Origin of the sequence: Rheinheimera sediminis (assembly GCF_004005375.1) — a bacterium.
Classification (GTDB): Bacteria; Pseudomonadota; Gammaproteobacteria; order Enterobacterales; family Alteromonadaceae; genus Pararheinheimera.
Map to the genome: position 1 here is coordinate 57,672 of NZ_RZUF01000009.1, position 109,689 is coordinate 167,360.

At 46.7% G+C, this 109,689-nt stretch carries 91 protein-coding genes, 1 tRNA gene and 1 pseudogene (1 of these 93 cut by a window edge); 54 read left to right on the forward strand and 39 right to left on the reverse strand.

Going from position 1 to position 109,689, the window contains the following annotated elements; translation table 11 throughout:
- The 8 genes from EMM73_RS07540 to EMM73_RS07575 form a co-directional block, all read right to left on the reverse strand.
- A protein-coding gene (locus EMM73_RS07540; protein WP_127685837.1) for a cupin-like domain-containing protein crosses the window boundary here: on the reverse strand, positions 1 to 176 show its 5' portion. Its footprint begins 856 nt before the window's first position; 176 of the gene's 1,032 nt are visible here — the first part of the coding sequence; the start codon lies at positions 174 to 176; its stop codon lies beyond the left edge, outside the window.
- A gap of 11 nt (positions 177 to 187) precedes the next feature.
- Positions 188 to 928: a SapC family protein gene (locus EMM73_RS07545; protein ID WP_127685838.1), complete on the reverse strand. Its 741-nt coding sequence runs from the start codon at positions 926 to 928 to the stop codon at positions 188 to 190.
- A 280-nt stretch (positions 929 to 1,208) separates the two neighbouring features.
- Positions 1,209 to 4,289: a TonB-dependent receptor gene (locus tag EMM73_RS07550; RefSeq protein WP_127685839.1), complete on the reverse strand. Its 3,081-nt coding sequence runs from the start codon at positions 4,287 to 4,289 to the stop codon at positions 1,209 to 1,211.
- An 848-nt stretch (positions 4,290 to 5,137) separates the two neighbouring features.
- Positions 5,138 to 5,824 carry a DUF6445 family protein gene (locus tag EMM73_RS07555; RefSeq protein WP_127685840.1) on the reverse strand — a complete coding sequence of 229 codons (687 nt, stop codon included), beginning with the start codon at positions 5,822 to 5,824 and terminating at the stop codon, positions 5,138 to 5,140.
- Positions 5,824 to 7,332, reverse strand: coding sequence for a tryptophan halogenase family protein (locus tag EMM73_RS07560; RefSeq protein ID WP_127685841.1), 1,509 nt, complete (start codon positions 7,330 to 7,332; stop codon positions 5,824 to 5,826). Before EMM73_RS07560 ends, EMM73_RS07555 begins: the two co-directional genes overlap by 1 nt.
- 7 nt (positions 7,333 to 7,339) lie before the next feature.
- Positions 7,340 to 8,722, reverse strand: a complete 1,383-nt coding sequence (locus EMM73_RS07565; RefSeq protein WP_127685842.1) for a tryptophan 7-halogenase — start codon at positions 8,720 to 8,722, stop codon at positions 7,340 to 7,342.
- Positions 8,723 to 8,727: 5 nt separating this feature from the next.
- On the reverse strand, positions 8,728 to 10,272 hold the full coding sequence (locus tag EMM73_RS07570; protein ID WP_127685843.1) for a tryptophan halogenase family protein: 1,545 nt from the start codon (positions 10,270 to 10,272) through the stop codon (positions 8,728 to 8,730).
- 97 nt (positions 10,273 to 10,369) lie between these two features.
- Positions 10,370 to 13,708, reverse strand: coding sequence for a TonB-dependent receptor (locus EMM73_RS07575; protein ID WP_222422625.1), 3,339 nt, complete (start codon positions 13,706 to 13,708; stop codon positions 10,370 to 10,372).
- A gap of 768 nt (positions 13,709 to 14,476) precedes the next feature.
- Between EMM73_RS07575 and EMM73_RS07580 the strand changes: the two genes are divergently transcribed.
- From EMM73_RS07580 to EMM73_RS07605, 6 genes are all read left to right on the forward strand, one after another.
- Positions 14,477 to 15,715, forward strand: coding sequence for an HlyD family secretion protein (locus EMM73_RS07580; RefSeq protein ID WP_127685844.1), 1,239 nt, complete (start codon positions 14,477 to 14,479; stop codon positions 15,713 to 15,715).
- The gene (locus EMM73_RS07585; RefSeq protein ID WP_127685845.1) at positions 15,712 to 16,395 is read left to right on the forward strand and encodes an ABC transporter ATP-binding protein; all 684 of its coding nucleotides are present in this window, start codon (positions 15,712 to 15,714) and stop codon (positions 16,393 to 16,395) included. Before EMM73_RS07580 ends, EMM73_RS07585 begins: the two co-directional genes overlap by 4 nt.
- The gene (locus tag EMM73_RS07590; RefSeq protein WP_186435158.1) at positions 16,388 to 18,745 is read left to right on the forward strand and encodes an ABC transporter permease; all 2,358 of its coding nucleotides are present in this window, start codon (positions 16,388 to 16,390) and stop codon (positions 18,743 to 18,745) included. The genes EMM73_RS07585 and EMM73_RS07590 overlap by 8 nt, the downstream gene beginning before the upstream one ends.
- A 12-nt stretch (positions 18,746 to 18,757) precedes the next feature.
- Positions 18,758 to 19,252, forward strand: coding sequence for a hypothetical protein (locus tag EMM73_RS07595; RefSeq protein WP_127685847.1), 495 nt, complete (start codon positions 18,758 to 18,760; stop codon positions 19,250 to 19,252).
- On the forward strand, positions 19,249 to 19,557 hold the full coding sequence (locus EMM73_RS07600; protein WP_127685848.1) for a hypothetical protein: 309 nt from the start codon (positions 19,249 to 19,251) through the stop codon (positions 19,555 to 19,557). Before EMM73_RS07595 ends, EMM73_RS07600 begins: the two co-directional genes overlap by 4 nt.
- Before the next feature lie 190 nt (positions 19,558 to 19,747).
- Complete coding sequence (locus tag EMM73_RS07605) at positions 19,748 to 20,155, forward strand: glutaredoxin family protein (RefSeq protein ID WP_127685849.1); 408 nt, start codon at positions 19,748 to 19,750, stop codon at positions 20,153 to 20,155.
- Between the two features lie 356 nt (positions 20,156 to 20,511).
- Here the strand turns inward: EMM73_RS07605 and EMM73_RS07615 are convergent, their stop codons facing one another.
- The 6 genes from EMM73_RS07615 to rhtA all read right to left on the reverse strand — a co-directional run bounded on the left by EMM73_RS07615 (position 20,512) and on the right by rhtA (position 26,361).
- A complete protein-coding gene (locus EMM73_RS07615) occupies positions 20,512 to 20,916 on the reverse strand; it encodes a hypothetical protein (protein ID WP_127685851.1) in 405 nt (134 codons plus the stop codon).
- Positions 20,913 to 22,565 (reverse strand): S41 family peptidase, encoded by a 1,653-nt coding sequence (locus EMM73_RS07620; protein ID WP_127685852.1) that lies wholly within the window; start codon positions 22,563 to 22,565, stop codon positions 20,913 to 20,915. The genes EMM73_RS07615 and EMM73_RS07620 overlap by 4 nt, the downstream gene beginning before the upstream one ends.
- A 166-nt stretch (positions 22,566 to 22,731) precedes the next feature.
- A complete protein-coding gene (locus EMM73_RS07625) occupies positions 22,732 to 23,562 on the reverse strand; it encodes a hypothetical protein (protein WP_127685853.1) in 831 nt (276 codons plus the stop codon).
- Positions 23,563 to 23,838: 276 nt separating this feature from the next.
- Positions 23,839 to 24,585: a hypothetical protein gene (locus tag EMM73_RS07630; protein ID WP_127685854.1), complete on the reverse strand. Its 747-nt coding sequence runs from the start codon at positions 24,583 to 24,585 to the stop codon at positions 23,839 to 23,841.
- Positions 24,586 to 24,797: 212 nt separating this feature from the next.
- Positions 24,798 to 25,364 carry a hypothetical protein gene (locus EMM73_RS07635; protein ID WP_127685855.1) on the reverse strand — a complete coding sequence of 189 codons (567 nt, stop codon included), beginning with the start codon at positions 25,362 to 25,364 and terminating at the stop codon, positions 24,798 to 24,800.
- 121 nt (positions 25,365 to 25,485) lie between these two features.
- Positions 25,486 to 26,361: a threonine/homoserine exporter RhtA gene (rhtA, locus tag EMM73_RS07640; protein ID WP_127685856.1), complete on the reverse strand. Its 876-nt coding sequence runs from the start codon at positions 26,359 to 26,361 to the stop codon at positions 25,486 to 25,488.
- Positions 26,362 to 26,517: 156 nt separating this feature from the next.
- Here rhtA and EMM73_RS07645 point away from each other — a divergent pair, with 156 nt between their 5' ends.
- The 6 genes from EMM73_RS07645 to EMM73_RS07670 all read left to right on the forward strand — a co-directional run bounded on the left by EMM73_RS07645 (position 26,518) and on the right by EMM73_RS07670 (position 34,714).
- Positions 26,518 to 27,519: a M20/M25/M40 family metallo-hydrolase gene (locus tag EMM73_RS07645; RefSeq protein WP_127685857.1), complete on the forward strand. Its 1,002-nt coding sequence runs from the start codon at positions 26,518 to 26,520 to the stop codon at positions 27,517 to 27,519.
- A gap of 86 nt (positions 27,520 to 27,605) precedes the next feature.
- Positions 27,606 to 28,838, forward strand: coding sequence for an exonuclease subunit SbcD (gene sbcD / locus EMM73_RS07650; protein ID WP_127685858.1), 1,233 nt, complete (start codon positions 27,606 to 27,608; stop codon positions 28,836 to 28,838).
- Positions 28,835 to 32,194 (forward strand): AAA family ATPase, encoded by a 3,360-nt coding sequence (locus EMM73_RS07655; RefSeq protein ID WP_127685859.1) that lies wholly within the window; start codon positions 28,835 to 28,837, stop codon positions 32,192 to 32,194. Before sbcD ends, EMM73_RS07655 begins: the two co-directional genes overlap by 4 nt.
- A gap of 120 nt (positions 32,195 to 32,314) precedes the next feature.
- Positions 32,315 to 33,007 carry a tetratricopeptide repeat protein gene (locus EMM73_RS07660; protein ID WP_127685860.1) on the forward strand — a complete coding sequence of 231 codons (693 nt, stop codon included), beginning with the start codon at positions 32,315 to 32,317 and terminating at the stop codon, positions 33,005 to 33,007.
- 55 nt (positions 33,008 to 33,062) lie between these two features.
- Complete coding sequence (locus tag EMM73_RS07665; protein ID WP_127685861.1) at positions 33,063 to 34,118, forward strand: sensor histidine kinase; 1,056 nt, start codon at positions 33,063 to 33,065, stop codon at positions 34,116 to 34,118.
- Positions 34,118 to 34,714, forward strand: a complete 597-nt coding sequence (locus EMM73_RS07670; protein ID WP_127685862.1) for a response regulator transcription factor — start codon at positions 34,118 to 34,120, stop codon at positions 34,712 to 34,714. Before EMM73_RS07665 ends, EMM73_RS07670 begins: the two co-directional genes overlap by 1 nt.
- A gap of 837 nt (positions 34,715 to 35,551) precedes the next feature.
- Here the strand turns inward: EMM73_RS07670 and EMM73_RS07675 are convergent.
- Together EMM73_RS07675 and EMM73_RS07680 are read right to left on the reverse strand one after the other, a co-directional pair.
- Entirely contained in the window at positions 35,552 to 36,322 is a 771-nt protein-coding gene (locus EMM73_RS07675; protein ID WP_127685863.1) for a DUF481 domain-containing protein, read from the reverse strand.
- Positions 36,323 to 36,325: 3 nt separating this feature from the next.
- The gene (locus EMM73_RS07680; RefSeq protein ID WP_127685864.1) at positions 36,326 to 37,144 is read right to left on the reverse strand and encodes a mechanosensitive ion channel family protein; all 819 of its coding nucleotides are present in this window, start codon (positions 37,142 to 37,144) and stop codon (positions 36,326 to 36,328) included.
- Between the two features lie 168 nt (positions 37,145 to 37,312).
- On the opposite strand from EMM73_RS07680, the gene EMM73_RS07685 reads away from it, so the two are divergent.
- From EMM73_RS07685 to EMM73_RS07695, 3 genes are all read left to right on the forward strand, one after another.
- Positions 37,313 to 37,388 (forward strand) — tRNA-His (locus EMM73_RS07685).
- Between the two features lie 116 nt (positions 37,389 to 37,504).
- Positions 37,505 to 38,044 carry a DUF1285 domain-containing protein gene (locus tag EMM73_RS07690; protein WP_127685865.1) on the forward strand — a complete coding sequence of 180 codons (540 nt, stop codon included), beginning with the start codon at positions 37,505 to 37,507 and terminating at the stop codon, positions 38,042 to 38,044.
- 126 nt (positions 38,045 to 38,170) lie between these two features.
- Positions 38,171 to 39,451, forward strand: a complete 1,281-nt coding sequence (locus EMM73_RS07695) for a metal-dependent hydrolase family protein (RefSeq protein WP_127685866.1) — start codon at positions 38,171 to 38,173, stop codon at positions 39,449 to 39,451.
- Between the two features lie 47 nt (positions 39,452 to 39,498).
- On the opposite strand, the gene EMM73_RS07700 is transcribed toward EMM73_RS07695, so the two are convergent.
- The 4 genes from EMM73_RS07700 to EMM73_RS07715 form a co-directional block, all read right to left on the reverse strand.
- Entirely contained in the window at positions 39,499 to 39,957 is a 459-nt protein-coding gene (locus EMM73_RS07700) for a DUF2489 domain-containing protein (protein ID WP_127685867.1), read from the reverse strand.
- Between the two features lie 10 nt (positions 39,958 to 39,967).
- Positions 39,968 to 40,519, reverse strand: coding sequence for a Der GTPase-activating protein YihI (gene yihI, locus EMM73_RS07705; RefSeq protein ID WP_127685868.1), 552 nt, complete (start codon positions 40,517 to 40,519; stop codon positions 39,968 to 39,970).
- Positions 40,520 to 40,573: 54 nt separating this feature from the next.
- Positions 40,574 to 41,221 (reverse strand): class I SAM-dependent methyltransferase, encoded by a 648-nt coding sequence (locus EMM73_RS07710; protein WP_127685869.1) that lies wholly within the window; start codon positions 41,219 to 41,221, stop codon positions 40,574 to 40,576.
- Between the two features lie 579 nt (positions 41,222 to 41,800).
- Positions 41,801 to 42,427: a c-type cytochrome gene (locus tag EMM73_RS07715; protein ID WP_127685870.1), complete on the reverse strand. Its 627-nt coding sequence runs from the start codon at positions 42,425 to 42,427 to the stop codon at positions 41,801 to 41,803.
- 181 nt (positions 42,428 to 42,608) lie between these two features.
- On the opposite strand from EMM73_RS07715, the gene yihA reads away from it, so the two are divergent.
- Complete coding sequence (gene yihA, locus EMM73_RS07720) at positions 42,609 to 43,223, forward strand: ribosome biogenesis GTP-binding protein YihA/YsxC (protein ID WP_222422626.1); 615 nt, start codon at positions 42,609 to 42,611, stop codon at positions 43,221 to 43,223.
- A gap of 925 nt (positions 43,224 to 44,148) precedes the next feature.
- On the opposite strand, the gene polA is transcribed toward yihA, so the two are convergent.
- A complete protein-coding gene (gene polA / locus EMM73_RS07725) occupies positions 44,149 to 46,926 on the reverse strand; it encodes a DNA polymerase I (RefSeq protein ID WP_127685871.1) in 2,778 nt (925 codons plus the stop codon).
- 556 nt (positions 46,927 to 47,482) lie between these two features.
- Between polA and EMM73_RS07730 the strand changes: the two genes are divergently transcribed.
- The gene (locus tag EMM73_RS07730; protein ID WP_127685872.1) at positions 47,483 to 47,881 is read left to right on the forward strand and encodes a c-type cytochrome; all 399 of its coding nucleotides are present in this window, start codon (positions 47,483 to 47,485) and stop codon (positions 47,879 to 47,881) included.
- Positions 47,882 to 48,096: 215 nt separating this feature from the next.
- A complete protein-coding gene (locus EMM73_RS07735; RefSeq protein WP_222422627.1) occupies positions 48,097 to 50,661 on the forward strand; it encodes a sensor domain-containing phosphodiesterase in 2,565 nt (854 codons plus the stop codon).
- Here EMM73_RS07735 and rep read toward each other — a convergent pair.
- Positions 50,635 to 52,650 carry a DNA helicase Rep gene (rep, locus tag EMM73_RS07740; RefSeq protein ID WP_127685873.1) on the reverse strand — a complete coding sequence of 672 codons (2,016 nt, stop codon included), beginning with the start codon at positions 52,648 to 52,650 and terminating at the stop codon, positions 50,635 to 50,637. The genes EMM73_RS07735 and rep overlap by 27 nt on opposite strands.
- A 161-nt stretch (positions 52,651 to 52,811) precedes the next feature.
- Here rep and ubiK point away from each other — a divergent pair, with 161 nt between their 5' ends.
- The 6 genes from ubiK to EMM73_RS07765 all read left to right on the forward strand — a co-directional run bounded on the left by ubiK (position 52,812) and on the right by EMM73_RS07765 (position 57,525).
- The gene (gene ubiK, locus EMM73_RS07745; RefSeq protein WP_127685874.1) at positions 52,812 to 53,066 is read left to right on the forward strand and encodes a ubiquinone biosynthesis accessory factor UbiK; all 255 of its coding nucleotides are present in this window, start codon (positions 52,812 to 52,814) and stop codon (positions 53,064 to 53,066) included.
- 25 nt (positions 53,067 to 53,091) lie between these two features.
- A complete protein-coding gene (locus tag EMM73_RS07750; RefSeq protein ID WP_127685875.1) occupies positions 53,092 to 54,369 on the forward strand; it encodes a Xaa-Pro dipeptidase in 1,278 nt (425 codons plus the stop codon).
- Between the two features lie 138 nt (positions 54,370 to 54,507).
- Positions 54,508 to 54,858: a hypothetical protein gene (locus EMM73_RS07755; protein WP_127685876.1), complete on the forward strand. Its 351-nt coding sequence runs from the start codon at positions 54,508 to 54,510 to the stop codon at positions 54,856 to 54,858.
- 88 nt (positions 54,859 to 54,946) lie between these two features.
- A complete protein-coding gene (locus tag EMM73_RS20025; protein WP_186435159.1) occupies positions 54,947 to 55,105 on the forward strand; it encodes a hypothetical protein in 159 nt (52 codons plus the stop codon).
- Between the two features lie 119 nt (positions 55,106 to 55,224).
- Entirely contained in the window at positions 55,225 to 56,733 is a 1,509-nt protein-coding gene (locus tag EMM73_RS07760; RefSeq protein WP_127685877.1) for a catalase, read from the forward strand.
- 297 nt (positions 56,734 to 57,030) lie between these two features.
- A complete protein-coding gene (locus tag EMM73_RS07765; protein WP_127685878.1) occupies positions 57,031 to 57,525 on the forward strand; it encodes an ankyrin repeat domain-containing protein in 495 nt (164 codons plus the stop codon).
- On the opposite strand, the gene EMM73_RS07770 is transcribed toward EMM73_RS07765, so the two are convergent.
- The 3 genes from EMM73_RS07770 to EMM73_RS07780 are packed head-to-tail and all read right to left on the reverse strand — an operon-like array spanning position 57,526 to position 61,624.
- Positions 57,526 to 57,870 carry a RidA family protein gene (locus tag EMM73_RS07770; protein WP_127685879.1) on the reverse strand — a complete coding sequence of 115 codons (345 nt, stop codon included), beginning with the start codon at positions 57,868 to 57,870 and terminating at the stop codon, positions 57,526 to 57,528. It lies immediately after the preceding gene.
- Between the two features lie 13 nt (positions 57,871 to 57,883).
- Positions 57,884 to 58,675: a DUF2884 family protein gene (locus tag EMM73_RS07775; RefSeq protein WP_127685880.1), complete on the reverse strand. Its 792-nt coding sequence runs from the start codon at positions 58,673 to 58,675 to the stop codon at positions 57,884 to 57,886.
- A gap of 57 nt (positions 58,676 to 58,732) precedes the next feature.
- The gene (locus EMM73_RS07780; RefSeq protein WP_127685881.1) at positions 58,733 to 61,624 is read right to left on the reverse strand and encodes an ATP-binding protein; all 2,892 of its coding nucleotides are present in this window, start codon (positions 61,622 to 61,624) and stop codon (positions 58,733 to 58,735) included.
- A 202-nt stretch (positions 61,625 to 61,826) separates the two neighbouring features.
- Between EMM73_RS07780 and EMM73_RS07785 the strand changes: the two genes are divergently transcribed.
- The 19 genes from EMM73_RS07785 to cysQ all read left to right on the forward strand — a co-directional run bounded on the left by EMM73_RS07785 (position 61,827) and on the right by cysQ (position 83,110).
- A complete protein-coding gene (locus tag EMM73_RS07785) occupies positions 61,827 to 63,632 on the forward strand; it encodes an assimilatory sulfite reductase (NADPH) flavoprotein subunit (protein ID WP_127685882.1) in 1,806 nt (601 codons plus the stop codon).
- The gene (cysI, locus tag EMM73_RS07790) at positions 63,632 to 65,347 is read left to right on the forward strand and encodes an assimilatory sulfite reductase (NADPH) hemoprotein subunit (protein WP_127685883.1); all 1,716 of its coding nucleotides are present in this window, start codon (positions 63,632 to 63,634) and stop codon (positions 65,345 to 65,347) included. The genes EMM73_RS07785 and cysI overlap by 1 nt, the downstream gene beginning before the upstream one ends.
- 61 nt (positions 65,348 to 65,408) lie before the next feature.
- On the forward strand, positions 65,409 to 66,146 hold the full coding sequence (locus EMM73_RS07795; RefSeq protein ID WP_127685884.1) for a phosphoadenylyl-sulfate reductase: 738 nt from the start codon (positions 65,409 to 65,411) through the stop codon (positions 66,144 to 66,146).
- Between the two features lie 176 nt (positions 66,147 to 66,322).
- Entirely contained in the window at positions 66,323 to 68,605 is a 2,283-nt protein-coding gene (locus EMM73_RS07800; protein WP_127685885.1) for a GGDEF domain-containing phosphodiesterase, read from the forward strand.
- 42 nt (positions 68,606 to 68,647) lie between these two features.
- On the forward strand, positions 68,648 to 69,580 hold the full coding sequence (locus EMM73_RS07805) for a hypothetical protein (protein WP_127685886.1): 933 nt from the start codon (positions 68,648 to 68,650) through the stop codon (positions 69,578 to 69,580).
- Between the two features lie 25 nt (positions 69,581 to 69,605).
- The gene (locus EMM73_RS07810) at positions 69,606 to 70,205 is read left to right on the forward strand and encodes a hypothetical protein (protein ID WP_127685887.1); all 600 of its coding nucleotides are present in this window, start codon (positions 69,606 to 69,608) and stop codon (positions 70,203 to 70,205) included.
- Positions 70,202 to 71,137, forward strand: coding sequence for a hypothetical protein (locus EMM73_RS07815; RefSeq protein ID WP_127685888.1), 936 nt, complete (start codon positions 70,202 to 70,204; stop codon positions 71,135 to 71,137). Before EMM73_RS07810 ends, EMM73_RS07815 begins: the two co-directional genes overlap by 4 nt.
- A gap of 34 nt (positions 71,138 to 71,171) precedes the next feature.
- Positions 71,172 to 71,735, forward strand: coding sequence for a hypothetical protein (locus tag EMM73_RS07820; protein ID WP_127685889.1), 564 nt, complete (start codon positions 71,172 to 71,174; stop codon positions 71,733 to 71,735).
- 128 nt (positions 71,736 to 71,863) lie between these two features.
- Positions 71,864 to 72,787, forward strand: coding sequence for a hypothetical protein (locus EMM73_RS07825; protein ID WP_127685890.1), 924 nt, complete (start codon positions 71,864 to 71,866; stop codon positions 72,785 to 72,787).
- 141 nt (positions 72,788 to 72,928) lie between these two features.
- Entirely contained in the window at positions 72,929 to 73,465 is a 537-nt protein-coding gene (locus tag EMM73_RS07830) for a hypothetical protein (protein WP_127685891.1), read from the forward strand.
- Positions 73,466 to 73,547: 82 nt separating this feature from the next.
- A complete protein-coding gene (locus EMM73_RS07835) occupies positions 73,548 to 74,066 on the forward strand; it encodes a CC0125/CC1285 family lipoprotein (RefSeq protein ID WP_127685892.1) in 519 nt (172 codons plus the stop codon).
- A gap of 108 nt (positions 74,067 to 74,174) precedes the next feature.
- The gene (locus EMM73_RS07840; protein ID WP_186435160.1) at positions 74,175 to 74,588 is read left to right on the forward strand and encodes a DUF4377 domain-containing protein; all 414 of its coding nucleotides are present in this window, start codon (positions 74,175 to 74,177) and stop codon (positions 74,586 to 74,588) included.
- A gap of 142 nt (positions 74,589 to 74,730) precedes the next feature.
- Positions 74,731 to 75,945 carry a serine/threonine transporter SstT gene (gene sstT / locus EMM73_RS07845; protein ID WP_127685894.1) on the forward strand — a complete coding sequence of 405 codons (1,215 nt, stop codon included), beginning with the start codon at positions 74,731 to 74,733 and terminating at the stop codon, positions 75,943 to 75,945.
- A gap of 253 nt (positions 75,946 to 76,198) precedes the next feature.
- A complete protein-coding gene (cysG, locus tag EMM73_RS07850) occupies positions 76,199 to 77,617 on the forward strand; it encodes a siroheme synthase CysG (protein WP_127685895.1) in 1,419 nt (472 codons plus the stop codon).
- A 51-nt stretch (positions 77,618 to 77,668) separates the two neighbouring features.
- The gene (cysD, locus tag EMM73_RS07855) at positions 77,669 to 78,583 is read left to right on the forward strand and encodes a sulfate adenylyltransferase subunit CysD (protein WP_127685896.1); all 915 of its coding nucleotides are present in this window, start codon (positions 77,669 to 77,671) and stop codon (positions 78,581 to 78,583) included.
- Positions 78,583 to 80,001: a sulfate adenylyltransferase subunit CysN gene (cysN, locus tag EMM73_RS07860; protein ID WP_127685897.1), complete on the forward strand. Its 1,419-nt coding sequence runs from the start codon at positions 78,583 to 78,585 to the stop codon at positions 79,999 to 80,001. Before cysD ends, cysN begins: the two co-directional genes overlap by 1 nt.
- A gap of 2 nt (positions 80,002 to 80,003) precedes the next feature.
- A complete protein-coding gene (locus tag EMM73_RS07865) occupies positions 80,004 to 81,740 on the forward strand; it encodes an SLC13 family permease (RefSeq protein ID WP_127685898.1) in 1,737 nt (578 codons plus the stop codon).
- A 9-nt stretch (positions 81,741 to 81,749) separates the two neighbouring features.
- Positions 81,750 to 82,343, forward strand: a complete 594-nt coding sequence (gene cysC / locus EMM73_RS07870; protein ID WP_127685899.1) for an adenylyl-sulfate kinase — start codon at positions 81,750 to 81,752, stop codon at positions 82,341 to 82,343.
- The gene (cysQ, locus tag EMM73_RS07875) at positions 82,343 to 83,110 is read left to right on the forward strand and encodes a 3'(2'),5'-bisphosphate nucleotidase CysQ (protein WP_127685900.1); all 768 of its coding nucleotides are present in this window, start codon (positions 82,343 to 82,345) and stop codon (positions 83,108 to 83,110) included. The genes cysC and cysQ overlap by 1 nt, the downstream gene beginning before the upstream one ends.
- Positions 83,111 to 83,186: 76 nt before the next feature.
- Here cysQ and EMM73_RS07880 read toward each other — a convergent pair whose 3' ends face one another.
- From EMM73_RS07880 to EMM73_RS20320, 4 genes and pseudogenes are all read right to left on the reverse strand, one after another.
- Positions 83,187 to 84,287, reverse strand: a complete 1,101-nt coding sequence (locus EMM73_RS07880; RefSeq protein ID WP_186435161.1) for an energy transducer TonB — start codon at positions 84,285 to 84,287, stop codon at positions 83,187 to 83,189.
- Positions 84,288 to 84,840: 553 nt separating this feature from the next.
- The gene (locus EMM73_RS20310) at positions 84,841 to 85,365 is read right to left on the reverse strand and encodes a hypothetical protein (RefSeq protein WP_261373350.1); all 525 of its coding nucleotides are present in this window, start codon (positions 85,363 to 85,365) and stop codon (positions 84,841 to 84,843) included.
- Positions 85,366 to 85,434: pseudogene (locus EMM73_RS20315) on the reverse strand (RHS repeat-associated core domain-containing protein); the annotation flags it as partial. It abuts the gene before it with no gap.
- Positions 85,407 to 86,255 (reverse strand): RHS repeat domain-containing protein, encoded by an 849-nt coding sequence (locus tag EMM73_RS20320; protein WP_261373353.1) that lies wholly within the window; start codon positions 86,253 to 86,255, stop codon positions 85,407 to 85,409. The pseudogene EMM73_RS20315 and the gene EMM73_RS20320, both read right to left, overlap by 28 nt.
- A gap of 377 nt (positions 86,256 to 86,632) precedes the next feature.
- Between EMM73_RS20320 and EMM73_RS07895 the strand changes: the two genes are divergently transcribed.
- Positions 86,633 to 86,941, forward strand: a complete 309-nt coding sequence (locus tag EMM73_RS07895) for a hypothetical protein (protein WP_261373351.1) — start codon at positions 86,633 to 86,635, stop codon at positions 86,939 to 86,941.
- Here the strand turns inward: EMM73_RS07895 and EMM73_RS07900 are convergent.
- From EMM73_RS07900 to EMM73_RS07920, 5 genes are all read right to left on the reverse strand, one after another.
- Complete coding sequence (locus EMM73_RS07900; RefSeq protein ID WP_127685903.1) at positions 86,938 to 87,249, reverse strand: hypothetical protein; 312 nt, start codon at positions 87,247 to 87,249, stop codon at positions 86,938 to 86,940. The genes EMM73_RS07895 and EMM73_RS07900 overlap by 4 nt on opposite strands.
- A 256-nt stretch (positions 87,250 to 87,505) precedes the next feature.
- Complete coding sequence (locus EMM73_RS07905) at positions 87,506 to 87,781, reverse strand: hypothetical protein (protein WP_145987562.1); 276 nt, start codon at positions 87,779 to 87,781, stop codon at positions 87,506 to 87,508.
- Between the two features lie 266 nt (positions 87,782 to 88,047).
- A complete protein-coding gene (locus tag EMM73_RS07910; protein WP_127685905.1) occupies positions 88,048 to 88,599 on the reverse strand; it encodes a hypothetical protein in 552 nt (183 codons plus the stop codon).
- A gap of 40 nt (positions 88,600 to 88,639) precedes the next feature.
- A complete protein-coding gene (locus EMM73_RS07915; protein ID WP_127685906.1) occupies positions 88,640 to 89,590 on the reverse strand; it encodes a lysylphosphatidylglycerol synthase domain-containing protein in 951 nt (316 codons plus the stop codon).
- A 173-nt stretch (positions 89,591 to 89,763) separates the two neighbouring features.
- Positions 89,764 to 91,110 carry a sodium-dependent transporter gene (locus EMM73_RS07920; RefSeq protein ID WP_127685907.1) on the reverse strand — a complete coding sequence of 449 codons (1,347 nt, stop codon included), beginning with the start codon at positions 91,108 to 91,110 and terminating at the stop codon, positions 89,764 to 89,766.
- A gap of 272 nt (positions 91,111 to 91,382) precedes the next feature.
- Here EMM73_RS07920 and EMM73_RS07925 point away from each other — a divergent pair, with 272 nt between their 5' ends.
- From EMM73_RS07925 to EMM73_RS07945, 5 genes are all read left to right on the forward strand, one after another.
- Complete coding sequence (locus EMM73_RS07925; protein WP_127685908.1) at positions 91,383 to 92,897, forward strand: thioredoxin-like domain-containing protein; 1,515 nt, start codon at positions 91,383 to 91,385, stop codon at positions 92,895 to 92,897.
- Between the two features lie 57 nt (positions 92,898 to 92,954).
- Positions 92,955 to 93,647: a 16S rRNA pseudouridine(516) synthase RsuA gene (gene rsuA, locus EMM73_RS07930; RefSeq protein WP_127685909.1), complete on the forward strand. Its 693-nt coding sequence runs from the start codon at positions 92,955 to 92,957 to the stop codon at positions 93,645 to 93,647.
- A gap of 329 nt (positions 93,648 to 93,976) precedes the next feature.
- Positions 93,977 to 94,705, forward strand: a complete 729-nt coding sequence (locus EMM73_RS07935; protein ID WP_127685910.1) for a complement resistance protein TraT — start codon at positions 93,977 to 93,979, stop codon at positions 94,703 to 94,705.
- A gap of 602 nt (positions 94,706 to 95,307) precedes the next feature.
- Entirely contained in the window at positions 95,308 to 96,279 is a 972-nt protein-coding gene (locus EMM73_RS07940; RefSeq protein WP_127685911.1) for a catalase family peroxidase, read from the forward strand.
- Between the two features lie 110 nt (positions 96,280 to 96,389).
- Positions 96,390 to 98,099 (forward strand): alpha-amylase family glycosyl hydrolase, encoded by a 1,710-nt coding sequence (locus EMM73_RS07945; RefSeq protein WP_127685912.1) that lies wholly within the window; start codon positions 96,390 to 96,392, stop codon positions 98,097 to 98,099.
- 30 nt (positions 98,100 to 98,129) lie between these two features.
- On the opposite strand, the gene EMM73_RS07950 is transcribed toward EMM73_RS07945, so the two are convergent.
- Positions 98,130 to 99,755 carry a sensor histidine kinase gene (locus EMM73_RS07950; RefSeq protein ID WP_127685913.1) on the reverse strand — a complete coding sequence of 542 codons (1,626 nt, stop codon included), beginning with the start codon at positions 99,753 to 99,755 and terminating at the stop codon, positions 98,130 to 98,132.
- 263 nt (positions 99,756 to 100,018) lie between these two features.
- Here EMM73_RS07950 and EMM73_RS07955 point away from each other — a divergent pair, with 263 nt between their 5' ends.
- Positions 100,019 to 100,687 carry a hypothetical protein gene (locus EMM73_RS07955; protein ID WP_127685914.1) on the forward strand — a complete coding sequence of 223 codons (669 nt, stop codon included), beginning with the start codon at positions 100,019 to 100,021 and terminating at the stop codon, positions 100,685 to 100,687.
- A 60-nt stretch (positions 100,688 to 100,747) separates the two neighbouring features.
- Here EMM73_RS07955 and EMM73_RS07960 read toward each other — a convergent pair whose 3' ends face one another.
- Positions 100,748 to 101,041, reverse strand: a complete 294-nt coding sequence (locus EMM73_RS07960) for a DUF1289 domain-containing protein (RefSeq protein WP_261373352.1) — start codon at positions 101,039 to 101,041, stop codon at positions 100,748 to 100,750.
- 571 nt (positions 101,042 to 101,612) lie between these two features.
- Between EMM73_RS07960 and ilvG the strand changes: the two genes are divergently transcribed.
- The 4 genes from ilvG to ilvA all read left to right on the forward strand — a co-directional run bounded on the left by ilvG (position 101,613) and on the right by ilvA (position 107,159).
- Positions 101,613 to 103,271, forward strand: coding sequence for an acetolactate synthase 2 catalytic subunit (gene ilvG / locus EMM73_RS07965; protein WP_127685915.1), 1,659 nt, complete (start codon positions 101,613 to 101,615; stop codon positions 103,269 to 103,271).
- Positions 103,268 to 103,537, forward strand: coding sequence for an acetolactate synthase 2 small subunit (gene ilvM / locus EMM73_RS07970; protein WP_127685916.1), 270 nt, complete (start codon positions 103,268 to 103,270; stop codon positions 103,535 to 103,537). The genes ilvG and ilvM overlap by 4 nt, the downstream gene beginning before the upstream one ends.
- Before the next feature lie 92 nt (positions 103,538 to 103,629).
- Positions 103,630 to 105,483, forward strand: coding sequence for a dihydroxy-acid dehydratase (gene ilvD, locus EMM73_RS07975; RefSeq protein ID WP_127685917.1), 1,854 nt, complete (start codon positions 103,630 to 103,632; stop codon positions 105,481 to 105,483).
- 119 nt (positions 105,484 to 105,602) lie between these two features.
- Complete coding sequence (gene ilvA, locus EMM73_RS07980) at positions 105,603 to 107,159, forward strand: threonine ammonia-lyase, biosynthetic (protein ID WP_127685928.1); 1,557 nt, start codon at positions 105,603 to 105,605, stop codon at positions 107,157 to 107,159.
- 103 nt (positions 107,160 to 107,262) lie between these two features.
- Here ilvA and EMM73_RS07985 read toward each other — a convergent pair whose 3' ends face one another.
- The 3 genes from EMM73_RS07985 to EMM73_RS07995 form a co-directional block, all read right to left on the reverse strand.
- On the reverse strand, positions 107,263 to 107,766 hold the full coding sequence (locus EMM73_RS07985; protein ID WP_127685918.1) for a hypothetical protein: 504 nt from the start codon (positions 107,764 to 107,766) through the stop codon (positions 107,263 to 107,265).
- Between the two features lies 1 nt (position 107,767).
- A complete protein-coding gene (locus tag EMM73_RS07990) occupies positions 107,768 to 108,850 on the reverse strand; it encodes a DUF262 domain-containing protein (RefSeq protein ID WP_186435162.1) in 1,083 nt (360 codons plus the stop codon).
- A gap of 329 nt (positions 108,851 to 109,179) precedes the next feature.
- Positions 109,180 to 109,689 (reverse strand): hypothetical protein (locus tag EMM73_RS07995; RefSeq protein WP_222422628.1); only part of this gene is annotated, 510 nt, incomplete at its 5' end.

Below are 109,689 nucleotides of genomic sequence, written 5' to 3' on the forward strand. Positions count from 1 at the left end.
TAGTGGCTACAGAGATAATCCACCACTGCAGCTGAACCTTGTTGCCCTAGTTGCACTAAAGGCCAGTGACTGACCAGACCTTTAAGGATCACAGGTTCAGCGCCTGACAATACTTCAGGCGGGATCCCCCCGCTTTGGCAGTAGACAGTTTTGGTCTGACGTGTAATGTGCTGCATAGCCTTATCCGTCATTGCTGGCTCTGCAGGCTATTTTTTCGCTCTATTAAATGGCGAATATTGCCCATTGAAAACACCATGGCGTAAATCAGCGCTAAAAAGCCGGACTGCTGTAGTCTGGCAAGTGCCTCTGCAGGCAAAGATGCCAGCCGTTGTTCATTAATGCAGTAATTGCCCAGCAAGCGGATTTTATCGCCATTCTGCAGAGCAAATTCAATGGTCACGCTCTCCACCAGCTCCAGTTGTTCCAGAGCAGAATAAAAAATGGCAGCTAGAGCTGTACCTTGGTGGATAGTTTGCAGCCGGGCTGAAATATGTTCCAGATAAGGGCTGTTGCCACCTTGGGATAAAAACAATTGCTGGCCTTGTTCTGTGCTTACCTTAGGGTGACTCATATCAATATGCACCACAGCGTTTGGTTCTTCTTCCTGCATCCCCATGGAGCGCTGGAAGCCAATCAAAAACGGACCTTTTTCAAGGCTGGCCGGAATATAACGTGCATCCCATCCTATGGGGTGCTGCTCGTTCAGGTAGAGGTTTTCTTCTTTGGAAAAACCTAACAAAGCTATGGCCTGGTAGGACCCCTGTGGGTCGTCTTTTCGCAGCAGTATGGGGTATTCTTTTTGCAGTTCAATAAACTCAGTGGGGAACACCAGAGCGCTGGGTACATTGTCGCCAAACTCAGGCCCAAAGTAGTGGATAACGCGGTTATTTTGATGATCGATATTATTCAGTAACACATGCCTGGTCATATTATTAATCCTGTGACTTCTTAGGTATCAGCATGTACAGCAGAGCAGGGAAAAGCTGCATAAGCAACTTTTCCCTGTTTATCTTTGTCGTTTAGTCGGGCTAAGCCCGTTCTAAACCATGTTATCGTCCAGACGGGCGGACAAGCCCCTTCCAAACCGTGTTATGGTCCAGACGGGCGGACAATCCCCTTCTAAACCGTGTTATCGTCCAGACGGGCGGGGACAAGCCCCTTCTAAACCGTGTTATGGTCCAGACGGGCGGGGACAAGCCCCGCCCCTACTAGAACTGGTAACGCATACCTACCTGATAGCGAGCACCTAAGTCAGTCAGATACCACAACATGGCTTCGTTACGGGCGTGAGAGCGACTGTTTTCACCTGTCAGATTCAGCGCTTCAATAGAGACCGTCAGTTGCTCGTTAACATCGTAGCTAACGTTGGTATCAAGTTGCCAGTAAGCTTCTTCAAAGCGTGGATTGTTCGAGCCGCCTTTGTTTACTTCGGCTAAATACTTGTCACGCCAGTTCCATGCCACCCGGGCAGTCCAGCCATCTTTTTCGTAGATACCAATCAGGTTGGCTGTGTCGCTCAGGCCTAACAGTGCAAACTGAGATTGGCCTGGATCCGCTGCGACGTTAAAGCCAATATCACCTCGAACTAAGGTGTAGTTAGCCTGCACACCAAAACCTGTTTCACCGAAGAAATGCTGAATAGCCAACTCTGCACCGTGTATTTTGGCGGCTCTGTTGTTATCAGGTGTGCTGGTGCGGAACACCATTTCTGGATCATCCGGGTTGGCTATTAAATCAAAACCTGCGTTGTTAGCGAGGAAGTCAATTTGTTCAGGTGTACCAGTAAATTGAGGATTAGCACCAAATTTGGCAATCATATCCGGATGATTACGGTATTCAGTAAATACCATCATGGCATAAAGATAAGTGTCATCCAGTGGGAACCCTGCATCTCGCACCGCTTGCGCCGCAGCTATGGCACGCGGACCTCCTGTGACATCAAGAATGCCCAGTAGAGGCTGATCTACCTGGCGACTACCGATAAAATTCACTACGTCTTTTTGGAATAAACCTGCCGACATATAGCTGCCATTGTCGTAATACCACTCTAATGACAAGTCGTAGTTAGAGGATTCCAGCGGCAATAAACCAGGGTTAGAAGCGTTCGCTGTAGGTTGAGCACCCAAAAGTGTTGAACCACCGCCGCCGCCAAAGTTAGAAGCGGATACACCTAAGCTACCTAAACCGGCACGGGCAATAGTTTTACTAAAGGAGAAACGACTTATCACATCATCACTCAGATGCAAGGTAAAATCTAAACTTGGTAACAGGTAGTCATAGCTGTTTTTAGCACCAAAAGGTTGTGCTGGAGTAGTGCTATCTGCATAAGCAACAATATCATTGTTGTCTTCCCAGCGGAAAAATGTTCTGCTGACCAGCGAGCTGGACTCAGATTCAGTTTCCTCGTAGCGCAAACCTGTTAACACATCAAAAGGCATTTTGCCGATTTCACCAGCTAAAGCCACCTGGAAATAAGCAGCCATTGTATCTTCTTTAACAAGATTATCAGCAGAATAAGTTGTTTCAGAGGCTGTTGGAATGCCTGGATACAAACCCAAAGCTGCAGTGTACAAAGCGCGTGGGTCAGCTATAAAACCGTAACCGCCAGGTAAGGTTTTATAGTCATCAAACTCACCCGGTAAATCAAAAGGTTGGATCAGATTACCAAACTCACCTGGGTTGCCTACGTTCCAGTTACCTAAGGCTATATTATTACCCGCCGTCTGCAGGGTGCGGGATTCCATATTACGGATTTCAACACCAAAGTCGAAATGGCCATCGTCAAGCGCATATTTTGCATCCAGCTTAAATTGCTGAATATCACTTTCCTGACTGGCGTTACGAATACGGGCAATAGAAGAACCTACATCACCGGCATCGACCAAACCATTAGCATTGGCACCTTTACCTGGAGCTGCATCGTTATACACGTTCAGATAGGTAGGTAAATCAGCACCCCAAAACCATTCACGGGATTCGACGATAGGAGCACCTAAACCTACAGCCAGTTCACCTGAGTTACGTGGGCCTGTGCCGCGGCTGTGCATCTTGGAATCATGAGCATCAAATTCCAGAGTCAGGTCATCACTGACCAGATACTCAAAATTTACACCGACAGATTTCAAGGTATTGGTTTGCTCACGCCATTGCTGCTCGTAACCTTCATCTACAGTGCTGGCATATTCTTCTTTAATGTATGTAGGGGTTTTAACAATATTGTTATCAAATTCAACTTCTTTGATGTTATTGCCAGTTTGCACCCAGTTGGTGATCTCACCACGATGTTCAACTATGTTATTTTCGGCGAACGTATAGTCACCAGTTGCGGTGAATTTTTCTGTAGGTCTGAATTGCAAGGTCAACTGAGCGTTGTCGCGTTCCCGCTCTGAGTTCGAAAACGCATAACGAATATCGTTCGGGCGGGTATACAACTGACCTTGAGCTGGTGCGTTTGTCACCTCTGTATTTGGATTGTTCCAGAGTCTGCCCGGGGATGACAGATCGTCCCAGTAGCCAACCTGCCAGTCATTGACCGTGGCGCCAGTGTAACCTGAATCCCGTTGCTGATGGCTGGCAGAGACACTGACACCAAATTTATCGTCCGCAGTGACGTGGCTGAAAATACCCGACAGTTCAGGGGTGATATCGTCGCCCGTTCTGTTGGTGGTGTCATGTGCCGCTTTGACACCTATGCTGGCTGCGCCGGCTGGATTCTCTAATGGGCGGTTCGTTTTGATATTCAGAGTGGCACCTATACCACCTGTCGCAATATTGGCTTTGCCTGTTTTATAAACTTCAACACCACTGATACTTTCAGAAGCCAGATTGGAAAAGTCAAAAGCGCGAGAACTACCACCACGGCTGGTGCCGTCAGCACCTGAACCTGCAGCATACGTATTAGCTGCTGGCATAGTACGGCCGTTTAGCGTGACCATGTTATTGTCAGCACCAAAACCCCGTACTGTCACTTCAGAACCTTCACCATTGGTGCGGCTGATAGACACACCTGAGATACGTTGCAGAGACTCTGCCAGGTTGGTGTCCGGGAACTTACCTATATCTTCTGCAGAGATGGCGTCTACCACCCCCATTGAATTTCGTTTAATTTCAGCTGCCTGTTGCAGACTGGAGCGTACGCCAAAAACAGCAATAACTTCGACAGGTGCAGTTTCTGTTGCTTTGGTTTCTTGTGCTTCCTGTGCATAAAGTGGCAATACAACAGTGCCACTGAGTAGCAGGGTGACAGCCCTGGCTACTGCGGTTTTGGTAAAAATCTTATTATTGTTCATCTATCCATACCCTCTTGATTTGTAATAGTCACCTGAATTAAACAGCGTTTCCTCTGCATGGGACTGAGAGCTCTTGTTATGGCTCTGCAATTCCCAAAAGGGCAATACTCGTTGTACTTGAAGCTACAGCTTTGTTAGCTGCGCCTTTTAGCCCCAGTCACATAGCTTGACTATGCTCCCCGGGTCTCCTTGGTTTGCCGCCTTCCTGCAACTTCAAGTTACTTGAGTATCTAAAGCCTTCGAGGTGCAATACACCTGCAAAAAGCCTTTATGCTGTTTATTTGTTAAGGTGCTGAACGTACCGGCTTTCTCCACTTTCGCGCCGAATGGCCAACTCCCCAAGATGAATTGTAGTGACTGGACAAAAAATATAACCTTGCCAAAATGCGTTAAGCTTTTGCTTTTTTTTGCATTTCTTCGTTTGATCAATGCAGTCAGCTGTAATTGAACCTGAGTTCTGGAGAATGAGTGCCGAATAGAATGCATTTAATTCTACAAATCATATAGATAAGCTAATTCATATAAGAGCTTTAAGCCTTCACTGCCTGAATGTGCAGTTTTTTTGTGGGTCTCAATAGGCTTGGCCGCACGCCATAACAAGCTGGGGCGAGACGGAACAACCCAGCTCGGTTCGAACAGAGATTCCTGCAATCAGCTGCTTAGCCCTATTTCAGATGATGTGAGCTGGTGGTGCTGGCCTGTGTTGTGGGCTGTTGTGTCGCTGCTTCATCAGCTAATGTGGCCTAAAGCTGAACAGATCATTGGTGGCGAGTCAGTCTGGCCTCTGAGCCCTTTCCCGAATAAAGCGCAACACGAGCTGCCGATCCGTGAGATGTGTTTCGTTTGCGTCAAATCTTTGCCGCAGACAGAAAAGATGCGATGGTAAAACGCCCTGAACCCGGATTCAGATCGTATTTATAATCGGGCTTGATATCGCCTGAGTGTAAAGAGGAGCAGCGGTACAGTACCAGACGATTAAAGCGGGCTGGCACCGAAGCAATCACTTCAAACAGTGGCGTGTCACCACAAATGTAGCCCTTAGGGATACCATGCTTATGAAAGTCAGCCTGTAGCGCTTGCTGATAAGAATCCTGACGTTCTGGCGTAATAGCCTCATAAGCTGTACTGCGATGCCGATAAAAACTGGTGCCGCCATGGCGTTCATCACATAAATAATAAATAGCCGCCAGTTCATCAGGACAAGGCCGATCAAAGTGGGGAATAGACTGCATAGGCGATAATTCTGCCGCCGGAGTACTGACCAGGGAAAAGTAGCTTTCAATCTGCTGCAGTTGGGTCGGATCCAGAGCAAAACACTGCTGCAGTGGTTGAGCTAAATACTGCAACAGGTAGGAGCCAAAAGCCGCCGGTGCAGTGGAACGTAAACCCGGGTACAAGCCTGCCGCCTGTCTGACATCTGCTTGTTGCAAGGCATACTGGATCAGTTGCTCTGGTTGTGGAATAAAATCATCTACCACCAGCAGCGGCTGTTGCTGCTGGCCTATCCGGCTAAACCTCAGTCTAGGCTGCCTCATTAATAGATTTTTCCGGCTTTGCAGTTCTGATCAATAAAACTTTGATGCGACGGCATATAGTCGACAGATTTACGGACCACACTGCGAATCCCCTCCAGCCGTTTTGCCAGCTCAGCTTCAGGGAACAAATCGGCCATAGGGTGATAGCCTTGTGGTGTTATGCCTTGACCCAGCATGACTTCAAACCAGCTCAAGTCGCTGAACATTTCATTGTTAAAACGGAAGATACGACCATTGGCCTTAAATTGTTGGATTTTTTGGCTTAGTTCATCCGGCACTGGCATAGTGCGGCAATAATTCCAGAACTCTGAATCATTGCGCTCTGTGGCATGGTAATGCAGGATCAGGAAATCCCGGATCTTGTCATAATCAAAATGCATCTGACGGTTGAATTCGTCTATATCACTTTGGGCAAAATTCCGATCGGGGAAAAAGCTAAAGAGTTTAGAAATAGTGGCCTGCACCAAATGCAAACTGGTGGATTCCAGTGGTTCCATAAAGCCACCTGCCAGCCCAACAGCCAGACAGTTTTTATTCCAGAATTGTTTGCGTTTGCCAGTAACAAAGCGGATAGGTCTGGGTTCTGCCAGCGCTTCACCATCCAGATTCTTCAGCAAAATAGCAGTGGCTTCGTCTTCCGACATAAAACGGCTGCAGTAGACATGGCCATTACCCACTCTGTGTTGCAGTGGAATACGCCACTGCCAGCCGGCTCGCTGGGCTGTAGCTCTGGTAAAAGGCCAGGGTTCAGAGGTTGTGGCGCTTGGCACTGCGATAGCTCTGTCGCACGGTAACCAGTGGCTCCAGTCTTCATAGCCGGTTTTCAGGGTTTGCTCAATCAGCAGACCGCGAAAGCCTGAGCAGTCGATAAAAAAGTCAGCTTCATGTTCAGTGCCATCGGCCAGACGCAAAGAGCGAATAAAGCCATTATCCAGCTGTCGTACTTCAACCACTTCTCCTTCGGTGCGCTGCACGCCCCATTGCTCGGCTAATTCACGCAGATACTGGGCAAAAAGTCCTGCATCAAAATGAAAGGCGTAGGCGATATTCGATAATGGTGAGTTGCCTGCATCCATAGACCGCATAAAACGCTGCTCAAGACAGGCCAGTGAACTCAGGGTATATTCATCCAGTGGTGCAGCCTTACCCAAAGCGCGCATTCTTAACCAGTAGTGGTAAAACTGCAGTCCTTCCATATTTTTGCCAACATCACCAAAAGCATGAAAATAGCTGCTGCCTTGCTTTTGCCAGTCAACAAACTGAATACCCAGTTTAAAGGTGGCCTGAGTACGACGCATAAAGTCGTTTTCGTCCAGCCCAATTAATTCGTTGTAGAGCATAATCTGTGGGATAGTGGCTTCACCTACTCCTACAGTGCCTATCTGTTCTGATTCAATCACCTGAATTTGACAGTATTGATTTTTCAACACTTTCCCTAAAGCTGCAGCTGTCATCCAGCCGGCAGAGCCACCACCTAATACAATGATTTTTCTTATTTTTTCTATCATAACTACCTCAATGTGAAAGCTGCTGCAGGCAGCGATTCAGGGTATCGATCTGAGAGGGCATAGCCGTAACTAACCTGGCGATTTGTTGTTGTACTTGCCTTAACCCTTGGTGTATTTCTGTGTCTGTCCTGTGAGCCAGTAACATACTGCGCAGTTCAGGCTTCAGGCCAAGACCCTGCATCAAACCAAACCATTGGCCAGCTTTAATGGCATCGGTTTCTGTACTTAGTACACGGCCTAAACGGGCAAAAGCCTGGCCTGTTTTAGTCGCAAGAGGGTGCTGATGTAACCACAAAAAGTCTTGCACTTCAGACTGAAACTGTTGCCAGTGCTGGTTATACATCAGCGCCGTAGCAGGGCAATAGCTTTGGTTGGGCAGCAAATCCAGCCAGCGTATCAGCAGATATTGCAAGGCGTTCAGGCCGTTGTACAGAGGGCAATCTAAAGTCGCTGCAGCTTGACCAAAGCGCAGATGGTTAAGCTGCCAGGGTTGAGACTCTGTCGGTTGTTGTCTGGTACTGTGCTGCCACTCGGATAAGCCTGTCAATTGCTGTAGTTCTTGTCTGAAGTGCGACAGCTCAAGAGTCGGGTCAGTACATTGGCTAAACCAATGACTACCTTGCTGCAAGGGCAGTCGTACTAACCAGCCCCATGAGGTCTGGAGCACAGAGCTGTGCGGCTGCTGCAAGAGCACTGTTGTATCTTGTGCACAGAACAGTTGCACAGTGTGGCTTGCTTCGTCTGCTGCGGGTTCAGTCCTACAATCCAGGCAATACCCCACAGGGAGAGCAGTGCCATTATCCAGTTGCAGCGTGCTGATCTGGCCTTCGGCGCTGTACTTCATCTCCACTGTTTGACTGCTGAGGAAGGTCACACCAAGCTGCTGGTTATAGTGCTTCAGGCAAGCTGCGAATTCAGCAGTCTGCAGATGCAAGCCGTAACTTAATGCTTCGGCCAGATCCGGTCTGTTTGCCGGTGCCAAAGCAAATTTTCCCTGGCTTGCTGCTAATGCTGCTATACAAAACTGTTCGGCCTTACTGTTGGCGTCCAGCCGCAATAACTGCAGTATGGCCTGTTCAAACTCAGCCGCAGCTGCATTCAGGCCATAGTGGCCAAAAGGCACAAACCAGCTGCTGTCGCCACTTTGATACTGACTTCCTAAAGAAAAAGTAGCTTGGGCTCTTGCCAGTACCAGTTGCAGTGGCAAACCTAGCATCTGACAGAGAGTGACCAGTTCAGGCCCGCCTGCCATGGCGGCTGGTTCTTTCGCCTTTGCGGGTAACTCTATCGCTATACAGGGATAACCAAAAGGCTGTAAATGCTTGGCTACTATAGCTGTTGCCATCTGTAACCAGAGGCCATGACCTATGAACACCAGAGGTTGTTGCATTCGATCTACCCCCTGTGTCCGTACAAACTAAAGGCGGGCGCAACGGCAGCGCCTGCCAGCTCAGTGCGCTGTAATACCTGATGGTGCTCTGGCATAGCGTTCACCACCTGTTGCAGCTGGTACTGATAGCGGCTGAACCAGGACTCTAACTGGTTTGGATCCAAAGCGCCTAGACGAGTATCCAATTGCTTTGGTTGCAGGCCCTGGCCCAGATAAAGTGCCAGCCAACTTGCAGGTTGAAACAGCCCTTGCCGGTATTCCAGCGCATGGCCTGTTTCTTTAAACATCTCCAGTCGCTGCGCCAGACTGTCAGGTATTGCCATCTGGGCGCAATACTGCCAAAAAGGTTCAGGTCTGGAATTTAGCTTGTAATGCAGTATTAATAAGTCGCGCACCCTCAGGTATTCAAGCTGCATTTTTTGGTTAAACAGCTCGCGCTCTATATCCCCAACCGGGTGGGAAGGGAAATACTGCAGAAGGCTTTCAATGGCAATTTGCACCAGATACAAACTGGTGGATTCCAAAGGTTCAAGGAAACCTGAAGATAAGCCTATAGCAATACAATTGTTCACCCAGCTTTGTTTGCGTCGCCCCGTAACAAACTGCAATGCTCTGGCTGGTGCCAAAGCTTGTTCTTCCAGCCCTGTCATCAATGCTTGCTCTGCTGCACTATCAGTCAGGTAAGAGCTGCAATACACCAGGCCATTGCCGGTGCGGTGTTGCAAAGGAATACGCCATTGCCAACCTGCAGCCATGGCTTTAGAACTGGTGTAAGAAGGTGGTGCTGGGGCTTTTTCGCTCGGCACAGCCAAGGCTTTATCGCAAGGTAGCCAATGCTGCCAGTTGTCATAACCAGTCTGCAGTGTTTTATTAATCAGCAAAGCGCTGAAACCTGAACAATCAATAAAAAGATCGCCAGCTATCTGCCGGCCATCTTCCAATATAAGTTGAGCAATATCACCGTTCTGATGTTGTGTCACAGCCGTGACTTTGCCATCTAACCACTCGACCCCCTGAGCTATTGAATGCTGACGTAATAAAGCGGCATACAGAGTTGCATCCAAATGATAGGCGTAATTAAAGCTAGAGGAGGGGTCTTTCAGATCAGCAGCGGGACGGCTGAATTTGCCTTGTTGTGCCATCAGTACGGCGAGCGAGTACTGACCATAGTCTTTTAATGAAGTAGTTTTCTGCTGCTGTAACCAGAGCCAGTGCTGATGAAAAGGCAGGCCATATAAATCCTCACCACTTAAACCAAAAGGGTGGTAATAATCGCTGTTTGCCTGACCCCAACCGCGAAAACGGATAGCCAGTTTGTAACTAGCCCCTGTAGCCTTAAGGAACTCAGACTCGTCCAGACCAATCCATTGATTAAACTGGCGGATATGCGGAATAGTGGCTTCGCCCACGCCCACAGTGCCTATCTGCGCCGATTCAAGCAGTTGAATACTGTAACTATGTGGAGGTAAAAATCTGGATAAGGCCGCTGCAGTCATCCAACCTGCAGTGCCACCACCCAAAATCACGATACGTTGTTTAGCTTCCATCATGACTTAGTCTCTATCCAAGTAACAAGTTGCACTTTGGTGTTAGCCACCAAAATGCAACTTGGATACTACGACCTGATAGTTTTACTGAGCTACAACTTTAGAAGTTGCCACGCATCACTAAAGCGATACGACGGTCAGCAACAAACCAGGAGCGACCCGCTTCCTGACCTTCATTGTTTAACAACATCAGGGTTTCAGATTGGGTATTGGTCAGGTTAGTCGCCTGCAAACCTATACTGAAGTTTTCCGTCATATTGTAAAACACTGAACCGTCCAACTGACCTGTGTCGTCGTACCACAGAGGCGCTTTACTGATCACGTCTCTGGTTGTTAACAGGTACTTAGAGCGCCAGTTGTAAGCCAGTCGTGAGCTCCATTTGCCTTTTTCATACATACCCACCAGGTTAAAGGTGCGATCCGACTGTCCTTGTAACGGTACATTGTCTAAGTTGACGCGTATACCTGTATCTGAAAAATCATCACCAAGCCAACTTTCATCTTCGATATCCGTTTGGTTGTTTGGTACACCACTGGCGTCTATATAGGTAAAGCTGGCTTGCATACCTAAGCCATTCCAGGGTTCAGGCAGCATGTCATAAAACTGTTGATAAGACAGTTCTAAACCATCCATTTTGCCATCGCCACCGTTAGTGGTTGAACTGATCAAGGCTGTTTGAGTTGCGCCGCTGACCGGGTTGGTCATGGATTGCGGAAATGCACCCTGCACAAAGTAATTTTTCAAGTCTTTATGGAATAAGGTGGCGCTCAATTGGCCTACGTCAGCAAAATACCATTCCAAAGAGATGTCGTACTGCACTGACTCCATTGGTTTCAGGTAGGGGTTACCACCACTGCCAGTCCAGGCCGGTACAAAGGCACGTTGGATCATATTGTCCTGTGGCGGAGGCGGATTATCCGGATCAATAACCTGAATAGGCCTGACTGACTGCACAGATTCATTGCCCAAACTTACTCTGTTTTGCACATCTCCCATATCAGGTAGAGCCACAGCTTTTGAAAAAGCAAATCGGCTAATCAGCTCGTCAGTCAGCTCTACCTTGATATTAAAGCTGGGCAACAGCATAGTGAACTTGGTGTCAGCCGTCAGGCGCTGTTCCGCATCATTACCAAAAGCTCTGTCGTTATCAGGCAGATAGTTAATTGGGTCACCCGCCCAGCGATTTTCCGGGGCTTCCAGTGCAGCCTCCAGATCAGCATAAGTGCCTGCTGCTATCTGCTGGTTCAGATAATCCAGCACCACAGGTTGAGTCAGCTGCTGGTTTTGCAGTGCTGCTGGTGGCAGGAAATCCGGTAGCAGGTCTGGGAAAGTGACAAAGCCATCGGCCTGACGGTCCAGTACCACATAACGTAAACCCAGGTTACCGCTGTAGCGTAAATCGCCGTCACCTTCAAAGTTCAAGCGGAAATACACTGCTTTGTTGGTTTCAGTGGTGTTGTTCACTTCACCAGGGGTGAAAATGCCAAATTCTGAATCTACACCAGCGCGTTGTGGATAGGGGACCCAACTGCCGCCAGCAGATTGGAATGGCTGCCGGGCAGGGTTTGCGCCCATAATAGAGCGGACATAGGCTTCTGTGGCATGTATCGTCTGGTTGCCCGGTATATTGGCAATGCCACCACCATGGAAGTCTGACCAATCGACCAATTCAAAATCAGTGGCTGAGCCTTCCAGCGTATCCAACCAACCTGCAGGAGCAGCGCTGCTGAAATCTGGTGCTAAAGCCCCCCAGTTCCAGCTGGTGGAACGCACGGTTTGCTCACGTTTGGCATAACGCACGCCAGCCTGAATAGAGGTCAGAATACCTTTATCGTCGAGCTGATAAGTAGCATCTAAACGAGTGGCGAATGAGTCACCTTCTGAGCGTTCATAGTGATCCATGGCGCTGCGCAGCAAATAGGAGCTTGGGTCTTGGAAATAATTGCTGTCACCTGCCGCATCACCGCTAAAACCAGGATAGCCGTTGGCAAATAACTCCGGATTGGCGTCTCTATAACCAAACCAAGGGTCAATTAATGCCATAGTTGGAGTACTACCACTGACATCATAGGCCTGTCCGGCAAAGGCACCGGTATGAACCACCACATCATCGTCACTGGTTTCAGCCTGTACCAGCTGGAAGTCGCTGGTTAATTCCAGGCGATCATTAGGTTTCCATTTAAAATTCAGCGAAAAATCTTCAACCAGAGTTTCAGTATCTTTGACCCTGCTGTCAAATTGAGTCATGTAGCCGAACTGGCTGCGTGGGTTATCACCCCAAGCTCTGGGCACTCTGTCGACGTTGCCGTCGGCAACACGCCAGCCGTCCACACCCTGAGTGATCACACCGGATTCAAACAAGCCTTGGTCATCGAATTCAAATTCAGTGCCTTCCAGAGGGCGGGTTCTGCGATTTTCTATGCCGTAGTAGCCGCCCTGATATTTCACGGCCTGCTCATGCCAGGATAAGCGTGAGTCGGAACGAATATACTGAAAAGTACCAAGGAAGCTGTCATCGCTGTTTTGCCACTGCAAAGCCGTCGACATACCGGTACGCTCGCGGTCATCAAATTTAGTCAGTAAGTTAGCTGCATTGGGCAACCACACAGTTCCATTACCATCAGTACCCACAAAATCTTCAGCGCCAGCTAAAGTTCTGGCATAAGCCTGAACATAGGCGTCGGACTGAATACCATGCGACTCCCCATAAAGCTGAGAGTGCGCGCCGTTTAGCAAAAAGCCAAATTCACTGCCATCATCGAGCTGATATCTGTCGCTATAAATAGCCGACATAGTAGGGCTGCCTTTCTCAGCTAAATCGCCGTAAGAATAGTCGCCGCTGATAGCAAATAGACGGCTGCTTGAGTCAAAAGGCTTTCTGGTTCTCAAACTGACTGTGCCACCAATACCGCCTTCAATCATATCGGCGGTCTGGTTTTTATAGATGTCCACTCCGCCCATTAATTCAGGGGAGACGTCCTGAAAGGATAAGCCCCGACCTGAGTTGGCGGTAAAAGAATCACGGCCATTAAACTCGCTGCGGGTTTGGGTCATACCCCGGATAATAGCGCCGCTACCTTCGACACTGAAGTGATCCGGGTCGTCAGGGCCGGCGAAGCGCTCAATCGAAACGCCTGGAACCCTTTGTATCGCTTCCAGCACGCTACGATCCGGCAGTACACCAATATCTTCAGCTGAGATACCGTCTACTACGGTATCTGCCAGACGTTTTACGTTCTGAGCGCTTTGCAAATTCGCTCTAGTGCCTTTCACTTCTATGATTTCTACGCCTTCTTTAACCGCTTCCTGCTCTTGCACTTTTTCAGCGTCTTGCGCATGAGCCGACACCGACATGCCCACTATGGCCATTGCCAGCAACGATCGTTTGAATCTGGGTTTGTCAGACCTTTTCTCTGTTAGTTTTCGTGTTGATGCCATCAGCACTCTCCCCCTTCTTGTTTTTGTTTTGCCACTCAACAGCAGTCAGTTTGTCTCCCCCGGCTGTCCCTATGGCGCTGTTTGCCAGCTATTTTTATTTCCTGGACGATTCAGGCTAACGTACAGCTTTTTTCCACGTTATGTTCGTCATAGCTGCCCAAATTGATAGTGCGTTGTGTGGGTCTGGACGTCAAACCGTCTCAGAAAAAACGAAATAGCGAAAACAGAATTCGCACCTTTTTTGGGCGGCTTTGCTCGATGCTGGTGCTGATGAGTATTAAATGGATATTGAAGAATGTAAATTCAGTTAACTTTTGTACCTTAATTTAGATGGTTGTGGAGTCTTGCGGGCTGTTGATGTAGTGGCTTTAGCCTAAGCTACATACTGAATTTTATGCACCAAAAATGCACAAGGCAGAGAGGCTGTTGTGACCTGGCTGAGTTAGTACTTTGTTTAGGCGATAAAAGCTATTGACACACGTTTTTTTATCATCAAGTATACATTTGTACCTTAATTGGTTGTTTTTTTAAGGCTGTCAAAGGAAGCTTACATGAAAAAATGCGTTCTTTTTTAAACACAAAAAGAAGTTATTTGTAGGAGTTTCCTTGCTGATCGCTAGTGCTTCTGCCTATGCGTGGTGTACTAGCCATACCAGTTGTTTCGGGTCTGGACGGTGTATCACTACCACAGTCTGTGGTGATGATCCTAAACTACCAGTTATCAGCAAATAATGCTGAATCAATAATCTAAATCGAGGTTCGTTTCAGGTGCATCGTTACATCTTATTAAAATCTCAGTCTTCTTTAGCCAGACGAGTCAGGTTATCCATACTTGTGATGGTGTTGTTTGGTCTGGTATGCGGCAGCATCTGGGTATTATCAGGTCCCAGTAGTGCAGTGAAGCAACGACTGGCCTCACCTTCTACCGTCTGGAGCGAACAAAGACAGCAAGCTGTTTTTGGTACTGGCAAAATTGTCAGCCTGCAGCAACAACTGATCACAGCACCGGAAAATAGTGTGGTTGAAAGCCTGGTTGTATCACAGGGACAAGTGATTGAAGCTGGCGCTGCGTTGTTGATATTAAAAAATTCTGCGCTGTTACGTGAACAAAAAGAAGCAGAGCTTGCTGTAGCCGAAGCCAGCTCGGACGTTGCTTTGCGCAAAAGTGAGCTGAATACCCAACAACTGCAGCTTGAGATGGCAACAGCCAAAGCCGAAAGTGAATACAAACGACAGTTATTGGAGCTGGCTGCTAATGAAAAGTTAAAAGACAGTGGTGTCTTGCCGGCGGTGAAATACGAACAATACAGGCTGATGGCCGAGCAGGCAGGTTTTGAAGCCAACAATCTACGTAAACAGTTTAAGTTGTTCCGCCAGTCTGTTGCTGAGCAAAACACTGCTATGGCGATGAAACTTAAGGTGGTAGCAGAGCGTGCCAGCTATCTGGCGGAACGCTTAGCTGCTTTAACTCTTTATGCCCCTGATACTGGTGTGATTAAAAACCTGAGTGCTGACGTAGGTCAATCTGTCAGTCAGGGCCAGGTGTTGCTGGAACTGGTTAAAAGCAGCCCTTTATATGCTGAAGTATTTGTTCCTCAGTATTCAGCCCAGGCGCTGACTGTCGGAGATGCTGCCACGGTTAAAACCCCGGCAGGAGATTTTCCGGGGCAGGTTGAGTTTATTGACCCTATAGTGCGTGAAGGTGCAATCCAGGTGCGGCTGCGTTTGACGGCACAAAGTCACAATCTGAATCTGGACCAGTCCGTTGAAGCACAAATTCAGTCTAGCAGCACCACTGCTGTTGCTGCTGTACAGGCACCAGGCGATTTTGAGCTGTTTGATCAATGGTGGGTGTATCAGTATCAGGATGGCCAACTGATGAAAAGTCAAATTACAGTCCGCCAGAGTGCCAAAGGTCATCTGGAACTGACTCCTTCAATTTCTGCCGGTGAGCAGGTTGTGCTCATACCGGCCCAACAGGCCGATCAAGACGTATACCGCTTATGACGCAGAGATCCGAACTTATCAGGTTAGAACAACTTTGTTTTTCTTATCATGGAACTGAACAGTTAGTATTAGATCATCTGGACCTGGTGATAGAGCAACAAGACTATGTGGCTATTCTTGGCACTTCAGGTTCTGGCAAAAGCACGCTGTTATCTGTTTTAGGTTTAGTCAATCCGCCGGGACAGGGGCACTATTTTTTGCTGGGACATGATGTCAGACAACTGACAGATAAATCCGTTGCTTTGCTGAAAAACCGGGAAATTGGTTTTATTTTTCAAAACTTTAACCTGCTCAACCATCTGAGTGTTTATCAGAATCTTTGTGTCCCTTTAAGTTACAACTCTGACATTCCCAGATCTATGTATCGGGAAAAAGCTGAACAGGTGCTGCAGCAGGTAGGCATGCTGCAGTTTAGTGACCGTCTGCCTTCTCAGCTGTCAGGTGGTCAGCAGCAAAGGGTGGCTATTGCACGGGCTATCATTAATAACCCTTCGCTCATTTTGGCGGATGAACCTTCAGGAAATCTCGACAGTGCAACAGCTGAGCTGATTTTCGATATTCTGCAGCAATTGAATGAGGCGGGTAAAACCATTTGTCTGATCACCCATGATGTTGGCTTCGCCACTAAAGCCAAGAGAGTTCTGCGTTTGTCTGACGGGCGATTTATCTCAAATGGCTAAATCGAAATTAGTAGCAGATTTACTGCAAAACTGGTGGTTACGCCATAAAACCAGTGCTGGTACCTGGCTAAGCTTGTGGTTGGTGTCCTTACCTATTGCCTTATTGTTGCAGGTATGGGCTATTCAGAATACCTATCTGAGCCCTGGTTTTGCTGCGCTAAATCCTTCAGTCACTGTGACTCAAATAGTGCATCAGCAAGGTACAGCTCCATCACCCTTGGCTTCATATCTGGTGAAAGAATTCAAGCAACGGGCGCAACTGACAGTGGTTTACGAAAAAATGCGCTGGCTAAAGTGGTCTGAAGCTGATCAGGAGCATGAAGTTGCCGCGTCTTTTATTTCCGGAGGTTTTAATGCTTTAGGTGTGAAACCTGCGTTGGGTAGCTTTGTCGCCATGGAGTTTCCGGCTGCTGATACGCAGCTGCAGGTTGCCATTAGTTATCAGTTCTGGACTTCCCATTTCCAGCAAAAAAATGTGATAGGTCATACCCTGATGCTTAACGGCAAACTGGCTTTGATTGCTGCTGTGATGCCAGAGCGCTTTGTGAGTTTTCGTTCGGAACAGCATGCGGATTTAGTCGTGCCTTTTAGCTTTTTGCCTTTGCTTGGATTGGCCGATGCTGACCAACTTAGCCCCGATGTATTCAGTTATTTGCTGCATAACAGTCCACTTTCCCCGCAACTGGCTCAGCTTGAAGTTGAGCTGAAAAATGAAGCGCTGCTGTTTGATGATGAAAGTTTTACTACATCAGCAGCCTTTGGTATGTCGGTCAGACAATTTGAGACTATTAAAGCCAGACTGGGATTACTCAGTCAGCTGTTTATGGGGCTGCTGGTATTTAGTTTGTTGGCCTTTACCAGTCATATCGCCAGTGCCAGCGACAAAAGGCTGAACGAAATGTCGCTGCGCAAAATGCTTGGAGCCACTTCAGCACAATTAGGCTATCAACGTCACCTTGAAATGTTGATCATCCTCAGCCTGGTATTGGTTTTTTCTCTGCTACTGTTTTGGCCCTGTGCTTCGTTATTAGGCCTCATGTTGCCGGACATTCCAGCTACAGAGTTTGAGTTGTCAGCGGCCAAACTCAGGGTGTTGCTGCAGCTATTGCTTGTTGTCTCTCTGGTGATCAGCCTGATCCTGTATGCGCAACACAGATGGACTCAGCATTCGCTAGGTCGCGGTGCTACTGTGTCTAAAGCGGAGAAAATGCAGACCTTTGTACTACTGGCTGCACTTTTTGTACTGAGTAGTGGCGCCCTGACATATTCCAGCCAATTGCTGCTGCAACAGTGGCGCTACAGCCAGCTGGACCGTGGATATAACACTGAGCAGTTGTCTATTGTCACTTTCGATTTTCCCAAATTTGGTGGCACTTATTTTGTCAATAAACTACCGTCATTACTGATCAGCAACCTGATGGCAACTGCTGAAATCCAGCAGGCAGCCCTGACTTCGACACCTGTGCTGCACCCGGCTGCCTCCTACGTTACTTTTTACACCAGTACAGGCGCGGCACTAACGGGGCGGAATAATGCACAGGTATTAACTAATCATATTTCACCTAACTACTTTGAGTTGATGGGGATCGAACTGCTACAGGGAGAAAGCCTGAATTGGGACAACTACTGGCAAGTGGTGATATCCGAGTCGTTGTGGCAGCAGCACTTTAAAGACATACCTTTATCTCAGGCACAAATAACTCAGACCATGAATGATGGTGAGCGCCGCGCTATTCAGGTGGTTGGTGTGGCCAAAGATATTCATCGCATTAACCCTGACGATCCTGTGACTCCAATTGTGTATCGTGTCACTCCTACTATTACCGGGCAGGAGTTCATAGTACTTAAAAGTACAGCATCAGTTGAACCTTTGCAGCAACTGGTGCAACAGGAGTTGAGTAAGTTGGACACCACCTTGCAAAATCCAAAGGTGATATCAGTGTCAGACTTGATTCGTCAGCAGCAAGCACCGCAACTGGCGCTGTTGAGTACATCTCTGGTGCTGACTTTGGTGGTATTAGTCAGTAGCCTGTTATTTTGCCTGAATGCGGTCAGCTTACTGACCAGAAAATCAGCCAGGGAGTTGGCTTTGCGCCTGACTTTAGGTGCAAGGCGTCGTCAGTTAGTGCTGAAAGAGCTGTTCACTTTGTCAGTCATTTATTTACCACTGGTCCTCTCTACTGCTCTGGCGTTGCCAGATTGGTTTACCCGGCTGGACAGAATCATTAGCAATTCGGCTATCTACCTGCTGTTTATCGGATTTAACCTCATATTTTTGTTGTTTATTTTGGTGGTGTTGTATTTGTCGGTGCGCAAGATAAAACACCAGAGCTGGCAGTATCTGCAATAGGGAATTTAGGTTATGCGTCTTTTATTTTCGTTATTATTTGTTGTGACTTCTGTGCTTGCTCAGGCGAATGAGGTCACTCTGAAGGTTTCAGCCAAAGACTATGATCAGGTTGGCAAACCTGCATTTACGCCTGAAGTATTTTTAATTAACAGGCAGGGCGAGTTTTTGTTGAAGTTTAATCAGGTGACCAGGGATTTGGCCGCACAAATTAATGCAGAGCATCAGGTGCTGGGGACTGTGGGATCGCATCCGCTCTCGAAAGTGACAAAAGACAAATACAACTTTGCGGACTCAGACTATACGTTGGTGATGATTGGCGATTCTGAGCCGAAGAAATTTTGTCCGCCTTGTCTTATTCAAGCCAAAATTAATAGTGCTGTGTTAAAACAAATTAAAGATAAAAACATCAGGTTACTCAATGTGCATAAGGTCTATTCAAGCGAGCGAACTATTGAGTTTTTACCAGAAGAAGCGCTCGGCCAGTATTATCCGGAGCTTAAGCAATGACTGGTATTTTACTTCTGTTGTTATTAGCTTCGAGCAGTGTGCTTGCTCAGACTGATGATGTGACTCTGAACATTCCAACTCTGGACTATCGTAAAGTCGGGAAACCTGTATTTATCCCAGAGATCTTTCTGATTAATCAGCGTGGCGAATTTTTATTGAAATTTAATCAGGTGACCCGGGACGGGATCTGGTTGCGCAGATTAATGCAGAACATCAGATATTGGATACTCTTGCATCGCACCCACTGGGAAAAGTCACTCAAGGTAAATATAACTTTGCGGATTCAGACTATACGCTGGTGTTAGTTGGTGTTTCCGAGCCGGAGAAATACTGCCCGCCTTGTGTGATTCAGGCCAAAATAAACAGAGCTGTAGTAAAACAAATCAAAGATAAAAACATCAAGTTGTTAACTGCGAACACTGTGAGTCCGGGAGAACGAACTTTTCAGTTAATGTCGGAAGAAGAATTCAACCAACATATAGGAAACCTTAAACAATGAGCCGCTTTCTTTTTGGTACCTGGGTTCGTAACTATGGCGCTTATCTGCTTTGTGTTTTGTTATTAGCTTTTTCAGCCTATTCTTACTTCAGCAGAAACCAGGATGTGGAGCTTATGGTCACTGGAGACTTTAGCCATTTCGGCGTGTCCGCAAAAACACCAGTAGTGATTTACACCTCAGAACACTGTGCTTATTGCAAAGCGTTAAAACATGATTTGCAGCAGTTGAAGCTAGACTATAAAGACATCAGCCTGCAGTCCGATCCAGAACAGTTTGCGATATTAAAAGCTGCTGAACTAGAAGTAGTTCCAGTGGTTTTTATCGCCGATACCAGACTTGTTGGATACAACCAGCAGCTGACCAGGCAGATCCTGGCAGAGAAAGGCCTGATTTCTCTGCTCTGAGACATAAAAATTTCTCAGCAAGTCGCTATTTTTTGTCTGAAATCGCCCCACTTATAGATTTCTTGTGTGCTCCTGTTATGACGTTAAATGGCAAGCTGTAGTAAGCCGGTATGTTGTTGCGAAACCGCAAGTCCGCCGAATCGCCTGTCAAGCTAAAACTGAGGTCGGCTGCCCTATTCCTACGACAGTTTATCGGCCTTTGGTTATTGCTGGGAGTGACTATTGCAAGAGCGGAGGCAAGTAAAAAACTGAGTTATCCTACAGTGCGGGAGTTATCTGCATTTTATGCAGTGCCTGCGATGTCCTCAGAGGTAGAGGAGTCGACAGGCTCAGTGCTGGTTTAACAGGCCTGCCAGCTATTGCTCAGGAAACCGCTGTTTCTCCGCCATGCATTTTGCTTTGGTCAGCACAAAAACCTGGCCTGATTTATTGTGCTTTAACTGGCATTGCCCCTGGTCAATTTGCAGCACAAAGAGATTGGCTAAATTCATATGACGGCCGTCCAGTGGGCGGCCTTTGTCATCTTTTAGTACCACGGATTCAATCCAAATTTGGCTTTCAAACAAATAAGCATTATCGGCGAGCCGTACTAAGGGCCCACCTATGGCTTTTTGGATCTGGTGTTGTAACTCCAGCTTCAGCTCTGGCGATGTTTCCGTCAGCACAGCAGGTTCGGCGACTGCCTGAACCTGCTGGCAGGCACTGATCCCTAGCAATAGACAACTGAATGCAATGTGCTTTAACAATGTCAATGTGTTCACTCTTGTTGGTCCTTCACCGGTACACGAATAGTGTTAGTTAAAGGTTTTTCTGCTGGGTTTCTCACTGCAGGGCCAGAAGCTGCTGCGGAGCCAGACAAAGTTGCACCTATTCCAGACAAAGAGCCGACAGCACTACTGATCCCCGAACCTGTTGAAGTCAGGCAGCTGTCCGTTTCGATATAATGCAAAGCCGTTTCCAGCATTCCCTCAGCTGGATCTCCGAGCTGTTTAGAGAAATCGTCCGCTGCCGCACAGCCTTTGACATCAGCAGCAAATACTGGCGCTGTGGTGGGTTTAAAACCATCTGCATAGTCACCAAAACCTTTGGAGTTAATACCACTGAACTGAATAGTAAAATAGGTTGTGCCACAGTTATCTGTTGGATAGAAACCATAAGGTTTACCACAGGTTTTGCCGCCAATCTGGATCACTTCAACATCTATACCCCGCAGGCCGTTCATAAAAGCTTCACTGGCTGAGCAGGTGTTTTCTGTGGTTAAAACATAGATACGACTTAAATTCAGATTAGGCAACACTGTGCTGCTTAAGGTGCCTGATTCATAGTTAATTTCACGGTTGTAAAAAGGCGTTGGGCTCAAACTGGCGCCAGTGACAGGGTTGGTATTTGGATACTTATCGTTGAACTGCAAACGTTCAAAAAATCTGTTCTGAATAATGTCAGGGCCAGTCACCATATAACCCAGTTGGCCTGCCAGCGCCAACAAGCCTCCGCCGTTGTATCGCAGGTCTACTACCAGTTCAGAGATGGCGGCATCACGGAATAACTTAACGGCGTTAATTAATTGCTGCTGAGCCGGTACTATATAACTATTAAACTGAAAATAACCTACAGGACCTGCCTCTGAGTTTATTACTTTGGCATTTTGCACCGGACTGGAAGTTACATCGGCAGAACGAAGTTGATAACTGACCTCAGTGTTTGCCACAGTGCGGAATTTAAACCTGTGTTGCTCGCCTGAATTGGCAGGAAACAGAGCAGCGTTAATCGCATCTACACCTGAGTTACTGCTGTCATTTACAAAATTAACACCATTGACTTCCAGCAGAAAGTCACCCCTTTTAACACCTGCCAAAGCTGCTGGTGAATTGGGCTCAGTGTAGGCCACCACAAAAGAGCGGGGGACTCGGGTAGAACCCACAGACCATTCAATGCCGTAGCCTGAGCTAACCCCTGACTGAGATTGTTGCAGGTAATCCGCAGTATTTTGGGTAAAATGAAACTGGTCTTTGGCTACACCAGAGTCTGTAACTGCTGTTGTTTTTAACAGATTAAAATAAGCAGGAATGCCATAACTGGTTGGGTCCAGATCAGCAACTTCTTTGTACCAGAGATAGGTTCTATTATTCCAGGACCGCAACCACATCTTTTCATGCATGGCTGTACCAGCTTTATCCGGATAAACACCGCCATTAAATGGATCTGCGCCAGAGCGCGGGGCAACACAAAAATTCTTAAATTGAGACTCGTCAAGGAACTGACCTGCTGTCCAGCTTGGAGCCGCTGGGGTGCCGCCGCCAGTACCCCCAGAACCGCCCGAACCCGAACTGTTGCCGCTACCTCCGCCGCAGGCTGTGATCAGGAGCAGGCTAGAGATCAGGGCTAAAGTTGTTTTTAAGTTCAGTTGCATCGCGTCTCTCCATTTTACTGCGTCGCCAGTGTTTGACTGGCCAGATGGCTTAAAAATTGGTTGGCAGTTTAGCCGAAAGTAGCATTAAAAACTTCATTTATTGTAACTTTTGTTGCATTAAAGTTATTTTTACGGCTTCAGGTATAGATAATACGCAAAGTATAACTTAGCGTTCAGTACCTGAGGATTTGCGTTTGGCCGCGCAAACGAAGGCAAAATTTCCTGGCATCACTAAATCAGGGTGGCGGATTTTATTAAACAAAGCCCAGCCCCCTTTGTAGCGGCCGGGTTCTATACGATGCATATAGTGCCCACCCTTTTGCCCGTCCAGCATGGCAATCACTCTGTTGCCTTCGACCACAAAGCCGTCACCGAAGTTGTCGATAAACTGGCCTTTTGTTAACAATACTCTATCGTTACAGAGTTGAGCCGTGAACTGCAATTTTCGCTGTTGATCTCGTATTTTTAAGGTGTTGACTTCATAGCTGTACTCCCAATGTTCAGGGCTGAGTTGAAGTTCACCTTTGTCTACCCGGATCACTGTTTCCCCAGTGTTATCGGACAACATAAAAGAAAAGCACAACCAGCCAGATTCAGAATGCAGCGTAAATAACTCCTGTCCATTCACCCAGATACAATATTGCTCGCCACCACTTTGAAGAAAGTCGGCATACACAGTATTCATACCAACTGATACCTGGACTCTGCGTTCAGGGTCGAAACTGAAACCAGGTTTATTGACACGTTGTTGATTGAATGGCTGGCTGATGCGTTCGAGCAAAGTACTGGGGCTTAAGAAGGTGCCGTGCAGTTGTTTAGCGTGTAAAGCACAAATCAAAACAGCAGACGGGCTCTTTGGCGACTGGTAGTAGCGAAACACTGGAGAACCACAAAATACGCAGCCATAAAAACACTGCTGACGTGCTTGTAACTTTTGCTGCTCTGTCAGTTCTGATGCAAGACTTATGTCCGGATTATGTGCCTCAACTGGCTGCATAGTGATAAAACCTGCATAAAGTGCGTTGTAAATCTGAAGTCTCTAAATTAACTGAGGAGTGCAGGCTTTCACAATGGTCAAAAATCGAAAAAGTGAAAAAAGTCCAACCAGTAACGATTTTATACTAAACCAGCCTGTATCCGACCCTACTTTGTGTGTTCGCCTGACACAGAGCGTTATTGAGCCCTTTCGATTTTAAAACGTTTATCACAACAATTTAGGTGGTGTTAGCTCAAAATATGCTGGATGCTGTTGCCAGATTTGCTGAGCGGATTGCTACTGGTATTTTAGCAACAAGGGCGCAAACACCGCTGTATCCAGCAGTGCATCCAATGAAGCAATTAGCTGCTGAAGATTTTGATCTTGTAATCTATTTTGCTGTTGATAGCTTTGAATCAGTTGCGCCAGACTGAAGCCTTGTTTGAGTAGTAGCTGGTTGGCTTCCATAAAAAACAAAGCGCTGCCCCAATAGGCCGCTTTGTAATTTCGTTGTTCGAGCCAGAGCTTAAGTTGAGTTACAAAAGCCAGTTTTGAACTCCGTAGTTGCGGGAGTAAAGGTTGTAGTTTTTGCTGATACCAGAAGTTGGGAGTTCCGGCTAATTGCTGCTGTTGCTGTAACACCTGATACTGCATAAAACTGGCAAAACCCTCGGCAAACCATAAATCCTCTTTGTCGAGCAGGGGCAAAGCCACATGGCTAAACTCATGGGCAGCTGTCCAGTCTTGCTCAAAGGCACTAAGTTCAAAGCTGCTATCGACCTGAAAATACACTTGTTGCTGTTGTATGCGTCTGGTGTAGGCCCAAGGTACAGGTTCATCGGCGATGCGTCGTGCAAGATAAACTTCAGTGATGAAAGGGAAAGGCCCAAGTAAAGCTTGAGTAGCGTTATAGCTTTGATTTAACCACAGCTCGAGCTTTTGTTGTTCCATATCCGAAAAGTGCTTGCCTCCGTAGATCTGCATCTCGCCAGCATCTGAGGCTCTTGTACAGAGCAAACACAACCAAAACAGCACTCTTTTCATTCGCCCTCCTACCTGATTGTATAACTCTGTTAGCCGCTGTCTGTCTGCGTTACTTTGTCTAGCCATAGCTTGCTATGGCTAGACAAAGCGCCTTGAGATCATTAAAAATCTGCGCATTCAGTCAGCAAAGACTTTGTTTGCTTAACGTAATTATTTAACTTCGTTGATTTAATTCATTAAATCGAAAAAAGTCGACACTCGTTATCCCGAGTTCAGGCTAAATAGCGTTTATCTTGACTGACTTGTTGCAAACGGTGTTGAAAAAACTCAGTTAGTCGCTTTCCTTGAGGTGTTTTAGCGCACAAAATGTAACCCAACATATAGGGTTCGGCTTCCTTTATGTTAAAACTGGTTATGTCACCACTATTGTTGTAATGCTCCAGATAGTGCTGCATTACGTTAGGGTACTCAATTAATAGATCGACTCTGTCTTGTAACAGCATATCAATCAGGCCTGCAGAAATTTCCTCCGAACGGCGTTGCCAGAATTTGTGCTGCCAATGTGGCTGTTGTAGCAACGAATCCAGTTGTTCGCCATAAGAACGACCACCACCAATGGCAATGGCGCGTTCTGTCGTAGTTTGCAGTGGGACAGCCTGAAAGTTTGGGCTGTCTTTCATCAGGAAATCTAAAGTTAGAGCATTAAAATCCAGTGCCTGACGGTACTGTTGTGGTTGTTGATGCGCAGAGCTGTCGGTCAGCCAGATAAATTGTTGTAGCGCCAGGCAGGGCCATGTCAAGATACAAGTACAGCAAGGAATCATCAGATATTTAAGCATCAATAGCCCACCTGCTCCTAGCTTGCATCAAATCAGAAGTTCAGCCTATACCTGTCTTGGTTGTGGCTGCAATAGCTTAAGACTGCCATTATTTCAGCAGAGGACTCAATGCCTTGTTAGGTCACTGCTTAGGCGACTGGCTTTTTCTCGCGGTAAGGCTACTACCTAAAGACGCTGCGATAACAGAAAAAATAGCCAACCACTGCAACAGGCTTAATTGTTCGGTCAAAATTATTAAGCCTGCCAAAGCCGCTATAGCAGGTTCCAGGCTCATCAGAATACTGAAGCTCTGAGCGGGTAAACGTTTTAACGCGACCATCTCGAGGCTATAAGGAATGGCACTGGATAAGAGTGCAACCGCAAAAGCAAAAGGAATAACAGTCCAGCTGAATAAAGTGCTGCCCGCTGAGACTAAACCTATAGGAAACAAAAACAACGCGGCCACAGCCATACCCAGGGCCACAGCTGTACCACCATGTACAGCACTGCCCGTTCTTTGGCCAAAGATAATATAACCAGCCCAGCAGGCTCCTGCTCCTAATGCCAAAGCGACACCCACAGGGTCTAGTGCTGTGGCTTCAGTTTGCCATGGCAATAATAGAGCAATACCCGCCATCGCCAGCGCTACCCAGAGTAAATCCAGCTTACGTTTGGAGGATAACAAAGCAACGGCCAAAGGACCTGTGAATTCCAGCGCTACAGCTATACCCAAAGGAATACGTTCAATCGCCAGATAAAACATCAGGTTCATGCCGCCTAAGCTGATACCGTAAAACCATAAGGCTTTTTGGTCCTGTTTGGCGGGCCATTTTTTCCAGGGTTGAAACACTAAAGATAAAATCAAAGCCGCAAAACCAACCCGTAATGCTGTTGTGCCCTCAGGCCCAATAATGGGAAATAAAGTTTTGGCTAACGAAGCGCCAGATTGGATCACCACCATAGCAACCAACACAGAGGCAATGGCCCACCAAAACGTGGCGTTACGGCTTTGTGGCATAAGATTCTCACAACAGGACTAAAGAAAACGCATTTTACCATTCAAGTTCAGTGGCGAGCGACAGGAAATATCAGATCTTTCGCGGCCTTTATCTGGTGAGCTTATGCAGTTTGCGATAGTCTGCTGCATTACCTCAAACCGCTTGTCAGGATTTTTATGAAGTTACTCCGTATTCCACTTTGGCTTTGGTTGGTCTTGATTGTTGCAGGCCTTGGTTATGCTTTTCATCCTTATTTACTGGAACAGCTGAATCAATTGGAGCAAAAGCGTTTGCAGTCTCAGCCCTTATCTAAGGTCAGTGCTATGCCAGAACGGCTGGATTTTCAGCAACAAATGGCTGATTTAACTTACCTGGCTTCTGATGAGCTGGCGGGTCGTGGAACAGGTCAACCGGGCGGCTTAAAAGCCCAGCAATGGCTGGTGACTCAGTTCACTGCTATTGGTTTGGTCGCAGCTGGTACAGAAGGTTATTTACAGCCTTATCAGCCGACCTCAGGTAAAGCCCAGCTAATGAAAGGTTCTGCTAATGTATTGGGCCGGATTGAAGGCTCGGATCCCAGCTTACCTTTGCTGGTGCTGACAGCGCATTATGATCATTTAGGTTTACATCAGGGCAAGATTTACTTCGGCGCTGATGATAATGCTTCAGGTGTGGCAGCTTTGCTGGCCATAGCGCGTTATTTTAAACAGCATCCGCCTCGCCATACTTTGTTGTTTGCCGCTTTGGATAATGAAGAAACCGGCATGTGGGGCGCCCGAATGTTGTTTGAGCAAGAGCTGCTGAAGCCGGAACAAATCAAGCTGAATATCAATATGGATATGCTCAGTCACGATACCAATAAGCAACTCATAGCGGTTGGCTCTTATCATTATCCAGAGCTGGAACAACCTCTGCTGCAACTGCAGCAACAAAGCTCTGTGCGCTTGTTATTGGGCTATGACAGACCTGCATGGCGGGTCGGCACTCATCAGGATTGGACCTTAAGTTCAGACCATAGAGAATTCCATAAACGACAGGTGCCTTTTGTGTATTTTGGCGTGCCGGATCATGCGCATTATCATCAGCCCACAGATACAATAGAAAATGTCGATCAGGCGTTTTATCGTGAAGTCAGTGAAACAGTGCTGGATGCAGTGCTGGTATTTGACGCCCGTTGATACCAGCTTCTGAGCAACTTATGAAAGTGGTAGCCCTGTGCTATGCTGGCCTTATTCCGGCATAGCGCAGCGTATCCAAGTTTTTTATGCGTATTCTCCATAGCTCCGACTGGCATTTAGGCCAGCATTTTATTGGCAAAAGCCGAGCAGACGAGCACAAAGCTTTGTTTGGCTGGCTAAAGCAACAGATTGAATTGCATCAGGTGGATGCATTGATTGTAGCGGGCGATATTTTTGATACCACTACTCCCGCCAGTTATGCCCGTGAGTTGTATCATCAACTGATTGTTGATTTACAACCCACAGGTTGTCAGTTGGTCATGCTGGGTGGCAATCACGATTCAGTCGCTGTACTGCAGGAAGGCAAAGAATTACTGGCTTGTTTGCATACCCAAGTGGTACCAGGCTGGCTGGGTGCTGCAGAATCTCATCTTCTGGTACTGAATAACAAAGCAGGCGAACCAGGTGCTATTCTGGCGGCTTTGCCTTTTTTGCGTTCCCGCGATTTACTGCAAAGCCACAGTGGTCAGCAGGCCAGTGATAAACAGCAGCAATTGCAGCAAGCCATAGCCGACTGTTATCAGCAGTGTTTCGCTAAAGCTCAGGCGCTGAAAGCCGAACTTGGGCTGGAGTTGCCCTTGTTAGCAACAGGGCACCTGACGACAGTAGGTGCCAGCAGCAGTGAGTCGGTACGGGAAATTTATATAGGCTCTTTGGAGGCCTTCCCGGCCAGCGTTTTTCCGGATTTTGACTATATAGCTTTGGGCCATATCCATCAGCCTCAGTTGGTTGCAGGCAAAGCGCATATCCGTTACAGCGGCTCGCCTATTCCTTTGAGTTTTGATGAAGCAAAACAGCAAAAATCCATGGTCTTGCTGGATTTCAGCAGCCTTGAAGCCAAGATTGAGCTGCTACCCATTCCTTGTTTCCAGCCGCTTTTGAGCCTGAAATGCAGCTTAACTGAACTCCATACTTTATTGCAGCAACCACTGGCGATGCTACAACCCGGACAAAAACTCTGGCTGGAGCTGGTATTGACGGGCAGCGACGGTTATCTGAGTGATTTGCAAAGCCAGGTGCAACAGCATCTCGAGGCGTTACCCGTAGAACTGCTAAAACTACGTCGGGCACGCCAGACCGCTATTGGTGTTTTGCAGGCTGATCAGCAAGAGTCGTTGCATGAAATGACACCGGATCTGGTATTGCAGCGACGGCTTGCCACTGAAGAGCTCACCGACAGCGAACAAGCAGAATTTCAGCAGATGTTGCAGCAGGTTCTGACACAGTTGCAGCAACCAGAACCGCAGGTGCAGCCATGAAAATTCTATCGGTGCGGCTGCAAAACTTAAATTCACTAAAAGGTGAGTGGAAAATTGATTTCACTCAGCCGCCTTTTGATCAAAGTAACCTTTTTGCTATTACAGGCCCTACTGGTGCAGGCAAAAGCACTATTTTGGATGCTATTTGTTTAGCTTTGTACCATCAGACGCCGCGCTTAAAACTCTTGTCGCAAAGCAGCAACGAGCTGATGACCCGTCATACCAGTGAATGCCTGGCCGAAGTAGAGTTTCAGGTGCGCGACCAGCGTTACCGCGCTTTCTGGAGTCAACGCCGTTCCCGTGGTGCAGTGGATGGCAATTTGCAGGCTGCCAAAGTTGAACTGGCCAAAGCAGATGGCGAAATATTGGCAGACAAAAGTAATGAAAAGCTAAAGCTGACTGAGCAGATCACAGGTTTAGATTTTGGTCGTTTCACCAAGTCGATGCTGTTGGCTCAGGGTGGTTTTGCTGCCTTTTTAAATGCGCCTGCTAACGAGCGGGCTGAACTATTGGAAGAGCTGACGGGCACTGAAATTTATGGCCAGATTTCGATGCAGGTGTATGAGCAAAACCGCCAGCACAAAACGGCGTTGGAATTATTACAAGCCAAAGCCTCAGGTGTAGTCTTGCTGGATTTAGAGCAACGCCAGCTGTTACAGCAGCAGTTAGCTGATTTGGAACAGCAACAGCAGCAACTGAAAACAAAACAGCAGCAACAAGCGCCGTTATTAGCCTGGCGTCAGCAGCAACAGCAGGCTGCGGTGCAGCTGCAACAAGCAGAGCTGAAGCAGCAGCAATTTGAGCAAGAGCAGGCCATGCAACAAAGCGCTTTGGTCAAATTGCAACGTTATCAAAAAGCCGCAGTGTTGTTGCCATTGTACAAAGAGCTGCAGCAGCAACGTTCGGCTGTGACTGAAACACAAGAACAGCAGCAACTTCAGTGCCGTCAGTTGCATGACTTAAAGGATCAGCATCAGCTGCGATTGCAGCAAGGTCAAGGCTTAGCCTTGCAAATGCAACAGCAGGTGCAGCAACAGGTTCAGCAACTGCAGCAACAGGGTCAGAGTTTAACAGCGCAACTGGCACAGCAACCTCGGGGTGCAGATCTGGCAGCAGCAGTCGCAGGCTGGAAACCTTTATTGCAGCAACGTCAGCAGGGGTTAGAGCAACAAAAAGTCCTGCGAAAACAGCTTGCTCAGGCTGACACTCAGCAAGTAGATCAGCAGTTGCAGCAAATCAGCGTCGAATTACAGCAACTGGATGTTCAATTGCAACAGAGCACTCCGGCTTTCGCTATTGAACTGCCTGCGTTGCAACAGCAAATACAAGATCGCAAAAATCAGCTGCACACTTATCCGTTATTGCTGAGGGTTGCCGCCGGGTTACAACAAAAGCAGCAACAACAGCAAAAAGAACAGCAGGAACTGCAACAAAAACAAAGCGACAGCCAACAGTTGCAGCACCAAGTAGCGGCTTTACGTGAGCAGTTCAGGTTGTATAGCGACAGAGTGGCTGATAAACAAAAACTGGTACAGCAAGAGCAACTGATTGCAGAGCTCAGTAGTCACAGAGCCAAGTTGCAACCAGGCGACGAATGCCCACTGTGTGGCAGCACCACACATCCAGCTATTAGCAGTTATCAGGCACTGGATTTAAGCCAGACTGAAACAGAACTGGCGGCCTTAACAACTGAACTGAAACAAGTCGAAGAGCAGGGCAAAGCCTTACGTGAGCAGCAACTACAACTGGAAGAGCAACAAAAAGCCCGGCACTATCAGTTGGAACAGCTGGCCGCAGATATTAAGCAGCAAAGTGAACAATGGACTGACTTATTGCACAACCTGCCGGAGGCAGAGCAGCAGCAATTACAGCAGGCCAGCTTAAAAAAAGCCTTGTTGCAGCAGTTCCAGCAGCAGGCTCAACAGGGACTGGAGCAACAGCTGCAGATAGAGCAACAACTGCTGCAACGTCAACTCTGGCAACAGCAGCAGCATGAACTGGCGCATCAGCAGCAACTGCTGCTGCAACAATTGACGCAGCAACAACAGCAACAACAGCAGTTCACTGCAGCGCTGCGGCAAAACCAGCAGCAGTTACAGCAACTGGAACAGCAGTGGCAGCAAGAGTTACAACCTTTTGGTTTTGCTCTGCCAGCTTCAGAGCAACAACAACAGATCTGGCAGCAGTGGGCAGAGCAAGCGCAGCAATGGCAGCAGTGGCAACAAGAGTTGCAACGACAGAGTCAGCGACTGGATAAAGCGCTGATGCAGCAGCAACAGGCTGAGCAGCAGTACCAAAGCTGGTTAGATAAATTGCAACAAGCAGATGTAGCGCACCTATCGGCCAGTCAGAGTGCAACACCACAGCAAGAACTTGAGCTTGTGTTGCAACGGCTCAGTGTACTAAGCAATGAACTGCAGCAAAAAACCGGACAGCAGCAACAAAGTGAAACTCAGCTACGGCAACTGCAATTGAAGTTAAGCTCCTTGCAGCAAGAATGGCAAAAACAACTTGAACAACAGCAATTTGGCAGCGAAACCAGCTTTTTAGCCATGTTATTGACTGAAGAACAAGTGCAGCAACTGACAGAGTTAAAAGACAAGCTGGCGAGCGAAAAAATCCGTTGTCAAAGTCAGTTAGAGCAAGCGCAGCTACAATCCGAAGCTCTGGCAAAGCAACAACTGACAGAACAAAGTCTGGAGCAATTACAACAGCAAAGCACAGAGCTGGAGCAGCAGTTATTTAGTGCGCTGGAGCAGGCAGGCCAATGCCGGCAGCAACTGCAAAGCGATCAGCAGCATCAACAGCAACAACAAGAGCTATACAGCCAGATTGAACAACAGCAACAACTGGTGCAGCAATGGCATAAATTCAACAGCTTAATAGGCTCAGCCGATGGTGCTAAATTCCGTCGTTTTGCTCAGGGTTTAACTTTGTTGCAGCTGGTGGGACTGGCCAATCAGCAGTTAGATAAACTGCACAGCCGTTATCAACTGGCGCGAAAAGCTGATGCCGAGCTGGAGCTGCAGGTGCTCGATAGCTGGCAGGCCGATACCGCCAGAGATACGAAGACCTTATCTGGTGGCGAAAGCTTCCTGGTCAGTCTGGCCTTGGCCTTAGCTTTGTCGGATTTAGTCAGCCATAAAACCCGCATCGAATCTTTGTTTTTGGATGAAGGTTTTGGCACTTTGGATCCGGATACGCTGGAAACCGCGTTAGCCGCTTTAGATCAACTCAATGCCAGCGGCAAGATGATTGGTATTATCAGCCATGTGGAAGCGTTAAAAGAGCGTATTCCGGTGCAAATTAAGCTGCAAAAACAGCAGGGTTTGGGGTACAGCAGTCTGAGCTATTAGCGCTGTTTATTGATGACAAAAGTCATGCTCAAGTCATGACTTTTGTGTCTGATGTTTTTCTATGGATTTTCCGATACTGGCTTCACACCAATAAGGTGAAACAGCAAAAGGACTATCAAGATGAAAACTTTACTCATAGCTTTAAGCACTTTAACTTTTAGCCTGGCTCAGGCCGCTACTATTGAACAAATTGATGCAGCGACCAATGCCATGGATTTGAAGCAGCTGTCCAGTTACGCTGCCGAACAAACGGCAGATTACAACAATGCTTATGCCAACTATCGTTTGTCTATTATGGCGGGCATTACAGGCCAAAAAGATCAGGCTGAGGAAGCTCTGGACCTAGCGCAGTCCACGCTAGAGCAGTTGACTGCAGAACAGCCTCAAGCCGATAGTCTGGCCCTACTGTCTAGCGTTTATGGTATGCAGATTGGCAATAACCCGGTCAAGGGAGCGCTGTATGGTGCTAAATCCAATAAAGCCATGGCACAAGCCTCTGAGCTGGAACCTGCCAACCCAAGGGTGACATTAGTGAAAGCTATCATAGCTTACAATACGCCTGCAGTTTTTGGTGGCAGTAAACAAAGTGCGATTGACCTGAGCAGTAAAGCCATTGAATTGTATGCGCAGCCCTGTCAGCAGATTTGCTGGGGGCACGCAGAAGCTTATACCTGGCGTGGTTTAGCCAAGCAGGAACTGGGTGATAAGGCTGGAGCCATTGCAGACTGGACCAAAGCGGCAGAGGTTGACCCTTCCTATGGCTGGGCTAAGTTTCTGTTGTCTCAACAACAAAACTATAGTCAAAATCGTTAATAACTTTATGGCTTGGGGCTCTTTAGAGCCCCTGTTGCGGCTGAGGAAGTAGGTGATGTTAGAGCTGGAAAAACGTCTGTCCTGGGTGTATTTGGTTAATCTGGTGTTTTATATAGCGCCGTTTTTTTACATAGACTACAGCCTGATCGACTATTTGTGGATGATGTTAGCTTTAGTGGCATTTTTGGGATGTTACTACTGGATTGGCCGCAGTGATATCACTCAGATGTTGTTGCCTATACTGCTGATGGCTCTGATTGCAAGCTGCATTACGCCGTTGAATTACGGCTCTATTTCGATGTTTGCTTATGTCAGTTTTTTTATCGGCTTTGTTTATAACTTCCGTCAGTTTTTAGCAGGAATTGCGGCACTGATCGCCTTACTGGTGCTGCTGGACCACTTCTTTATCAAAGGTGCACCTTACTTCCTGTTGTATGGTTCAGCTCTGGTTATGGCGATAGGTGTGCTCGGAGTGCTCGATCGGGTCCGACGCTTAACTATGCTGAAAGAGCAGCGTAGTGCCGAAGAAATTAAACAGCTGGCGACTATGGTAGAACGAGAGCGTATAGCGCGGGATTTACACGATATTATGGGGCACAGTTTATCCGGTATAGTGCTCAAAGCTGACCTTGCCGATAAGTTGATGCAACAACAGCAGTATGAGTTAGCTGCTCAGCATCTGAAAGAACTGGCGCAGATAGCCCGTGAAAGTTTAAGCCAGGTACGACAGACTGTGTCTGGCTACAAACACAAGGGCTTGGTTGGTGAAGTACAGCTGTTAAGCGGCAAACTACGTGATGCGGGTTTTGCTGTAGATGTTCGTGGGGAAGTGCCAACTCTTTCCGCCCGCGAAGAAACTGCCGTTGTTTTGATCCTGACTGAACTGGTAACTAATGTGCTAAAACATAGTCATGGCGATCAGGTGCAAATTCATTTTAATGAGACTGCGCATGGGCACCAGGTGATGGTATCGGACAATGGTAAACTCAGTGAGCTGAAACAGGGCAATGGCCTGACAGGTATTCAGGAGCGTTTAGCTGCATTGAACACTGAGCTGGAATGGCAACTTTCGCCCAGTAGTTTTAGTTTTACTTTGCCGAAGGAGTCCTGATGCGTATTTTACTGGCAGAAGATCAAGCCATGGTGCGTGGTGCTTTAGCGGCTTTATTAGGCCTGAATGCAGAATTTCAGATCACTCAGGCGGCTGATGGCGACCAGGCTTTGGCTTTGCTGAAACAGCAAGACTTCGATCTCTTATTAACCGACATTGAAATGCCGGGTCGTAGCGGCTTGGAATTAGCACTTCATCTGCAACAGCAACACAGTAAAATCAAAGTGATAGTGATCACTACTTTTGGTCGGGCTGGCTATATTCAACGTGCTATCGCCGCCGGGGTACAGGGCTTTTTACTCAAAGACGCACCTTCTGAACAACTGTTACAGGCAATTTATCAGGTGATGGCTGGTAAAAGAGTGATAGATGCTGAACTGGCGTTATCGGCTTTGGGTGAGCACGACCCTTTAAGTGATAAGGAGCGCAGGGCTTTACGATTAGCGTCCGAAGGAAAAAGCACAGCCGATATTGCAGCCGCACTTTATATTGCAGAAGGTACAGCCCGGAATTATTTGTCGGAAGCCATCAGTAAACTAAATGCGGTAAACAGGGTTGATGCAGCCAGAATAGCCAGACAAAAAGGCTGGCTATAACTTAGCCGTCGTACTTGATGCCGCAGCGTTGTTGGCAGCACTCTCTCGCCCCAATCACATAGGTAAACTATGCTCATGGGGTCTCATTCGTTTGCCGCCTAGCTGCAACAACAATTACTTAGGCTAAGTCTTCGTCGTACTTGATGCCGCAGCGTTGTTGGCAGCACTCTCTCGCCCCAATCACATAGGTAAACTATGCTCATGGGGTCTCATTCGTTTGCCGCCTAGCTGCAACAACAATTACTTAGGCTAAGTCTTCGTCGTACTTGATGCCGCAGCGTTGTTGGCAGCACTCTCTCGCCCCAATCACATAGGTAAACTATGCTCATGGGGTCTCATTCGTTTGCCGCCTAGCTGCAACAACAATTACTTAGGCTAAGTCTTCGTCGTACTTGATGCCGCAGCGTTGTTGGCAGCACTCTCTCGCCCCAATCACATAGGTAAACTATGCTCATGGGGTCTCATTCGTTTGCCGCCTAGCTGCAACAACAATTACTTAGGCTAAGTCTTCGTCGTACTTGATGCCGCAGCGTTGTTGGCAGCACTCTCTCGCCCCAATCACATAGGTAAACTATGCTCATGGGGTCTCATTCGTTTGCCGCCTAGCTGCAACAACAATTACTTAGGCTAAGTCTTCGTCGTACTTGATGCCGCAGCGTTGTTGGCAGCACTCTCTCGCCCCAATCACATAGGTAAACTATGCTCATGGGGTCTCATTCGTTTGCCGCCTAGCTGCAACAACAATTACTTAGGCTAAGTCTTCGTCGTACTTGATGCCGCAGCGTTGTTGGTGGCGGGCGCGGCTAAACCGCGCCCCGCAGTATTAAAACAGGCTAATTAAAACGAATACACAAAAGTTAAAGAGGTTTGGGTATCGGTTTTCTTTTTACCTACTGGTACATTCGAGTCGTTTTGTACTAAAAAAGCGGCTTTCATTTGCATCCGGCCGTTAATTTTTGCGGTCAGCGAAGACTCAGCAATAGAACGTCTGTTGTCTTCACCGTACTCCAGGCTGACAGTTTGCTTAAAACGGGCAGATTCACTGATTTGCCAGCGATAAGTTGCCGCTCCACGCACTATCACACCGTTTTCAGTTTCCTCCAGGTCCGTTTCGCCCCTGTAATAACCAGGACCTACTTCACCTTCCAGCGACATAGTTTCGGTTTTAAATAGTTCATCGCCATAACCTATAGCCACTGTAGTGTATTCGGTGTAAGCACCAAAACGATCGCTCACATGTAAGCCATAGACAAATAATCGGGCAGATTCTTTATCCAGCTTATAACCACCTTTGGCAGAAGCTGCATATTTTTCAGCTGAGGTTTCCACCAGCGTTTGACCGTCGTTAGTTTCCGTTTCATCACGCTTAAAAAAGGCGCTGAAGGTATAGTCATTCGACCAGTGTTCCAATTCTTGTTTGGCGTCTACTTTCCCTGTGATAGAAGTACCTTTGGTGTTACCAGAGGTTGTAATAGCGCCAAGTTCCGCTGTTGTACTCCAGCCTAATTTGGCCGTATTGGACGAGCTTTCTTCCGCCTGTACTGTCAAAAGGCCGCTTAAAACGAACAGACTGCTCAGAGCTGATAGGGAGCAGAGAGTTTTTTTCATACCTTATTTTTCCTTTTTGAGGTGCAAGTCCATTTGTGGAAAGGGGATTACAATCTGATGTTCATCAAAGGTCAGCTTGATTTTTTCCAGAGAGTCCCAGTACACAGGCCAGTAATCGGCTGCATTTACCCATGGACGTATTAAAATATTGACTGAACTGTCGGCTAAAGCGCCAACAGCAATGACTGGGGCTGGCTCAGCGAGAATACGACTGTCTGCTTTCAGCATTTGTTCCAGTAGTTCTTTGGCCTTTTTCAGATCTGAGTCGTAACTGATGCCAACAATTAAATCCACTCTGCGGGTTTTTTCAGCAGAATAATTGATAATGGCAGAGCCGGTAATTTGCGAGTTGGGCACAATAATGCGTTTGTTGTCTGCACTTTTAAGTACAGTCTGGAAAATTTCAATTTTTTCCACTACACCTGATACACCTGCTGCATCGACAAAGTCACCAGAGCGGAAAGGGCGGAATAAAATAATAAGTACACCTGATGCAAAGTTCGATAATGAACCTTGTAAAGCCAATGCTATAGCTAAACCGGCAGCACCTAAGATAGCGATAAAGGAAGCCGTCTGAATACCCACTTGTGATAGGGCTATCAGAATAGTCGCTACCATAATGGCCGCCTGAATAATGCCACTTAAAAAAGACACTACGGCTCTGTCCACTTTGCGGTGGATTAAGGCTTTCTCCAGCATGCGGGTCAGACTTTTCGACAACCAGCGACCCAGATATAAAATGACTAAAGCGACCAGTACCTTGACGCTATAACTTAAAATCAATTGCTGATTTTTCTCTAAAAATTCCAGGAACTGTTGCATTTCTGTCTCCATTTTCGTTCCGCTGCTGCAGTGCATGTCAGGTGCTCTGACCGCAATACCCTAACATACCCAGTATGCTTAGCCCAAGCAAAACGCGGCTTTGCGCCTTGTTGTACAAAAATAGCTTTGCTTCAACAAGGAATTTCGCTAGAATGCGCGCCGCTTGTGGTGACTGTAGCTCAGTTGGTAGAGTCCCGGATTGTGATTCCGGTTGTCGTGGGTTCGAGCCCCATCAGTCACCCCAATTTTCCAATAGACCCAAACCCAACTTTGGGTTCGAGCTTCGTTAGTCACCTGATTTCCTCTGCAGTCATTCTATTGTTATGCTCTGTATGTCTTTCTTTTGTTAGTTGCAACATTATGGATTTGAAACAACTGCAGTTGTCTTTACAGCAGCCTCATTTAGCCCCTGTTGAACTTTGGGATCCAGCTTTTTGCGGTGATATCCCCATTCGTATCGATCGACAGGGTTTTTGGTTCTATCTGGATTCTAAAATCTTGCGACCAGAACTAATTCAACTTTTTGCTTCTGTGCTCACCCGACAACAACAAGAGTATTTCCTGCTGACTCCGGTTGAAAAAGTCCGTATTCAGGTGGAAGATGCTGCTTTTGTTATTGTGGCTATAGAGCTGCAAACTGGTGATACACCTGTCCTTATTGCGACCACTAATTTAGGCGAACAAGTATTAATTACCGCTGAATATCCGTTATTTTTGCAGGCTCAGCCCGATGGCCAGTGTTTGCCTTATCTGCAGTTGTGGCGAGGTTTAACAGCGAAATTCAGCAGAGCGGCTTATTATCAATTGGTTGATTTGGCTTTGCCTGTCCAGGTAGAAGGAAACACTAAACTACAGATTGATTCTGCTGGCATGAGTTTTGAGCTCGGAACTCTGGATTAACCGTTAATCCCGGATCTAAGGCTCTGTATCGCATTCAATTTTTCTGCGCTTGCTGCTTTGGCATTCCTGTTTCATAGTCGTTGCACAGCAGCTGGAAAAAGCTGTGTTTATCCAACAGGAGAGCGAATGAAATTCCAATTGACCCTCGTTGCCAGCGCGTTACTGATCGCTGGAACAGCCCAGAGTACCACTCTAATCCACGCCGGCAAACTGATCACAGCAGACACTGATAAAGTATTGACGCAACAGACTGTCATCATCGAAGGCGACAAAATTGTCGCAGTGCAGTCCGGTTATACAACCCCGGCCGCCGATGATCAGGTCATAGATTTGAAAAATCATACACTGATGCCTGGCTTAATGGATATGCATACTCATTTTTCCACTCAGATGAACCCCGGTACTTATACTGAAGCTTTTTTGTTGAATGAAGCTGATGTTGCCTTACGTGGCGCTACGTATGCCGAAAAGACTTTATTGTCAGGCTTTACTACAGTCAGAGAGCTGGGTACCAGTCATCACACCAGCACAGCTCTGCGTAAAGCGATCACAGCGGGCTATGTCATAGGCCCGCGTATTTATACCGCGGGTAAATCTATTGCCACTACAGGGGGGCATGCAGATCCAAGCAATGGTGTAGCTTATGAGCTGATGGGCGATCCAGGTCCAAAAGACGGTGTGGTGAATGGCCCGGATGAAGCACGTAAAGCCGTGCGTCAGCGCTACAAAGAAGGTGCAGATCTGATCAAAATCACGGCTACAGGTGGCGTACTGAGTGTGGCCAAAAGTGGCTCGAATCCACAGTTTAATAAAGAAGAGCTAAAAGCTATTGTCGAGACAGCCAAAGATTATGGCATGACAGTGGCAGTGCATGCGCATGGTAAAGAAGGCATGGACAGAGCCATCGAAGCCGGAGTGGACTCGATAGAACATGGTACTTTAATGGATAAAGCCACCATGAAACTGATGAAAAAACATGACACTTATTATGTTCCAACCATCAGTGCGGGTAAGTGGGCCGCAGAAAAGGCTGCCATTCCGGGCTTTTTCCCAGAGCTGGTTCGGCCAAAAGCTGCAGCTATAGGTCCAAAAATCCAGCAAACCTTTGCTACGGCTTATAAAGAGGGAGTTAAAATTGCTTTTGGCACTGATGCCGGAGTAGGGGCGCATGGAGATAACTGGCGAGAATTTGTTTTTATGACAGAGGCCGGTATGCCTGCTTTGGAAGCTATTCAGTCGGCCACTATTACAGCGGCTCGTCTGTTAAAGGTGGATCAGGAACTGGGTTCTGTCAGCCCAGGTAAAATTGCAGATTTAGTAGCTGTACCAGGTGACCCGCTGCAGGATATTCAGCTGATGGGGGAAGTCAGTTTTGTCATGAAAGCAGGTGTGGTGTACAAGCAATAGCAATGGATTTGAAAAAGCGAGGCAGCCAGGGGCTGCCTTTTTTACTACTATTTTTGCTTCTGAAAAAACGCCAGCAGTTTGTGCACGTCAGCCAGTATATCGGCTTTCAAGTCAATTTCAGCCTGTTCACGCAGGTGATCCAGATGGCGGATCTCTTTTTTATCACGCTCTTTACGGGCCTGATGGGTAGGCATATCTTTGACTACGTCGTACATCTTAAACAAGCCAGGGTAGGTAAGAACCGCGTCTGGCTTTTCAGGCAACTGCAGATGGTCCAACAACACCCAAAGCCGCAACGCACCTTCTGACAACTCACACTGTCCTTCCCGCATAGCTTTGGCAATTAACACTATACTTTCGGTAAGGTTGGCGTTTTTTGTCGCAACTACTTGTTGCTGCTTCAACTGTTGTTGTTTGATCAGCCACAACAGACGGCCAAGATAAAAACTTAGACCACCAAGGATTAAAACAGCAACTAAAGTGGCTAGTATCCAGCTTAAGGTCAAACTATATCCCCTATTCGCCTAAAAATTCTTTACGCCAATCAGTACGCTCTAACTTGGCTAATGGATCCATATCTTCTTCTTCGTCATCTTGATCCAGGCCTAAAAGAGCAACCAGTTCTGCGTGGCGTGCCGTTTTGGCATTGAAGTACTTAGCGTCTTTACCCGTCAGTATTTCACCTTTATCCACTTGATCCAGCAATTCCAGCAGCTTCTCATCATTCTCGAGCAAGGCTAATTCCTGCTCTGGAGGCATTTCTGGCTCTTTGGCTTTGCTCAGTTGGACCACTGGCTTGAACTGTTTCGGCTGCGCCATCAGCTTTTGTTCTGCTTCTGTTACTACTAACGCAATAGGCTTTTTGCTACCGTGGCGTGGATCTTTAGAGCTTTTGCCTGATTGTTTTTGCTTGTCTTCGGCTGAAGGCGAATGGCGACTACCGGATTTTAAGCCCGCACCTTTCTTTTTGGTTTCGGGCGCGCGAGTGCGGTCCTGACGAGCTTCCTCAGCCGGTCTGTGCCTGGTACCAAGTGGGCCTGAGGTGCGAGTTTTTTTAATCCGGGTCATTATGTGTTACCTACGAAAAAGGGCGCGTATTTTAACCAGTTTATCTTAGAAAACCTAGGTATTTCGTTTTTTAAATATCACCACATCATCAGCCGGAAAATGTAGTGCAAAATTATCCCGCTTTGCCAGAAATTCAAAAGTGCGCTGATGGAAAAAACTGATATGGGTTGGGTCGTTTTTATAATGCCAATTGTTGAAGCTGCTTTGCTCGGTGTAGCGTTTGGTCATCAAAGCCAATACGCCTTCGGGCCAGAGTAAATCCAGCCATAAGGACCATTCTTTCGCTGGGTTGATAAAATGTTCTATGGCTTCAGTACAACTGACAAAATGGTATTTTTGCTGCAGAGCATGCGGCTCCGGTGCATAAAATGGATCCCAAACCTGCATTTTTTTGCCTGCTTCGCTGAGCATTTGTGCCAATAAGGGCCCTGGGCCACAACCAAAATCCAATCCTGTATGTTGTTCAGGTGTAAGAGTACTGAGCAGAGGTAAAGATAAACGGGATAAAAATTTACGGTAAGCCGGATCATCCAACTGGTTTTGATGTAAATCGTATTGGGCTTTTTCTTGCTGCGCAGTTAAAAGCGTTGTGCGGTCAGCAAAGACTAAACAACACTGCTGACATTGAAAGTAAGCACGTCTTTTATCGCTGCAAAAAGCCTGTATTTCTGATGCTGAACAAAGTGGGCACGCTGAATTCATGGTGAAGATAAATAAAAAGGGCGGTGTAAGATGTTACCGCCCTCTATATAAGGTGTCTAGCGCGACACATAATCTGCTTTAAGTCGTCCTGACGGGAGTTCAACACCCTGTTTGCACAAATTCCCTATATTTTTACGCAAATTCCCTATGAAAATAATTATTCGCGACCTTCCTGATACTTAATGTTCCATCCATGCACCGTGTAAATTACACTCTGCCATCATTCTGATGCTTAAAAAGTATACTAATGCACTGCTGCTGTCCTTGCCTTCTTTCCCTGTTTTCAATGGTTACTAAATGTAACCGGATTTAATTTACTCCGATTTTTTAGAATGGCAATACGGCAGTATAAAAAAAGTACAAAAAAAATGAACTATTTTGTAATGACATTATAAATCAAAGACTTGCGTATATTATTTCGCGTTGTGAGCATTATCTTACTAGAGTGTGAGACATATCTTACAAAATAAGTTGAGTTCTCATTATTCACTAGGTGAAGCGACAGCTTGAGGGGAAAGGTTAGCGGGAGAGCATAAAAAAACCAGGCATAAAGCCTGGCTTTTCACGCAAGAATGGCTGTTAGTGCAAACCGCCTACGTATTTAGACAGTATTTCGATATCTTCGTCGGTCAGCTTCTTTGCAATATCGCGCATCATACCATTCATATCATTGGCTCGCGCACCACTGCGGAAGGCTTCCAATTGTGATTTGGTATAAGCTGCGTGTTGGAATGAAATTTTCGGGAAACCAGCCAAGCTGTGCCCTACACCACGTGGACCATGACATGCGATACAAGCGGCTATACCACGTTCCATATCACCACCACGAAACAATTTTTCGCCTTTAGCAATCACATCTTCTGGTGTAGTGCCTTCCTTCATGGTCTGACTAGCATAAAAAGCAGCCAGATCTTTCATATCCTGTTCCGACAAAGCAGCAACCATTGGAGCCATCAGGGCGTTATAACGCCCTTCCTTACCCGCAGTTTTGCCACCTAGTTGAAATTCTTTTAACTGTTTAAATAAATAACCAGCATGTTGACCCGCAATTTTTGGGTATAAATCGGTAGGGCTATTCCCGTCCATGCCATGGCAGGCAGCACAAGTAGCAGATTTAGCTTTACCTGCTTCAGCATCCCCATCGAATGCATAAGCTGTACTGATTAACCCTAAAAAGAGCGTGAGTGGAAGTGCGAATTTTTTCATTTTTTTTCCGTCTCTGTCCGCGTTGAACCGCCAGAAATCTGGCAACCAAGTTGAATAACCCTATATTTTATGTTTATTTTACACGAATATTGCACAGATAGAATCCCATAAATCACAGTAAAGCTTCTGTGGATCTTCAGGATCCGTTACACTATAGCTAAATTTACAGCCGGAGCTGACAGTGTACAAAGCGATCATCAATTATCAGAAAGCAACTTTTCTGACCAGTGCCCCTGATATTAAGGCTCTGCCCGCAGATACAGGTATCGAAGTTGCCTTTGCTGGTCGTTCTAACGCCGGCAAGTCCAGTGCATTAAATACGCTGACTAGACAAAATGGTTTAGCCAGAACCAGTAAAACACCAGGTCGTACTCAATTAATTAATACTTTTTCTTTATCTGAAAACCAGCGTTTGATCGATTTGCCTGGTTATGGCTTTGCCAAAGTGCCTTTAGCCGTTAAAGAAAAATGGCAAAAAGCTCTGAGTGAATATCTGATTAAACGTGAAAGTTTAAAAGGTATAGTTATATTAATGGATATTCGCCATCCACTGAAAGATTTGGATCAGGATTTAATTCATTGGGCTGTGCAAAGTAATTTGCAGGTGTTGTTACTTTTGACCAAAGCGGACAAGTTAAGTCCAGGGCCGCGTAAAAAAGTTCTGATGGAGGTCACGGAAGCCTCTATGGCTTTTATGGGCGATGTCACAGTACAGGTGTTCAGCTCTCTTACCAAATTAGGTTTGACAGAGTTAGAACAAAAGCTAGACCAATGGTTTAGCGCAGACGCAGAATAAGTGTTACCCAGTCTCAAAAAGCAGAGCATGTCTCTGCTTTTTTTATTCTTATTAACCTGAACTCGGGATAATGAGTGTCGAGTTTTGTCGATTTAATTAATTAAATCAACGAAGTAAAATTATTACGTCAAGCACACAAAGTTTATTCAGTGGCAAGGCTTATCCCGAGTTCAGGTTTATTAGATCCCAGTTTCTAAAAAGCATCACAGTACTAGTTCAGATCAAATCTCAGAATGACATGGCAAAGAAAAATAAGCTCAGCTGATCATAAGTGTTTGGGGATTTTGCGCTGCCAGAAAAAAGAAAACCGGCCCTTTTTGAGGAGGCCGGTCATAGCAAACGGGGAGAAGCTATTCAATAATTTCAAATCAACAGGGTGTCTTGGATTAACAAGACAAGGCTATTATACATAGAATTATGAACGTTTGAAGTATTTGCTCTAAAAAATCTAATTTTATTTCAGTTTCTCTGATCAAAAGACAAAAAAAACGCCCCACTGCAAGCAGTGGGGCGGCTAAATAAGCCTTTCTTTCTGGCCACTAAATAAGCGATTAAGCTCAGTAGTGCTGAAAGATAGAACATCTTACCTCTGTACCCTACGAATTTAATTCTACAAGTGTTGATTAAAAATGCAAGTCAATAGCTGTAATTAAACTACAAATATTTCTTTAAATTGCTATTAAGTTGAAAAAATGTAGCTTTATTACCAGTGGTGTTCATTGGTGTTGTTGATTAATTAGGCAGTTTTGGCCGAAATTAGCGGAGACCAGCACAGTGTCGGGATCTGTTGTAGCTACTGCAGTTCTTCATCTATAAAAAAGCCCCAAACAAGTTGGGGCGAAAAATCAAACTACCAGGAATGGGCATATACACTATTAATAAGACTGGGTGTTTTTAACTTAGTTCAGACTTATCACTATTTTTTTTAGTGCGCCTGATCCCAGTTTGGCCCAGAGCCTGCCTCAGCCAGTAAGGGCACATCCAACGAAGCCGCGGATTGCATGATGTCGACCAGCTCTGTACTGACTCTTTCCAGTTCTTCAGTTTTGACTTCAAATACTAGTTCATCGTGCACCTGCATTATCATTGAGACAACACCAGCTGGTTGCTTATCCTGCCAGGCTGCCACTTTGATCATGGCCATTTTGATGATATCAGCCGCCGTACCTTGCATCGGAGCATTGATAGCAGCGCGTTCAGCACCTTTTTTCCGGGCCATATTTTTGGCATTAATTTCTGGCAGGTACAAACGACGACCAAACAGAGTTTCTACATAGCCCAGCTCATGAGCCTGAGTACGTGTTCGCTTCATGTAATCCAACACGCCAGGGAAGCGTGCAAAATACAAATCAACGTACTGCTGTGCTTCTGATCGGCTAATGCCCAGCTGACGCGCCAAACCAAAAGCTGACATGCCATAAATAAGGCCGAAGTTCACGGCTTTAGCCCTACGGCGTTGTTCTGAACTGACATCGTCCAGCTTTACACCAAAAACTTCAGCAGCTGTGGCTTTATGAATATCTTTACCTTGTGCAAAAGCATTCAACAATGCAGGGTCACGCGATAAGTGCGCCATAATGCGCAGTTCAATTTGTGAATAGTCGATCGCCAGTATGGTTTTGCCACTTTCAGCAATAAAAGCCTGACGAATACGGCGGCCCTCTTCGCTTCGGATGGGAATGTTTTGCAGGTTAGGTTCAGTAGAGCTTAAACGACCTGTAGCAGCAACAGCCTGATGATAGGATGTGTGCACCCGGCCTGTAGCTGGGTTAACAGAAAGCGGCAGTTTATCGGTGTAAGTGGATTTCAGCTTACTTAAACCCCGATGTTCAGTAATTAGTTTGGGGAACTCGTAATCAAGCGCCAGCTCGGCTAATACTTCTTCTGCGGTGGATGGTGTGCCTGTAGGTGTTTTTTTAAGGACAGGCAGCCCCATCTGCTCGAATAAGATTTCCTGAAGTTGCTTAGGAGAAGACAGGTTAAATTCTTTACCCGCCATCTGATAGGCTTCCTGCTCAATCTCACTTATACGGGTGGCTAAATCCATACTTTGTTGCGCTAACAAATGGCCGTCAATTTTAACGCCAGTGCGTTCCATTTTGGACAATATAGGCACCAGAGGCATTTCGATATCGCGGAACACCGTTTGTAAGCCTGAATGTTGCGCAAGCATCGGCCATAAGGTTTGATGCAAACGTAATGTCACGTCAGCATCCTCTGCTGCGTAAGGAGAGGCTTGCTCCAGCGCTATTTGGTTAAAGGTGATTTGTTTCGCCCCTTTACCTGCTATATCTTCAAAAGCTATGGTTTTATGCCCGAGGTACTTCAGTGACAAGGAATCCATATCGTGTCGCGAGGCCACACTGTTGACAATATAAGATTCCAGCATAGTGTCAAAACGAATGCCACGAAGTTCAATGCCATGGCGCGCCAAAACACTTTGGTCATACTTCAGGTTTTGGCCCACTTTGGCTTTAGTTTCATCTTCCAGCCAGTCTTTCAACTGAGCTAACACCCATTCACGATTGAGCTGTTCAGGTGCGCCAACATAATCATGCGCCAACGGAATATAGCAGGCATCGCCTGCTCCTAACGCCAGCGAAATACCGACAATATCGGCCTGCATATAATCCAGACTGGTGGTTTCAGTATCAAAAGCCACCAGTTCAATCTGAGGCAAGCGTTCCAGCAATTGCAGAAAATCAGCTTGGGTTAAAATGCAGGGGTAGCCACTGATATCAATACCACTGGCTGGAGCTTCAGCTTCTTGTTCTTCATTCTGTTTTGTAGCTTCTGTCGCTACTGTTGTCGCAGCGTCTTTGCCTGCTAAAACTTCGCTTAACCAGCGTCTGAATTCACAAGCTGCAAACAGCTCTGCCAGTTTGCTCTGATCCGGAGTTTTGATCTCTAAGCTATCTGACTGTAACGATAATTCCACATCTGTTTTGATGGTCGCCAGCTGATAAGACAGCATCAGTTGTTCTTTAAACTCTGTCATTTTGGCGGCTATGGTTTTGCTGCCACGAAAGTTCAGCGTCGCAATTTGATCTAACTGCTGGTACAGTTTTTCTATTGAACCAATACCCTGGAGTAAAGCCATAGCGGTTTTTTCACCTACCCCGGGCAAGCCCGGAATATTATCCGCTTTATCGCCCATCAGAGCTAAATAATCGACAATCAGCTCTGGGCCGACGCCAAATTTATCTGCTACGCCAGCAGGATCCAAAATGGTATCTGTCATGGTGTTTATTAAAGTGACATGCTGATCAACTAATTGAGCCATGTCTTTATCGCCCGTTGAAATAAGCACATGCCTGCCTTGCTGACTGGCTTGAACTGCTAATGTGCCTATCACGTCATCAGCTTCAACGCCGCTGATACAAATCAAAGGTAAACCCATAGCCTGAATTATTTGGTGTAAAGGCTCTATCTGGCTGCGTAAATCATCTGGCATGGGTGGGCGATGTGCTTTATATTCGCTATACATTTCGTTGCGAAAAGTCGGGCCTTTTGCATCGAACACCACCACCATCTGGCTGGGCTTGTACTGGCGCAATAAACTTTTCAGCATATTGACTACACCATAAATAGCTCCTGTCGCTTCTCCTTTGGAGTTTGTCAGATGTGGTGGGGAGTGATAGGCGCGAAATAAATAAGAAGAACCGTCGACAAGAATAAGAGGATTGTCCGGTATAACAACCATGATAAGGATCCCTTGATGTTTTGCTTAAGAATGCCATAACAGTGCGTATTCAGCCAGCTGTAGCTGCATTTTCGAAGTGTTCAGTTGATACTTTTTTACACGAAAAAGCTGTGGATAACTTTGTGGACAGAAGGCAATAAGTAGTACGGAATTTTTAGGTGTAACTCCGGTGGATTTTGTTTAAGTTGTTGTATTTAAAAGAAAAATAAGAGGATTTCTAGAGGTTCTCTTATTGGTTTTCTTGCTATTCCATTTTGTGGAAAATAATCTTATTTTGGCCCGCTGTCTAAAAAGTAACAGTCCAAGGCAATCAAAGTAGGGCAAACAGACTACCACAAAGATTTTCTTTGCACAGCGCCGATTTCAATTTTTTTTGTCTCAGAATAAACTCATTAAGATTGAACTGTTATAAGGCAGGATTTCCTGCGGATTTCGTCCGACTTACTCCGCATTAAAAGCGAAGTGAAAAACCAAAAATTGCAGGGGCTTCCACTATGAAGGATCCCGGCGCTATAATACCTTAACTTTTGTATGGCTTATTGACAGGATTATCCAGATGAAAAAACTCACTTTTGCCTTAGTGCTGATGACAACTGCTGCAATAGCCAACGTCGCTGCACAGGATGCAGACAACGAAGCAATCAAAAAGCGTCTTGAGCCTGTAGGTCAGGTTTACCTGGCTGGTGCACAGGTTGCAGCAGATACTGGACCTAAAGGACCTCGTACCGGAGAACAGGTGTATCAGGGCGCTTGTTTTGCGTGTCATGGTACAGGTGCATTAGATGCGCCAAAAAAAGGTGATGCGGCTTGGAAGCCTCGGATAGCGCAAGGTGCCGACCTATTGTTAAAACACGCTATCGAAGGTATTAGGGCTATGCCACCTCGCGGTACGTGCATGGACTGTTCCGATGAAGAAATTTCCGCTGCCATCGAATTTATGATCGAAGGCGTTTAAAGTTCCAGTCGGTATAAACGCTGCTTTGGCAGCGTTTTTTTATAGCGTAAATGTTAGCGTACTAAAGAGTTAGCTTTACAGCTCAATTGCTTTTAATAAGATCTGACCAGTTATCTCATTTAACCTTCCATCTGGTTAAGCTTTGTGCATAATAGAAGTGTTTACACATCAGCCAATTTTGGTTGCCTTGCCTTAGAGATGATTAAGAGAGAAAGTTGAAGGACATAACGACTCTGGATAAAGCCAGCAACCTTGTGATGAGTCAGCTGAGACGTTTGCGTAAGCTGGTCGCAGGTTATAAACAGGCTTACATCATTCAAGGTGCCTTACTCAAATTGTCGGAGCTAGCTTCTGGCATCAAAGATATGCGTGAGTTTTATCCCGCTATCCACCGCTTGTTAAATCAACAACTCAAAGCTGATAATTTTTATGTAGTGCTTTGCGATCAAGAACAGCAATTCTTCTTAGAATATTTTGCTGACGAAAAAGACCAAAAAGTGCTGACGGACGCTCCGTCCGATGCTTTTGCTTCTGGTTTAACAGGTTATGTGGCTCGCACAAAAAGGGCGTTGCTTTGTAACCAGGATGAATATCTGCGCTTAGTCGACAATGGTGACATCACAGCCCAGGGAACGGCTTGCCAGTATTGGTTAGGGGTACCTCTTTGCCGTGGTGAAAAAGTCATAGGTGTGATGGCAATCCAAAGCTATGACCCAGAATGTCACTACAATCAACAAGATTTAGCTTTGATCAGCAATATAGCCATTCACACTGTTACGGCAATAGACAGAGTTAAGAGTCGTGAGTTGCTGGAGCAAACTGTACGAGAACGAACTCAGCAGTTACAAAATATCAATTATTCGTTGCAAAAAGAGATACGTGACCGTACTAACGCAGAACAATTGCAGTCGGCTTTGTACAAAATCTCGGAGATGACAGCCAAAAGTACGGACATGATGAGTTTTTATCATGAGGTCTATCAGATTTTGGCTGGACTGATGAAAGCAGACAACTGTTACATAGCTCTGTTAAACGAAGCCGGTGACCGATTGCATTTCCCGTTTTATCTGGATCAATATACACCCACACCCAAAGAACGTACTTTACAAAGCGGTTTAACCGAATATGTGATCCGCTCTGGCGAAGCCAAGCTGATTAGTCAGGCGCAGTTACTGGATTTGGTCAAAACCGGAGTTGTTGCCAGAGTGCAGTCCGGTTCAGTACAGACTGCAATTTCTACCAGTTGGTTGGGGGCTCCTTTACTGGTTGGAGAGCAAGTGCTGGGTGTCATCGCCTTGCAGTGTTATGACAATACCTATAGTTACGGCGAGCAAGAGCTGAACTTACTGCGTTTTGTATCTCAACATATTGCAGTGGCTATCTCACGCAAACTCAGTACAGAGCAACAAAAAAGACAGCACGAAGAGCTGGAGAAACGTATTTTTGAACGCACCCGAGAGTTGCGTCAAACTAATCTATTTTTGCGTTTGCAGGTAGAAGAACGGAAAAAAGCTGAAGAAAAACTCTTTCACGAAGCCAATCATGATGCCTTAACTGGTCTGGCAAACCGGCAAATGTTTTTGATGCAGCTGCGCCAACGTTTTTCGTATCGCAACCGTGAGGCTGCGCCACGTTTTGCTTTACTTTTTATCGATTTAGACCGCTTTAAACTAATTAACGATACATTAGGCCATCACATAGGCGACTTGTTTTTAATTGAAGTCAGTCAGCGTTTACAGCAAACAGTGCGTGAACATGATTTAGTCGCCCGCTTGGGTGGTGACGAGTTTGTTGTATTGTTAGGTCAGATCCAAAGTGATTTGGATGCAGAAGAAGTGGCTGATCGTTTAATTGAATCTTTGCGCCAACCCATGATACTCGAAGGTCAGCAGGTTTGTTCAGGAGCTAGCTTGGGTATAGCCTGTTATCAACCCGAGTATCAAAGCGCGGATGAGTTATTACGAGACGCCGACGCCGCTATGTATCAAGCCAAATCTTTTGGCCGTAACCGTTTTGTGATTTTTAATGACTCGATGCGCCAGCAAATGTTGCTGGAGCTAGGGCAGGAACAGGCTTTGCAGCATGCTGTTGATCAAAAACAGTTTGCACCTGCCTTCAGACCTCTGGTGCAAGCTGGCCATGAAGTTCTTGGTTATCAGGTGCTGCTGGACTGGCAGCAAGGAGATGCTGAGTATAAAGCAGAGTTAAGCCGTCAAGCCGCCCAAGCTGGCTTAATGCCCGATATAGAGTTGGAATTAGTCCGACAGATTTGCCAAAGAAATGCCAGTACAACTCTATTCTGCCTGACGTTAAGTAATGGGCATCTGAATAACACAGTGCTTTTTGATAAGCTCTGTCATGTGCTTCGCCGCTCTGTTTTACCACTACACCAGTTGTGCATAGGCTTTAAGGAAGCTGATTTACTGCGTTTAACCAACACTCAGCTGGCGAATTTACATCAGTTAAAACGACTGGGTATTCGATTGTTAGTAGACCAGTTTTCTGCCGAAGTGGCAGCTTTGGGATTGGTCGTGCAGTATCCATTTGATTTTGTGGTGTTAGACACAGCCTTTAGTCGCAGCTTGCAGCGCAGCGATCAGCGCAAGCAGCTGCTGCAGGTACTACTAAGTCTGGCGCAAACCCACAAATATCGCTTGGTGGCTACTGTTGCCGAAAGTGACGAAAGCCGGTCCTACCTGACTGAATTGGGGTGCTGTTATTTTGCCGATAGCAGCCCTGTAAGCGAAGCTCAATCAGGGCTTTTTCAGCAGTTGGCGTAATCTATCCAGATGCGCTAAGCCCGTCTCCTGACGTTGCTGTTCAGTTTTTACAGGCGCTGCTTTGCTCCACTCCAAATCATCAGCAGGCAATTCATATAAAAACCTGCTGGGTTCAGGTTTAATCACTTCACCATACTGACGACGCTCGCGAGCATAGGTAAAAATCAGCTCGCGCTGTGCTCTGGTAATTCCTACATAAGCTAATCGACGTTCTTCTTCCACGTTGTCTTCGTCTATGCTGCTTTGATGGGGTAATAAACCTTCTTCCATACCGACCATAAAGACATAAGGAAATTCCAGGCCTTTGGATGCGTGTAGTGTTAACAGCTGTACTTGATCCGCTTCATCTTGCTGCTCCTGACGTTCCATCATGTCGCGTAGCGTGAGTTTGGTGACGACTTCGTTTAAACTCAACGGCTCCTCATCGTCTTTGCCCTCGAGCATTTCGCTGATCCAGCGGTACAGCTCATTGATGTTTTTAAGCGCCATTTCAGCCGCTTTGGGGCTGGCGCTACTTTCAAATAACCAGGCTTCGTACTGGCTTTGCCGGATCAAGTCTTTTACGGCTTCCTTAGGATCAGCTCGCAGCGCGTTGTCTGCTACATGGTTAATCCAGTTGGCAAAATTCTGCACCGCCTGCAGGCCACGTGCAGGCAAACGTTCTGCCAATTCAGGTTCAAAGCAGGCCGCAAACAAGCTGATGTGTTTTTCGTTGGCCAGACTGCCGACTTTTTCTAAAGTAGCAGCGCCTATTTCACGTTTTGGGGTGTTGATAATACGCAAAAACGCATTGTCATCGTCCTGATTCACCAATAAGCGTAAATAAGCCATGATATCTTTAATTTCGGCGCGGGAAAAAAACGAGGTGCCGCCTGATACTTTGTAAGGAATTCTGTTGGTGATCAGTGCTTTTTCAAATACTCGCGCCTGATGGTTGCCACGATAGAGCAAGGCATATTCTTTGTACTGAGTACGATTAATAAAACGATGCGAAATAATTTCGGCCACCACTTTTTCGGCTTCGTCTTCTTCGTTACGGGTCGGCAACACCCGTAAAGGTACACCGTAGCCCAATTCACTGAATAAGCGTTTATCGTACTCGTGTGGATTATTCGCAATCAAAATATTGGCGGCTTTGAGAATACGTTCGGCCGAGCGGTAGTTTTGTTCCAGCTTAATGACTTTCAAATTGGGGAAGTCTTTGCCCAGCAATACCAGATTTTGCGGTTTGGCACCGCGCCAGGAATAAATGGACTGATCGTCGTCTCCAACCACAGTAAAACGTTGGCGTTCACCGACCAGCCATTTCACCAGTTCGTACTGACTGGTGTTGGTGTCCTGATATTCATCCACTAACAGGTACTGAATTTTTTGTTGCCATTTCTGCCGCACTTGCTCGTTAGAGGCGAACAACAAAGTGGGGACCATAATGAGATCGTCAAAATCCAAAGCGTTGTAGGCCCGCAATTGCTGCGCATATTGCTGGTAGACGTTGGCAAAGCTAATACTTTGTGCATCCGTAGCGCGTGCCAGCGCCTGACCCGGTAAAGTTAAATCGTTTTTCCACGAAGATATTTTGCTTTGCAAAGCTTTCAGTAAATCTTTATCGCCTTGTAGCTCGTCATCGGTCAGTTCCTTTAATAGTGCCATGCTATCCTGATCGTCAAACAGCGTGAAGTTAGGCTTATAACCGATGGCGCGATATTCCTTTTTCAGGATCTCTAAGCCTAAGGTGTGAAAAGTGGAAACGGTTAAACCCCGGAGCAAAGGCCGTTCCAGCTGATGCTTGATCCGCTCTTTCATTTCGCGCGCTGCTTTATTAGTAAAAGTCACGGCCGCTATATGTTTGGCAGGTACATCACATTGCTGAATTAAATAGGCAATTTTATTGGTAATGACCCGGGTTTTACCGCTGCCAGCGCCAGCCAGCACCAGGCATGGCCCACTGATATAATGCACAGCATCGTTTTGTTGAGAGTTAAGTTTCATCAGGCACCCTTCACAGAAGAATGCTAGTTTAACTCAAATTGACCGGGCAGAGGCGCGCTGATTTCAGTACAAAACGAGCAAGTAAGGCAAATATGCGGCAGAATGGATCCACCTTGAGCCTAAAGGCCCGTAGAATAAAATCACTCTAAAGGAGTTACACCATGATTGATCCAAAAAAGATAGAAGAAATTGCGAAACAAATTGGCGCCGCTATCCCACCTAAAATGCGTGAGATGGCTGATGACGTAGAGAATAAAGTGAAACAGGTGTTGCAGCAAAAACTCAGCCAGCTGGATTTTGTCTCTCGCGAAGAATTTGATGTGCAAACTCAAGTGCTGGCAAAAACTCGAGCCAAGCTGGATGAACTGGAGCGTCGTGTGGCTGAACTGTCGGCGAAAGACGAGTCAGCTAACTAAAAAAGTGATGTAAATAAGGACTGTTATGAAGTTAACTCAGGTATCTGTACTGTTAGCTGGATTATTCAGCACTGTAGTTTGTGCTCAGGTTGATCAAGTGATACAGGTCGGACATTTGCTGGATGTACGCACCGGCAACTACCAGAAAAACAAAGCTATTCTGGTTGAAGAGGGGCGCATCAGCGCTATTGTCGATGCCGATCAAGCGCCTAAAAACGTGCAGTTGATTGATTTATCAAAGCATTATGTAGTACCAGGCCTGATTGACATGCACGTGCATCTAACCTCAGATCCACAAAAACATGGTTATCGTGGTTTAGTCGAAACCCCAACCCGCGAAGCTATTTTTGGTGTTAGTGCAGCTAAAGCTACTTTAAAAGCTGGTTTTACTACTGTGAGGAACTTAGGCGCTGCTGGTTTTGCCGATGTGTCTTTGCGTGACGCCATTGATGATGGTGAGATTCAGGGACCCCGGATGCGGGTTGCTGCCAATACCATCTGCATCACAGGCGGACACTGTGACAATAATCTGCTGCCGCATATTTATAACTCCAGAAGTGCAGGTGTAGCGAATGGCCCAGATGAAGTGAGGGCTAAAGTGCGGGAAAACATCAAATACGGCGCTGATGTGATTAAGTTTGCTGCCACTGGTGGTGTGTTATCGAAAAATACCGATGTGAATGCCAGTCAGTATAACTTTGAAGAAATGAAAGCTTTAATAGATGAAGCACATGACAGAGGCCGCATAGTTGCGGCTCATGCGCACGGTTTACAGGGTATTAAACGTGCTATTGCAGCTGGTGTGGATTCGATTGAACACGGCAGTTTTATTGATGATGAAGCTATTAAACTGGCAAAAAAACACGGCACTTATTTAGTAATGGATGTGTATGTCAGCGACTTTATCTTAAGTGAAGGCGAAAAGGCTGGCATCTTGCCTGAGTCGTTAGCTAAAGAGAAAAAGGTGGGTTTGTTACAACGACAAAACTTCGAGAAAGCGGTGAAAGCTGGAGTGAAGATGGCCTATGGTACTGACGCCGGTGTCTATACTCATGGTTTGAATGGCCGCCAGTTGGCTTATATGGTGCAATGGGGCATGACGCCTTTGCAGGCTATTCAGGCGGCAACAGTGAATGCCGGTACTTTATTGAATTGGAAAAATGAGCAGGGCCAACAAAATGTCGGCGTGCTGGAAGTTGGCGCATATGCAGATTTAGTTGCTGTGCCTGTGGACCCGTTAACTCAAATAAAAACTCTGGAACAACCTGCTGTTGTAGTGAAATCTGGTCAGCCAGTGTTCTAGTCTCTCTAAAGCCCTAAAGGAAGCATTAGATTTTTTAATGCTTCCGCTTTGCTTTTTCTCGTCTTTCTTACATAGAGTTGTCATGGCTGTGCTGAATAATTGGCCGCAGTTAATCAACTTAAAGCCGAGGAATACTCAATGAAACTTATCACTGCTGCTGTCGTTACTGCTGTTACTCTTATAGCAAGCCAGGCTCAGGCTGCTGCAACTTATACCTATTCGAACACCGAATACTGTGAACTGGTTGCTCAGAATGCTGCTGATAATTTATTGCAGGCTTATGCGAAAAAGTTGGGTTTTAAGCCTGCCCGCAGCGCTTGTGTCAAACTGCTGAGTCCAATGACTGCGCAGTTAACTGCGGATGCAGAGGCACAAATTCGCACTTATTCCCGTGGCTCTGCCCGTAAGTTACCAGCTTCGTTAATTCAGCAATTAAAAGCTATGCCGGAACAAGAGCGTCGTGCTGCTTTGGTGAAAATATACGGCTGATTCAGCGCCTATACTCTGTGCTCCGGCTTGAAAATTGCGTAGAGTAGCCCAAAGTATCGGGCTAGACACAGCAATACGGAGCACACCCATGAGCGAATTCGATTTTGACTTAGACCATCTGGATTTTGATGGCGCCGAAAAAACAACAGTGCAAAAGCAGCTTGCTGCGGATCAGCTGGCAGCAGAACAAGCTGCGATGCAAGATGAAGATGGTGATGATTGCGCTGGCGGCGCCTGTAAAATTTAAGCCGCTTCGCTAATTTGTTTTTTAGATTGATCCGATAGTTTTATTTTGTTTTTTAAATTGACCCTAAGGCTCTACTCTGTGTCGGCAGGATAGAGCGTACTCCAGAGAGGGTCATAACAATGTTTAAAAAATCAGCCTTAGTCGTAGCTTTAGGTTTGTCCTTAGCTTTGCATGCTAACACTTTAACCAGAGACAACGGTGCTCCGGTAGGTGACAACCAGAATTCCACCACAGCAGGAGCGAACGGCAGTGTGTTACTGCAAGACGTGCACCTGATCCAGAAGTTACAACGTTTTGCCCGTGAGCGTATTCCTGAGCGTGTAGTGCATGCCCGTGGTACCGGTGCGCATGGTGAATTTGTTGCAACAGACGATTTATCCGATTTAACCATAGCTGCTCCTTTTGCCAATCAAGGTAAAAAGACACCTGTTTTTGTGCGTTTTTCCACTGTTATTCATGGCAACCACAGCCCTGAAACTTTACGTGACCCTCGTGGTTTCGCTGTGAAATTTTATTCTGATCAGGGTAACTGGGACTTAGTAGGAAACAACCTGCCGGTGTTTTTTATTCGTGATGCGATTAAATTCCCGGATATGGTGCATTCGTTAAAACCTTCCCCAGTCGACAATATGCAGGACCCGAATCGGGTGTTTGATTTTATGTCGCACGAACCGGGTTCTACCCAGATGCTGACTTTTGTTTATTCAGATTTGGGCACTCCGGCCAGCTACCGCGAAATGGATGGGTTTGGTGTACATGCTTATAAGTTCATCAATAACCAAGGTCAGGTGCATTACGTTAAGTTTAACTGGAAGAGTCAGCAGGGCGTGAAATCTCTGGACGCCGATCAGGTGACTAAAACTCAGGGCATGGATTTTAACCACCTGACCCGTGATCTGTACCAGAACATCAATGCCGGTAATAACCCAAAGTGGGACTTGTTTGTGCAGGTCATTACTCCGGATCAATTGAATGATTTCGACTTTAATCCACTGGATGCCACTAAAACCTGGCCTGATGTGAAAGAACGTAAAGTAGGCACTATGACGTTAAACCGTATGCCGGATAACTTCTTTGAAGAAACCGAACAGTCGGCTTTTGCGCCAGCCAATCTGATCCCTGGTATAGAGCCATCGGAAGATCGTTTATTGCAAGGCCGTATTTTCTCTTATGCCGACACTCAGTTGTATCGCTTAGGAGTAAATCATAGCCAATTGCCAATCAACAGAGCCAAAGTGATGGTGGACAACCACAATCAGGATGGTGCTATGAACTTTGGCAACAGCAAATCCAACGTCAATTACGAACCAAGTCGGGTTGAACCTAAAGCTGTAGTGGCTGCAGCCCGTGCTGTCGAGACAAAGCTGGATGGCACAGTGATGCAAAAAGCTATCAGTAAACAGGACAACTTCAGTCAGGCCGGTGCTTTGTTCCGTAGCTTTGATAAACAGCAGCAAGCCAACCTGATCCGTAACTTGTCGGGTGATTTGGGGGCAGTCAAAGACAGCGCCACTAAACACAAAATGCTGGCGCACTTCTATAAAGCCGATACCGATTACGGCACGCGTTTAACCAAAGCCGTCAATGGTGATTTAAAGCAAGTACAGCAAATCGCTAAGTCGCTGTAAGCCGATCCCTGGTGCAGGTCGGCTGACAGATGCTGTCAGCTGACCTTTTTTTAAAGTCCTGCGAAACTCGTATGCTCTGTCCTGCACCCAGGGTGAGTTTCGCAGGCACCCAATTAGGTAATGAATGGCCCTTCGTACTTGAAGCCGCAGCTTTGTTGACTTCGCGCTCTCATTCCGGTACCGGATTGAACACGAGGCGGGCAGGGTAAACCCAGCCCCTACAACATCGCCTCGCTGCAACTCCAATTACTTTGGGTAATATATATCTATAAACCCTATTTCTAAGGAATTTGTCTGATGCGATTATTACTACTGAGTCTTCTGTTCGCAGGCGCAATGGTGCAGGCCGAGGAGCAAGCCCCGGATCCGTTGGAACAACTGACGTCTTACTTTTTTGCTGCTGCCCGCACAGGCGATACAGTGGTACTCAATGAGTTTTTACAGCAGGGCTTTCCTGTCGATCAGCGCAATAAGCAAAGTTATACAGCTCTGATGGTGGCGACTTATTCAGGTCAGCAAGGTGCAGTTGAATTATTACTTAAGCAAGGCGCTGATGCCTGTTTACGCGATAAACGCGGTCATACCGCTATGATGGGAGCTATAGTCAAGGCGGAGTGGACTATAGGAAAAATGCTGTATCCCATAGCTTGCGAAGAAGACAAGTCAGTCGATGCCAAAACGCCTGTCACTGACAAAAATAAGATGACAGTAGCGCAGTTTGCTGAAGTTTTTGGTCAAAGCGCAAAACTACAGCAACTGGCAAAAGAAATACAAAGCACAGGCCAGCCGTAATTAGAGTGCTGCCGTTACCTTTATTTCAACTTTCCATTCCGGGTTGGCTAAACGCGCTTCGACAGTGGCGCGCGCCGGAGCCTGACCTGCTTCAACCCACAAATCCCAAGCCGTATTCATAGCGTTATAGTCGGCCATATCTGCCAGATAAATAGTGGCGTCGACGATTCGGCTCTTGTTGATGCCAACTTCAGCCAAGAGCGCATCAATTTGCGCCAACACATTGCTGGTTTGTGCTGTGGCATCATCATCCAGATTGTCAGGTACCATACCGGATAAAAACACCAGTCCATTGGCTATCACAGCTTCGCTGTATCTTTTGCCAGGTTGTATACGTTGGATCATCGATTTTTCCTTGTTATAACACTGCTTTGTAACCTTCAGCCTGAGTGTTGATCAAATCATAAGGCGACATGGCAGGAACTTGTTGCTGAATGTTTTGCTCCAGTTGGTCGAGCGCCTGCAATTGCTGGCAAATCTGCTGACCGCGTTGTTGTAAATTTTTGCTGTTTTTTTGCATATCAGTTTTTAACTGGCTGCCAAAAGTTTGCATTTTGGCGCGAAAGCTCTGCATTTTTTCGCTGGCTGATCCCGGACTTTGTAGCACATTTTGACCAAGAGTCAGCATCATCTGACCACTAATTTGCGCCACCGCCTGCTGAATACTTTGCTCTGCTTCGCGAGCCAGATTTTTGTCGGCAGAACGCAACTGGCTGCCATATACATAAATAGTGCCGTCCTGACGCCGGATCAACTGCTCCAGTCTTTCTTCCAACTGAGTAACGGGTTGTTGCAGTTCAGGATTGTCGGCCAAACTCTGGCCTGTCGTGGCTTTGATATTCTGATCCAGCACCGAGCGTGCCAGTTGTAAACTATCATCCATCAGGCTGGCAGAAGCGGTCACCTGCGTACGGATACCTTGTTGATAGGCTTTCAACTGCTGCTGTGTGTCCTTGTCCGTGTTGTGCTTTTGTTGTGCCAGCCAGAGCTGACCTTTAGTGTCTATGCGCCATAATTCTTTATCCGCTCTTTGCATACTGACCAGAGCGGGACTGACTTTTAAATCATCCTGTAAGGTTAAAGCACATTGCTCCGCGGCATAACCGGCGGTACTGAGCACTAAAAAACTGCTATACATCAAAAATCTCATAACCACCTCAAGGCTGGAAAAACCACATCTGATGCATGCTGCGATCAAGGCTATGAATCAGCACTGAACATCAAGCCGGGCGAACAAAATCTGGATTTCTGCCTGGCTTTGCTCCAGACAGAGCTCCAGTTGCATGGTCATTAAAGAGTCTATTGTACCTTGCTGCAACAGTTGCTGTTCACTCAACCTGCATAACTGACTGAGCCGCAGTAAGCCCAGCTGGCCCATACTGCCTATCATTCGGTGTATTACTTTGGCATCAGGTGGCGCTTGTTTCAGCTGCAGTCTGAGCTGGTGCAGTTGTTCAATGACATGGCTGAGTAGCTGTTGGCGTTGTGGCTGATTTAACGCCTGGATAGCTTCCTGCAGATACTCCGCCTGATAGAGCGAATGCAAAGGGGGCAGTTGAGCCAGCTGTGCTATAGAGGATTGCAGTTGCTCTCTGCGCCAGGGTTTGGTCAGTACCAGACTGATTTGTGGTGGGCGTTGTGGCTGAGCAGAACCACTGATCATCACCAGCCTGCTGCTATCGTTGATCTGTTTTTGCTGTTGCAGATAATCAATCACAGCGCCAGCATCTGCATCGTCTAACTGGCCATCTAAAAACACCCAGCTCCACGGAGATTGGGGCGGCAGCTGTTGCAATTGTGCCAGGCTGGCAACACAACTGACAGTAAAACCAAGCTCCGTCAGATATTGCTGTAAACTCAAACGGCATAATTCATCGTCTTCTGCCACTAAAGCCCTGTTTGCTGCACAGTCAGCAGCTGCAACGCCTGGCTTGGATTGTTCCGGCAGCATATCTGAATTTTTGCAGTTCAGACTAAAACTCATCTCTGTGCCAACGCCAGGTAAAGACTGGATTTGCAGTACTGAACCTACTTGTTGTAACAATTTCTGACACACCAGCATGCCAAGACCTGGACCAGCCTGCAACGCACGTTGTTGCTCCAAACGTTCGCCGCGCAACAACCGACTGATTTGCAACTGGGTTAGCCCTATCCCTGTATCCCGTACTTTAAACAACAGCGTCAGGTTGTTCTGTTGCCGTGGGTCCAGCTCGACCCGAACTTCAATCTCGCCTTGTTGAGTATATTTCACTGCATTGGAGATCAGATTGGTTAACAGCTGCGTCAACAAATTTTCATCCAGTATCAGCAGCGCTGGCACATTAGGGGCAATAAAGCTGGTTAATTTCAGCCCTTTATTTTGAGCCAGTGGTTCAAGCAAATCATGCAATCTGTGCAGCAGTTCTGTCGGCGCAACTTGTTGTTCGGACAGATGGTAAGCACCATGTTCCAGCCGACTACTGGTCAGAATATTATTAATGATATTGTCCAGTGACCAGACTGAGCGGCGGGCCAGTTTGATTTTCTGCTGGCTACTTTGTTCGGTCAGTTCAGGGAGCAGCTGCGCCAGAACTGCATCAATGCCCTGCAGCGGCGTGCGGATTTCATGGCCCAAAGTGGCGATAAACTCATTTTTTACTGCAATCTTTTGTTGAGCCATTTCCTGTTGTTTTTGCAGCAATAATTGATTACGCCGCGACTTGTGATAAAACAGCGATAGCAACAAAGCTATGGCTAAAAAACCACCTGCGCAGAGCAGCAATAGCATATATTTTTGATGCTGCTGATTCAGCTGCGCCAATTGATTTTGTTGTTCAGCCTGTTGCAGCTTAAGCTCCAGCAAGTTTTTATGTTGCTCGCTGGCAATGACCAGTGCTTGTTTGTGCAGTTTGTCATCAAATAATTGCCGTTGCAGCTGAATAGCTTGCTCAGCAGCCTGAAAGGCTTCCGCTGATTTACCTTCAAAGTGCGCCAGTTTTGCCGTCACAGTCCAAAAATTCAATTGATTCTGTGGCTCAGCAAAAAGTGATGCCTGTAGCGCCAGGGTTCGATACAAGGCTGACGCCTGCTCCAGTTGGTTAAATTCCAGTAAGGCGGTTAAATGCTGCAGGCTGAAAATGCGCAGGTTCGCAGCAAAGTTATCTGCTTGCAGCAATTGCCGGATCTGCTGATATTTTTGTTCGGCCTGTTCTGTCCGGCCAAAATGTAAATCCAGCCAGGCTAAGCTTTGCAGCGCGTCTGCTTGCTCAGTTTTATTGTCGACTTTCTGCGCTGCCTGTAAAGCCAGCTGCAGTTGCTGCTCACTGTGCTGATATTTCTGCTGCGACATTAAGCTGCGGGCCAGACTCAGATAGTACTTAGCCACTAACGCCTGTTCCTGCCGGCTTAGTCGCAATTCCAGCGCTTTGCGGGCAAAGTCTTCGGCTTCCTGATGCTGTTGATATTGTCCGCTGGCTTCCGCCAGTAAATGCAAAAAATTAGCCTGACCGTTACTGTCATCGCCTGTCATCGCCAAATCCAGGCCATCACTGGCGATTTGAATCGCCTGCGGATAGGCTGCCAGATTCAGATAAATGTGCGCCAGGTCATAGCGGATGATTTGCAGCGGGACAGGGTGATTGGCATCAATGGCAATTTGCATCGCTTCCAATGCCTTAGGCAGGGCTTTATCGGCCTGACCTAAACGGTTTAGGTTATCTGCCTGACGTCGCAATGCGTTAAATAGTTGTTTGATATCATTTTTCTCGCGGGCCAGGCGCTCAACTTCCACACTGGTTTGGTACCCCTGTTGGTAATCGCCAAGCAGCATATAAGCTGTGATTTGTTCCAGCAGCAGCTTTTGATAATCTGTGCTTTGACGGTCTTTTGTACTGTTCAGCCATTGACTGGCATAACCCAGACTGAGGTGGGGATCATGAGTGACAAAGGCCTGAGTGAGTTGGATTAATAAAGGCCCTTGTTGTTCGGGCAATGTGGCCTCAGCCAATTGCTGTTGCAGCAACTGCCGCTGTTCAGCAGCGGATAGTTCGCCTTGCTGCGCAAAGAGGGCAAGCGGCAGATAAAGTAATACCAGACAGAACGCTACACTATGTAACTTCAAGCTCACCACACTACATCAATAGAGCATTAGCCCCATGCTAACAACCAGCTCTGACAAGGGCAAGTCAGGTTTAGTGTTCAGTGGTTATAAATCAAAACTTTATTTTAATAACTAAAAGGTATAACGAAGAGAGAAGGGTTATTTAATTTTATCCATTTAGACGGCTAAAATGGCTTCAACTTAGCTTATGTGTGGTGTTTTTATGCTATTTGCGTCTTTAACAGCTCAGGCCAGTCCTTTGTCCGCGCAACAAATCAAAGATTTACAATCGCTGGTCAGCCAGCTAAATCCTATCCAGCAAGCCTGGGTTAGTGGTTATCTGGCGGCGGCTGCTCAACTGGCAGGTACTCAGTTGCCTGCTGCAGTACAGCAGAGCAACGAAAGCGCAGTGCTGACTATTCTGTATGGCTCTCAAACCGGCAATGCCAAAGCAGTGGCTAATAAAATCAAAGTAGCGGCTGAGCAGCAAGGTATAGCGGTTAAGCTTGCTGATATTGGCAGCTACAAAACCACGGCACTGGCAAAAGAAAAGTACTTACTGATTGTCACCTCTACTTATGGTGAAGGTGAGCCACCAGAAAGTGCTGTGGCTTTCCATAAGTTTTTATTCAGCAAAAAAGCACCAAAACTGGATGGCCTGAAATACGCCATATTAGGTTTGGGCGATACCAGTTATGAATTCTTTTGTAAAACCGCCATCGACTTTGATGAGCAACTGGCCGCTTTAGGCGCTAAGCGTTTGCATGCCCGTGCTGATCTGGACGTGGATTATGCAGCGCAAGCGGCCAGCTGGGCTGAAACTGCAGTCTTAGCTTTTGCGCCAGAGTTAAAGCAGGCTAGCGGTTCTGCCCAGGTTATTGCCTGGCCTGGTGCTACAGCCACTGCTGGGCACGATAGCGCCTATCATAAAGACACTCCTTTTGCGGCTGAGTTGTCAGTGAATCAGAAAATCACTGGTCGTGATTCCACCAAGGACGTGCGCCATATTGAAATTTCTCTGGCAGATTCGGGTATTACCTATCAGCCCGGTGATGCGTTGGGAGTGTATTTCCTTAATGACGACAAAGCAGTTGAAGCAATTTTGACTGCAACGGGTTTGGATGGCTCGACTGAAGTACAGCTTGCCGGCCAAACACTGGCTCTGAAGACGGCCTTAACTGAGCAGTTAGAGTTGACCCAATCCTATCCAAGTTTTGTTGAAAAGTACGCACAAGCCACAGCCAATAGCGAATTACTGGAGCTGGTGAAAGATAAAGTGGCTTTGCGCCAGTATCTGGAGAACCGCCAGACGCTTGATGTGATTTTACAAAACCCAGCGCCTTTAACGGCCCAGCAACTGGTGGATGCCTTACGTAAACAGCAACCCCGCTTGTACTCCATTGCCTCTTCTCAGGCTGAAGTCGGTGATGAAGTGCATTTAACAGTAGGCGTGGTGCGTTACGACGCCTTCGGTGCAACGCATTTAGGCGGTGCTTCAGGCTTTTTAGCTGAGCGGCTGGAAGAAGGGGCTGTGGTCAAGGTATTTGTTGAGCACAACGATAACTTCCGTCTGCCGGACCATGAAACTCCTGTCATTATGATAGGTCCTGGCACAGGCATAGCGCCGTTCCGTGCTTTCCTGCAAGAGCGGGATCAGGCTGGAGCCACAGGTCAGAACTGGCTGTTTTTTGGTAACCCGCATTTCACTCAGGACTTCCTGTATCAGGTGGAACTGCAGGATTATTTAAAACGTGGGGTGCTGAGCAAACTGGATGTGGCTTTTAGCCGCGATCAGGCGCAGAAAATCTATGTGCAGGACAAACTGCGGTTAAAAGCCGAAGAACTCTGGACCTGGTTGCAGCAAGGTGCTTATCTGTATATCTGTGGTGATGGCAATAAAATGGCCAAAGATGTGCACCAGGCATTGCTCGATATAGCCCAGCAACAAGGCGGCTTCAGTGCAGAACAAGCAGAACAGTATTTTGACGATTTACGTCAAGCCAAACGTTATCAGAAGGATGTTTATTAATGACTCAGCCAATTAATCCGGATTTACAGGTGCAAGGTCAGCTGTCTGATAACGAGCGACTGAAAAAAGACAGTCATTTATTACGTGGCACTATCACCAAAGATTTAAAAGACGAGATCACAGGTGGCTTTAACGGCGACAACTTTATGTTGATCCGTTTCCACGGTATGTATCAACAAGACGACCGCGATATTCGACCTGAGCGCGCTGAACAAAAACTGGAACCTCTGCATAACGTTATGTTACGTGCCCGTATGCCGGGCGGTATTATCAAACCAGAACAATGGCTGGCCATTGATGAGTTTGCGGCAGATAACACTATGTATGGCAGCATTAGGTTAACTACCCGTCAGACCTTTCAGTTCCACGGCGTGTTAAAGCCAAAGATCAAAGGCATGCACCAGATGCTGAACAGCATAGGCATCGACTCTATCGCTACTGCTGGTGATGTGAACCGCAACGTATTGTGTACCTCTAACCCGGTCGAGTCTGTGTTGCATCAACAAGCTTATGAATGGGCGGCGAAAATTTCTGAGCATTTATTGCCAAAAACCAAAGCTTACGCCGAAATCTGGCTGGATGAAGAAAAAGTCGAGACCACAGAAGTGGAGCCTATTTTGGGCGAAGCCTATCTGCCGCGTAAGTTTAAAACTACAGTGGTGATCCCACCGCAAAACGACGTCGATGTGCATGCCAACGATTTGAACTTTGTTGCTATTGCTGAAAATGGCCAGTTGGTTGGCTTTAACGTCTTAGTGGGTGGTGGCCTGGCCATGACGCATGGTGATAAAGGTACTTACCCACGTAAAGCCGAAGACTTTGGTTTTATTGGTCTGGAGCATGTGTTGGCTGTGGCAGAGCATGTGGTGACAGTGCAGCGCGATTACGGTGACAGGGTCAATCGTAAAAACGCCAAAACTAAATACACCATAGATCGCATCGGCGTTGAGACCTTTAAAGCTGAAGTGGAAAAACGGGTTGGCATGAAGTTCCAGCCAAGCCGTGCTTATGAATTCACCGGCCGTGGTGACCGTTTTGGTTGGGTTGAAGGCATAGACGGCAAACATCACCTCACAGTCTTTATCGAAAACGGCCGTATTTTGGATTATCCGGGCAAAACCTTAAAAACCGGTGTCGCTGAAATTGCCCGAATTCACAAAGGCGACTTCCGTATGACAGCGAATCAGAACCTGATTATTGCTGGTGTAGCCGCAGAAGATAAGGCGCAGATAGAAGCTTTAGCACGTCAGCATGGCTTGATTAACGACAGCGTGACAGAACAGCGCAAAAACTCTATGGCTTGTGTGTCCTTGCCTACTTGCCCACTGGCGATGGCTGAAGCAGAGCGTTATTTACCCACTTTAGTAACTCATGTGGAACAGCTGCTGAGCAAACATGCTGTACCTGACGAGCATATTATTTTACGTGTGGTGGGCTGCCCTAACGGTTGTGGCCGCGCCATGCTGGCCGAAGCTGGTTTAGTAGGTCGTGGTCCTGGTAAATACAATTTGTATTTAGGTGGCAATACCCAGGGCACCCGTATTCCGAAACTCTATCTGGATAACGTCGCCGAAGCTGAAATTCTGCAAGCGCTGGATGGCCTGATTGGTCGTTGGGTGGCTGAGCGTCAAAGCGGTGAATGCTTTGGTGATTTCGTGGTTCGTGTTGGCGTTGTGGCCGAAGTGAAAGTGTCGAAAACCGACTTTCACGCCTGAATTCAGTAACAAGCATGCCCTGATCACAGCCTGAAGGCCATCAGGGCAGGAGAAACGGACCATGAGTCAATATAAACAGTTGCTGCAGCTTGATACAGAGCAGCAGCAACATTTGCTGGCAGAAGCCAACCAGTTGCTGCTGCCATTAACTCCGGCAGAGCGGGTGCGGTGGGCACTTGAACACTTACCTGATCAGCAGATTTTAAGTTCCAGTTTTGGTATTCAGTCTGCTGTGATGTTGCATCTGGTCACGACTGAGCGGCCGGATATTCCGGTGTTACTGACCGACACTGGTTATTTATTCCCCGAAACTTATCAGTTTATTGATGAGCTAAAAGAGCGCTTGCGGCTGAATCTGAAGGTGTATCGTGCGCACTTAAGCCCAGCCTGGCAGGAAGCCCGTTTTGGTAAGTTGTGGGAAACTGAAGCCGGTATCAAACAATACAACCATATGAATAAAGTGGAGCCTTTACAACGTGCTTTAAAAGAGCTGAATGTAGGCACCTGGTTCAGCGGTTTACGCCGTAGTCAATCCAGTACCCGCGCTGATAAAGACGTTATTGAAATCAGCCGTGGCACAGTGAAAGTGCAACCTATTATCGAGTGGTCGAATAAAGACGTGTTTTATTATCTGCAGCAACACGGCTTGCCTTACCATCCGTTATGGGAGCAAGGCTATGTTTCAGTCGGGGACGTGCATTCGACCCGCAAACTGGAACTGGGCATGACTGAAGAAGAGACCCGTTTTAACGGCTTTGGCCGGGAATGTGGTATTCATTTGGATGGTGACGGTATCTGATCCTCTGTTGAACGATGAAAGTGCACTAATCATCGTATTTGTCCCCAGACTGACTAAAAATAACTTGTCGCTAACGGTGTTTATCATTAAAGTTGGTCAGATCGGGTTGCATATCTCAGAGTGGCAGCCTTATCAGGCCAGCTGTGAGGTCTGAGATATGGAATGAGGATCCGGATGTGGGATGGTTAAGTCGTTTTTTGCGACTGACAGCGCAGGATTTAGAGAAAGCTGATAGTGCGTCGTGGCAACAAAGTGTGCTGCGCATCATGATGTTATCTGGGTTATGTCTGGTGTCTGTCATAGTGATCCACAGCTCTTGGCAAGCCTGGAAAATCGGGGCTTATCAGGTTATTGCCATCACCTCTCTGTTTTATACTGCATTAGTAGCGGCTTTACTACTTTCCAAAAATCACACCAAAAAAAGTGCTGTTATGCTGTTGGCCGTTGTCATCGCAGCGGGCGCTTGTATTTTGCTATTTAATGATGATTTTGAAATGGGCAAGCTTGGCATAGTCTTTATCTACACCTTGCCCATGATCAGTTTGATGTTTTTTGGTTTCAGAACAGCATTGGTTTTTATGGTTCTGAATTTCATACCTTTTTTTTATTTGTTGCGCAATGAAGCGCCAGGCAATCTGTTCGGTTTATCTATTACCTTGCCCGCGACGCACAGCTATTTGCATGGCCTGCTATTTTTGTTTTTTAATTTGTGTTTGCCTCTGGCCGCGGCGCGTATTTTCAGCACCTTAAAACGCAGCGCGGTGCAGCTAACCGATCTGAACCAACATTTAGTGCAAAGTCATAATTATTATGAAGAGTTGTTTGAGCACAATGGCTCAGCCACTGTGTTAGTCACCGCAACGGGCGATGTTATTAAATGCAACAGTCTGGCTGCGGAGCTGCTTGGCCTGAAGCCAGAGCAGCAAGTTAATTTATTGTCTCTGCTCAGTTTTGTTCAGGATGGCGAGCTGCAGGGCCATTGGCTGAAAGGGAAAGTGGAATGTAGTTTAAAAAGTCGATCCGGATCCGCTCTGGTCTTAAAGCATGTGATGCTGACCCGCTCAGGTTATCATGTAGTGAGTTTGCAGGAAATCAGCGCTTTACGGCAGTTACAGCAGCAGTTAAAGCAAAGTCAGAAACTGCAGGACAGTTGGCTGCACTACGATGCACTGACTTGTTTACCTAATGCGGCTGGTTTTACGGAATTGGTGAATTACAAGCAGGAACAGACAGTGCCGCATGAATTTGGCTTGATGGCTATTATCCGGCTGCGTCATGTCAAAACCCTGAATCAGCAATATGGCTATGAATTTGGCAGCCAGTTATTGCAGCATTTCTCAAAAGTCGCGAAAGCCGCTTTACCTTCAGATGCAGTGTTAGCCAGAGTGAGGGGGGTAAAGTTCGCACTCTGGTTAAAAGGCGATTTGAATGTGCTGGATCCAAGGCAACTGGCCGAGGCTATTGCCAGTCAATTGCCTGTTGAGCTGACAGTGGGTCCTTACACAGCTCGAATGAATTATCAGTTTGGCGTCAGTTTTACTAAAGGGTCGGACTATCAGGATGCACAGCTTCTTATTGAACAATGCGAGCTGGCGTTAGAGTTATCTAGCCCTGGCCAGAACGTCAGTTTTTATGATCAGCAACAAGCCAGACAAATGGAGCAGGATTATCAATTACTGAATGCCTTTCGTGATGCGCTGCGGCAAAAACAGCTGGAGCTTTGGTTACAACCCAAGGTTGACCCACAAGGAAAGATCCAGAGTTTTGAAGCTTTAAGCCGCTGGTTTGTTGATGGACAGGCCATAGCGCCTGATTGTTTTGTGTTGATGGCAGAACGCCATGGCCTGATGACCCTGTTTTCACGTTTAGTCTTGCAACAAAGTGTTAGTATTTTGCAAAGCTGGCAGCAACAGGGCTTGTTATACCCTATTGCTATAAACCTGGGCGGGCCTGAGCTTTTGGACGACAGCTTTTTTGCTGAGCTAATGAGCCACAGTGCCGATCATCCCTGGTTAACCCGCTACCTGCAGTTAGAGATCACCGAAACCAATATAGCGGTGCAACAACCTTTATTACATAAACGTTTAAAAGCGCTGCATCAGTATGGTTTTAGTATTTCCATCGATGATTTTGGTACAGGCCATTCGTCGTTAAGCCAGTTGGTGGATTGCCCGGCCGATACCATCAAAATAGATCGACGTTTTGTCAGCTGTATCCCACAAGACAGCCGCACTGTGCGTATTTTGCATACTACTATTCAGCTGGCCAAAGCCTTAAATCTGAATATAGTGGCCGAAGGGGTAGAAAACGATATACAGCGCCGTTTCCTGCAAAGCCTGGGCTGTCAGCTGATGCAGGGTTACTTGTTTGGCCGCCCGGCCCCTGCTTTGTATTGGGAAAATTTGTTGTTGCCCAGATTAAATTCCGTCACTATTCCCGCTTTGCAACATCAAAGCTGACAGAGCAATTTTCAGCGCGCTTCAGAGCTGGGATAAGTGACTATGACTCAGATATTCGAAAAGTTTTTACGTAAACGTAGACAAGCTAAAAACTACCCTGCCAAGTATCAGGAAGCATTTGACCGAAATCAGCTGCGGTTAGATTGCTATATTAAAGATGGTGTGAGAGCCAATGCCTATTTGGCTGAGCCAGAGCTGCAGATTGCTCCATGGGAAACTTTTAGTGAGTTGATGATCAATACTAGTTACTACGAAATGCTTGCTGAGGCTGAGTTTGTCACTGAAGGCAGGATCAACTATCCGTATTTAGTGCAGGCTATGAGTTACAGTTATTTCTACAGTGCTATGCGTTTTTATAACCTGCAGCGTTTCCAAAGCCGTTTTGGCCGGGACTATGACGCTGGTATGTCACCAGATATTGTACTTAACCTTTGTTTAGCTGAACTTGCGGGTATATCTCTTTATAGCCAACGTTTATTTAGCTTTTTTAAACAGGGTTATATACGCAACTGGTTTAACCGCTCTAACAGCCATTTAAGCGACGCTATTATTTTGTTATATGCGGCTTATCAGGGGCAGCCTATGGAGCCAACAGTAGCGCAGTTTGCTTATAAAGAGCTGATAGCAAATTGGGATACAACGGATTTGCAGAAAGTTAGCAGCCTGCTACAACAACTTTGTGATGATCAAATGCTTCAGGTCGCAGCGCCACCCAGTAAGTTTTTTATCGAACTGGGCAATATAAACTGGCAGTTTATACCTTACCCTGCATTGCTGCTGATGAAATTACGGCAAAACCAGGGCCTGGCCAATCCACAGTTTGAACACCTTGGCTTTGGAGCTTTAAACCCGTTATTAATCAGCACTGCTGTGCCTTTAGTGATAGACGATACACTAGCCGCCGTGCTTGATCGCGCCCGTCAACAGGGCTTTGATGACGACGCCATTTTTGCTGCTGGAAGCTTAGGCGGATAACATCATCCGCAGTATCAAAAGGTAAATGAAGAAAATGGATCTGGACACCCACCTGACAATGGAATTTGCAACCAACATGCATGCCCCCATTTTGATGAGAATACTTGGTTTTTGTTTTGGGGCTGATGATATTAACGTGACATCGCCGGAGCGGGTAAAAGGACCTTATTATGGCGTGCTTACCGATTCAGTGCTCAGCATGTTTCACTATTTTCGTGATGGTGATTACGATATGCGGAAACTGAACGAAGAAATTCGTTATTCCTATCAGCAAGATGAACAGTTCTGGTGGGAAATAACTGGATTATCCGAAGCAGATCAAGAGGATTTTGAATTTGGTAATCAGGCCGCTGCTATCTTTGTCTGGCAAGAGCAGTATTGCACTGAGGAAGTATCGGTATGGATAGACCCAGATGAATATCATCCAGAAATGCAGAAGCTTCTGATTTACAAATATATCTGGCTGCCCTTGTTTCCAGAGGAAACTCTTCCGGGCTATCAACCTCCGGCTTGTGGTTATTTACCTCATTTTGACCGGTTGCTTGCAGAACCCAATAGCAGGAAACATGACTGGATAAGGCGTATCCATAAAACAGCACTTCAGACCACAGATAAACCACTATGACTCAGGTACTCGACAAGTTTTTACGTAAACGTAAACAAGCTAAAAACTATCCGGCCAAGTATCAAGAGGCGTTTGAAAGAAACCAACCTCGTTTAGATCATTACATTAAAAAAGGTATGCTTGAAGGTAGCCTATTACCAAATCCGGAATTAAATATGGCTTCTTGGGAATGGTTGGGGAGCGAGTTATGTATTAACTGCTATTACTATGAATTGTTCGCAGAAGCAGAGTTTGTTGTTACTAAGCAAATTAACTATTCATATTTAATGAAAGCATTGGGGTATGGTTATATCTACAATACTATACGTTTTCATGGCCAGTTGCTTTACCCTGGTCGTTTTGGTCGTGAATATAAGGGGGGAGTCTCTCCAGATACAATATTTAACCTTTGTTTAGCTGAACTGGCGGGTGTATCTCTTTACAGCCAACGTTTATTTAGTTTTTATCAGCAGGGTTATCTACGTAATTGGTTTAACCGCTCTAACAGCCATCTAAGCGACGCTATTATTTTGTTATATGCAGCTTATCAGGGGCAGCCTATGGAACCTGGTGTAGCGCAGTTTGCTTATAAAGAGCTGATAGCAGATTGGGATACAACCGACTTGCAGAAAGTTAGCAGCCTGCTACAGCAACTTTGTGATGATCAAATGCTTCAGGTTGTGGCGCCACCCAGTAAGTTTTTTATCGAACTAGGCAATATGAACTGGCAGTTTATTCCTTACCCTGCATTGCTGCTGATGAAATTACGGCAAAACCGGGGTTTAACCAATCCGCAATTTGAACACCCTGGCTTTGGCGCTTTAAACCCGTTATTAATCAGTACTGCTGTGCCTTTAGTGATAGACGATACACTGGCTGCCGTGCTTGACCGCGCCCGCCAGCAGGGCTTTGATGATGATGCCATTTTTGCGGCAGGAAGCTTAGGCGAATAACATCATCCGCAGTATCAAAAGGTAAAGGAAGAGAGTGGATCTGGACACCCACCTGACGATGGAATTCGAAACTACTACCCCTGTCCCTAACTTAATGAAGATTCTTGGTTATTGCTTTGGTGCTGACGATATTCACCTGATTTCATCAGAACAGGTAGAAGGACCTTATTATGGTGTGCTTACAGATTCAGTGATGAGGATTTTTGATAGAAACTACAATACTTTTCGTTTTGACCCTAACCATTTAAAAGAAGAAATTCGTTATGCTTATCAGCAAGATGAGCAGTTCTGGTGGGAAATGACGGGATTATCCGAAGCAGATCAAGAGGATTTTGAATTTGGTAATCAGGCAGCTGCCATAATTGTCTGGCAAGAACAGTATTGCTCTGGGGCATTGTCTATGGACCTTGAACCAGAAGAATATCATCCAGAAATGCAGAAGCTTCTGATTTACAAATATATCTGGCTGCCCTTGTTTCCGGAGGAAACTCTTCCGGGTTATCAGCCCCCTGCCAGTGGTTATTTGCCTCATTTTGATCGGCTGCTTGCAGAATCCAACAGCGGGAAACACGACTGGATCCGGCGAATTAAAAAATAACAACTTAGTGCGCTGGTCGTTCAGTTCAATCACAAATAGTGCCGGGGTCGTCACTTAGACCCTGAGGCATTGTTTAGGTTATGGCTGCAGCACTATTACCCCCTGGCAATAATTGAGAAGAGGTTGGTATGCTTGATGAAACTCAACTGAGTAAATTTTTTCGCCGGGTGAAAATTGCCCGCAAGGCGCAGGCTAGCTATCAAGACATTTATGACAGCGAATTGCCTGATTTGACGCACTTCGCAGCGCACGGCAAATTGTTAAGAAGAATAGATCCAGAACCTACTGAATTAGCAGAGTGGGAGTTTGTTTATCTCTCCATTCCGGAGCTTTACTGGCTCAGAACTGCGCAAACCAGCCTGGCGCTGCGTGCTGAACTGGATTACCCCCATTTATTGCGCGCGTTAAGTTATGGTTATATTGAAACTGCGCGGGCGCATTATGGCATGCACCATTTTTTAGCCCGTTTTGGCCGTGAGCGTCGTGGTGGTTTAGGTGCATCGGATCTGTTTCGTTTATGCGTGGCCGAGCTTGCCAGCCTTGAGAAAGAAAGCCGGCAATTGTTTCATGCTTTTGCCAGTGCTTATCAGCGCCAATCTATTATTCGTTCCAAAAGTCATATCGGTGATTTATTACTGCTGATTTATGCCCGCTATCTGGGAGTGGAACTCGCACCACAAGTAGATAACTTTGCGTATTCCGATGTGCTCACGTATTGGGATAGTCCAGACCTGGCGAAAATAAGCGAGCTGCTGCTGTTTATTTGTGATGAACAAGTACGGCAAACCTTAGCGCCGCCGAGCAAGTTTTTTTGTGAATTTAGCAATGTAGAATATTGTTACTGGCCTTTGACTGCGCTTTTTATCTTAAAGCTGCGGCAAAACCGTGGTTTAGCCAATCCAGAGCTTACGCACCCGGCCTTTGGTGTGCTCAATAGCATGTTAGCGCCACGCCCTCTGACGCTTGAATATGACGAGCTATTGCTATCAGTGCTTAAGCAAATGCAACAACAAGGCTTTGATATCGATGCCAGTTATGCATTGACCCGTTAAGTCATAACGCACTGTGTCATCACTTAGACCTGATCTGAAATAAGGTAACCGGCTTAAATCATGTCACAGAGTCTTACAACCTGGCCCCTGCAACTAAAGCCTGGTATATCAATACAATGTATCCAAGTAAGGGATAATTATATGGAGTTTGCAACCAACACGCACGCCCCCATTTTGATGAGAATACTTACCTTTTGCTTTGGGGCTGATGATATTAACGTGACATCGCCGGAGCGGGTAAAAGGACCTTATTATGGCGTGCTTACTGATTCAGTGCTCAGCATGTTTCACTATTTTCGTGATGGTGATTACGATATGCGGAAACTGAACGAAGAAATTCGTTATTCCTATCAGCAAGATGAACAGTTCTGGTGGGAAATAACTGGATTATCCGAAACAGATCAAGATGATTTTGAATTTGGCAATCAGGCCGCTGCTATCTTTGTCTGGCAAGAGCAGTATTGCACTGAGGAAGTATCGGTATGGATAGACCCAGATGAATATCATCCAGAAATGCAGAAGCTTCTGATTTACAAATATATCTGGCTGCCCTTGTTTCCAGAGGAAACTCTTCCGGGTTATCAACCTCCGGCTTTTGGTTATTTACCTCATTTTGACCGGCTGCTCGCAGAACCCAATAGCGGGAAATACGACTGGATCCGACGGATTAAAAAATAACAACCCGATGCTCTGGTGGCTGCAGCACAGCTTGCTGCCACCTTTTGGTTCTGACTCTATAAAGATACAAAATGGTGTTTTCATGTCCCCCCTGAATCAATTTTTATCTGCTGGTTTGATTTGCTTATTGTTAGGTGGCTGCAAATCAACTCCTACACCCTATGAACCTTATGGTCTTTATGGTGGCTACAGCGAAAAACAATATGCTGACGGGTCTTTTTCTGTCAGGTTTAGTGGCAATGTCAGTATTAAATATTTAACAGCGCTGGATTATGTGGTGCTACGCAGTGCTGTGATTGCCCGTGAGCATCAGGCCGAGGCTTTTGCTGCCCAGGTAAGTTGGGCCAACATTAAAAAGCTGGATTTAGGTACACCAGGTGTTTATGCCGAAAGGCCGGAACTGGGCTTGAAGATCCGGTTTTTACCTGCAGCTTTAACAGATTTTATGGCCACAGGCTGTGTTATTCCGATGGAGGCGACATTAGCTCCTTATACTTATGGTACTGATAAGGTATTTCAGCTCAATACTCAGGCCTGTATTCAAAGACTGCAGAAAAAATATCAGCTGACGGATCAACAACTGGCCGCCACTGCCGGATAAGCCAATCACAACAAGAACTGAACAAGCCAGCCATAAGGGTATGCTGTTCAGTGTCTGTCTATTTTTGTTGCATACACTAAAGTGAACAATAAATTAGGGACAATGGTTATGTTAAACCTGGTGCTGTTTATGCTGATGTTTTTTACTTTAGTGGGCTGCTCTGAATCCTCAACACCTGCTGAAGCTCCAACATCCACAGGATCTGTTGTTGTCGCAAAACAACCCGATGGATCTGGCCTTTATCCTCCGGTTTTGGCTGAAAACACTGAAGTCAGGCTGATCTTATGGGTGGCTGCAGAAAAACGTCAGTGCATGGCGGTAGGGCCTACTGAATGTCTGCAAATTCGTCACAACCCCAACGAAGACTGGCAACTGCTGTATGGCGATATTCTTGGCTTCGACTACCAGCCAGGGCAGGTTTATCAGATAGAAGTCAGCGAAATCAGTATCCCTGAACCTCCAGCCGATGCACCAGACAGACAATGGGTGTTGCGGCAGATTATCAGCAGTCATGCTGAGTAAAGCTGCTCGTCCCTTTTTCAATGAAAGTTGCGCTGAGAATAGCTGTGACAGCTCCGACTTGCCCCGAAAGCGGATTCAGGGCAGAATCTGGCACTTATTCTTATAACTGTGGCGCGCACCACAGCAGCAACAGAGAACTCTTATGACATCCGAAGCTTCCCGTCCATGGCAAAAACTTTTGCAACTGGGTTTAGTGCCACAAATTATTATTGGTATTTTATTAGGCGTGCTGGTGGCAGTCGTGTCGCCAGAGCTGGCAAAAAATCTGTCTTTGTTAGGCACTTTATTTGTTAACGCTTTAAAAGCCATAGCGCCTTTATTAGTCTTTGTGTTGGTGGCTTCCGCTATCGCCAATAAACAAGCCTCTGAAAGCGGCAGTATTAAGCCTGTGTTGGTGTTGTACTTGTTTGGTACTTTTTTAGCGGCTGTGGTTGCCGTATTACTGAGTTTTATCTTCCCAACCACCCTGGTGCTGACCGCAGTGCCGGAAGTCATTGCAGTGCCTGAAGGCATCAGCGAAGTATTAAAGGCTTTGCTGCTGAAAGTAGTAGATAACCCTATTAATGCTCTAATAGGTGGCAACTATATAGGCGTTTTAGCTTGGGCTGTGGGTTTAGGTTTAGCTTTGCAGCATGCCAGCAAAAGTACCAAGCTGGTGTTTTCTGATTTATCGCATGGCGTGTCGTCTTTAGTTCGTTTTATTATCCGTCTGGCACCTTTTGGTATTTTAGGTTTAGTGGCAGATACCATAGCCACCACGGGTTTTGCGGCTTTAGCCAGCTATGGTCAGTTAATAGCTGTGCTGTTAGGGGCCATGGCTATCATTGCTTTTGTGGTTAATCCCTTGCTGGTGTTTGCCAAAACTGGCTCTAACCCTTATCCGCTGGTATTTACCTGTTTACGCGAAAGTGGTGTCACAGCCTTTTTCACCCGCAGTTCGGCCGCTAATATTCCGGTAAATTTACAGTTGTGTGAAAAGCTGAAACTCAACGAAGAGATCTATGGGGTGTCTATTCCGTTGGGCGCCACTATTAATATGGCCGGTGCCGCTATTACCATCACGGTACTGACGCTGGCTACAGTGCATACCCTGGGAATAGAAGTGGATTTTGCCAGCGCCATTTTATTAAGTGTGCTGGCTGCGGTTTCTGCTTGTGGTGCTTCTGGTGTGGCAGGGGGGTCTTTGTTGCTGATTCCGCTGGCATGTAGCTTATTTGGCATTCCTAATGAAGTCGCAATGCAGGTTGTGGCTACAGGTTTTATTATTGGTGTGATTCAGGACAGCGCCGAAACTGCCCTGAATAGTTCTACTGATGTGGTCTTTACTGCAGCAGTCTGCCAAAGCCAGAAAGTTTAAGGATCTCTGAGGGTCATAAGGATCTCTGAGGGTCAGGCCTTGAATATTGAATCTAGATTCAATATTCAAGGCCTGACCCTTTTTATTTCTCTATTCCATTTGGTTATAAGAGATCGATATCCATTCTTTTAAAAAAGACGTTTAGACGTCTAATATGCATGCTCAGATGAAAAAGCTTTGATTGAGGTATCCACTCTAACCAAATCAAAGTGCTGTTTATATCAAAGTGCTGCCAGTGCAGCAGGAGCCTCAAGTGCAGTATTTGCCTATTTTTGCCCAATTGAAAAACCGCCCCGTTTTACTGGTGGGTGCTGGTCATGTGGCATTACGCAAGGCCGGTACTTTACTCAAAGCAGGAGCCCGTTTAACAGTAGTGGCCACTTACTTTGCTGATGAATTCAAAGAGTGGCAGCAACAAGGCAAAGCCACTTTAATTGAAAGCCGTTTTTCACCTGAACATATAGCTGGTCATGTCTTAGTCATAGCCGCCACAGATGATGATGCAGTGAATCAGTCGGTGTTTGAAGCTGCCGATGCGCGCAATATTCTGGTCAATACTGTGGATGATCAGCCGAACTGCAGTTTTATTTTCCCTGCCATTATCGACCGTAGCCCTATTCTGATCGCCATTTCCAGTGCTGGTACTGCACCTGTACTGGCAAGGCGTTTGCGCGAAAAACTTGAAGCTATTTTACCTGCGCATTTAGGCCCGCTGGCGCAGTTAGTCGGAGCTTTTCGTGACAAAGTAAAACAAAAGATTTCAGGTTTTGCCGGTCGTCGTCAGTTTTGGGAGCGGGTATTTGACTCCTCCATAGTGCGTGAAGTGCAGGCCAACCGGCTGGATGTTGCACAGCAGCAATTAGAAGATTTATTAGAGCGGGAAATCCCGGCTCAGGGCGAAGTCTATTTAGTCGGCTCTGGCCCAGGCGATCCGGAACTTCTGACCTTAAAAGCACTGCAACTGATGCAGCAAGCTGATGTGGTGGTGTACGACTATTTAGTCTCAGAGCCTATTATGCAGCTGGTGCGCCGTGATGCTGAATTAGTTTGTGTAGGTAAAAAAGCTGGTGCGCATTCTGTGGCGCAGGAAGAAACTAATAACTTGTTGGTTTCTTTAGCTTTATCAGGTAAAAAAGTATGCAGGCTTAAAGGCGGTGACCCTTTTATTTTTGGCCGTGGTGCTGAAGAAATTGAAGTCTTGTTACCCCACAATATTCCATTTCAGGTGGTGCCAGGTATTACCGCAGCCGCAGGGTGCGCCGCTTATGCCGGTATAGCTTTAACCCACAGGGATTATGCTCAGACAGTGCAGTTTGTTACGGGTCATTGCCGTAAAGATGGCGTGGAGCCGGACTGGCAAAGTTTAAGCAGGCCGAACCAGACGCTGGTGATTTATATGGGCCTGATGAAAGTAGAACATATTCAGCAGCAATTACTGGCCGCTGGTCGTGGCGCAGATATTCCGGTGGCAGTGATTGAAAACGGCACCAGAACCGATCAGCGGGTTTTTACCGGCACGCTGAGCGAACTGGCCACTTTAATAGCCCAGCATCAGGTGCAGTCACCCGCATTGCTGATTATTGGTGAGGTTGTGGCCTTGCAGCAAAAGTTACACTGGTTTGGCGACAGGCCGGATCAGCAGGCGCAGCAGCCTTTAACCAACAGAATTTAAAAACTTTTTGTTTTAGAACTCTTTTTTACAGACTTAATGGGAGCAGACCCTATGGGCCAGCCAGTCAAACCTCTGACACATTTACAACAACTGGAAGCTGAAAGTATCCAGATTTTCCGCGAAGTAGCGGCCGAATTTGATAATCCGGTGATGTTGTATTCCATAGGTAAAGATTCCTCTGTGCTGCTGCATTTAGCGCGCAAAGCTTTTTATCCGGGCAAAATTCCGTTTCCACTGATGCACATCGATACTCGCTGGAAATTCCGCGAGATGATCGAATTTCGTGACAAAGTGGCAAAACAATACGGCTTTGATTTGCTGGTGCATATCAATCCGGAAGGCATTGCCATGGATATGAACCCCTTTACCTACGGCAGTTCCAAACACACTGACGTGATGAAAACCCAGGGCTTAAAACAAGCGCTGGATCAGTACGGCTTTGACGCAGCTTTTGGTGGTGCGCGCCGTGATGAAGAAAAATCCCGAGCCAAAGAGCGGGTTTATTCATTCCGCGACCAACACCACAGATGGGACCCGAAAAATCAGCGTCCTGAGCTGTGGCATACCTACAACGGTCAGGTGAATAAAGGCGAAAGTATCCGCGTATTCCCGCTGTCGAACTGGACTGAGCTGGATATCTGGCAATACATCTATCAGGAAAAAATAGACATAGTGCCGCTGTATTTTGCTGCTGTGCGTCCTGTGGTCGAGCGCAACGGTACTTTGATTATGGTGGACGACGAACGTATGCCACTGAATCCGGGTGAAGTGCCGGAACAAAAGCTGGTGCGTTTCCGTACTTTAGGTTGTTACCCTCTGACCGGCGCTATCGAGTCATCTGCGGATAGCCTGACAGGTATTATTGAAGAGATGCTGTTGTCGACTTCCAGTGAGCGACAAGGCCGGGTGATTGACCACGATTCCAGTGGTTCTATGGAAAAGAAAAAACGTGAGGGGTATTTCTGATGTCAGTCGCCAATGAATTAGCCCAAGTAGGCATTGAGCAGTATTTAGAGCAGCAACAACATAAGTCGCTGCTGAAATTTTTAACCTGTGGTTCAGTCGACGACGGTAAAAGTACGCTGATTGGCCGTTTATTGCATGACAGTCAGCAGATTTATGAAGATCAGCTGGCCGCTTTGCATAAAGACAGCAAAACCCATGGCACCACAGGGGAGACCATAGATTTAGCTTTGCTGGTGGACGGTTTACAGGCGGAGCGCGAGCAGGGCATCACCATAGATGTGGCTTACCGTTATTTCTCGACCGACAAACGTAAGTTTATTATCGCCGACACGCCAGGCCATGAACAGTACACCCGCAATATGGCGACAGGCGCGTCAAACTGTGACTTGGCTATTATTCTGGTGGACGCCCGTTATGGCGTACAAACCCAGACCCGTCGTCACAGCTTTATCTGTTCATTGCTCGGCATCAAACAGTTTGTGGTTGCCATCAATAAAATGGATTTATTAGGTTTTGATCAGCAACGGTTTGAGCAAATTAAACAGGATTACCTGCAATTTGCTGCGCAGTTAAACGTGCCTTCTATTCGGTTTGTGCCGCTGTCAGCTCTGAATGGCGACAACGTAGTGCACAGTTCCAGCCAAACGCCTTGGTATCAGGACGGTCCTTTACTGAGCTTATTAGAAAAGGCCCCTGTCACAGGTTTTAACTGGCAAGCTGAAGCCCGTTTACCTGTGCAGTATGTCAGCCGGCCTAATCTGGATTTCCGTGGTTTTGCCGGTACTATCGCCAGCGGTAGTTTTAAAGTAGGTGATGCTATTGTGGCTTTACCTTCAGGCAAAGGTTCCACTATTAAGTCTATTGTCACTTTTGATGGCGAATGGCAGGAAGCAGTTGCAGGCCAGGCCGTTACTATCACCATCAATGATGAAATAGATATCAGCCGCGGTGATGTGCTGGTACCTGCCGTGCATCATGCGGCTGTATCGAACCGCATTTTGGCCAAAGTGGTCTGGATGCATGAAGAGCCACTGCTGATTGGCAAAAGCTATAACATCAAACTGGCGACGAAAAAGGTCAGCGGTAAAGTGACAGCCATAGCCCACAGCATAGACGTCAATACCCTGGCAGAACATCAGGCCGACAAGCTGGAGCTGAACAGCATAGCGCTGGTCGAGCTGGAGCTGACCGAAGCTGTGGTGTTTGACCCTTATGCGCAAAACCGCGATACAGGCGGCTTTATCTTTATCGACCGCATCAGCAATATCACTGTTGGTGCTGGTATGGTTGACAGCGCTTTAGCCAGCGTTAGCAGCAAGGCCGAGTTCAGTGAGTTTGAGCTGGAACTGAATGCCTTAGTGCGTAAACATTTCCCACATTGGCAGGCACTGGATTTAAGCCAGTTGAACAAAGGCTGAGCATGAGTCTGGAGCAGTACGGCGTATTCGCTATTTTGGCAGGGCTGATAGCTCTGCTTACCCTGACCAGGTTGTCAGCCGCCTGGGTCTTTGGTGCAGTGGCCGTACTGACCTATCTGACGGATTTACTTAACGTCCAGCAGTTTGCTGCCAGCTTTACCGATTCTTCGTTGTTAACACTAGTGTTGTTATTGCTGGTGTCTATAGCGCTGGAGAAAACCCGACTGATCAGTTGGGTAGGGCAGCAGCTTAACAACGGCGGCTTGCGCACTGTGCTTGGCCGTTTGTGGATTTCAACCGCAGTTTTGTCGTCTTTTACCGCCAATACTGCCGTAGTCGCCAGCTTAATTGGTGCTATTAAACGCAGTCAGAAGTTTGCCCCCAGCAAGCTGATGTTGCCTATGGCTTTTGCGGCCACTTTTGGTGGCACTCTGACCCTGATAGGAACCTCTACCAACCTGGTGGTGAACAGCTTTTTAGACAAAGCTGAATTACCGTTGTTACAGTTTTTTACCACCACTGCTGTAGGCGCTGGTGTGGTGCTATCCGGTATGCTGATGATGTGGCTGATTGCTGACAAACTGCCAGTGACGGAAAAGGCAGTGGAAGAAGCTGACCTGCCGTATTTTCTTGAAGCTCGCATCAGCGCTGACTCGGTGTTGATTGGTAAGACCATAGGTGAAGCTGGGTTACGGCATTTACGCAAGTTATTTCTAGCTGAAATAGTCCGTGGTGAACACAACATAGCGCCTGTTTGTCCAGACGATCGTCTACAACAAGGTGATGTATTGCTGTTTGCTGGTGATATGGAATCTGTGGCTTTATTGCAGGAAATTCAGGGCCTGACTTTGTATGGTCATCACAGCATGAATGGTCAGGCGTTGGCCGAAGCCATTATCAGCCACTCGTCGAGCTTAAATGGCGTATCGCTAAAAGATGCAAAATTCCGCGAAGAGTTTGATGCTGTGGTAGTCGCAGTCAAGCGTGGGCAGGAACGTTTGCAGGGCGGTTTAGGTTCTATTGTGCTGCAGACCGGCGATACCTTATTGCTGGTGCCGGGCAAAAGCTTTCATCAGAACAGTAAGCTCAGTAAAGAATTCTTATTGGTGAACGGCGTGGATTCCGCCACCCGTTTATCCTTGCGCCGCAGCTGGGGTGTGCTATCCGCTTTTGTTGCAGTAGTAGGCCTGTCGATGACAGGTGAATTGCCCTTACTCAAAGGCTTAGTGCTGCTTCTGATCGGCTTAATGGCGACTGGCATTATCAGTATGCAGGAAATCCGCCGTCGTTTTCCTTTGGATATAGTACTGATAGTAGGTGGCGCTTTGGTGTTGTCGCAAGCGATGGAAAACACCGGTGTGTCTGAACTGCTGGGGCAAGGCTTGTTACAGGTGTTTAGCGGTTATCACTTATTCTGGGCGCTGGCGGCCTTGTATTTTTTCACTTTAATGTTAACCGAGCTGATGTCGAATAATGCCGCTGCTGCTTTGGCCTGCCCTTTGGCTATCAGTCTGGCGAAAGCCTTTGGCATAGACCCTATGCCGCTGATTATGGCGGTGTTGTTTGGTGCCAGCGCCAGCTTTATTTCGCCCTGGGGTTATCAGACCAACTTACTGGTGTTTACTGTAGGTAACTACAAGCTCAGTCAGTATATTAAAGTAGGCTTGCCTATGGCATTAGCCTATTCAATAGCTGTGCTGGCGTTAATTCCACTATTTTTCCCATTTCAGTCGCTGTAAGGAATTTTTATGAGTCAGGTGGTTTGGCAAAACTATCAAATCAGCCGTGCCGATCGTGAGCAACAAAACGGTCATCAAGGCGTTGTAGTGTGGTTTACCGGCTTAAGCGGCGCAGGAAAATCTACAGTGGCGAATGCCTTAGAGCAAGAACTGGTAAAACGTAAAGTGCACAGCTATTTGCTGGATGGCGACAATGTGCGCCATGGTTTATGTGCTGATTTAGGCTTCAGCGAAGCCGACCGCACTGAAAATATCCGCCGTGTTGGCGCAGTAGCGGGTTTAATGCTAGACGCTGGTCTGGTGGTTTTGAGCGCTTTTATTTCACCTTACCGTGCTCAGCGTCAGGCGATAAAAAATAGTCTGCCGGATGACAAGTTTTTGGAAGTTTATATCTCCACTTCGTTAGATGTTTGTGAAGAGCGTGACGTGAAAGGTTTGTATCAAAAAGCCAGACGTGGTGAAATCAGTCACTTCACTGGTATTTCTGATCCTTATGAAGCACCGGAACAAGCGGATTTGATCATAGACACAGCGCAGCAAAGTCTGGAGCAAAGTGTCGAACAGCTGATTGCCTTACTGACTGAAAAAGGAGTATTGAGCTAATGTTGCAACTGACGCAGGACTTATTGGATCAAGTACGACGTATTGCCATAGCGGCAGGCGATGCCATTTTAACTGTGTACCAACGTGATTTTGTAGTTGAGCAAAAAGACGATGAATCGCCTTTAACCGAAGCCGATCTGGCTGCCCATCATTTGATTCTGGCCGAACTGACTAAGTTAACGCCCCAGGTGCCGGTGTTGTCCGAAGAAGCAGCTGATATTCCCTGGTCAGAACGCCAGCAGTGGACTGAATACTGGCTGGTTGATCCCTTAGATGGCACCAAAGAGTTTATTAAACGCAATGGCGAATTCACCGTCAATATTGCTCTGATCCAACAAGGCGAGCCTGTGCTTGGGGTTATTCATGCTCCGGTGCTGGATAAAACCTATGCAGCAGCTGAAGGTTTAGGCGCCACTCGTCAACAGCATGGTTTAACTGAAACTATTCGTGTTGCTTTAACGCCAGCTGCAGGTGAAGTGGTGAAAGTAGTGGGCAGTCGCAGTCATTACAGTGCTGATATTGAAGATTATTTAAGCCGTTTCCCGCAGCATGAACTGATAGCAGTAGGCAGCTCACTGAAGTTCTGTTTAGTCGCTGAAGGCAGCGCGCATTTGTACCCTCGGTTTGGCCCTACCATGTTGTGGGACACAGGCGCTGGTCATGTTATTGCTAAAGTAGCAGGTGCACAAGTGGAGTATCAGGGCATAGCGAATCCGGCTTATCACAGAGAAAATCTGAAAAACCCGAATTTTTTAGTCGGAACCTGAACAGCGTGCCGAACCATTAAAAAAACGACAGCGGCCTTGGCATACAAAGCCGCTGCTGTGTTTACTGAAGCCAGAATTACATCTTGAAATTCATTTGCACCTTTGTGCGTGTGGTCACTGGCTTGCCATTTTCAAATTTTGGCGCGTACCGCCAGTTTGTCACGGCGTTGAGGCTTGCAGTTTCAAAGCCCTTACCTCCTTTGGAGGACAGCACTTTGGGGTCAACGACCATGCCTTGCTCATTCACCGCAAAATCAATGATGGTATAACCTTCCACTCCTCTTATGCCAGACAAGGTTGGATAATGGGGTTCAGAACGATACAAAGGTATCTGCTGCTGGCTGTCGCTCCAGGGGCGCATTTGTCCTATAACAACACAATGTTCAGTCGCTTTATCTGCTTCCCCCAACTCTTGATACAAAGAAACCAGCCGGGCGTGTGAACCTAAAGCGTAAGGATGAGAGTAGTTTAAGCTTTTAAACTGTTTAATCACTTCAAGGAATAATTCTTCCGCTTCGTCTTGGTGTTTATTTCCTGCATGCAGGTTAGCCATCAAAAAGGTTGCTTCTAATCGTTCAATAGAGTCTGCTGGTGAATGCTTGACATAATATTCATAGGCATCTCTTAAGTGAGAAATCATTTTAGTTGTATAAAACTTGGTGTTCACTAACCGCACAAAAGCCTGAATTTGAGTTTGCGCCAACATCAGTGGGTCATTGCTGGCCTCAGCGATTTTCAGCGCTCGCAGACTCAGCTCATTCGCTTTTTTGTCGTCTTTGGTGCTGTCCGCAGCGCTGAGTAAAGGTGAAATCAATTCGGCCGCTTTGGTACCATACTCTTTTTCATAAATGCTCAAACTACTCAGATATAAAGCATGTGCTTCTTTATGTTTTTTTGCGTTGCGAGTTCCTTTGGCTTGTCTGGCGCTAATCAGCGCATCCGCAAGGTTAATACCCAAATTGGCATAATTAAGGCTATTTGTTCCATATTTTGTTGCGCCAAGCTGATAAGCATTTCTGGCATGGGACAGTGCCGCTTTTGTATCATCTTTTTCAATGGCAGCTTTGTAAGCCTTGTACTCCTGCATAAAATCCGCAGCCTGCACGGGAGCTGCAAGGCTAAGAGCTAAAGTGAGCAGTAACATTGAAGAGGTGGGGGCAGTGAATAGTGCGGGCACAAATAACTCCATGTAGTGATTTTCAAATGCGGAATGAGTAAATCAGTTTTTCAGATCTGTGACAATTGGTTTACATAATAAAATCGGTAAATTTTTTCACGGCAATGCAATAACAATAAAACTGCGAAAGCGGAGCAGATATTGTATTGAAAGAGCATTCATTAAATTTTAGCAAAGCGAGCAAAAATACAGCCTGCCATCCACTGTAGCTGAAACTTTGGGTATAGCCGCTGGGGCTGGTGATGCCGAGCGTGATTGTACTGCCCAAGTTGCAACTGAAAACGAAAAATAGGGGCAAGGTACAGACATGCCCTACCTATTGTTTTTCCTGAAAGGAAAAATCACTTCACTATTTTAATTCCCAGTAACTTTGCAAAAGGCATAAGAACAAAAACTAAAAAGAACACGCCGAACAATAATAAAATTAGCTTCTCAATCCAATATGTATGTTCAGGGTAAAGCTCAATAAAATAGTCAGTTAGCGTTCTAAAGCTGTAACTCAGCAGTATCGAAATGGATAAAATTGCTGCATATTTGAGTGCAGTTATATAGTTTATTTTGAACATGTGCATTCTTGATCCTTGTTCCACTCATCAATAGCCCAGCCTGAAGTTTGATTAGCCAAACCGCCTGCGGCACCTGCTAGCCCACTACGAACAAATGAACGACCTCCGGACCTTACCCAAGAGCTACTTCCCCGGTTCCCTAAGTTAGGATTCATTATTGCTTCAGTAGCGCCACCAGCTAATCCGCCAAGAACAGTCCCCTCCCAACTAGCAAGCCCGCCCAAGACAAAACCTGCACCGGCACCAGATGGAGAAAACCGGCCACTACCAAAACCACCTGCAATGGCTCCAGTGACAGCTCCTCCAGCCTCCGAACCGTAAAAATATCCTACGCCAGCATTTAGTAAGCCTAATCCAATTGCGATTTTGGGATCACGAAAGTTGACTAAAGCACTAGCAGCGCCTCCTGCAAAGCCAGTAATTCCATTTTTGGCATCTTTAGATATACAAATTAGTCCCGTTGGGTCGACATAGATCAAAGGATTCCCACCAACATAAGAATAAGTATTCAATCCACCCACCAAACCAATAGGGTTTGATTGCAGGTATCTGCCTAAAGTCGCATCGTAATCCCTGAAATAGTTATACCAGCTGGCTTTTTCAGAGTCCCAGTACTGCCCTGGACAAAATCGCCGGGAGCGATTTTGAACATGCGCAGCATGGCCCGCAGGGCGAAGGGCAGGATGCCCGGAGTAAAACCAATATTAAACTCGCCAATACTTGTACTTAACACAGAGCGGTCAAAAGCCTCCAGCTTAGCCCGCCAGACTATTGCTTTGCTGGCATTGGTAATGACTTCTGGCCTGCCTAAATGGTCGTTGTGCACAAAATACAGCTGGTTGTTCAGAATATAACCCACCACCTGCCCAGCAAAATAAATGTACTGTTTGGTGGTGCCTTCGGCCAGTAACTGACCTTGTGGGCTGTAAATAAAGCGGGTTTCAGTGCTGCCGACTTTTTTATACACCCGCTGGCCCAGCGCGTTGTATTTATACTGGGTGGTGCCCGCAGTCACCATTCTGTTATCGTCGTTATAACTATAAGTAATGGTACTGCCATTGAAGCGTTTTTCACTGATGACATTACCGTTAGCGTCATAACCAAAAACTCGTGTTTGGCTGCCTTTAGTGACGTTGGATAAAGGGTTTGAGTTTGTCGCCAGAGTGTAAGTTTCAGCGATAGCACCAGTGCGGCTGGTTCTGTTGCCCAACGCATCATAGCCAAAACTATGGTTGCCCAAGCCGCTGCTGGTGATGCCTGTTAAACGGTTTAGTTTGTCATAACTAAAGCTTTGGCTGTAGCTGCTGGTGATGTGATGGGTGATGCCGCTGATATTGTTATTAGCATCGTAACTAAAACCCAAACCCTGAACAGCAGCAGTGCTAATTCCAGTCAGACGCATAGAGCCGTCGTAGCTTTGATGACGTTTTAACGCATTGCCATAAGTCCACTCTTTTACAGCGCCAAAGGGCGTATATTTAATGCCGCTTAACAACCGTAATGCCAGTTCCCTCGTTTTGGTTGTTGTATCAGCAAAGCTAACTTAGCTTGAGCATGGTGTCTTTTTCAACTAAGGCCTGGTTGAATGTGATCAATCCGCATCGCATGCTTTTTCGCCCTGTGGGCAAAGTAATAGGCCAGGCAGGGCAAAATAACACTGTCTTGTGACGCCAAAGCAGCCGATAATACAGAGAGCGGGCAGTTGAGGTGGTTATGAATTTGTTAAGTCGGTTGCACAAGGCGCCGATCCGGGTCTTGAGGTTACAGCGGCGTAAAAGTATGTCGCGAATTCGCTTCAGCATGATTCGGCTCAGAATGGCCTTGTCACAAGAAACCGAAGAAACCAAACGTATGCTGATTATTTATCAGCGCTCTTTGCAAGGCAAAGCGACTCAGGCTGAGTTACGTTTCGCTAATCATCAACTGGTGGACGTACTCAGAGCCACAGGTTTGGGTATTTTTGCTGTGTTGCCTTTTGCTCCCATTACTATTCCAATTTTAATTAAAGTTGGTCGTAAACTGGGTATCGAAGTCTTGCCCAGTTCGTTCCAGCCCAAAGCGGAACGGCCGAAAAAGACTATGGATTAGTGTAGCGTCAACACTAACTCTTCTATTACTGCTGCGTCCGATTCCGAATTAAACACCGCCACCAGCGTTTTGTTGTCCAGATACAGTTGTATTTCATGCCCAGAATCAAAAGCATCCGGGTACTTTGTCATAAACTCAGCTTTGGTGAGCGGGTAGCCTTCGGCAACAACCAATTGCTGTAGCTCTTTGGCATTGTGCTGGCCAAACATGGATTCCCCCAAACGCAGCTTAGCCAGTCGGTCATGGCTGTACTGCAATGACAGATAGTTACCTGCGACCAGCCAACTGCCATCTATACCTTTGTGCAATTGATGAACAGGGACCTGTGCCAGCAGACTATTTAAGGTTATTTAACCTGAACTCGGGATAATGAGTGTCGAAATTTTTTAGTTTCATCATATAAATCATATGGATACACTAAGTCATTTAAGTCACTTAAGTCTTTGTTGACTGAATGCGCAGATTTTTGCGTCTATCAAGGCGTTTTGTCGTACGCCATAGCGCGCTATGGTTAGACAAAGCAACGCTGAGAGGCCCGAAAAGATGCCCGTTCAGTGGCGCTGCTTATCCCGAGTTCAGGTTATTTAGATCAGAGCCTGAGTCAGGGCTGCCTTTTCGTTGTCGTAACCAGTTTTGAATAGGCTTCGATGAGTAAGTTGCTGTAGTAGCCGCTGTTTTTTCTGCCCCAGATAAAGTAAAACCTGTCAGTAACTGCTCTGTTGTATTGGTGTTGTTGTTCTTAAAGCTTTCGAACTGCAAAACTAATTGACGTTGGTTGTGTTGCTGTACCAGATATCCGGCTTGTTTTTGAAACTGGCCCGGCAGCGTGGCTTGCACCATGGACTTCTGGCTTTTTTAGCGGGACCTTACCTTCAATGCTCCAGCTGGAGTTGTCGTAGGAGTCGCGCAAATCAATGCGATTCAGAGCGTAGTTTGACAGCAAATCTGAGTCTGTTGAAATCCACAGCAAGGTGTCAGCAAAGGTCAGCCAGAGTTTGCGGCCATAGCCCCACATTTGCTGTTGATTATTCAGTTGGATTTGTACTGAAGGTTGTCCTAATAACGCCATCACCTGCGCTTTGCTCTGGCCCGGCACTACACCGGCACTACACCGGCACTACACCGGCAACAGCCTGCTGCACAGACACTATGTAATTGGCCGGATCTTTATCAAGATCCACAGGGGCGCTCTGATGTATCAGCAGTTGTTTTGCTGTGACTGAAATGAGTTTGGTGCTTTTTATAATTTTGTGGCCGCTGGAGTTATAGGGCGGCTCGCTATCGCTCAGGGTTGTATTGTCAGCACAATAATTCAGCAATTTTGCAGTTACTTTTACTGTTGCTGTGTGGTCATCATTGTGGCGATTTTGGAACTGAACCGGAGCGCTTTGTGCTACTTTTTCAATGGTCAGAGCATCAGCACCTGAGGCAGCTGCCTTTTGCTGCAGCAATAGCTGTTGAAAGCGCGGTACAGCGCTTAATTCTGCCATAGCATCATCTGTTTTAAGCCTGGCACTAACAACGGCTGGCTCAGTGTGCCCGGAAAAACATTCAGGGTAATAGTCCAGAATTTCAGGTAAAGCAGCCGCAGCTAAAGTTGCACAGAACAAGCTGCTAAGGGCAACGCAAAGTGCTGCAGAGACCAGAGTGGTCTTCATAAAGCATCCTGTTTGCACGCTCTAACAACTATTGGTCTGCTCAGCCGGCGGATTTTTTTCCTTTCAATTTTTGCAGCAGCTGATCATGTTCAAACCAGACCACAAAAATCAGTGAAAGGGCAAAAGGGATCAGCAGATAAAACAGGCGGAATACTAATAAAGCAGCTATCACATCTGCGGGGTCTACATTGGGTAGGGCTAATAAAAACATCACTTCCAGCACACCTAAACCGCCAGGTGCGTGAGACAACAAAGCTGCTGAAAAAGAGGCCAGAAAAATCCCCAACACCATAAAATACCCAGGGTTGCTTTGTTCTGGTAAGGCGAAATAAATAATGGCCGCAGCTGCTAATAATTCCAGTGGAGCCACTACCAGTTGTTTGCAAATCAGTGAAAAACGTGGGTACTCCAGTTTGAAGGTCCACAAATCGATGCAACGCTTTTTCATAAAGCTGCCCCATAAATACAGGACCACCAGAAATAGCATGGCGCCGCCAAGCCATAGGGCAACCCCCTCTGGCAAGGCACTATGGAATAACGCCGGTAAACCCGGCTCAATCAACAGCACAATACCTGCCAACACAATAGTGCCCAACGCAAAAGTAAAAGAGCAAAACGCCACCAGAATGCCTACTTCGGCTGGAGTTAAACCTTGTGAACGATAAGCTCTGTAGCGCACTACAGCACCTGAAAACACCGAGGCTCCCAGGTTGTGTCCTATGGCATAAGCAGTAAAAGAGGCAACGGAAATAAAGGTCCAGGATACTTTTTTACGCAGGTGGGACAAAGCCAGCCTGTCGTAACCCGCTAAGGCAACATAGGCAAATACAGTGGCTAAACCAGCCATCAGCCAGCCATGTAAGGAGATAGCCTCTAAACTGCGGACTACATCGTCGTATGAAATACCTTTGAGCTGTTCTATCAGTACGTAGACAGAAAATACTACTGCGGCCAATCCTATCAATGGCCATAGGTAGTCTTTTTTAATCATGGTTTCAATCCTTGCCTGGTTGCTGCTTTAGCCAGAATAGGCGGGACAACACCATGACTGCTCTTATTAAAGTCTGGAATTTTGCAACCAATATTCCAGACTTTACCCTGATTACTCAGACTTGGTGTTTATTGTCACAACGGCTTTGACAAGTGAAACCGCTGTTGCTTTGTTTAACTGCCTTTAATGGTCATGATGGCTACTATAGCTATCAACACCGGCGATACTACAGCAGCTAATAACCAGTAAATCTTTTGTACTGCAGCTGGCACTTCACCGGCCAGAATAGCTTTAATTTCTGGCCACACCCGCCAGCCCACAAAAGCGGCAGCAAACATACCACCCAGAGGCATCAGTACATTAGAGGCCATAAAGTCCATGGCATCAAAGGGAGTTTTTCCGAAAATAGTATAGCTTTCCATGCCACCGCCAAAAGACAAAGCAGCCGGAATACCCAACACCACATAGTTTACTACCGCAACCACTATAGTGGCGGTTTTACGCTGCATGCCATATTCGTCAATCAGGAATGCCACTACAGGCTCCAGAATCGAAATGGACGAAGTGACAGCAGCGAATAACAATAAACTGAAGAAAATCAAAGCTAACACCTGGCCGCCTGCCATTTGAGCAAACAAGGCTGGCATAGTGATAAAGGTTAAACCTGGGCCTGCGGCAGGGTCGACGTTAAAGGCAAATACAGCAGGAAGAATCATTAAACCAGCCATGACTGAGGCTAGTGTGGCTAAACCTGCAATCCATAAACCAGCATTGACTACCTTGGTTTCAGGGCTTAGATAAGAGCCATAAGCCACCATTAAACCCGCACCTACAGATAAAGAAAATACGGCTAAGCCCAAAGCGTCTAACACCATTTTAACGCTCAGTTTGCTCCAGTCAGGAGTAATGAAGTACATCACACCTTCAAGGGCTCCAGGCAAGGTCAGGCTGCGCCATACCATCACCAGCATCAATGCAAAAAGGGCAGGCATCAGAATTTTACAAATACGTTCAATACCAGACTGTACCCCTGCAATCACAATCACAGCGGTAATCATCATAAACAAAGCGGTATAGATCAAAGAGGACGTTGGGTTAGCGATAAAATGGGTAAAAGTATCACTTAACACTTTGGCGTCAGTAGTCAGCACAGTGCCCTGCACGCTTTGTACTATATAGGCGATAGTCCAGCCTCCTACCACGCAGTAGAAACCCAGAATCAAAAATACCCCAAGTACGGACAACCAGCCCGCTATATGCCAATAGCCTTTGCCTAAAGCCCTATAGGCTGAAGTGGCTGATTTTTTGGCGGTACGACCTATCATCATCTCTGCCAGCAACATCACCACACCCACAGAAAATACGCAGGCCAGATACACCAGCAAAAAAACACCGCCGCCATTGGCTCCGGCAACATAAGGGAATTTCCAGATTGCGCCAAGGCCCACTGCAGAGCCTGCTGCCGCTAAAATAAATCCGATACGCGAACCCCAGCTGCCGCGTGTTGTCGAGTTAGTCATGCTTATCTCTTATATTAGTTATAGTGTTTTGGACCTTGTCTATCTGCTGACTCATGGGTAAGACAAAATGAGCCTGGAAGTTGCAGAAGTTACACCTTAGTGCTGCAGCAAGATAGAGGAATTCTGGGGCAAAAAGCAACCAAAAATCCGCCACTGTCATGGATCTATAGTTAAAATCAGGTTAATTAAGGCCTGTTGAATTAAAACACTGAACGAAATTGATGTGAAGAACGTTCTATAGACTGAGAGAGTTGCCAGACCCGGAGTCACGAATGCGTTTTAAACTAATGATTTGGATTGTTGTTATGAGCTGTAGTTTAACTTTTGGCCTGGCCAAAGCCTCGGCCCGAACTAATAGTGTTGAGTTTCCTGCAGGCTTACCCTGGCTGAATGTGACACAACCTTTAACCATGCAGCAGCTAAAAGGCAAGGTAGTACTGCTGGATTTCTGGACCTATGGCTGCGTCAACTGTATTCATGTGATCCCTGATTTACACAAGCTGGAACAGAAGTATGGCCATCAACTGGCGGTGATTTCAGTGCATTCGCCAAAATTCGAAAACGAAAAGCAACTCAGCACTTTAACCTCTATTGTAAGGCGTTACGGCATGCAGCATGCGGTGGTGAATGATGTTGAGTTTCAGCTCTGGCGCTCTTATGCAGTCCGGGCTTGGCCTACTTTTGTTCTGATAGGGCCGGATGGCAAATATGTGGGTCAAACTTCAGGTGAAGGTCGTTATGATGTATTGGATCAGGCGATTGACCAGTTGCTGGCTGAGTTCAAAGGTAAGCCTAATCTCACACCTTTGCCGATTAAATTAGTGGACCCCTTAACTACTACTCTGGCAGCGCCCGGCAGTGTCACTGTGGATGAGCGCTATATTGCCATCAGTGATACTCTGCATAACCAAATAGTGCTGATGGACCATCAGGGCAAGCTGGTGAAACGCTTAGGCTCTGGTATAGCTGAACTCAAAGATGGCCAGAGTGACAGCAGCGCTTTTGCTTCGCCTCAGGGGTTGGTGCTGACTGACAAGGCTTTATATGTGGCAGATACAGGCAATCATGCTATTCGTCGTATCGATTTAACGACCTTTCAGGTCAGCACCCTGGCCGGCAATGGTGAACTGGCGCAGGGCCGTTTAATCTCAGGTTCAACTCCAACTCAAGTGTCTTTGCGTTCCCCATGGGATTTAGCGCTGGATAACAATACTTTGTATATCGCCATGGCGGGTAGTCATCAGATCTGGACTCTGGATTTAAAAAGCGCAGAGCTGAAGGTGTTCGCTGGTACAGGGCAGGAAGCATTAGTGGATGGCAAACGTCGTGATTCTGCTTTTAATCAGCCCAGTGGTTTAGCCTTAAGAGGTAATAAATTGTGGGTGGCAGATGCCGAAGCCAGTGCAGTACGGCAAATCGATTTAAGTTCAGGTAAAGTCGATACCTTAGTGGGGCAGGGCTTATTTGAGTTTGGTTTAAAAGATGGTGCTTTTAAACGGGCCCTGCTGCAACACAATAAAGATGTGGTGGTGCTGGATAAAAACACTCTGGCGGTAGCTGATACCTACAATCATAAAATCAGACTGCTGGATTTAGACGAGCAACAGGTGATGACACTGAGTTTGGGCACTGAACTTAACGAGCCAGGTGGTTTGGCGGTGTTTAATAGTCAGCTGTATATAGCCGACACCAATAACAATAGGATCCTCCGCTGGCAATTGAAAGAGCAGAAATTGTCTGAAATTCAGGTGCCTGCTTCGGCTAAGGCAGATACAAAGCCAAAGTAAGTGGAGTCTGTACGCTGATGTGGTTACACTAAAAGCAGAATAGTTGGGAAACTCAAAATGCGTTTAGATAAGTTTATTTGTGATTGTACTGGTCTGACCCGCAGTCAGGCCGGTAAAGTAGTGCGACAAAAGCTGGTGAAAGTGAATGGCGAAATCGCCAGGCAACCGGCGTTACAGCTCAAGCCTTCCGATCAGGTGTTTTTAGAAGACGAGCAGCTACAGCTGATAGGTCTGCGTTACATAGTCATGCACAAGCCTGCTGGCTATATCTGTTCAACTGAAGACCCGGACCACAACACTGTCTTCGCCTTGATGGACGAACCTTTAATCGAACGTTTACATACTGTGGGCCGCCTGGATTTGGATACCACAGGTATGGTGCTGATCACAGACGATGGACAGTGGTCACATAAAATCAGTTCGCCTAAACATCATTGCCCTAAAACCTATCGAGTATGGCTGGCCGACCCTGTGTCTGAAGCTGTCATAGCCGAATTTGCTGCAGGCATTATGCTGCGTGGTGAAAAAGACTTAACTAAACCAGCGAAGCTGGAAATCATCGATCCTCATCAGGTTTTGCTGACGATCAGTGAAGGTCGTTACCACCAGGTGAAACGTATGTTTGGCGCTATCGGCAATAAAGTCGAAAAACTGCACCGCGAACAAATTGGCGCTTTGCCACTGGACCCGGATTTAGCTGAAGGTGAATACCGCTATTTAACACCTGAAGAAGTGGCGTTGTTCCTTTAAATGAATGGGGGATCCCTCAGGGTCAGGCCTTGAAGGGATCCCTCAGGGTCAGGATCCCTCAGGGTCAGGCCTTGAATGTTGAATCTGAATTCAACATTCAAGGCCTGACCCCCATTCAGTTTGTGACCCCCATTCAGTTTGCCCCCCATTCAGTTCATCTGCAATTCATTCAGCTTTCTTATACTTCTTATCGACACGGCAGCAAAAGCAAGAAATGGCATAGTCTGTTACACCTTTTAACATGATGTATGAACACTTCGCCTTGGTCTGCAACCAGCTGTCCGTTAAACTATGCAGGTCTAATCTCATTTGGTGTTATGGAGTTTTATATGTCAAAAATGAAAATCGCTGTTGCAGCCTTAGCTTTAGGTGCTCTGGTTTTATCAGGCTGTTCTGCTACTCATACGGCAATCAGCAAACGTAATCTTGAAGTTCAGACCAAGATGAGCGACACCATCTTTTTGGACCCGGTAGCAGATGACAAGCGTACCGTATTCATTCAGGTTCGAAACACTTCAGATAAACAAGGTTTATCCATTGAACCTCAGATCATCGAAGCAGTGCAGGCCAAGGGTTACCGTGTAGTACGTGATCCTGAACAAGCTAACTTCTTGTTACAAGCTAATGTGTTACAGGCAGGCCAAACCGACCTGCGTGCTCAAAATGAAGCCTTTGGTGGCGGTTTTGGTGGTGCTTTGGTTGGTGGTGCTATAGGCAATCAGTTTGGCAGTGGCAGTGGCCGTGCTGGCGCTACTGTAGCAGGTGCTTTAATTGGTTTAGCCGCTGACGCTATGGTGAAAGATGTGCACTACAGCATAGTCACCGACCTGCAAATTTCTGAGCGGGCGAAAAAAGGTGTAGTGGTTTTGGAAGAAAACAAATCCAGCCTGAAACAAGGCAACAGTGGTTATAAAAATGTAACCTCGACAGAAGAAACCGAATGGAAAAGATACCAAACCCGTATTATGTCTTCTGCTAATCAGGTCAATATGGAATATGCTGAAGCCGAACCAGAGTTAGTCAAAGGCTTGATGCGTTCAATTTCCGGTATTCTTTAACCCGTTGTTTTTGCAGCCGCAGCGGCGTTGACCACCTGTTTTCGCCTTGCTGCAACTGCAATGTCTTTGGGGATGAACCCTGAATTTTAATTGAAACTTTGATTTCTCAGTGGCTGCTGTTTTGTTGTCTTCGGCGGCCACTTTTTATTCGCACCATCCATGGCGCTCCCCCTTCGGGCCATCGTCGCTTTGCTCCAATGTTAAAAATGGCTCCATGCCATTTTTTATTCGCACCATCCCTGGCGCTCCCCCTTCGGGCCATCGTCGCTTTGCTCCAATGTTAAAAATGGCTCCATGCCATTTTTTATTCGCACCATCCCTGGCGCTCCCCCTTCGGGCCATCGTCGCTTTGCTCCAATGTTAAAAATGGCTCCATGCCATTTTTTATTCGCACCATCCCTGGCGCTCACCCTTCTGGCCATCGTCGCTTTGCTCCAATGTTTTTATAACCTCTTCTGATCCATCTTACTTCCTCTGGATTCTCACCGATGTGACTGCAAGCCGCTGTATTTCATCGGCTATATGATTTCGCTGAAAGTTTTTGCTTGATCGCCCTGTCTTTGTTAGCTGTATATATTGCAGTGATTCAGAAAGGATGGTCCATGAACAAAATAACTTTGTCTTTACTGCTGGCGTTAAGCCCAGCTTTGTACGCCGCTGAACAAGCTACTCCTAACCAGTTTATTGACGTATTCGCTAAAATTTTTGGTGAACATAAAGGCGAACGTAAAGGCCATGCCAAGGGTTTTTGTGCTGTCGGTAGTTTTCAGGCTTTGCCTGATGCAAAAAACTTCAGTTCAGTGTCCTGGTTATCTGGTGAAGCTGTGCCTGTGACTGCGCGTTTTTCCATGGCAGGCGGCAACCCGAATGCGCCGGAAAATGCGCGCTCTCCTCGTGGTTTAGGTGTACAACTAAAAACTGCCAATGGTCAAATCCAGCATTTTGCTATGCTAAACACGCCGGTTTTTGGTGCCAAAGATCCGGAGAACTTTTTAGGCTTACTACAAACTCTAATTCCGGACCCCGCCACTGGCAAACCTGATCTAGCCAAAATTCAGGCCTTCCGCGCAGCTCATCCTGACACCCAAGCTCAGGCTGAGTATTTAGCGAAAAACTCTCCGCCCTGGAGCTACGCCACTACGCCTTATTTTGGTATTCACACTTTCTTTATCAAAGACAATAAAGGGGTGGAGCAAAAAGTCCGTTGGCACTTTGTGCCCAAAGACGGCGTGAAGGGTTTAACTGACGCTGAGATCCAAGCACCACCAACAGATTTCCTGCAGAAGCGACTGGCAGAGCGGTTAACCAAAGGCCCAACGAACTGGATTATGCAGCTGGTGCTGGGTGAAGCAGAGGATACTGAAACCGATCCTTCGGTGCTGTGGCCCAAAGAGCGCAAAACTCTGGATCTAGGGCTTTTATCCATCACAGAACAAGGTGGAGAAGCCTGTACAGGCATTAACTTCGATCCAAATGTGCTGAGTGCTGGTGTGCGTGCAAGTAGTGACAGAGTGCTGCAAATGCGTTCTCCGGCTTATGCTATTTCATTTGGTAAAAGATTAACCAACCAGTAGGGGGTTGATCGCTAAATTGAATGCACCAGGCGGGTGCATTCGTATGCAGTCTGGCCCTGTGGCCTGAATTTGACTAAGCTGGGTCAAACTCAAAAAACAGGGATCTTCGAATGCTGAATAAATCATTGCTCGCGCTGGCGTTAGCCGTCGCTTTAACTGGTTGTGGCAAAGCGCCAGAACAAGCCAGTACTACTAGTGTTGCAACACCAACAGCTGTTACTCAAAGTACAGCTGAAGCTATTAACGCCACAAAACCCTGGTGGCAGGACGCAGTGTTCTATCAAATTTGGCCTCGCAGTTTTTACGATACCGATGGCGATGGTACAGGTGACTTTAAAGGCATAGAGGCTAAGCTGCCATACCTGCAGGATTTGGGCATTAACGCCATCTGGCTAACGCCTATGTTTGAAGCGCCTTCTTATCATGGTTACGACTTCACCGAATTTTATCAAGTAGAACAAGATTATGGTTCTATGCAGGATTTTGAGCAATTGGTGCAGGCCGCCAAAGCTAAAAATATCAATATTATCCTCGATTTAGTGATCAACCATATTTCTGACAAACATGACTGGTTCCAGCGTTCTGCCAAAGGCGAAGCACCTTATGCTGACTATTTTGTTTGGCGTGATGAAATGCCAACTGATGGTTGGGGTCCGGCCTGGAGCGCTGAAGTAAAACCTGAAACCGTTTGGCACTACAACGAAGAACGCAAAGCCTGGTACTACGCTGCTTTTGGCGCATCGCAGCCTGATCTGAATTTAAAACACCCTGATGTGATTGCCGAAATGAAAAAGATGGCCAAATTCTGGCTGGACAAAGGGGTTGCTGGTTTCCGTTTAGATGCAGTGCGTTATGTGCAGGAAGATGGGCCACAGCAACGTGCTGATACCCAGGGCACGATCGACTATTGGGTCGACTTCACCCAATACGTCAAAAGTGTCAAGCCGGACGCTTATCTGGTGGCTGAAGCCTGGGTAGACTTACCTATAGCAGCCAAATACTGGGGCGATGGCAAAGGTCTGGATGCTGGTTTTGATTTTGAATTCGGCTACAAAGTGCTTGAGCTGTTAAATGTCGGCAAACAAAATGCTGAGTTTGGCACTATGCAGCAAGCTGCTGGTCCGCAAGCTGACAATCTGCTGATGGCGAATTTGCAGCAACGTAAAACTACTTCGGCACCAATGGAGTTTTTCAGCCCTTTCCTGACTAACCATGATCAGCCGCGTTTAAGCTGGCAAGTAGGGCAGGATTTTAATAAAGCCAAGCTGGCTGCGGCTTTGCTGTTTAGCTCACCGGGCACTACGTACATTTATTACGGCGAAGAAATTGCGTTAACTCAGGCATCTGACAAAGAGCATTTACACCGCCGCTCGCCAATGTTCTGGGACAACAGCGCTCAGGCTGGCTTTAGCTCAGCTGAAAAAGTTTGGGTGCAACGTGATGATTTATTCCCACCTCAGGCTGAAAGCAGCTGGTGGACACCTTTCCTGACTGCTCAGCAACAAGGCCCAAATAATGTGGCTGCACAGCAGGCGGATGAAAAGTCTGTCTGGTCTTTGTATCAATTCCTGATCAAACAAAAAGCCGAACGTGCTGAGTTTGGTATAGCTGGGGATTACAAAGCGGAGTTCTTAGCGGATGGTAAGTTGCTGAAAATTGTTCGCTCTATGGGCGATAAACAAAGCCTGATGCTGCTGAACTTATCCACTGACACTATGGCTGTCCCCGCCGATTTAGTGCCTGCAGGCTTCACAGCGACCTGGCAGGAAGATGAAACACCAGAGTTAAACGCACACCAACTGCAAATCTGGCAAAACTAACAAAAATGGGGTCAAACACATAAGTTACGCCTAACTTATGTGTTCTGACCACATTTTCAGGTCGACATAAAAACTGCTGCCCTGACCCAAGGTACTTTCAAAGGCCAAGCTGCCGCCGTGCTGTTCAATAATAGATTTACTGATACTCAAGCCTAAACCCGTACCACCAAAGTTACGCACGTCTGAAGTGTCGGATTGACTAAAAGGCCGGAAGATAGAAGCCTTAAATTCTTCTTCTATACCAGGGCCCTGATCGATAATGGCAATACGGATTTGCTCATTCTGTTGGCTCACCTGAATGTTGACCAGCGAATCTGCAAAAGAAAACTTTGCGGCGTTAGATAGCAAATTGGCCAGCACTTGCATCAATCTGTTGCTGTCAGCCCATACCCATAGATCGTCAGATACCGCGCCCAGCTCCAGCCTCACTTTGTGTTGTTCGGCATAACCGGCCATCTGCTCTACAGCACAGTGTAATAACGGCTGTAACTGTACTTTGGCGAAATTAAACGTCATCTGGCCTGCTTCAATTTTTTGCATATCCAAAATGTCATTAATCAGCCGGATCAGCCGTTGGCTGTTTTGTTCCGCCAGTTCCAGCATGGCGCGAATTTTTGGATCGGGCTCACCCAGCGCGTTGCCTAAAATTAAGCCTAAAGCGCCGTGGATAGAGGTTAAAGGAGTTCGAAGTTCATGGCTGACGGTAGAGACAAAACGGTTCTTCAGTAAATCCAGTTGTTTACGGGCGCTGATATCTTCATATACTGAGATTCCAAAGGTCAGCTCGCCATGTTCATTGTAACCGGGCCGGCCCCAGGCTTGGATGTGGCGGCGCATCCCGTTTTTCTCAACTTCTATATCCTCTGTCTGGCTAATCTCACCCACCAAAGCTTTAGCTGCCGGCATCTGATCTGGCGGATAAATTTTGTTGGTGCCTGCCATAAAAGCCACAGGCAGCTCAGGTTGGGAGCCTAATAATTCTTTGGCTGCTTTATTATGGTAATAAGGCTGCTGATCTTTCCCCACTACCACTATGCCCATAGGCAAATCATCTATCCACTGCCGAAACTGATGCTGAGTAGTGGCCTGTAATGATTGCGTATAGCTGACGAAGGTGCGAATCACGACAAAAAATACAATACAGTTCACTATGATGTAAGCGGCCCATGAGGCGGGTTCGGCCACATAACGTGTGATACTGACCGGAATAGCCAAATAACCTGACATAAAACCAAAAGCTGTACCCAGCAAGCTGAACAGAGTAGCAGTAGCCAATATCAGGGCTACTCTGGTTTCAAACAATACATAAGCGACTAGGCAGCTTAATACCAGCCACCACATACCGGGCGAAGCAAAACCAAAAGTTAAAGCACCAGGTAATCCAACGGCCCAAAACACCAGAATCAACAAGCCACCTTTTAACTGCAGCGGCATTTTGTGGCACAGCCAGGCCCCTGTTATCAACAAAACACCCACAGCCAGATGAACAGTGTAAACAGTCAACCAGCCGGTATTTAAGGAGCGCCACATAGAAAGAGGTACAGCAACAATAGCGATGAGCGCAAAGCTGCGCCATAGAGAGTTACTAAACTGGTGGCGAATTTCACTCAGTTTTTGCTGTAGCTCTGTTGTCGAATTGCTTTGGGGCTGGCTCAAAAATCCATGTCTCTGCAGTTGGAAGGCCTTCACTCTAACCAGCAGTGTAACAAGGTGCAATCTATCCTTTGGATTGACAGCAAAATAAAACTCCAGCAAGCGCTTCTTGCCCCTTTATCAGGAATTTTTCTGACTAAAGCTGCTGAAAATCGCACTGCAGAAGGCTTAACCTCAAGCCATGCCGTATCTTAGTATCCCAGGCAAAGCTCTGGTCAGCTTGTCTGATTTCGAGCAAGCTAGCGTCGAAGTTGTTAAAAGTTTCGATGCATTGGTTGCAAGTACTACTGAATTCGGGCTACAACTACAGAGTGGCTAAGTTCGAAAAAAAGCCGTTCACCTGTTGGTCAGGCGTAGTTCTGACCCACCATCATGAAGGAGCTTCAATGCGTTATGTCTGCATCAGTCTGTTGTTGTGGTTCAGCGCTGTTACTTTTGCTGTTATGCCACTGTCTGATCAATTTATTGTCGATGGAGTGCCGCATGATGTGGATAGCAGTCCACTGGAAAAACTCTACCCTCCCGAACAAATTCGGCTAAAGCTGACTACCCAGCCAGGTTGTGCAGCAGATCAACAAGGTTATCAGGGCGTATGGGAGTTAAAAGACCAGCAATTGTTTTTAAATACCTTGCGACAACGGGATTGCAACAGTGCTGCAGCTTCCCATATCAACCCGCAGCTGTTGTTCAGTGAAAAGCAGTACCCGCTGAAAGCCAACTGGTTTAATGGTGCCATTAAAGTGCCGTTAACCGACAAAGATTATAAACACTGCCTGACCGACCAAGGCTCAGACGAAACCATAGGTTATGCCTATCTGGCTATGGTGTATGAGTTTATTGCTGGTGAGCTGGTGAAACAGTCGGAGCAGATTGTCACTGAAAATTGGCAAAGACCCCGTAGCAACTGCGCAAAAGTGCCTACAGCGCGGGTTTAATTCCACAAAAATCGTAGGGGCGGGGTTTATCCCCGCCCGTCTGAAAATCCAATCCGATGTTTAGAGCTCTAAGTCCCAAATAATTGGCATATTGTCGTTTACAGCTGGAATTTCGCCTGAGTTCTGTTTTTGCTGCGCCGCCTTTTCCGCAGCCAGTTGCGCCAGCTTGGCATCGCGCCTTGCTCTGCGTTGTTCCAGTAGTTTTAGAATATGGGAACGTTCAGCCACAGGCTTATTGTGCCAATTAAAGCGTTCATCACGCGAGCGCAAACAGCCGAGGCAATAGCCTCTGCTGTTATTTTCGCAAACCCCAATGCAAGGATTGGGTAAGTCAAACAGCTCTAATTGATCCATCGCGCTCAATCAACAACACTCTGAATTAAGATTCTGGCTTATTCTGCCTAAAAATGCAGCTTTTGTAATTTTTTTACAAAAATTGGCGAAAAGCAAAAATAGTTGTTGACTAAAGATGTGTAGACGGCTATTTCTATAGGCATAAATTTTCGGCACCTAACGTAAAAACACCGCCGAAGTAAAAAATATACTTAACCAAAGAGTTAAAATTAAAAAATGCGTTTAGCTTATATTCTGAACATTATTGTGGTCCTCGTAATCGTGGTGATTAGTCACTGCGGGGGCTCGCGTTTGGAATTTTAAGCAGCAAAAAATTCTCAACAAAACCCCCGCACCGAAAGGTCCGGGGGTTTTGTGTTTTAAGGTCCCCGGAAATTTCGAAACAGGTTTTGTTGTACTGACAACAACACGATAAATGCCCAAAGCAACTGACATTGCAGGGCCAATGAAAACAAAAACCGTAGGGGCGGGGCTTGTCCCCGCCCGTCCAGCAGGTGAGCTGGAGCTGGATAGTTTTCATCAGTCAAAGCAATGTCGGTTACCTAGGGCGCAATGAAATAAGGACGGGATGATGAAAGGCGCAGAACTGGTGATCAAGCTGCTAGAGCAAAAGGGAGTCGAACATATCTTCGGCTATCCGGGCGGAGCTATTATGCCAATCTACGACGCGCTGTATCAGAGCAAGGTCAAACACTACCTGTGCCGTCATGAACAGGGTGGGGCTTTTTCTGCCATAGGCTATGCCCGCAGTTCAGGCAAAGTGGGCGTGTGCATGGCCACTTCAGGCCCTGGCGCGACCAATCTTGTCACCTCCTTAGCCGACGCTTTATTAGATTCTGTGCCTTTAGTGGCCATTACAGGCCAGGTGTCACAAGCCGTGATGGGCACAGACGCCTTTCAGGAAGTCGACGTTTTAGGCTTAAGCCTGGCTGTGACCAAACACAGCTTTATGGTGACAGACGTGACCGAACTGGAGCACACCTTAAACGAAGCCTTTGCATTGGCCATGTCAGGCCGCCCAGGCCCTGTATTAGTTGATATTCCAAAAGACGTACAACTGGCCGAAGTGCAGTTTAAGCCACGTTTAGTGGAAGAAGCCGCAACAGCCCAGCAGCAGTTTTTGCCTGCCGCTGCTTTGGATCAGGCGCGCTTATTAATCCAAAACGCTAAACGCCCTATCGCCTACATTGGAGGTGGTGTGCATATGGCCGATGCGGTACCGCAGCTGCAAGACTTTTTAGCGAACAGCGCTATGCCTTCGGTCACCACTTTAAAAGCCATGGGCACAGTGCCGCCATCGAATCCGTATTACTTGGGTATGTTGGGTATGCACGGCACACAGGCGGCTAATTTGGCGGTGCAGCAATGCGATTTACTCATCTGCTTAGGCGCCCGTTTTGATGACAGGGTGACAGGCAAACTGGCTGCTTTTGCGCCGGATGCCAAAGTCATTCATATCGATATAGACCCGGCCGAGCTGCACAAATTACGCCGTGCCGAATGCGCCATGCTAGGCGATTTACGTCAGCTGTTGCCTGCGATGTCAGTACCCACTCACTGCGAAGACTGGTTAAAACATTGTGTGAGCATGAAGCAGCAACATGGCTGGCGTTATGACCACCCGGGCGAGCGTATTTTTGCGCCTTTAATGCTGAAACAGTTAAGCGAACGTATGCCGGACAATGCCGTCGTATGCTGCGACGTAGGCCAACATCAAATGTGGGTAGCGCAGCATATGAGCTTTAGTCACCCGCGCAATCATTTAAGCAGTGGTGGTTTAGGCACTATGGGTTTTGGTTTGCCAGCAGCCATAGGTGCACAGTTAGCCAGGCCAAAAGATACGGTAGTCACAGTCAGCGGTGACGGCTCTTTTATGATGAATGTGCAGGAACTGGGCACCATCAAGCGCTTCCGTCTGCCGGTGAAGATCGTGATTGTGGATAACCAGCGCTTGGGTATGGTGAAACAATGGCAAGAGCTGTTTTTCAACGAACGCTACAGCGAAACCGATTTATCCGACAACCCGGATTTTGTCTCTTTAGCTGCTGCTTTTGCTATTCCTGGCCATAGCATCAGCCGTAAAGATGAAGTTTTACCAGCGCTTGAGGCCATGTTTACCTGGCCTGGGCCATACATATTACACGTTCGGATCGATGAAACAGATAACGTCTGGCCCTTAGTACCGCCAGGAGCCGCCAATCAGGATATGTTAACGGAGAAAGCGCTATGAACCATGTATTAACCATTCAGACTAAAAACCAACCTGTGGTATTAGAGCGGTTATTGCAGGTCACCCGTTACCGTGGCTTTGAAGTGGCAGGCATGGAAATGAAACCTATGGCTGATTTCAGCGGTTTGCTGGTGACGCTGTCTATCGTCAGCGACAAACCTATCAGCCTGCTGACCAATCAGCTAAACAAGTTATACGATATCGACTATCTGGATTGTGTGGAGTCAGAACTCACACAAACCCAAGCCAGCTCAATGCGGGCTTAAATTACGATGGGGTCAGGCCTTGAATGTTGAATTCAAATTCAACATTCAAGGCCTGACCCCCAACAAACAGACTAAATCGGAGCAACAAGACAATGCCAAAGTTAAGATCAGCCACCACTACCGAAGGCCGCAATATGGCGGGAGCCCGTGCTTTATGGCGTGCCACAGGGGTAAAAGATACCGACTTTGGTAAACCTATTATTGCCGTCGTGAACTCTTTCACCCAGTTTGTGCCTGGCCATGTGCATTTACGCGATTTAGGCAAACTGGTGGCTGAAGCTATTGAAGAAGCGGGTGGCATCGCCAAAGAATTCAACACCATCGCCATAGACGATGGTATCGCCATGGGCCACGGCGGTATGTTGTACAGCCTGCCGTCCCGCGAAATCATCGCCGATTCAGTGGAATATATGGTCAACGGCCACTGCGCCGACGCTATGGTCTGTATTTCCAACTGCGACAAAATCACCCCTGGCATGTTAATGGCTGCGCTTCGCCTGAATATTCCGGCCATTTTTGTCTCTGGTGGCCCTATGGAAGCGGGCAAAACCAAACTGTCGGACCAAATTATCAAGCTGGATTTAGTAGACGCTATGGTGTCCGCCGCTAACCCAAATGTCAGCGATGAAGACAGCGAAAAAATTGAAAAAAGCGCCTGCCCAACTTGTGGCTCGTGCTCTGGTATGTTTACTGCTAACTCGATGAACTGTTTAGTCGAAGCTTTAGGCTTAGGCCAACCTGGCAATGGCTCTATGCTGGCGACCCACGCCGACCGTAAAGCGCTGTTTATCAGTGCTGGTGAGCGCATTATGGACTTATGCAACCGCTGGTATAAACAAGACGACGCCAGCGCTTTGCCTCGCAGTATCGCCAATAAAACCGCTTTCGAAAACGCCATGATGCTGGATATCGCCATGGGCGGTTCTACCAATACAGTGCTGCATTTATTGGCGGCCGCTATTGAAGCCGAAGTCGATTTTGGTATGAGCGACATCGACAGGTTATCGCGCATAGTGCCGCATTTATCCAAAGTGGCACCGAGCACGCAAAAATACCATATGGAAGACGTACACCGCGCCGGTGGGGTTATTGCCATTCTGGCCGAATTAAACCGCGCTGGTTTATTAAACCCTAACACCCCTCATGTGGCCGGTACTTCTTTGGGTGATGTGTTAGCACGCTTCGACATTATGACCACTCAGGATCAGGCGGTAAAAGACTTCTACCGCGCTGGCCCTGCCGGTATCCGCACCACTCAGGCCTTTTCACAAAGCTGCCGCTACCCCACTTTGGACGACGACCGCGTTGAAGGTTGTATCCGCAGCAAAGAACACGCCTATTCACAGGACGGTGGTTTGGCTGTGCTGTACGGTAACTTAGCGCCTAACGGCTGTATTGTGAAAACCGCAGGTGTGGAAAAAGAAAATTTAGTGTTTAACGGCCGCGCCCGTATTTTTGAAAGCCAGGACAGTTCAGTAGCTGCCATTCTGGCCGGTAAAATTGTCGCAGGCGATGTCGTGATTATCCGCTACGAAGGGCCAAAAGGCGGCCCAGGCATGCAGGAAATGTTGTATCCAACCAGTTACTTAAAGTCGATGGGCTTAGGCAAAGCCTGCGCCTTAATCACGGACGGCCGTTTCTCTGGCGGTACTTCGGGTTTATCCATAGGTCACGTATCACCAGAAGCGGCCAGTGGCGGCGCTATTGCCTTAGTAGAAGAAGGCGACGCCATCGCCATTGATATTCCAAACCGCAGCATCGCCATTGGCGTCAGTGATGCCGTATTAGCAGAGCGCCGCGCCGCTATGGAAGCCAAAGGCAAATTAGCCTGGAAACCAGTCGACCGCGTGCGCTCCGTCAGCCCAGCGTTAAAAGCCTATGCCATGCTGGCCAGCAGTGCCGACAAAGGCGCAGTGCGTGATCTGAGTAAATTGGAAGAGCTATGAGTGCCGTGAATAAAGAGCCGAGTGCTGTCGATGTTGTAAAAGACACTGTAAAAGACGCGGTAAAACAGCAAGGCAAAACTGCAGCCGACTGGCAGCGCCCCGCGCCTAATCCAGCCTTGATGCAGCAGTATTTACGGGAAATTTTATTGTCGCCTGTGTATCAGGCGGCGATAGAAACCCCGCTGCAAGCTATGCCAAAACTCAGCCAGCGTATTGGCCAGCATGTGCTGTTAAAACGCGAAGATATGCAGCCTGTGTATTCGTTTAAAGTGCGTGGCGCTTTTCACAAGTTGCATAAAGTGCGTGAGCAGTTTTTAACCAGTAGTGCCGCCTCCGGCGGCCAGGCGGCGCCAGCTGTAGTGTGTGCATCTGCAGGTAATCATGCGCAGGGTGTGGCTTTATCCGCCAGCAAACTAGGCCTGAACGCCACTATTGTGATGCCTATCACTACGCCGGAAATTAAAGTAGCAGCAGTCAAAGCCCTTGGCGGTAAAGTGCTGCTGCATGGTACTGCCTTTGACGAAGCCAATAAGTTCGCCATTGAGTTATCCCAAACTCAGGGCGCTACCTATATTCCACCTTTTGACGATGCCGACGTGATAGCAGGCCAGGGCACAGTCGCCAAAGAGCTGTTAAGCCAACATAACAAACTGGACGCAGTATTTATTCCGGTCGGTGGCGGTGGCTTATTGGCTGGTATGGCTGTGTATATAAAAGCCGTGATGCCGGGCGTAAAAGTAATAGGCGTAGAGCCGGACGACGCCGCCTGCTTAAAAGCCGCGATGGACGCGGGCGAGCCTGTGACTTTAGACAGAGTAGGGCTTTTTGCCGACGGTGTGGCGGTAAAACGCATTGGCACTGAGAACTTCAAACTGGCGCATTTATACTGCGACGATGTGATCACAGTCTCCAGTGACGAAATTTGTGCCGCCATCAAAGATATCTTCGACGACTTACGAGCCGTAGCAGAACCTGCTGGTGCTTTGGCTTTAGCTGGCCTGAAAAAATATGCGGCTACTGCCGACAAAGCCGAGCGCAGCGGAAATCAGCCACAGAATTTAAGCGCAGTACTGAGTGGCGCTAACCTGAACTTCGACACCTTGCGTTATGTGTCGGAGCGCTGCGAACTGGGTGAGAAAAAAGAAGCGGTATTTGCCGTCACTATTCCGGAAGAAAAAGGCAGCTTCCGCCGTTTCTGCCAAACCTTAGGCGGCCGCGCCATCACCGAATTTAACTACCGCTACGCCAGCGACAACAAAGCCCATATTTTTGTTGGTATCAAACTACGCCACGGCGCGGAAGAGCTGCAACAGGTCAATCAAGCCTTATCAGCAGCAAGCTACGACTATCAGGACTTATCCGACGACGAACTGGCCAAACTGCACGTCCGCCATATGGTCGGCGGCATGCCACCACGTTTAGTGCAAGAGCAGGTCTACCAGTTCAACTTCCCGGAATACCCAGGCGCACTAATGAACTTCCTCAACACACTAGGCGAAAAATGGAATATCACTTTGTTTCATTACCGTAATCATGGAGCAGCTACTGGTGATGTACTGGCTGGGTTTGAGATTGCTGATCATGTCGAGATTGCTGAGCATTTGGATACTTTGGGATATGAGTATCGACTGGTTACTAGTAATGGGGCTTATAAGGTGTTTTTGACGGCGGGGTGAGGGCAAGGGGATACATAAACGTTGGCAATAAAGCACTAACCAGAGTAAGACTTATGCTCGGTTTTTAAATGTCATGAACTTTTACGTTGCCAACATTTATGCATCAAATATGCTTCAAATACCTAAATGATTTCTCCATTTCAATTAGACCTTCGTAAATATCACTGAAATATGCTAAGGCTATTGACGGGGATGGAATTGGAGTAGATATGTTTTTCAAATCAGTATGAGCTAGTTTGTTCCTCTCCTTTTTCAGGATGGACAATGTTGCCTCGAACTTTGCTAACTTACCCAAATCGCATCGTGATTCTACTTTTTCAAAATTAACCATTCCTATGACATGTGCAACTAGAGGTTTGAAGTTGCTATCGTAGTCAAAACTTGAATTGCGTTTTACTTTTTCCAAGAGTTCTTTAGTGTTTTTGTCTTTATTCATTTTCTTTGACAATCTGATGATAATGTTGTCCATTGAAATTTCAATCCAACCGCATAGCTCAAGAATGGCAAACTTGCTATAAAGCGCCACTAGAGCGTTGTTGTTCGTTGACTGGTTATATGATTTTAGTGCCAGTTTGAGGCTTCTTTCTATGTATGATTTGGCTATCATTTTAACTAAAGCATTTAATCGATGATTGAATTCTAGATGTTAGTTTTCCTTTCTTCATTATCCCCTCGGAAAGCTCTTTAGTCGAAAGTTCTGAAAGATTTGAAAATTTCAATAACTTAGCAGATATTGTTTGGTCGTCACATGTTTTTAAAGAGTCTAAATTGCTATTTATTGCTACAATCAGTGATTCTAAAGCCGCAGCACCAAATTTATATTGGCCCCTTACAATGCAACGATCGACTATTTCTAGTGATTCATTAAATGTTCGTATTTTTTCTGCAATAAATTGATTATTAGGGGTTCGGTTTTTACGCATGTAGTTGTTTAAAAATTTAGATAACTCACCTTCATAGTCCTGTATGCCGTCAGTAAAAGCGAATATTCTAAGTATTAGTTCTACTCTCCGGTATCGTTCTGATTGCACAGAATTTCCAGTTTTTTCGTTAACTGAGACCCAAGTTGGGTCTTTGTCTAATTCTTTAATTAAGTTATTTAAAGTGCCTGAAAATATGCAGTTCCTGATTTCTTGATTGTTTAGTTTCATCCCTCCAGAATTCAATCTATGAAATATCATGAATAGATAATTTGCGTGGTTCTCTTTTTTGGGGTCGCATCTAAGCACTGTCACAGGTATGCTTGTGTTTTCTAATCTTACTTTAAGTTTATTTAGGGCCGTCCCTTTCACATGGAAGTCTGCAGCTTTGACACCTGAAATTCGAGGGTCAACATCATCAAGTTTTGATAACGTCCAGTCTGAAAGAGGGTCTAGAAACTTAATTATGCTTGTTATTCTCTGTAGCCCATCAATAACTTGCCATTCTTCGTTTTCGTAATCGTAACTGAAGCATAAACTAGGGATTGGTAACTGTTTTATTAAAGAATCAATAAATCTGGTCTTTGATGGTCCCTTCCAAACCTCCTCTCGTTGAAAATCAGGCTGTATGTCCAATGTTTCACTGGTATACATGCGGAAAATATCTGCGCATGACCTTAACTCGTTGTATGCAACAACATCGCTAGGGGGATTCTCCTGAAAGTCGCTTTCATTAAAGCTGTTTTCTTCCTCATTTATAGTTTTAATCACGGCGTTCTCTTTAAAATTTATAGTCTAGTTAGCTCTAATATTACCACTAATAAGTTTTATTGCTTCACGAATGAAAACCTGGGTCAAGTCTTGCCCTGTGCCCCAGTTAAATCTTAAGTTGCGGCGGAATAAGCAGAAGGTATGAAGCGGGAGATCTAAAGGCTGAAACGCCAAGAAGAACTGAACTGCCAAACTTCCTTTTCCGGCAACCTATCTATGGTTGTTACTCGTTTAGAACCAAGTTAAAGCAGCTTTAATTGAACAGCAAGCTGTTTTTCGGGACTTGCAGCGTATCAAAGGCTTTAAACTTGGGTTTTGTCGTGCTTGACCTATTTGGCTTTCCCGCAGCGACGCCTGATTTCTGTGCGTTGTTCTATCGAATCTGGAATCTTGATAGTTTCCACCAGTTTTTGCTCTGTTATTTTATAACTTCTGGTTTCATCCCATTCAAACCCATCATTATCTGAAAAATGCAGCGACACAGAGATTTCACTGTCGCTTATTACCTTAATAGATTCCACTGTAGCTATTTTTTCCCAATAACCAAATTCGTTGTTATCTATATGAATTAAATCTATATCATCCGGTACTTCACAGTTGCTATTCCAGGTGCCTTTAAATGCTTCGGGCAGTAGGTTCGTAGCCTGAGCCTGAGTGCTAATCAAGAGAGTACCTAATATAGCTAGTGCTGCTATTCGTATCATAAAATTCCCGAAAATCGGTGTCAGGTCTTGCCCTGTGCCCCAGTGAAATCTGAAGTTGCATAAGAAGAATCGAAGGTATGAAGCGGGAGATCTAAAGGCTAAAGCGCCAAGAAGAACTGAACTGCCAAACTTCCT

Coding starts and splice junctions, on each gene's coding strand:
- EMM73_RS07655 (WP_127685859.1), top strand. CDS start 28,835: ATGAAAATTCTATCGGTGCGGCTGCAAAACTTAAATTCACTAAAAGGT.
- EMM73_RS07630 (WP_127685854.1), bottom strand. CDS start 24,585: ATGAAAAGAGTGCTGTTTTGGTTGTGTTTGCTCTGTACAAGAGCCTCA.
- EMM73_RS07690 (WP_127685865.1), top strand. CDS start 37,505: ATGGATTTGAAACAACTGCAGTTGTCTTTACAGCAGCCTCATTTAGCC.
- EMM73_RS07660 (WP_127685860.1), top strand. CDS start 32,315: ATGAAAACTTTACTCATAGCTTTAAGCACTTTAACTTTTAGCCTGGCT.
- rhtA (WP_127685856.1), bottom strand. CDS start 26,361: ATGCCACAAAGCCGTAACGCCACGTTTTGGTGGGCCATTGCCTCTGTG.
- EMM73_RS07755 (WP_127685876.1), top strand. CDS start 54,508: ATGAAACTTATCACTGCTGCTGTCGTTACTGCTGTTACTCTTATAGCA.
- EMM73_RS07565 (WP_127685842.1), bottom strand. CDS start 8,722: ATGCAACAACCTCTGGTGTTCATAGGTCATGGCCTCTGGTTACAGATG.
- ilvM (WP_127685916.1), top strand. CDS start 103,268: ATGAACCATGTATTAACCATTCAGACTAAAAACCAACCTGTGGTATTA.
- cysC (WP_127685899.1), top strand. CDS start 81,750: ATGAGTCAGGTGGTTTGGCAAAACTATCAAATCAGCCGTGCCGATCGT.
- EMM73_RS07830 (WP_127685891.1), top strand. CDS start 72,929: ATGGAGTTTGCAACCAACACGCACGCCCCCATTTTGATGAGAATACTT.
- EMM73_RS07960 (WP_261373352.1), bottom strand. CDS start 101,041: ATGGATCAATTAGAGCTGTTTGACTTACCCAATCCTTGCATTGGGGTT.
- EMM73_RS07940 (WP_127685911.1), top strand. CDS start 95,308: ATGAACAAAATAACTTTGTCTTTACTGCTGGCGTTAAGCCCAGCTTTG.
- EMM73_RS07785 (WP_127685882.1), top strand. CDS start 61,827: ATGCTATTTGCGTCTTTAACAGCTCAGGCCAGTCCTTTGTCCGCGCAA.
- EMM73_RS07935 (WP_127685910.1), top strand. CDS start 93,977: ATGTCAAAAATGAAAATCGCTGTTGCAGCCTTAGCTTTAGGTGCTCTG.
- EMM73_RS07835 (WP_127685892.1), top strand. CDS start 73,548: ATGTCCCCCCTGAATCAATTTTTATCTGCTGGTTTGATTTGCTTATTG.
- ilvG (WP_127685915.1), top strand. CDS start 101,613: ATGAAAGGCGCAGAACTGGTGATCAAGCTGCTAGAGCAAAAGGGAGTC.
- EMM73_RS07955 (WP_127685914.1), top strand. CDS start 100,019: ATGCATTGGTTGCAAGTACTACTGAATTCGGGCTACAACTACAGAGTG.
- EMM73_RS07750 (WP_127685875.1), top strand. CDS start 53,092: ATGAAGTTAACTCAGGTATCTGTACTGTTAGCTGGATTATTCAGCACT.
- polA (WP_127685871.1), bottom strand. CDS start 46,926: ATGGTTGTTATACCGGACAATCCTCTTATTCTTGTCGACGGTTCTTCT.
- EMM73_RS07710 (WP_127685869.1), bottom strand. CDS start 41,221: ATGAATTCAGCGTGCCCACTTTGTTCAGCATCAGAAATACAGGCTTTT.
- rep (WP_127685873.1), bottom strand. CDS start 52,650: ATGAAACTTAACTCTCAACAAAACGATGCTGTGCATTATATCAGTGGG.
- EMM73_RS07915 (WP_127685906.1), bottom strand. CDS start 89,590: ATGATTAAAAAAGACTACCTATGGCCATTGATAGGATTGGCCGCAGTA.
- EMM73_RS07765 (WP_127685878.1), top strand. CDS start 57,031: ATGCGATTATTACTACTGAGTCTTCTGTTCGCAGGCGCAATGGTGCAG.
- rsuA (WP_127685909.1), top strand. CDS start 92,955: ATGCGTTTAGATAAGTTTATTTGTGATTGTACTGGTCTGACCCGCAGT.
- EMM73_RS07905 (WP_145987562.1), bottom strand. CDS start 87,781: ATGGTGCAAGCCACGCTGCCGGGCCAGTTTCAAAAACAAGCCGGATAT.
- EMM73_RS07805 (WP_127685886.1), top strand. CDS start 68,648: ATGACTCAGATATTCGAAAAGTTTTTACGTAAACGTAGACAAGCTAAA.
- sbcD (WP_127685858.1), top strand. CDS start 27,606: ATGCGTATTCTCCATAGCTCCGACTGGCATTTAGGCCAGCATTTTATT.
- yihI (WP_127685868.1), bottom strand. CDS start 40,519: ATGACCCGGATTAAAAAAACTCGCACCTCAGGCCCACTTGGTACCAGG.
- EMM73_RS20025 (WP_186435159.1), top strand. CDS start 54,947: ATGAGCGAATTCGATTTTGACTTAGACCATCTGGATTTTGATGGCGCC.
- EMM73_RS07645 (WP_127685857.1), top strand. CDS start 26,518: ATGAAGTTACTCCGTATTCCACTTTGGCTTTGGTTGGTCTTGATTGTT.
- EMM73_RS07920 (WP_127685907.1), bottom strand. CDS start 91,110: ATGACTAACTCGACAACACGCGGCAGCTGGGGTTCGCGTATCGGATTT.
- EMM73_RS07625 (WP_127685853.1), bottom strand. CDS start 23,562: ATGCAGCCAGTTGAGGCACATAATCCGGACATAAGTCTTGCATCAGAA.
- EMM73_RS07675 (WP_127685863.1), bottom strand. CDS start 36,322: ATGAAAAAAACTCTCTGCTCCCTATCAGCTCTGAGCAGTCTGTTCGTT.
- EMM73_RS07620 (WP_127685852.1), bottom strand. CDS start 22,565: ATGCAACTGAACTTAAAAACAACTTTAGCCCTGATCTCTAGCCTGCTC.
- ubiK (WP_127685874.1), top strand. CDS start 52,812: ATGATTGATCCAAAAAAGATAGAAGAAATTGCGAAACAAATTGGCGCC.
- EMM73_RS07680 (WP_127685864.1), bottom strand. CDS start 37,144: ATGCAACAGTTCCTGGAATTTTTAGAGAAAAATCAGCAATTGATTTTA.
- EMM73_RS07570 (WP_127685843.1), bottom strand. CDS start 10,272: ATGATGGAAGCTAAACAACGTATCGTGATTTTGGGTGGTGGCACTGCA.
- EMM73_RS07715 (WP_127685870.1), bottom strand. CDS start 42,427: ATGAAAAAATTCGCACTTCCACTCACGCTCTTTTTAGGGTTAATCAGT.
- sstT (WP_127685894.1), top strand. CDS start 74,731: ATGACATCCGAAGCTTCCCGTCCATGGCAAAAACTTTTGCAACTGGGT.
- EMM73_RS07815 (WP_127685888.1), top strand. CDS start 70,202: ATGACTCAGGTACTCGACAAGTTTTTACGTAAACGTAAACAAGCTAAA.
- cysQ (WP_127685900.1), top strand. CDS start 82,343: ATGTTGCAACTGACGCAGGACTTATTGGATCAAGTACGACGTATTGCC.
- EMM73_RS07770 (WP_127685879.1), bottom strand. CDS start 57,870: ATGATCCAACGTATACAACCTGGCAAAAGATACAGCGAAGCTGTGATA.
- EMM73_RS07670 (WP_127685862.1), top strand. CDS start 34,118: ATGCGTATTTTACTGGCAGAAGATCAAGCCATGGTGCGTGGTGCTTTA.
- EMM73_RS07910 (WP_127685905.1), bottom strand. CDS start 88,599: ATGAAGACCACTCTGGTCTCTGCAGCACTTTGCGTTGCCCTTAGCAGC.
- ilvD (WP_127685917.1), top strand. CDS start 103,630: ATGCCAAAGTTAAGATCAGCCACCACTACCGAAGGCCGCAATATGGCG.
- EMM73_RS07560 (WP_127685841.1), bottom strand. CDS start 7,332: ATGATAGAAAAAATAAGAAAAATCATTGTATTAGGTGGTGGCTCTGCC.
- EMM73_RS07590 (WP_186435158.1), top strand. CDS start 16,388: ATGGCTAAATCGAAATTAGTAGCAGATTTACTGCAAAACTGGTGGTTA.
- EMM73_RS07810 (WP_127685887.1), top strand. CDS start 69,606: ATGAAGAAAATGGATCTGGACACCCACCTGACAATGGAATTTGCAACC.
- EMM73_RS07665 (WP_127685861.1), top strand. CDS start 33,063: ATGTTAGAGCTGGAAAAACGTCTGTCCTGGGTGTATTTGGTTAATCTG.
- EMM73_RS07575 (WP_222422625.1), bottom strand. CDS start 13,708: ATGGCATCAACACGAAAACTAACAGAGAAAAGGTCTGACAAACCCAGA.
- cysN (WP_127685897.1), top strand. CDS start 78,583: ATGTCAGTCGCCAATGAATTAGCCCAAGTAGGCATTGAGCAGTATTTA.
- EMM73_RS07865 (WP_127685898.1), top strand. CDS start 80,004: ATGAGTCTGGAGCAGTACGGCGTATTCGCTATTTTGGCAGGGCTGATA.
- EMM73_RS07555 (WP_127685840.1), bottom strand. CDS start 5,824: ATGAGGCAGCCTAGACTGAGGTTTAGCCGGATAGGCCAGCAGCAACAG.
- EMM73_RS07695 (WP_127685866.1), top strand. CDS start 38,171: ATGAAATTCCAATTGACCCTCGTTGCCAGCGCGTTACTGATCGCTGGA.
- EMM73_RS07585 (WP_127685845.1), top strand. CDS start 15,712: ATGACGCAGAGATCCGAACTTATCAGGTTAGAACAACTTTGTTTTTCT.
- cysI (WP_127685883.1), top strand. CDS start 63,632: ATGACTCAGCCAATTAATCCGGATTTACAGGTGCAAGGTCAGCTGTCT.
- ilvA (WP_127685928.1), top strand. CDS start 105,603: ATGCAGCAGTATTTACGGGAAATTTTATTGTCGCCTGTGTATCAGGCG.
- EMM73_RS07760 (WP_127685877.1), top strand. CDS start 55,225: ATGTTTAAAAAATCAGCCTTAGTCGTAGCTTTAGGTTTGTCCTTAGCT.
- EMM73_RS07605 (WP_127685849.1), top strand. CDS start 19,748: ATGAGCCGCTTTCTTTTTGGTACCTGGGTTCGTAACTATGGCGCTTAT.
- EMM73_RS07595 (WP_127685847.1), top strand. CDS start 18,758: ATGCGTCTTTTATTTTCGTTATTATTTGTTGTGACTTCTGTGCTTGCT.
- EMM73_RS07600 (WP_127685848.1), top strand. CDS start 19,249: ATGACTGGTATTTTACTTCTGTTGTTATTAGCTTCGAGCAGTGTGCTT.
- cysD (WP_127685896.1), top strand. CDS start 77,669: ATGGGCCAGCCAGTCAAACCTCTGACACATTTACAACAACTGGAAGCT.
- EMM73_RS07945 (WP_127685912.1), top strand. CDS start 96,390: ATGCTGAATAAATCATTGCTCGCGCTGGCGTTAGCCGTCGCTTTAACT.
- EMM73_RS07545 (WP_127685838.1), bottom strand. CDS start 928: ATGACCAGGCATGTGTTACTGAATAATATCGATCATCAAAATAACCGC.
- EMM73_RS07895 (WP_261373351.1), top strand. CDS start 86,633: ATGTCGCGAATTCGCTTCAGCATGATTCGGCTCAGAATGGCCTTGTCA.
- EMM73_RS07775 (WP_127685880.1), bottom strand. CDS start 58,675: ATGAGATTTTTGATGTATAGCAGTTTTTTAGTGCTCAGTACCGCCGGT.
- EMM73_RS07825 (WP_127685890.1), top strand. CDS start 71,864: ATGCTTGATGAAACTCAACTGAGTAAATTTTTTCGCCGGGTGAAAATT.
- EMM73_RS07985 (WP_127685918.1), bottom strand. CDS start 107,766: ATGATAGCCAAATCATACATAGAAAGAAGCCTCAAACTGGCACTAAAA.
- EMM73_RS07840 (WP_186435160.1), top strand. CDS start 74,175: ATGTTAAACCTGGTGCTGTTTATGCTGATGTTTTTTACTTTAGTGGGC.
- EMM73_RS07925 (WP_127685908.1), top strand. CDS start 91,383: ATGCGTTTTAAACTAATGATTTGGATTGTTGTTATGAGCTGTAGTTTA.
- EMM73_RS07730 (WP_127685872.1), top strand. CDS start 47,483: ATGAAAAAACTCACTTTTGCCTTAGTGCTGATGACAACTGCTGCAATA.
- EMM73_RS07550 (WP_127685839.1), bottom strand. CDS start 4,289: ATGAACAATAATAAGATTTTTACCAAAACCGCAGTAGCCAGGGCTGTC.
- EMM73_RS20320 (WP_261373353.1), bottom strand. CDS start 86,255: ATGCGTCTGACTGGAATTAGCACTGCTGCTGTTCAGGGTTTGGGTTTT.
- EMM73_RS07795 (WP_127685884.1), top strand. CDS start 65,409: ATGAGTCAATATAAACAGTTGCTGCAGCTTGATACAGAGCAGCAGCAA.
- EMM73_RS07635 (WP_127685855.1), bottom strand. CDS start 25,364: ATGCTTAAATATCTGATGATTCCTTGCTGTACTTGTATCTTGACATGG.